At 64.0% G+C, this 83,141-nt stretch carries 70 protein-coding genes; 30 read left to right on the top strand and 40 right to left on the bottom strand.

Annotated elements, in window-relative coordinates; genetic code table 11:
• Positions 1–238: 238 nt before the first annotated feature.
• Complete coding sequence (locus EB836_RS15470) at positions 239–853, bottom strand: TetR/AcrR family transcriptional regulator (RefSeq protein WP_135541966.1); 615 nt, start codon at positions 851–853, stop codon at positions 239–241.
• A 137-nt stretch (positions 854–990) separates the two neighbouring features.
• Between EB836_RS15470 and EB836_RS15465 the strand changes: the two genes are divergently transcribed.
• Genes EB836_RS15465 through EB836_RS15455 form a run of 3 tightly spaced genes read left to right on the top strand, consistent with a single transcriptional unit; the run spans position 991 to position 5,174 of the window.
• Complete coding sequence (locus EB836_RS15465; protein WP_135541965.1) at positions 991–2,547, top strand: APC family permease; 1,557 nt, start codon at positions 991–993, stop codon at positions 2,545–2,547.
• Positions 2,548–2,552: 5 nt separating this feature from the next.
• Positions 2,553–4,517, top strand: coding sequence for a primary-amine oxidase (locus tag EB836_RS15460; protein WP_135541963.1), 1,965 nt, complete (start codon positions 2,553–2,555; stop codon positions 4,515–4,517).
• Between the two features lie 12 nt (positions 4,518–4,529).
• Entirely contained in the window at positions 4,530–5,174 is a 645-nt protein-coding gene (locus EB836_RS15455) for a hypothetical protein (RefSeq protein WP_135541961.1), read from the top strand.
• A 10-nt stretch (positions 5,175–5,184) separates the two neighbouring features.
• On the opposite strand, the gene EB836_RS15450 is transcribed toward EB836_RS15455, so the two are convergent.
• On the bottom strand, positions 5,185–5,511 hold the full coding sequence (locus EB836_RS15450; protein ID WP_135541959.1) for a CHY zinc finger protein: 327 nt from the start codon (positions 5,509–5,511) through the stop codon (positions 5,185–5,187).
• Between the two features lie 152 nt (positions 5,512–5,663).
• Between EB836_RS15450 and EB836_RS15445 the strand changes: the two genes are divergently transcribed.
• From EB836_RS15445 to EB836_RS15430, 4 genes are all read left to right on the top strand, one after another.
• A complete protein-coding gene (locus EB836_RS15445; protein ID WP_135541957.1) occupies positions 5,664–6,698 on the top strand; it encodes a DUF2891 family protein in 1,035 nt (344 codons plus the stop codon).
• Between the two features lie 88 nt (positions 6,699–6,786).
• Positions 6,787–7,227 (top strand): (deoxy)nucleoside triphosphate pyrophosphohydrolase, encoded by a 441-nt coding sequence (locus tag EB836_RS15440; protein ID WP_135541954.1) that lies wholly within the window; start codon positions 6,787–6,789, stop codon positions 7,225–7,227.
• A complete protein-coding gene (locus EB836_RS15435; RefSeq protein ID WP_135541951.1) occupies positions 7,214–8,149 on the top strand; it encodes an HNH endonuclease in 936 nt (311 codons plus the stop codon). The genes EB836_RS15440 and EB836_RS15435 overlap by 14 nt, the downstream gene beginning before the upstream one ends.
• A gap of 128 nt (positions 8,150–8,277) precedes the next feature.
• Positions 8,278–9,123 (top strand): IS5 family transposase, encoded by an 846-nt coding sequence (locus tag EB836_RS15430; protein WP_135541949.1) that lies wholly within the window; start codon positions 8,278–8,280, stop codon positions 9,121–9,123.
• A gap of 391 nt (positions 9,124–9,514) precedes the next feature.
• Here EB836_RS15430 and EB836_RS15425 read toward each other — a convergent pair whose 3' ends face one another.
• From EB836_RS15425 to EB836_RS15410, 4 genes are all read right to left on the bottom strand, one after another.
• Complete coding sequence (locus tag EB836_RS15425) at positions 9,515–11,263, bottom strand: helix-turn-helix domain-containing protein (protein ID WP_135541947.1); 1,749 nt, start codon at positions 11,261–11,263, stop codon at positions 9,515–9,517.
• Between the two features lie 63 nt (positions 11,264–11,326).
• On the bottom strand, positions 11,327–12,238 hold the full coding sequence (locus tag EB836_RS15420; protein ID WP_135541945.1) for an alpha/beta hydrolase: 912 nt from the start codon (positions 12,236–12,238) through the stop codon (positions 11,327–11,329).
• Positions 12,235–13,710: an amidase gene (locus tag EB836_RS15415; protein WP_135541943.1), complete on the bottom strand. Its 1,476-nt coding sequence runs from the start codon at positions 13,708–13,710 to the stop codon at positions 12,235–12,237. The genes EB836_RS15420 and EB836_RS15415 overlap by 4 nt, the downstream gene beginning before the upstream one ends.
• Positions 13,707–14,279, bottom strand: a complete 573-nt coding sequence (locus EB836_RS15410; protein ID WP_167854485.1) for a TetR/AcrR family transcriptional regulator — start codon at positions 14,277–14,279, stop codon at positions 13,707–13,709. The genes EB836_RS15415 and EB836_RS15410 overlap by 4 nt, the downstream gene beginning before the upstream one ends.
• 293 nt (positions 14,280–14,572) lie before the next feature.
• Here EB836_RS15410 and EB836_RS15405 point away from each other — a divergent pair, with 293 nt between their 5' ends.
• From EB836_RS15405 to EB836_RS15395, 3 genes are read left to right on the top strand one after another with little or no spacing between them, the layout of a single operon-like run.
• Positions 14,573–15,595 (top strand): ABC transporter permease, encoded by a 1,023-nt coding sequence (locus EB836_RS15405; RefSeq protein WP_205683389.1) that lies wholly within the window; start codon positions 14,573–14,575, stop codon positions 15,593–15,595.
• Positions 15,592–17,475: a dipeptide/oligopeptide/nickel ABC transporter permease/ATP-binding protein gene (locus EB836_RS15400; RefSeq protein WP_135541939.1), complete on the top strand. Its 1,884-nt coding sequence runs from the start codon at positions 15,592–15,594 to the stop codon at positions 17,473–17,475. The genes EB836_RS15405 and EB836_RS15400 overlap by 4 nt, the downstream gene beginning before the upstream one ends.
• Positions 17,472–18,251, top strand: coding sequence for an ATP-binding cassette domain-containing protein (locus EB836_RS15395; RefSeq protein ID WP_135541937.1), 780 nt, complete (start codon positions 17,472–17,474; stop codon positions 18,249–18,251). The genes EB836_RS15400 and EB836_RS15395 overlap by 4 nt, the downstream gene beginning before the upstream one ends.
• Before the next feature lie 58 nt (positions 18,252–18,309).
• Here EB836_RS15395 and EB836_RS15390 read toward each other — a convergent pair whose 3' ends face one another.
• Genes EB836_RS15390 through EB836_RS15380 form a run of 3 tightly spaced genes read right to left on the bottom strand, consistent with a single transcriptional unit; the run spans position 18,310 to position 22,257 of the window.
• Complete coding sequence (locus EB836_RS15390) at positions 18,310–20,247, bottom strand: prolyl oligopeptidase family serine peptidase (protein ID WP_135541935.1); 1,938 nt, start codon at positions 20,245–20,247, stop codon at positions 18,310–18,312.
• On the bottom strand, positions 20,244–21,371 hold the full coding sequence (menC, locus tag EB836_RS15385) for an o-succinylbenzoate synthase (RefSeq protein ID WP_135541978.1): 1,128 nt from the start codon (positions 21,369–21,371) through the stop codon (positions 20,244–20,246). The genes EB836_RS15390 and menC overlap by 4 nt, the downstream gene beginning before the upstream one ends.
• Positions 21,372–21,408: 37 nt before the next feature.
• Positions 21,409–22,257, bottom strand: a complete 849-nt coding sequence (locus EB836_RS15380; protein ID WP_205683388.1) for a GNAT family N-acetyltransferase — start codon at positions 22,255–22,257, stop codon at positions 21,409–21,411.
• A gap of 220 nt (positions 22,258–22,477) precedes the next feature.
• Here EB836_RS15380 and EB836_RS15375 point away from each other — a divergent pair, with 220 nt between their 5' ends.
• From EB836_RS15375 to EB836_RS15360, 4 genes are read left to right on the top strand one after another with little or no spacing between them, the layout of a single operon-like run.
• Entirely contained in the window at positions 22,478–23,392 is a 915-nt protein-coding gene (locus tag EB836_RS15375) for a serine hydrolase (protein WP_135541933.1), read from the top strand.
• 10 nt (positions 23,393–23,402) lie between these two features.
• A complete protein-coding gene (locus EB836_RS15370) occupies positions 23,403–25,004 on the top strand; it encodes an ABC transporter substrate-binding protein (protein WP_167854484.1) in 1,602 nt (533 codons plus the stop codon).
• 41 nt (positions 25,005–25,045) lie between these two features.
• Positions 25,046–26,515: a serine hydrolase domain-containing protein gene (locus tag EB836_RS15365; RefSeq protein ID WP_167854483.1), complete on the top strand. Its 1,470-nt coding sequence runs from the start codon at positions 25,046–25,048 to the stop codon at positions 26,513–26,515.
• Positions 26,512–27,990: an amidohydrolase family protein gene (locus tag EB836_RS15360; RefSeq protein ID WP_135541927.1), complete on the top strand. Its 1,479-nt coding sequence runs from the start codon at positions 26,512–26,514 to the stop codon at positions 27,988–27,990. The genes EB836_RS15365 and EB836_RS15360 overlap by 4 nt, the downstream gene beginning before the upstream one ends.
• Before the next feature lie 86 nt (positions 27,991–28,076).
• Here the strand turns inward: EB836_RS15360 and EB836_RS15355 are convergent, their stop codons facing one another.
• The 4 genes from EB836_RS15355 to EB836_RS15340 all read right to left on the bottom strand — a co-directional run bounded on the left by EB836_RS15355 (position 28,077) and on the right by EB836_RS15340 (position 32,743).
• Positions 28,077–29,255 (bottom strand): CoA transferase, encoded by a 1,179-nt coding sequence (locus tag EB836_RS15355; RefSeq protein ID WP_135541925.1) that lies wholly within the window; start codon positions 29,253–29,255, stop codon positions 28,077–28,079.
• A 74-nt stretch (positions 29,256–29,329) separates the two neighbouring features.
• Complete coding sequence (locus EB836_RS15350) at positions 29,330–30,226, bottom strand: MaoC family dehydratase N-terminal domain-containing protein (RefSeq protein WP_205683387.1); 897 nt, start codon at positions 30,224–30,226, stop codon at positions 29,330–29,332.
• A gap of 108 nt (positions 30,227–30,334) precedes the next feature.
• Positions 30,335–31,510: an acyl-CoA dehydrogenase family protein gene (locus tag EB836_RS15345; RefSeq protein WP_135541923.1), complete on the bottom strand. Its 1,176-nt coding sequence runs from the start codon at positions 31,508–31,510 to the stop codon at positions 30,335–30,337.
• Positions 31,511–31,594: 84 nt separating this feature from the next.
• Positions 31,595–32,743, bottom strand: a complete 1,149-nt coding sequence (locus EB836_RS15340) for an acyl-CoA dehydrogenase family protein (RefSeq protein ID WP_135541921.1) — start codon at positions 32,741–32,743, stop codon at positions 31,595–31,597.
• A gap of 301 nt (positions 32,744–33,044) precedes the next feature.
• Here EB836_RS15340 and EB836_RS15335 point away from each other — a divergent pair, with 301 nt between their 5' ends.
• From EB836_RS15335 to EB836_RS15320, 4 genes are all read left to right on the top strand, one after another.
• Positions 33,045–33,482, top strand: coding sequence for a MerR family transcriptional regulator (locus EB836_RS15335; RefSeq protein WP_062860579.1), 438 nt, complete (start codon positions 33,045–33,047; stop codon positions 33,480–33,482).
• Positions 33,479–34,507 carry an aldo/keto reductase gene (locus EB836_RS15330; protein WP_135541920.1) on the top strand — a complete coding sequence of 343 codons (1,029 nt, stop codon included), beginning with the start codon at positions 33,479–33,481 and terminating at the stop codon, positions 34,505–34,507. The genes EB836_RS15335 and EB836_RS15330 overlap by 4 nt, the downstream gene beginning before the upstream one ends.
• Positions 34,508–34,761: 254 nt before the next feature.
• Entirely contained in the window at positions 34,762–35,544 is a 783-nt protein-coding gene (locus tag EB836_RS15325; RefSeq protein WP_135541918.1) for a DUF4352 domain-containing protein, read from the top strand.
• A gap of 52 nt (positions 35,545–35,596) precedes the next feature.
• On the top strand, positions 35,597–36,094 hold the full coding sequence (locus EB836_RS15320; protein WP_062860577.1) for a GNAT family N-acetyltransferase: 498 nt from the start codon (positions 35,597–35,599) through the stop codon (positions 36,092–36,094).
• Here EB836_RS15320 and EB836_RS15315 read toward each other — a convergent pair.
• Positions 36,084–37,391, bottom strand: a complete 1,308-nt coding sequence (locus tag EB836_RS15315) for an Nramp family divalent metal transporter (protein WP_135541916.1) — start codon at positions 37,389–37,391, stop codon at positions 36,084–36,086. The genes EB836_RS15320 and EB836_RS15315 overlap by 11 nt on opposite strands.
• Positions 37,392–37,630: 239 nt before the next feature.
• Here EB836_RS15315 and arr point away from each other — a divergent pair, with 239 nt between their 5' ends.
• Positions 37,631–38,044, top strand: coding sequence for an NAD(+)--rifampin ADP-ribosyltransferase (gene arr / locus EB836_RS15310; protein WP_135541914.1), 414 nt, complete (start codon positions 37,631–37,633; stop codon positions 38,042–38,044).
• A 72-nt stretch (positions 38,045–38,116) separates the two neighbouring features.
• On the opposite strand, the gene EB836_RS15305 is transcribed toward arr, so the two are convergent.
• The 8 genes from EB836_RS15305 to EB836_RS15270 form a co-directional block, all read right to left on the bottom strand.
• Positions 38,117–38,587, bottom strand: a complete 471-nt coding sequence (locus EB836_RS15305) for a carboxymuconolactone decarboxylase family protein (protein ID WP_135541912.1) — start codon at positions 38,585–38,587, stop codon at positions 38,117–38,119.
• An 8-nt stretch (positions 38,588–38,595) separates the two neighbouring features.
• Entirely contained in the window at positions 38,596–38,970 is a 375-nt protein-coding gene (locus tag EB836_RS15300; protein WP_135541910.1) for a GNAT family N-acetyltransferase, read from the bottom strand.
• A gap of 12 nt (positions 38,971–38,982) precedes the next feature.
• A complete protein-coding gene (locus tag EB836_RS15295) occupies positions 38,983–40,026 on the bottom strand; it encodes a pirin family protein (RefSeq protein WP_135541908.1) in 1,044 nt (347 codons plus the stop codon).
• 83 nt (positions 40,027–40,109) lie between these two features.
• Entirely contained in the window at positions 40,110–40,571 is a 462-nt protein-coding gene (locus tag EB836_RS15290; protein ID WP_135541906.1) for a MarR family transcriptional regulator, read from the bottom strand.
• Positions 40,572–40,872: 301 nt separating this feature from the next.
• Positions 40,873–42,834 (bottom strand): TRAP transporter permease, encoded by a 1,962-nt coding sequence (locus EB836_RS15285; RefSeq protein ID WP_135541905.1) that lies wholly within the window; start codon positions 42,832–42,834, stop codon positions 40,873–40,875.
• A 5-nt stretch (positions 42,835–42,839) separates the two neighbouring features.
• On the bottom strand, positions 42,840–43,274 hold the full coding sequence (locus EB836_RS15280) for a DUF1850 domain-containing protein (RefSeq protein ID WP_135541903.1): 435 nt from the start codon (positions 43,272–43,274) through the stop codon (positions 42,840–42,842).
• A gap of 48 nt (positions 43,275–43,322) precedes the next feature.
• Positions 43,323–44,318 (bottom strand): TAXI family TRAP transporter solute-binding subunit, encoded by a 996-nt coding sequence (locus EB836_RS15275; RefSeq protein WP_135541901.1) that lies wholly within the window; start codon positions 44,316–44,318, stop codon positions 43,323–43,325.
• Between the two features lie 242 nt (positions 44,319–44,560).
• Positions 44,561–46,879, bottom strand: a complete 2,319-nt coding sequence (locus tag EB836_RS15270; RefSeq protein WP_135541899.1) for an MMPL family transporter — start codon at positions 46,877–46,879, stop codon at positions 44,561–44,563.
• Positions 46,880–47,002: 123 nt separating this feature from the next.
• On the opposite strand from EB836_RS15270, the gene EB836_RS15265 reads away from it, so the two are divergent.
• Positions 47,003–48,079 (top strand): VanZ family protein, encoded by a 1,077-nt coding sequence (locus EB836_RS15265; protein WP_135541897.1) that lies wholly within the window; start codon positions 47,003–47,005, stop codon positions 48,077–48,079.
• 74 nt (positions 48,080–48,153) lie between these two features.
• Here EB836_RS15265 and EB836_RS15260 read toward each other — a convergent pair whose 3' ends face one another.
• The 3 genes from EB836_RS15260 to EB836_RS15250 form a co-directional block, all read right to left on the bottom strand.
• Positions 48,154–49,176, bottom strand: coding sequence for a phosphotransferase (locus EB836_RS15260; protein WP_167854482.1), 1,023 nt, complete (start codon positions 49,174–49,176; stop codon positions 48,154–48,156).
• Positions 49,177–49,180: 4 nt separating this feature from the next.
• Positions 49,181–50,470: an aminotransferase class III-fold pyridoxal phosphate-dependent enzyme gene (locus EB836_RS15255; RefSeq protein WP_135541893.1), complete on the bottom strand. Its 1,290-nt coding sequence runs from the start codon at positions 50,468–50,470 to the stop codon at positions 49,181–49,183.
• A 95-nt stretch (positions 50,471–50,565) separates the two neighbouring features.
• Positions 50,566–51,711 carry a PucR family transcriptional regulator gene (locus tag EB836_RS15250; RefSeq protein ID WP_167854481.1) on the bottom strand — a complete coding sequence of 382 codons (1,146 nt, stop codon included), beginning with the start codon at positions 51,709–51,711 and terminating at the stop codon, positions 50,566–50,568.
• Between the two features lie 176 nt (positions 51,712–51,887).
• Between EB836_RS15250 and EB836_RS15245 the strand changes: the two genes are divergently transcribed.
• The 3 genes from EB836_RS15245 to EB836_RS15240 are packed head-to-tail and all read left to right on the top strand — an operon-like array spanning position 51,888 to position 55,958.
• Positions 51,888–53,558 carry a hydantoinase/oxoprolinase family protein gene (locus EB836_RS15245; protein ID WP_346763097.1) on the top strand — a complete coding sequence of 557 codons (1,671 nt, stop codon included), beginning with the start codon at positions 51,888–51,890 and terminating at the stop codon, positions 53,556–53,558.
• A complete protein-coding gene (locus EB836_RS18710) occupies positions 53,534–53,974 on the top strand; it encodes a hypothetical protein (RefSeq protein WP_346763096.1) in 441 nt (146 codons plus the stop codon). Before EB836_RS15245 ends, EB836_RS18710 begins: the two co-directional genes overlap by 25 nt.
• A 10-nt stretch (positions 53,975–53,984) precedes the next feature.
• Positions 53,985–55,958: a hydantoinase B/oxoprolinase family protein gene (locus tag EB836_RS15240; RefSeq protein ID WP_135541890.1), complete on the top strand. Its 1,974-nt coding sequence runs from the start codon at positions 53,985–53,987 to the stop codon at positions 55,956–55,958.
• A 375-nt stretch (positions 55,959–56,333) separates the two neighbouring features.
• Here EB836_RS15240 and EB836_RS15235 read toward each other — a convergent pair whose 3' ends face one another.
• The gene (locus EB836_RS15235) at positions 56,334–57,839 is read right to left on the bottom strand and encodes a PepSY-associated TM helix domain-containing protein (protein WP_135541888.1); all 1,506 of its coding nucleotides are present in this window, start codon (positions 57,837–57,839) and stop codon (positions 56,334–56,336) included.
• A 188-nt stretch (positions 57,840–58,027) separates the two neighbouring features.
• On the bottom strand, positions 58,028–58,753 hold the full coding sequence (locus EB836_RS15230) for a hypothetical protein (RefSeq protein WP_240690043.1): 726 nt from the start codon (positions 58,751–58,753) through the stop codon (positions 58,028–58,030).
• Between the two features lie 90 nt (positions 58,754–58,843).
• Between EB836_RS15230 and EB836_RS15225 the strand changes: the two genes are divergently transcribed.
• Together EB836_RS15225 and EB836_RS15220 are read left to right on the top strand one after the other, a co-directional pair.
• The gene (locus EB836_RS15225) at positions 58,844–59,296 is read left to right on the top strand and encodes a hypothetical protein (protein ID WP_135541886.1); all 453 of its coding nucleotides are present in this window, start codon (positions 58,844–58,846) and stop codon (positions 59,294–59,296) included.
• A gap of 2 nt (positions 59,297–59,298) precedes the next feature.
• Complete coding sequence (locus EB836_RS15220; RefSeq protein WP_135541884.1) at positions 59,299–59,718, top strand: helix-turn-helix transcriptional regulator; 420 nt, start codon at positions 59,299–59,301, stop codon at positions 59,716–59,718.
• Between the two features lie 95 nt (positions 59,719–59,813).
• On the opposite strand, the gene EB836_RS15215 is transcribed toward EB836_RS15220, so the two are convergent.
• On the bottom strand, positions 59,814–60,764 hold the full coding sequence (locus EB836_RS15215) for a 2-dehydropantoate 2-reductase N-terminal domain-containing protein (RefSeq protein WP_135541882.1): 951 nt from the start codon (positions 60,762–60,764) through the stop codon (positions 59,814–59,816).
• 158 nt (positions 60,765–60,922) lie between these two features.
• Between EB836_RS15215 and EB836_RS15210 the strand changes: the two genes are divergently transcribed.
• On the top strand, positions 60,923–61,645 hold the full coding sequence (locus tag EB836_RS15210) for a TetR/AcrR family transcriptional regulator (RefSeq protein ID WP_135541880.1): 723 nt from the start codon (positions 60,923–60,925) through the stop codon (positions 61,643–61,645).
• On the opposite strand, the gene EB836_RS15205 is transcribed toward EB836_RS15210, so the two are convergent.
• Positions 61,623–65,249 carry an SNF2-related protein gene (locus EB836_RS15205; RefSeq protein ID WP_167854480.1) on the bottom strand — a complete coding sequence of 1,209 codons (3,627 nt, stop codon included), beginning with the start codon at positions 65,247–65,249 and terminating at the stop codon, positions 61,623–61,625. The genes EB836_RS15210 and EB836_RS15205 overlap by 23 nt on opposite strands.
• 144 nt (positions 65,250–65,393) lie before the next feature.
• Positions 65,394–66,254: an aldo/keto reductase gene (locus tag EB836_RS15200; RefSeq protein ID WP_135541877.1), complete on the bottom strand. Its 861-nt coding sequence runs from the start codon at positions 66,252–66,254 to the stop codon at positions 65,394–65,396.
• A gap of 169 nt (positions 66,255–66,423) precedes the next feature.
• Here EB836_RS15200 and EB836_RS15195 point away from each other — a divergent pair, with 169 nt between their 5' ends.
• Positions 66,424–67,233, top strand: coding sequence for a hypothetical protein (locus EB836_RS15195; RefSeq protein ID WP_135541875.1), 810 nt, complete (start codon positions 66,424–66,426; stop codon positions 67,231–67,233).
• Between the two features lie 24 nt (positions 67,234–67,257).
• On the opposite strand, the gene EB836_RS15190 is transcribed toward EB836_RS15195, so the two are convergent.
• Positions 67,258–67,653 (bottom strand): MmcQ/YjbR family DNA-binding protein, encoded by a 396-nt coding sequence (locus EB836_RS15190; RefSeq protein ID WP_135541873.1) that lies wholly within the window; start codon positions 67,651–67,653, stop codon positions 67,258–67,260.
• Between the two features lie 104 nt (positions 67,654–67,757).
• Positions 67,758–69,260, bottom strand: a complete 1,503-nt coding sequence (locus EB836_RS15185) for a sodium:solute symporter family protein (protein ID WP_167854479.1) — start codon at positions 69,258–69,260, stop codon at positions 67,758–67,760.
• Between the two features lie 235 nt (positions 69,261–69,495).
• Here EB836_RS15185 and EB836_RS18665 point away from each other — a divergent pair, with 235 nt between their 5' ends.
• A complete protein-coding gene (locus tag EB836_RS18665; protein ID WP_167854478.1) occupies positions 69,496–70,638 on the top strand; it encodes a PDR/VanB family oxidoreductase in 1,143 nt (380 codons plus the stop codon).
• 78 nt (positions 70,639–70,716) lie between these two features.
• Here the strand turns inward: EB836_RS18665 and EB836_RS15175 are convergent, their stop codons facing one another.
• The 3 genes from EB836_RS15175 to EB836_RS15165 all read right to left on the bottom strand — a co-directional run bounded on the left by EB836_RS15175 (position 70,717) and on the right by EB836_RS15165 (position 74,677).
• A complete protein-coding gene (locus EB836_RS15175; RefSeq protein ID WP_240690041.1) occupies positions 70,717–72,408 on the bottom strand; it encodes an aromatic amino acid lyase in 1,692 nt (563 codons plus the stop codon).
• Between the two features lie 108 nt (positions 72,409–72,516).
• The gene (locus EB836_RS15170; protein WP_135541869.1) at positions 72,517–73,773 is read right to left on the bottom strand and encodes a cytochrome P450; all 1,257 of its coding nucleotides are present in this window, start codon (positions 73,771–73,773) and stop codon (positions 72,517–72,519) included.
• A 166-nt stretch (positions 73,774–73,939) separates the two neighbouring features.
• Positions 73,940–74,677: a helix-turn-helix domain-containing protein gene (locus EB836_RS15165; RefSeq protein ID WP_167854477.1), complete on the bottom strand. Its 738-nt coding sequence runs from the start codon at positions 74,675–74,677 to the stop codon at positions 73,940–73,942.
• A 264-nt stretch (positions 74,678–74,941) separates the two neighbouring features.
• On the opposite strand from EB836_RS15165, the gene EB836_RS15160 reads away from it, so the two are divergent.
• Positions 74,942–76,198, top strand: a complete 1,257-nt coding sequence (locus EB836_RS15160; protein WP_135541866.1) for a hypothetical protein — start codon at positions 74,942–74,944, stop codon at positions 76,196–76,198.
• Between the two features lie 107 nt (positions 76,199–76,305).
• On the top strand, positions 76,306–77,499 hold the full coding sequence (locus EB836_RS15155; protein WP_135541864.1) for a M20 family metallopeptidase: 1,194 nt from the start codon (positions 76,306–76,308) through the stop codon (positions 77,497–77,499).
• A 59-nt stretch (positions 77,500–77,558) separates the two neighbouring features.
• Here EB836_RS15155 and EB836_RS15150 read toward each other — a convergent pair whose 3' ends face one another.
• From EB836_RS15150 to EB836_RS15130, 5 genes are all read right to left on the bottom strand, one after another.
• Positions 77,559–79,040, bottom strand: coding sequence for a sodium:solute symporter family protein (locus tag EB836_RS15150; RefSeq protein ID WP_135541862.1), 1,482 nt, complete (start codon positions 79,038–79,040; stop codon positions 77,559–77,561).
• Positions 79,041–79,127: 87 nt separating this feature from the next.
• A complete protein-coding gene (locus EB836_RS15145; protein ID WP_135541860.1) occupies positions 79,128–80,117 on the bottom strand; it encodes a PDR/VanB family oxidoreductase in 990 nt (329 codons plus the stop codon).
• A complete protein-coding gene (locus EB836_RS15140; protein ID WP_205683386.1) occupies positions 80,114–80,596 on the bottom strand; it encodes a hypothetical protein in 483 nt (160 codons plus the stop codon). The genes EB836_RS15145 and EB836_RS15140 overlap by 4 nt, the downstream gene beginning before the upstream one ends.
• A gap of 191 nt (positions 80,597–80,787) precedes the next feature.
• Positions 80,788–81,381: a hypothetical protein gene (locus EB836_RS15135; RefSeq protein ID WP_135541856.1), complete on the bottom strand. Its 594-nt coding sequence runs from the start codon at positions 81,379–81,381 to the stop codon at positions 80,788–80,790.
• Between the two features lie 159 nt (positions 81,382–81,540).
• Positions 81,541–82,743, bottom strand: coding sequence for an IS110 family transposase (locus tag EB836_RS15130; RefSeq protein WP_135541854.1), 1,203 nt, complete (start codon positions 82,741–82,743; stop codon positions 81,541–81,543).
• Positions 82,744–83,141 lie beyond the last annotated feature (398 nt).

Here is an 83,141-nt window from a genome sequence, read left to right as displayed (position 1 = left end):
GCACCTGAGAGGTGCCCCTTTCTTGAACGGGAATGTTGACGTTAGACATCATCATTTTCCCAGTTCAGGAGGGGCATTTCCATTTCACACGCGGCTTTGAACAGCTACCCGCATCGGTGGATCAAGGTTAAGCGCAACTGCCAACCGCAATGCGGTTCTCGGCGCCAGCTCCGTCACGAGCTGGCGCCGAACTGCATTCACAGGAGGTTGGACTGCGCAGAAATGAGGTGCAATCCAGTCACCCTAATGTCGCCTCCACCAGCCGGCACCCGGTCAGCACTTCGGCGTTAGCCGCGATGAGTCGGAAGATGTCATCAGCGTCGAGCGGTGTTCCGCCCATGAAGTGCAGTCCGTAGGCGTCTTCGAGAGCCACGAGGTTACTCGCGGCCGTCCCCACAGGCAGTGTCATCGTGAATACGCCCTCCTCGACGCCCTCGTTGAGGGCCGCGGCATAGAGTGAGACTTCGAGTCGGTACATCTCCGCCATGAGCCCTGCGTGGAATGCGTCCCTGTACGCGTGGGTATGCAGCTCATTGAGCACTTGGAAGTCGACGTCGTCGCGGGAGCGCGGGATGCCGCTGCGGATGATTCTGGCCAGCTTGGCCTCCGGGGTCTCACTTGCGATCCCGTGGTCGAGACGGTTCCAGTAGAACCGCGACACCGCGTTCTCATGCACTTCTCGCACGAGGTCTCCGAGGTCGGGGTAGTAGTACGCCACCGACCCGGCACCCAGCTCTGAGTGCGCGGCCACGTCGATGGTTCGCAGCCCGTTGAGTCCGCGCTGCGCGATCGCCTGTTTCGCCGCCTGCACCAGCTGTGCACGGCGTCCCGCCTGATTCTTCGGTCGTGCCATGGCCCCATTATCTCCTGAAGTGATGCAGGCAAACGCGGATCGGTATGGCCGTACCTCTGTCAATCGGCGGCCGCCCGTGCAATTCTTTACGGTGTAACTCAAAGAACTCTATCGGACGCCCACTCACAAGGAGGTGGATGGTGTCTTCCCTTGAACGCACGACCGCATACGCGGACGAACAGAAGCAGCATCTGAAGAAGACGCTCGGCCGATTCGACATCGTGCTCATCGTCATGTCGGCAGTATTGAGCATTGAAGTCCTCGCCGAGACCGCAGGTTTCGGCGCAGAGACCTTCACATGGACTCTTGTTCTCGCGATCTCCTTCCTCGTGCCCTACGCGCTCGTCTTCGCCGAGACCGGCAGCACCTTCGTCGGTGAGGGCGGAGCCTATATCTGGGTCCGCCAGGCCTTCGGCCGGCCGTTCGGCGCGATCGCCTCGATCCTCAGCTGGGTCACCCAGCCCGTATGGGTCGGCGGTTCGATGGCGTTCCTCGCCACCGGCACATGGAACCAGTTCATCAGCCCGCTCGAGGCCGGGTCGATCGGCGACTGGATCTTCAAGATCGTCTTCATCTGGATCACGGTGATCGCGGCGATTCTGTCGCTGGCGAAGGCGAAGTGGCTGCCCACGCTCGGCGGCGTGCTCAAGGTCATCTTCATCGCTTTCTTCCTCTTCACCACGATCATCTACGCCGCCCAGCACGGAGTTCAGCCTCTCCACCTCTCGGACTTCAGCCCCAGCCTCGGCGGTTTCCTCGGGCTTGTGCCGCTCCTGCTCTTCTCCTACCTCGGGTTCGAGGCCTCGAACAGCGCCTCGGACGAAATGAAGAACCCGAAGAAGGACATCCCGGTCGCGATCGCACGTTCTGGATTCATCTCCGCACTCTGCTATCTCCTGCCGGTCCTCGCCATGCTGCTCGTGTTGCCGACCGAGACGATCACCGGCATCGGTGGTCTCCTCGACGCCGTGCAGACGGTATTCACTGTCTATGGGCCCGCCGCTGACATCATGGTCGTGCTCGCGGCGCTGATGTTCGTCATCATCCTCGCCTCTCAAGGCGCGGCGTGGATGATCATGAGCGATCGGATGCAGGCACTGACCGCGGCCGACGGTGCGTTCTTCGGAGGCTTCTTCGGCAAGATCTCGCGCACACTGGGTACCCCGGTCAACGTCAATCTGCTCTCGGGCACCGTCGCCACGGTGTTCCTCATCGCGGCCATGCAGCTCAGCGGTGACGCCGGTGCACTGTTCGGGGTCGTCCTCTCGATCTCCATCTCGACTTTCCTGCTCAGCTATTTGCTCATCATTCCCGCGGCCATCAAGTTGCGCTGGAAGCATCCCGGCATCGAACGCCCCTTCCGGGTGCCCGTCGGCAATGTCGGGTTCACCATCCTCGGCGGCGTCGCCTTCCTCTGGATCCTGCTCGGATCCTGGGTCGCGATCTTCCCCGGCACCCTCGATCGGCTCTTCGGACAGGAATACAACTTCCTCGACGAATGGGGCGTCGATCAGGGACCGTTCACGGCCCTCACTCTCGGCACCCTCGGCGCCCTCGCCGCGCTGGCCCTGATCGGATACGTCCGCGGGCACCGGGTCCGCGTCTTCCGCCCCACACCCGCCGATCCTCGGGATCTGCTCGACGACCTCGACCCCGCTCTCGACAGCAAACTCGATACACAGAAAGGCATGTGAAGACCATGACTGCACCGACAACGACCACCGTCGGCACTTCGACTGCACATCCCCTCGACCGCCTGACCGGTGAGGAGATCGAGCTCAACCGGGCCATCATCGTCGATGCCGGCCACGTGAGCGAACAGACGCTGTTCGCTCTCGTCAGCCTCGTCGAACCGGATAAGCGCGAGGTCATCGCAGGTGCCACCGACCTCGACCGCCGCGTGCGCTCGCTCATCATCGATCGCGACACCGGGGAGCAGGCGGAGCTCCTCGTCTCGCTGACCGAGCGCAAGGTCCTCTTCGCCCGTGTGCTCGATGTCGCGGCCGAGGGGCAAGCCCCGATCACGATGACCGAGTACGAAGAAGCCGAGCAGATGATCCGCAACGACGCGACGTGGCGGGCGGCCGTCGCAGCTCGCGGCATCACCGATGTCGAGACCGTGCGCATCTGCGCGCTCTCCGCCGGATGCTTCGACATTCCCGGCGAGGCCGGCCGCCGCCTCGTACGCGGTTCGACGTTCATCCAGTTGGACCCGCAGGACAATGCGTGGGCGCACCCGCTCGAGGGGCTCGTGGCCTATCTCGACCTCAACACCGGTGAGGTCGTCGAGGTCGTCGATACCGACATCGTGCCCGTGCCCCAGGAGCGCTTCGACTACCATCTCGATTCCTGGCTTCCCAAGCCGCGGACGACACAGAAGCCGATCGAGATCACCCAGCCCGAGGGCGCGAGCTTCACCCTGAACGGGGATGTCCTCGATTGGGAGAAGTGGCAGGTCCGACTCGGCTTCGATCCGGTCGAAGGGCTGGTCCTCCATCAGATCAGCTTCGATGACGAGGGCGAGCGCCGCCCCATCGTCTACCGCGCCTCGGTGGCGGAGATGGTCGTGCCCTACGGCGACCCCAGCCCGGTGCGCTTCTGGCAGAACTACTTCGACGCCGGCGAGTACTCGATGGGCAAGAACACGAACTCACTCGAACTGGGCTGCGACTGCCTCGGCGAGATCCACTACTCGGACGCGGTGCTCGCCGATGATCAGGGGCATGCGCACACGATCACGAACGCCATCTGCATCCACGAAGAGGATGCCGGGATCCTGTTCAAGCACACCGACGAATTCACCGGCGCCGTCGATGTGCGCCGCAACCGCCGCCTCGTCATCTCCTTCTTCATCACCGTCGGCAACTACGACTACGGCTTCTACTGGTACCTCTACCTCGACGGCACGATCGAACTCGAGTGCAAGGCCACCGGCATCGTCTACACGGCTGCCTACGGCGACGAGGCTCAGCGGCAGCGCTGGTCGTCACCGTTGGGCGATGAGGGCCTTGGCATGCCGTTCCACCAGCACATGTTCTGCGCCCGGCTCGACATGCAGGTCGATGGCATCGCCAACGCCGTCGACGAGCAGGAGGCCGTGCGCGTGCCCTTCGGTGAGGACAACCCCTATGGTAATGCCTTCACCAAGAAGCTCACCCGTCTCACCGCAGAGGGCGGACGCACCGCGAATGGTGAGGCGGGCAGAGTCTGGCACATCGTCAATCCGGAGAAGCAGAATCGTCACGGGTTCCCGGTCGGCTATGAACTGCACGTGCCCGACGAACCGACGATGATGGCCGCCGAGGGCTCGTCGATCTCGAAGCGAGCAGGATTCGGATCGAAGCACATGTGGCTGACGCGCTTCGATGCGGACGAGCGTTTCCCCTCGGGGACGTATCCGAACCAGAACCCGGGCAATGGGACGATCACGCAGTGGGTCGAGCAGCAGCGCCCGGTCGACGGCGATGACATCGTCGTGTGGGCGGCGTTCGCGATGACGCACTTCCCCCGACCGGAGGACTGGCCGATCATGCCCGTCGACCGCCTCGGTTTCACGATGAAACCCTATGGCTTCTTCGACGAGAATCCCGCACTCGACGTGCCCCGGCCGAAGTCGGCCCACTGCGGCACCGAGTCCGGCGGGCACTCCTGCGAGTGTGACTGACAGGATACGACGATGAGCAGCCTTGCCTCTCTCCTCATGGTCGCCGCGGGGGTCCTGTGCCTGATCGGCGCCGTCGCCTCGAAGGGGCGAGCGGCCGTGGTCGCCGCGACCGTGATGATTGCCGCGATGGCCGACTTGGCCTACACGGCATTCGTCCCCGCGGTGGTCTGGTCGGGGGCGCTGCTCATCGTCGGGCTCTGCCTGGCCGTGTTCCTGCGGACAGGATCAAGGATTCCCGCGCCGAGGCGGTCCCCCACACTCGTCATGAGTGGCGCTGGCGGCCAGCCTGAGATCGAGAGCGATGATTGCGCTCGGTCCACCGGCACCGCACCCGGCAAGTCGTGGTCACGGGTGCCTCACCTGGGGCCCTCGGCGGCGGTCCTGTGCGCCATGGCCTATCCGGTGATGGCGTGGCAGGTCCTCAACCACGCTGCGCACATGGGCAGTGCAGCACATACCGGCGGCCACGGCGGCCACGGCGGGCACCATGCCGGAGACATGTCGCTCATCAGCACATTTCTCACGGTCGCCGTCGTCGCCCTCGCGGTGTGTCTGGTGGTCTGCGCTATCCATGACATCGCCCGAAAGCGCCCGCTCGTCTCCCTCGACTGTTGGGGAATGGCCGCGATGATCGTGGTGATGCAGTTCCTTCACTGAGCCGGATTCTTTATCGACGGGCGAAGTAGAGATCCGAATGTGCCGCACAGCGTGGATTGAATGGGGCGGCGCATTCGGGGCAGGAGTCTGTCGCCTTATAGGTCTCGATGCTCATTTCGCTCCAGCACGCTCCGCAGAGGATAACTTTCTGGTCCCAGCGGTCGCGGGGCCATTGCTCGGACGGGTGGTCGGCGGTTTCGGAGTGGCAGAGGTGGCACGGATAGTAGCGGTCGCAGCAGGCGAAACGGATGGCGATGATGTCGAGTTCGGTGGCGAAGTGGACGCACCGAGTGTGCTCGTCGACGGTTTTGCCGAAGACCTCGGGAGATCGCGTCATGGCTCACCTGCCTGCTTTCATGCGTAAGTCGTCGGGCCGGCCCCGACGTACTTCCAGCCTAACGTCGGGGTTCGCTGGCCTCCGACTGCGGTTCGACGTTCGGTCGAGAATAGTCCGCGTAAAGTGGGGACCCCGAGCCGATGAGGAATCCCATGCCGCAGCCAGAAGATTTCGTCCACCCCTTCGCCGAGGTGGCCCTGAGCAACATCACCCGTGACTATCCGTACGCCGCCCATCATCTGGCTCGGAGTCTGGCCGATATCGTGCCCGCGGCCGAGAAGAATCCTGCCTTCGCGAATTCCTTCGACTGGCACTCGAGCGTGCACATGCACTATCTGCTCGCATCCCTTTTGGAGACCGAGGAGGGACGGAATTCGAGTTGGACCGCTGAGGCTCTCGAGATCCTGGCCGAGCATCTGAGCGAAACGAACATGCTCGCCGAGGCGGCCTTCCTCCGCGACAATCCCTCGTGGGAGCGACCCTATGGCTGGGCATGGGCGGTTGAGCTCAATCGGGTACTCAATGCCAGTGATGTCGCGGTGCTACGGGAGTTGGGGAAGAACACGCAGGTCCTCGCGGACGCTGTCTTCGATCTCGTGTCCGCGTGGTTGCCGAAGGTCGCCGAGCCGGTTCGCCATGGGGTGCACTCGAACACGGCATTCGGGCTGCGCAGGATCCTCATCGGCGCTCGTTTGCAGGAGCGTCATGACGTCGTCGATGTCATTGCCGGTGCGGCTCGTCGATTCTTCGCCGAGGATGCCGCGTGGAATTTCCGTCAAGAGCGCAGCGGACACGACTTTCTCTCCCCCGGTTTATGCGAGGCGGACCTCATGGCCGAGGTACTCACCGAGGACGAGCTGGCGATATGGCTGCCGGCATTCCTGTCAGAACTCGATCCGGAGTCGCCGGCACTCACCCCGATCACGGTCCTCGACCCGACTGACGGCCAGCAGAGCCATCTCTACGGACTGGGCCTGTCGGTCGCAGCGTCGGTAATGCGATTAGCAGCGAAGCTCGAAGCCATTGCGGAGAAGACGGGTAACAACGACCTCGCGGCTCACGCCAGGGGCATGCTCACCCGCGTCGATGCGTTGATGACACGGGGCCTCAAGGCAGCGGTCTCTGACGAGTACATGTCGTCACATTGGGTGGCCACGTTCGCGTGGGAGGTTCTTCGTCTCAATTGACCCTGCCGCGAGTCGCCGGGTAGTTAACTCCGATAATGCAATCCTGATCAGGAACGACATTCGTTGACCGTTGACATAACCTAAGAACATGGTGAAAGTCATCCGAGTCGTCGGCGCTGTGATTGAGCACCAAGGCAGGATTCTCGCTTGCCGGCGCCACCCAGACAAGGCCGAAGGTGGCAAGTGGGAATTTCCCGGCGGAAAAGTAGAACCGGGCGAAACTCCTCAGCAAGCGTTGTCCCGAGAAATATCCGAAGAACTCGACATACACGATGCAAAGGTCCGCGATCTCGTCACGCGAGCCACCACCCAGAGCGGCGACAAACGCATCGATCTGGCCTGCTACCAGGTCGACGTAACCACGCTTCCAAGCTCCAGCACCGATCACGACTCGATGAAGTGGTGCACTCGAGAACAGCTCTCCACTCTCAATTGGGCGAGGGCGGATTTGCCAACTGTGGAAAAACTCACTACCCGCGCAGCAACACATGAAAGCTACTCAGACAGGAGCAAAGATGCCCAGCGGTGAACCCGACGGATTGCGCGAAGCTGCGATCGACTGGCTAGAGATTAGAACTGACAGCGGGCGAGATCCACTCACTCGTGAGGATCTCCGCGACTTCCACTTTGCGAAGAGTGAAACACGCTTGATTGCACCGGTACAAGGCATTTGGAAGCCAAGCAGCTACACGGCCGCACTATCTTTTCGCACGTCGTACACGGCACCGGGTGAAACGCCTCCTTACGAAGATTCGACCGGCATTGACGGTCGATTTAGGTACAAGTGGCGAGGCACAGATCCCAACCACCCCGAAAATGTTGGACTCCGGGAGGCCCTGAATAACCACCTCCCACTGATCTGGTTTCGCGGAATCGCAAAAGAGCCCCCACGCTACCAAGCCATTGCTCCAGTTTTCATCGTTGATGAGGAACCTGAGCACCAACAATTCGTGTTTGTCGCCGCTGAGGATGCGCAGGCAGCATTTGAGCTCAGCGATTCTGTACACGAAACAGTCGCTCGACGCTATCTCAATAGAATGGCAAAAGCACGAGTACACCAGCCCGTTTTCCGATCCATGGTGCTATCTGCCTACGAGAACAGATGCACTGTCTGCATGTTGGCTCACCCCAGTCTTCTAGATGCCGCTCACATCGTGCCCGATAACGATGAGCGCGGCGTCGCATCAGTCGTCAACGGACTGGCGATGTGCAAAATTCACCATGCAGCATTCGACCGGTATTTCCTTGGAATCCGTCCGGACTACGTCGTCGAGATTCGTCATGATCTGTTGGAAGAGATCGATGGCCCGATGCTTAAACACGGCCTTCAAGAACTCCACGGCAATAGCTTGATGACGGTCCCCAAGAGTCGACGGCAGCGCCCCGAGAGAGACTTGCTTGAGCACAAATACGAGCAGTTCCGGAACGCAACTATGAACGACGTTGCTTAGAGATTGCGCGGATAGGTGGGGAGTGTGCGTATCCTGCACCCGGCGTGTCGTAACAGACTGACACGGAGAAGCGTCAGCTTCGATGGAAGTGCAAACATCACAATCGAAGACATCAGGACAGCTTGCCCGTGCCAGCACTTCCATCTTCAGTCATCGACCCTCTCTGGAGCCAATTCACGTCTCTTCTGCCCATGATCAACGACGACCACCCCCTCGGATGCCACCGGCGACGGGTGGCCGATCGGATCATCTTCGACAAGTTCGTCACCCGACTCGTCCTCGGCGGCGCCTACACCAAACACGCTGACGGCTTGGTCTCAGCGACAACGTTGCGATGCCGCCGCGATGAATGGATCGCCCACGGTGTGTTCGCTCGCCTGGAGCAGATCGTGGTCGAGGCCTTCGATCACGTCATCGGCCTGGACCTGACTCACCTGAGCGTTGATGGCTGCTGTGTGAAGGCTCCCTGCGGTGGTGACAACACCGGACCGAACCCGACCGATCGGGGGAAGTCCGGACAGAAACGGTCCGTGCTCGTCGATGGCCACGGCCTGCCGATCGGCGTTCTTCTAGCGGGTGCCAATCGCCACGATTCCCCGTTGCTGCGGTCGACTGTGGAGTGTCTGTCCCGGTTCGAGTTCTTCCTGCCCGAGCGCATTCGCATCGATCTTGATTCCGGATGCGATTCGCAGGTCACCCGGAACCTGTTGTCCGAGTTCGGATGCGAGTCGAAGATCTCTCCGAAGGGGACCTTTATCGAGATCAATTACACCCGATGGTGGACGATCGAGCGGAGGAATTCCTGGCATCCTCGCGGGTTCAGGCTCTTGCAGGTGGTCCTCGATCGGGTCGATCGAGTCCAACACGCGTGGGCGAGTCTGGCGAACGCCGTCATTGTCCTCAAGCGACTGCTACAGATGGGTGGAATCTATCGGTGGGCTAACAGGTCCGTCAAGGGCTATGACTGGAGATGACTCCCTATCCGCGCAACCTCTAAGTTTCCTGCACATCTGGGATCCCGACTCCCCAATGTTCGATTCGGCCAATGCAAAGTGGCGTGAGCGGCGAATTGCCATGCAGGTACGCAAGAGTCCACACAGACAGGTTCGGAATCATGCCCGTCGACTACGCGAGCTGTTGAACTCGCGAGTTCAAGACCCGGTAAATTGGATCGATACGTGTGCCTTCTATTCCTACCCCGGCGCCCAGGTGAACCGCCTCGGACGGGCAGAAAACAAAACAATCGCCTCCAACGAATCCGAGCTGAAGAGTTTCTTAGCGGGCATCGACCTTTCGGGTCCGCGGTCGATCGACGTGGATCAGATCGTTCAGGCACTCAAGGGAGAGACTGGCGACATTGCGGGCTTAGGTCGTTGGCGAGCGACCTGGCCCAGCTCGCTCAGCTGACCTCTCCGCATACCCTGCAGTCAGCCGCGGGTCGATGCGCAGCAGCAGCTGCGCGGCGAACCGCGCATCCGCATCCTCGAGATCCAGATCAGCGATCTCGGCCAGACGTCGCAGACGATAGCGCAGAGTGTTCGCATGCACATGGAGAAGATCAGCTGCTCGGCTGACGTCGCCCATGCACGCCAGCCACGTGTCGAGGGTGAGCACGAAGTCGGTGCCGTTGTCGAGATCGTAGTCGTGCAGCCTGTGGACCGGCCCGGACAGCTGGTCCCGCCGCAGCGACACTTGATCCCGCAGGTCCAGCAACAGGGAGTCGACATAGACCTGCGACAGTACAGCCACCGAGGTACCACGATCTTTCCGATCAAGGCACACGCGCAGGGCTCGACGTGCACCTTCTCTCGCGCTGAGGAGGTCCCGGGAGTCCGTGACGATCGGTCCGACCCCGCCGCAGACCCGCACGCGTGTACCGGCCCGGACCACAAGGTCGCTGACGAATCTCCTTGCCTGCTCCTCACCGTCGTCAACCGATTGGATCGGCAGCATCCCGAAGATGGTGTCACCCAGCCTCGCCGCACTGGCCTGCGGACGCACCGCCGCGAGATAGACGTTGATGGCGTCGACGATCCGCTGCGTCTCGATGGCCTCGTCCAGCTGCGAGGTCTCCTCCTGATCCACACCGAGAGCGAAGACCGCGATATGGGAGGATTCAATGCCCAGCCTCCTGATGGCGTACTCGGCGCCGTCACCACCGTCGAGGGCTGTGGCCAGCAGATCCGCTCGAAGACGACGGTCCAAGCCGTCACCTGCTCGCAGCCTGAGCATGTGGAGTGCCGCGATCTTGGCCATGTCCCGAAGAACTCGTGCCAGCTCCTCATCCATCTCATCGGGCAGCGCCGCCCAGATCGAGCCGAGGATCTCTCCGCCGGCACGGACGGCGATCGCCGCCCGATTCTTGACGTCGACTCCGTCGACATCGAGCCTGATCGACACCGGCTCGGTCGACGAGTACAGCTTCGTGAAGAACCCTGCCGACTGCAGCCTGCGGGTGTACTCGACTGGCACCTGACGGTCGAGGATCGTCTCGATGCGCGGCCCGTCAGCAGTGTCCTGGCCCGAGGAGAATGCGAGCACCCGCGAATTGCGGTCCTCGATCGTGATCGGGGCATCCAGCAGCGAACCGATGGCATTGGCCACGGCGAAGAGGTCCCCACCGGGGAGGCCGTCAATGGTTTCGGTGTCATCGACCCCGCGCGGGTCGACGAGCAGAGAATTGATGAGGTTGCTCAGCTGCGTCCAGGATGCACCGGGCACCAGGGTGAACACGGTGATGCCGTATCCGCGTGCGGCGAGCGACATGGTCTCCATCAGGTCACGCGGCCCGCGACCGATGAGCACATGCGCACCCGCTGTGCCCATGCTCCGCAGACATCGTTGAACGTCGATCGCATCGGACAGGCCGATGCCCAGGACGATCGCTCCGGCCGGGATGACCTGATCATCGTGAGGATCGAAGGCTACCACCCCGGTCACCGTCTGATGCGGGTCATCGATGACAGTGAGCGGGTTGAGCAGAGTCGAGCCGAGGTCGTCGAGAACCCGTTCGAGAGTGAGCTGGGACGACAGTCGCGGCAGGGGCCCACGCGTTGGCAGAGACACTGGCGAGGCCTGGGTGCGACGCGACTGTGCGGAGAGATCAGGCACCATCGGTCCATCCTAGTGCGTGATCCGTCGCTGACCAGCCGAGTTCAGTCTCGGTCGTCGTCTGACTCATCGACCGGAGATCCGCTCGATCACCTCGTCGACCGAGGCGACGACTGCATTCGGCTGTTCATGAGTCATCGCATGGCCGGCACCGGGGATGAGCCTCAGGCGGGCGTCGGGCATCGCGACCGCGAACTCCTCGGCCGCAGCGTTCTGGCGGTCTCTCATGCGCGCCTCCCACGTGCCGTGCCGCCGGCTGCCCTGCAGCACGACCGCGGGAACTGCTGGGCCACCCTGACGTTCGAGGTGCCGCAGCAGGGGCAGCGATGACGTGATCTCCTGGGCTTCGCGTCGTCCCGCTCGTGCGATTCGCGGTGCGGTCAGGTCCCGCCACATGATGTCCATGTCGGCGGCCGCGATCTCCGGGGACTCTCCTTCGGGCAGCAGACCACGCTTGAATGCCTGCGTACGCCCCAGCCCGAACAGGAGGGAGTTGACCCCAAACGCCGCAACGTTGAGCACCGCCATCGCACCGGACACCACGGTCGCCGAGGTCGCATCGATGAGGACGAGACCGGCAGTTCGACCGCGGTGCAGGCTGGCGAAGACTCGGACTATCGGGCCTCCCCAGCTGTGGCCGACGAGCAGCACCGGACCGGTCTCGCCGAGAGCATCGAGCACCTGAGTGAGATCATCGACCATGCGCTCCAGGGTCGGTCGCGAGTCAGCAGCATCACTGCCTCCGACGCCGGCTCGATCATACGCGAGGGTCCGGTATCGCGAACTGAGTTCGCGCTGAATGTGATTCCACTGTGAAGCGGCCGAGCCCATGCCGGCCTCGAAGACTACCAGGGGGCCGTCCCCGGTTCCCGCTCGTACGACGCGAATGCGTCGGCCGCCGTCCATGCTGACGAACTCCTCGTCGAGACCGCTTCCGGGGTCGAGCGAACGGCCGGTCGGTCGATTGCCTCGTATCATTCCGTTTTCTCCTTCAGGTTCGCCTCAGGCACTGCGTCACCACCACGTCCCTGTAGTTCGGGCAGGACGATCTCATCCCATCTCTGCACGTCTTCAAGCTGCTTCGCCACCGCCACAACCGCCGCGTCCTCCTGATGCCGACCGACAATCTGCACTCCCATCGGCAGGCCGCTGTGCGTGAAGCCCGCCGGCACCGAAACGGCCGGCTGACCCGTGAGATTCGCCCACGGTGTGTGGCAGGACCACTCGAGCATCCGGCCGAGCACTCCGTCAGCGCCGTCGGCGGTGAAATGCCCGATCGGCACCGGGGGCGCCGTCGTCGTCGGCGTCAATGCCGCATCGAACTCGTTCAGAGCGGCCAGGAACGAGCTCGCATAAGCCGCCTGCCTCGCTTGGGCCAGGGCCAGGTCCACAGCAGAGAGACGCTTCCCGCAGGCGACGAGGTACTGGGTGAAATCCGTCAGTGTCGCTCGACGCCGCTCCGGCACTGCCTGCTCCACTACAGCCGACACCGCCGCTGCGAACGTCACTGTGAAGGACCGGATCAGCTCCTCATCGAATCCCGCCGGGATGGCGATCTCGACGACGTCATGGCCGGCTTCGCGCAGGACCGCGGCCGTACGGTGAGCGGCCGCGACGATCTCGGGATCCGTCGACGCGGATGAGACTCCGCTCTCGGTCCACATCGCGATCCTCAGCCGCCGGCTCGCCCCCTGTCTGACCGCCTCGGCGATGGGGGTCGAATGCGACCAACCGTAGAGATCACCCGGCTGGGAATGCGCCATCGCCTCGAGCCCGATCACCAGATCGTCGACTGTGCGCGCGATCGGCCCCTCTGTGCCTGAGGCGAAGAACGTCGAGCGTGGTGCGGTGCTGATGAGGCCTCTGCTGGGTTTGAGGCCCACGAGGTTGCAGGTGGCGGCGGGGGTGCGGATCGACCCGGCACTGTCACTGCCGTGGGCCAGCGGGAGCAGACGAGCCGCAACGGCACCGGCGGCACCGCTCGATGATCCGCTCGCATAGCGTCCGAGGTCGTACGGTGTCACGCTCGGCCGGCCGGTCAGCTTTCCGTCGGTGAAGCACGCGGCACCGAACTCCGGGGCACTCGTCTTCCCGAGAAGCACCACACCCGCGGATCGCAGCCTGGCAACAGTCGAGTCATCGGTCGGCGGAACAGTGTCCGAAAGGGCTCGAGTGCCGAACGTGGTGCGCACTCCGGCTGTGGCGAAGAGATCCTTGATCGCCAACGGCAGTCCCGTCAGGCGATCACCCTCACCCGCCGCCAGCCGCGCGTCTGCCCGAGCCGCCTCGGTCAGAGCTACCTCGGTACAGACGGTCGTGAAGGCTCCGAGGCGACCGTCCAGTCGCTCGATGCGCTCAAGGTAGTGCCGCGTCAGCTCATATGAGCTCACCTTCCGGCGCCGCAGCGCGTCCAGTTGGGCACCGGCGCTCAGCTCATGCAGCTCAGTCATCGCGTCGGGCTTCCCTGAGTCGCCACGGCCGTGATGGTGTCCGCGAGCAGATCGAGCTCGCTCGGAGTCATGGCCTGCCTGCCGATGAGCCGTTTGTGCATGAGCGGCCCCTCCGCCAGCCCCTGCAGCAGGGCCAGATCGGGCAGTTCTGTGATTTCGCCTCGTCGCAGGGCCCGGGTCACGGCCTCGGTGAGTGGCTGCGAGCGATGTTTCGCCATGTTCAGGAATGTGACCTCGGCTTCGGGGTCCTTGGGCAGCTCGGCGAGGAATCCGACGAGGCCTTCCGTCCACGGTGCGCGCCAGCTTCTCGAGAGATCGTCGAGGAAGTGGCGGAGATCCTCGCGCAGATCGCCGGTGTCACACGACTTCACGGAAGGCAGATGGGCCGCGAGGACCTCGGCGACCAGCTGTGTCTTTGTCGTCCAGCGACGATAGACATCGGACCGGTGGGCACCGGCTCGTGTGGCGACCTCGGACATTGACAGCGCATCGAAGCCGCCTTCTGCGAGGATGTCCCACCCAGACTCCAACAGTCGCTTCTCCAGGGAAGGGTCTTTCGGACGAGCCAACACGTACCTGCTTTCACTACATCATGTTGCGTCAAAGACTAGACGGGCTCTGACATACGATTCAATAGAAGACATTGTTTTCCCGACCCTATGCGCAGTCCAAGACTCGGTAGGGCTACACGCTGTAGCGAAATCCTCCCATCGGCCCCACGTGCTCCCACGGTGCCCCCCATCCATTGGCCACTCGGACAAACTCAGCGAAACATCGCTGGGCGATTCGACGAAGTGGCGACAACGATCACCTTGGAATACTCATGTCTGGAGGTTCTCACCGACTCAGCGAGGAGGGTGGAGTGGCAGGACAATCACCGACGCCCATACGTTCGGCTCCCGATCCGGCGCGGCCGACACGCGCTTCGTCTCTCGTCACCCATCCGATGACGACGTATCTGCTGCGCAGATTCGGTTACATCCTCATCTCCTTGTTCGTTCTGGTCACGATCTCGTTCCTGCTCGTCCAACTCATTCCCGGCGACCCGGCTCGAGCCTCGGCGGGAGAGTCCGCTCCCCCCGAAGCCGTCGAGGCCAGACGAATCGAACTCGGGCTCGACAAACCGCTCGTCATCCAATACCTGGTGTTCTGGAGAGGTCTCCTCGCCGGGGACCTCGGTGATTCGATCAGTCTGCGCATCCCGGTCATCGACGTCATCACCGGACGAGCACCGGCGACGCTCGAACTCGCCTTCATCGCCGTGGCCATCGCACTCGTCTCGGCCGTGTGCCTCGGGCTGATGTTCGGCGCACTCACCCGCTCGGGCCGCCGGTACGGCACCGAGGTCGGCTTCACCTCCGTCACCGCTGTCGTCGCCGTGATTCCGGAGTTCCTGGCCGGCATCATCCTCGTCTACCTCTTCGCCGTCAGCGTCGAGCTTCTGCCCGTAGCCGGGCGCACGGGTCCCGCGTCCTATGTGCTGCCGGTGATCGCTCTGGCGATCGGGCCGTGCGCGGCCCTGACCAGGATCGTCCGCGCCGAGACCCTGACGGTTCTGCGCCAGGACTACATCCGAACCGCACGCTCGAAGCGGATGTCACCGGTCCGCCTGTACGCCAGACACGTCCTGCCGAATCTCCTCACCTCGACCCTGACGATCTCCGGCCTGCTCCTGGGCGGGATGATCGCCGGAACCGTGCTCGTTGAGTCCATCTTCGCCTGGCCGGGTCTGGGCGGGGTCATCGTCGACTCCATCCAGGGCAAGGACTATCCGCTCATCCAGGCGATCGTCATCTTCTACGGGCTCGTCGTTCTACTCATCAACCTCGTCGTCGACGTGGCTCTCATCCTCCTCGATCCTCGCACCACCTTGGACGCATCATGACCACTTCCCGCAGGCTTCTGGCCGCTCTGCGCACACCGCTGGGAGCACTCGCAGTTCTCGCCTGCACGGCTCTGCTCTTCCTCGTCGTCTTCGGCCCTCTCCTCTGGGGCTCTTCTGCCGCAGCCACGGACACAACCGCGATCGCTCAGGGCACGAGTCCCGAGCATCCGTTCGGCACCGACGGCAGCGGCCGCGACATCCTCCTGCGCACCCTCGTCGCCGCTCGCCTGTCCGTGACGATGGCCCTGGCCGCCACCGCGGTCGGCGTCTGCGCGGGAATCATCGTCGGGCTGCTCCCTCTCATCCTCGGAGGCAGAATCGGGCGGTGGATCGTCGCGGGCATCAACATCGGCGTCGCCTTCCCAGGGCTGCTGCTGGCCATCTCCTTCTCGGTCATTCTCGGACAGAGCGGACTCGCAGCGACTCTGGCGATCGCGCTTGCTATGGTTCCGTCGTACGGGCGACTCACCCATAACCTCGCCGCCTCTGTCTGGGGGCGTGACTTCATCTCCGCGGCCCATGTGCTCGGCGTCCCGGTCTGGAAGACGGTGCTCCGGCATGTCCTGCCCAATGTCCGCGACCCGCTCATCGTCAATGCCGCAGTTACCGCGGGCAACGCCCTGGTCTCGTTCGCGGGTCTGTCGTTCCTGGGCTTGGGCATCCAAGTGCCCCAGTACGATTGGGGACGAATGCTCAGCGAAGGCATGAGCCGCATGTTCGTCAACCCCGCAGCTGCCCTGGTTCCGGGCGTGGCGATCATCCTCGCAGGGCTCACCTTCGTCCTCCTCGGCGAAGTCCTGGGGGTCGCTCTCGGCACCGGAAGCCACGGCTCGGTCATCGCCAGATTCCACCGTCGCCTGAGGGCGCGCGGAGCAGCCGATCCAACCGCAGCCTCCGCCCCTGTCACCGACACCGCAGGTGTCAGTGCAGACACGCCCGGCGCGAGCACCGCCTCTCCCCGCCACGGCAAGGGGACAAGTTCCCACCCTGAGACCGCGGTGTGCTCCGTGCGCAATCTGCGGGTGAGCGCGCCCGGGCCCAAGGGCGAGCCGAACGACCTCGTCAGAGGAGTGTCCTTCGATATCGGCCGCGGAGAGATCGTCGGCATCGTCGGCGAGTCCGGTTCCGGCAAGAGCCTGACCCTAATGTCCCTTGCCGGCCTCATCGAATCCCCGCTGCATGTGAGCGCCGATGCCGCCCATTTCGACGGGGAGGACCTCACCCTGCGGGCGGACGGGCACCCGAGACGGCTGGACCGGCATTTCGGTGAGAAGCTGGCCATGGTGTTCCAGGATCCGATGTCCTCGCTCAACCCCGCCCTGCACGTCGGCGCGCAGGTGGCCGAGACCGGCCGGCTGCACCTCGGGCTGAACCGAGCCCAGGCCCGGGATCGCGCCATCGGTCGGTTGGAGGACGTGCGCATTCCCGAGGCTCGCCGTCGCTTCGGGCAGTATCCGCACGAGTTCTCCGGCGGTATGCGTCAGCGCGCGATGATCGCTGCCGGGCTCATGGGCATGCCGTCCCTCATCCTCGCCGATGAGCCGACCACGGCCCTCGACGTCACGGTGCAGGCGGAGATCCTCGCACTCCTGCGCCGGATCAACACAGAGGTGGGGACGTCGATCGTCTTCGTCTCCCACGACATCGCCGTCGTCACCTCGCTGTGCACGCGCGTCCTCGTCATGTACCGGGGGCATCTGGTGGAGAACGTCTCCGCAGAGGATTTGCGTGCCGGCCGTGCCGACCATCCCTACACGCGAGCCCTCCTGGCAACGGTTCCGACCATGTCGACGCCCCGGGAGGCGCCTCTCGCGTCGATCCCGGACGGCGCGGATTTCCTCGCCGAGGCATCGGCTCTCGTCGAGAAGGAGGCACCATGACCAGAGCACTCAGCTTCGAGACCGTGAGCATCAGCTACGGTCGCGGAGCGCAGACGTTCACGGCCGTCGATTCGGTCAGCCTGCGCCTGGAACCCGGAGAGGTCCTCGGCCTCGTCGGAGAATCGGGGTCGGGAAAGTCGACGCTGGCCAGAGCCGCTGTCGGACTGGTCGAACCGGCTGCCGGGAGCATCCGCCTCGGCGATACCGTGATCTCCCGTGCGACGGGGACAGACCTGAGGGAACGCAGGAGGATTCAGATGATCTTCCAGGATCCTCAGTCCTGCTTCGACCCCCGTCGGACCATCGGAGAATCCCTCGACGAGGCGCTCGTGTCGGCGTATCGGAGGGAAGGCGAACCCTGTCCCTCCCGGCAGGCGCGTGCCGCCCGGGTCGGTGAGCTCCTTGACTCCGTGTCCCTGCCGGGCGAGCGCGCTGCGAGTCTGCCTGCCGAGCTCTCAGGCGGGCAGAGGCAGCGGGTGGCTGTGGCCCGGGCCATCGCGGCTGAGCCGGAGGTCATCCTGGCCGATGAGATCACCTCGGCGCTCGATGTCTCCGTTCAGGGCACGGTGCTCAACCTGCTGCGGGAGCTGCAGCGCGACCTCGGGTTCTCGGTCCTCTTCATCAGCCACAATCTCGCCGTCGTCCGTGCCGTCTGCGAACGGGTCGCGGTGATGCGGGGAGGGCGCCTGGTAGAGGTGGGCGAGACCCTCAGGATCATGGAATCACCCGATCAGGAGTACACGCGCGACCTCATCGCCGCCGTGCCCTCCCTCTGAACCGGGGCGCAGCTCACACGGCAGGCAGCAATGGCAGTCGCCTCACACTGCACGCAGCTCACCCGGCAGGCGTATGGGTCCTCACCCAGTCGATGATCTGCTGGTTGAAGTCTCGCCGGTATGTGACCGGTCCGTTGAGAATGAACACGTGCGAGCCCTGCGGATAGATGACGAGCCTCGTGTCGACGTCGTTGCCACGCAGCCTCGAATACCACAGCTCGGCCTGATCAAGCGGACAGCGCTGATCGTCCTGTCCGTGCAGGACGAGGGTGGGTATCGTGACCCGATCCACCCGGTGGATCGGTGAGAGGTGATCGAAGGCCTGCCCTCCGAATTCCACCTCGCATAGGTGCGTACCCATATCGCTGGTGGCGGCAAACAGGTCCAGATCGCAGATCAGCCCTCCGGGCACGGCAGCAGTGAACCGTTCTGGATGCCTCGAACTCAGCCAGCAGGTCATGAACCCGCCATAGCTGTAGCCGGTCACGGCGACCCGTTCGGCGTCGACGATGCCGTCGGCGATGAGGGCGTCGAGGGGCTCGAGGAAGTCCTTCTCATCGGCTTCTCCCCAGGCTCCCTCGGCGGCACGGAGGAATCGGGAGCCGTAACCGTCCGAGGACCGGGGGTTGAGGGTGAGGATGTTCCATCCCTCTGCTGCGAGCACCTGATGATAGAGGTGCGCGGAGTCGGCAACACCCGTCCAAGCGTTATGCGGTCCGCCGTGGATGTCGAGCAGAGTGGGAGCGGGGCCCTCAGTCGCCTCGGCGCGCAGCAGCCATCCGTGGACCTCGAGACCGTCGGAGATGGGAAACCTCATGCTCCGCGGCCGAAGGAACGTCGCCTCAGGCACGTCCTCGTCCCAGAAGCAAGTCACCGAGCGGACGTCGCCCGCTGCGAGGTCGAGTGCGATGAGCTCACCCGGGCGGTCGGCATCACTGATGCGCATCACCGCAGTCGCACCGACTACATCGAGCCCGCTGATGACCGCGGTGTCAGAGATCGGATGGCGGAGCATCGCCGCTCCCCCACCACCGTCATTCGTCTCCTCGAGGTCCATCGAGACGAGAACGGTCCGCCCCTCTTCTCGGACACAGAAATACAGTCGAGAACCCGAACCGAAGACGGGAGCGCCCCCGGGATATCCGGGACCGCCGCCCATCACGCCGAGGTCGAGATCCTCGTTAAGCATCGTGACCGTCCGGGTCTCGAGGTCCAGGCGCACCAGCCGTGGCAGTTCGATGCCCTTCACCGTCTGACCGATCGCGATCACAGAGGCGCCGTCGGGCGTCCAGACCAGGGGGCCGGCCAGAGAGTCCGCAGCCCAGGGAAAACGCAGGGTCCCGGCCGCATCGTCGGTGTCGACGATTCCGATCTCCTGGGCAGGCACTCCCGCCGAGGTGCATGTGCGGGTGCGCACGAATGCGAGCCTGCGTCCGTCCGGTGACCACATCGGATCGGTGCTGTTGCCGTCGGTGAGGATGTCCGTGCTGTTTTCTCCGTCGACGCCCAGGAGCCGGATCCGACTGCGGGCCGTACCGACCCACCCCGGGCCGTCGACCTTGTACTCCGGCTCACCATCGACCACGAGCGGAGGCCGTGGACTCTCCGAGGCCTCGTCGACCAGACAGCTCAGCGCTATCGTCGTTCCGTCCGGGGAGAACACAGGGGCTCCGAGCGCCGCCACGCCGGAGGTATGGACGGTGACGTCGCCGCCGTCGATCGGCATGAGGCAGAGATCAGAGGCGCCGGAATTCGCTCTGAGGAACGCGACTGTCATCCCGTCGGGAGACAGCGCAGGCGCCGTGTCGGTGTGCCCGCTCGTGAGTGTCCGTGAGGGACCGCCGCCGGACAGCGGTGCCACACGCAGCTGAGATTCACTCGGCTCGTCCAGAGGGTGGCGTGCGGCGACGAAGAGGACGCTCTCGCCTCCGGGAAGGATGAGCGCCGAATGCGGGTCGGTGAGCCGGTGAAGAATGTCGAGATCGGGTGCGGTCACGGCAGCGCCACCTCCTGCAGACGAGTCCGGTACTTCTCCACCTTCGCACGATCGATGTCGACGCCCATGCCGGGGCCGCGCGGGACGTCGACGATGCCGTCGTGCATCCGAATCGTCGTGGTCGTGATGTCCTCGGCGAAGAACCGGTCCGAACCCGAGATGTCACCGGGCAGGGTGAAGCCGTCGAGGGCGGCGAGCGCAGCATTCGCGGCTCGACCCAACCCGGTTTCGAGCATTCCCCCGCACCACACCGCGATGCCGTTGGCCACGGCGAGATCGTGGATCTTCCGCGCGGCGAGGTATCCACCCACCCGGCCGGGTTTGATGTTGATGATGTCGACGGCTCGCAAGGCGATGGCATCCGCGGCGGCTTCCGGGGAGTCGATGGATTCGTCGAGGCAGATGGGCGTGCGCAGCGATGACCGCAGCTGGGAGTGCTGCCGCAGATCGGCTTCGCCCAGGGGCTGTTCGATAAGAAGGAGGCCGTAGTCGTCGAGCTTGGCCAAGGTGGTGGCATCGGCCAGCGTGTACGCAGCATTCGCGTCCACCTGGAAGAGCAGATCGTCGCCAAACTCTTCGCGCACGGCCGCCACTGGAGCGATGTCGGCGCCGGGTCGGATCTTCAGTTTGATCCGGGCGTAGCCTTCGTCGATGTATCCGCCGATCGCCCGGACGGTGTCGCCTGTGGAGTCCTGGATGCCGACGGAGACACCGGACGGCACCGAGGTCCGCACCGCCCCCAGATAGTCGTGGAAAGATCTGCCCTGCGCTCTCAGTGCGGCATCGAGGATCGCCATCTCCAGCGACGCCTTCGCCATGGGCTGACCGATGACATGGGACAGCAGGCCCGAGACGCGTTCCGGGTTGAGATCTTCGCGGGCGGCGAGCGCCGGGGCCAGCCACCGGGTGACCACCTCGGCGGCACCGTCGAGGTGTTCGGCCGAGTAGAACGGACGGTCCAGTGCCACGTTTTCACCCCAGCCTGTGACGAGTGCTCCGTCCGTGGTTTCCACCTGCGCTTCGATGAGGAAGCAGCGCTTATGGGTCTGGGTCATGAACGAGGTGGTGAATGGCGAAACCAGGGGCAGTTCGAGGTGGTGGATAGATAGGTGCTTCAGTCTCATCATGGTCCTTCCGTCAGGCAGTGTCAGTGGTGAGTGGTCAGGGGCGGCGCAGGACATACTGCCCATCGTGGGGGCTGCGGCGGGAGAACCCGGTGATCCGCCAGCCATTGCCGAGTAGATCGGTGAACGCCTCTCTCGTGGCCAGCCGCCAGGTGTGGGCCCGCACCGGGTCCTCGCGCCGCAGGGCTTCGATGTCCCAGGGCACGGCGACGCCGAGGGAATCGGTTCCGACGACTGGCGGGGCATAGGGCGTCGGTGCCCCTCCCCTGTCCTCGACCGCCGGGGTGGCGTCGTCGCCCGTCTCCCACGATCGGGCGGTGGGATCGCAGGTGAGATCCCAGAGGATGAGCATGCGGTCCGAGAGTTCACCCGCGTTGATCGAATCGGTCATCTGGCCGTAGAAGTCAGGGAGGTAGTCGATCGGGACCGCTCCGAGCCGTGAGATGTTGAAATGAGCGTTGCGGCACACCAGGGGGTCATAGGTCCAGGTCATCTCCACGATTCCGTTCTCCAGGCACCACGCCCGCTGCCGCAGTTTGATGGCATGGCCGAACCCGCGCCCCGCGGAGTCCGGGAGGAAGCCGACGATATGGGAGTGGAACGGCGATCCGGCTGGACCGCAGAATCCCACTGCGGCTCCGACCGCCTCGGTGCCGTGGCGAGCCAGGAACACCGGATTGCCGGCATGGGTCATGGCGGTGAGCACCGCATGATCGATGATTGGCGAGTCCGGAGTCCCCCAGATCCGTGAGAGGACCTGGGACACGGTGTGCAGATCCTCAGGGGCATGGACTTCTCGGATGTCGAGTCCGAGGTCTGCGCAGCGCGTATCGGCCATGTGCTCGGCTTCAAGCACGAAGGACCGCGGAGGCGCCAGACGAGTCATATTGTGTCCTTTCACCGGTGGAACCTTTGTCCCAAGCTTGTCCCGTGCACACGGGCGGGCACATCGGAGGATCGGCGCAGGGTTCACCCGCGATGTTGTCGGGACCGACAAACCCACTCCGCCGACGACCTGTCCCGCTGTCGACTCGGACGAAGCGGGTCCCGCAACTTTGTCCTGAACTCCGAAGCCGAGCCCCGGTGCGGTTGAGGAAGATGAGGGTATGATCCTCGACACAGCGATCGAACGGCTCGAAGATGAGCTCGGCATCACCTGTTTCGTCCATGCCCGTGACCTCGACCGACGGCTCCGCGAACCGGACAGCGCCGCGGTGGGAGTCAGGGAAGACGAGCCCGTGGTCACGGCCAGCGTGTTCAAACTGCCGGTGCTCGTCGAAGCCTGCATCCGCATGAGCACGGGCGAGGTCCCCGCCGAGCGCCGAATCGTGCTGGGCCCGGAGGACTTTCCCGTGGAGGGCTCGACCGGACTCGCTGTCTTCAGCGATGCCGTCTCCGTGTCCTTCCGGGATCTGTGCCTGTCGATGATGACCGTCTCGGACAATCGAGCCACCGATGTGGTGATGGACATCCTCGGCCGCGCCCGCGTGAACGCGAGGATGCGGGAGCTCGGTCTGACTTCCACCGTGATCGAAGGCGACTGCCGGCACCTCTTCGACACAGCGGCCGCTGACCTGGCAGACCTGGACCCGCCGGTGGCTTACGACTCCGCGGACGCCGGAGCGCACTGGCTGAAGACGAGGACGCTGGACCCGGGGCGGACGAACCGTTCGACTCCGGCCGAGACGACGACGCTGCTCGCGGCTCTGTGGAGAGACGAAGGGCTGCCCGCTTCGGCGTGCGCGGAGGCGAGGCGGATCCTCGGTCTGCAGGTATGGTCGCACCGCCTGCGCCGAGGCTTCTCCGACGAGGTGACCGTAAGCGGAAAGACGGGCACCCTACCCTACATCCGCAACGAGGCCGGAGTCGTCGAGTTCCCCGACGGCGGCAGATACGCCGTCGCCGTATTCCTGCGGACCCCGTCACCCCGCTCGATCGGCCCCCGGTTCGACGATGCCATCACCGACCTCGCAGCTGCGGCGGTGGCCGACCTGCGCTCAGTTCGCCCACTCACTCGATGAAGAGGACACCATGAAGAAACGAATACTGGCCGCCGTTGCCGGGCTCTCCGCACTCACCCTCAGCGCCTGTGGCGGAGGCGGCGGAGCGGGAACCTCGAGCGGGGACGGCGAGCCTGTCATCGACGGCACCCTCAAGGTCGCCATCAACGAAGACCCGGGCAACCTGTTCCGGCACGTCAACACCTCTGCGACTCTCAGCTATGTCTACCCGTGGGCGTATGAGTCGCCGGTCTACTTCGATGACAGCGGCGAACCGCAGGGATGGCTGGCGGAGAAATGGGAGGCGACCCCGACCTCGCTGAGCTTCACCATTCGGGAGGGCATCACGTGCGAGGACGGGTCCGAGCTGACGGCGGAGACCGTGGCGAACAACTACCGGTGGATCCTCGATCCAGAGAACGCGTCGAGCTTCAAAGGTCTCGTCGTCCCGGCCGATGCCACCATCGACGACGATGCTGCGGCGAGGACCGTGACCGTGACGACGAAGTCCCCCAATTCGTTCCTGCTGCCTCAGATGGGGATCCAGCCAATCTACTGTCAGGGCGCTCTGGACGATCCCACGAGCGTCGAGTCCGCCACGAACGGCACCGGCATGTACTCGCTCAAAAAGGCGGTGCCGGGAGATCACTACACCTTCGAGCGTCGAGACGACTACAGTTGGGGACCGGAGGGCGCACCGACCGGGGAGACGCCCGGCGTGCCCAAGGAGGTCGACATCAGCATCGTCGACAATCCGAGCACCCGCGCCAATCAGCTCCTGTCCGGGGAGCTCAACATCGCAGCCGTGCAGGGGCCCGACGAGGAACGTGTCGCCTCCACCCTCGAGCCGTTCTATCAGGACGACCTCATCACCGGCGGATTCGCCTACAGCCAGGCCAAGGATGCGCCGACGGCCGATGAGGATGTGCGCATCGCCCTCACCGAGGCACTCGATCTCGATGCGCTCATGCAAGTCCAGACGGCGGGCCAGGGAAAGCGCGCCGAGAGGCTCGCGGTGCTCAATCCGACGATCTGCACCTACGATGCGGCCACGCCGAACCTGCCGTCGAACGACCTCGCCGATGCCGAGTCCCGGCTCGACGCGGCGGGTTGGAAGAAGGGTTCGGACGGCAAGCGCAGCAAGGACGGACAGCCGTTGACCTTGGACTTCGGGTGGTACACGCGCTGGCCCGAGACCTCCTCGACAGCTGAGCTCATGGCCGAACAATGGTCGAAGATCGGTGTCGGCGTCAAGCATCACGGTACGGACGCCGGGGCGTTCCTCGAGAAGATCAATTCCCCCGGAGCCGCCGAGGACTTCGACGTCATCTGGTTGGCGTCGAACTACTCGGTGCCCAATGTGCTCGCCACCTTCGTCTCCGGGCCCGTGCCCCCGAAGGGCTCGAACTACGCCGGCATCAGCAACCCGGACTTCGATGCCCGCGCCGAGGAGGCGTCGCAGGTCACCGGCAAGGAGGCCTGCGGCAGCTGGGAGAAGGCAGAGGCCGCCATGTACCAGTCAGCGGACTATGTTCCCTTCGCCGTGCGCCCTGACATCACCTTCGGCCAAGGCGTCAAGAACTCCCTCGGTCAAGGATGGACGAACGTCAACGGCATCACCCTTGTCGAATGAGACCCCGACAGCAGACTGAGAACGACGCAAAGGAGCAGCACATGACAGCCCGAACCGACCCACAGCTCTTCGACCCCACACGATGGGAGGGCCTTCTGGCCGATGTCGCCCGCCGGCACGAGGTGCCCGGCATCGTGGCCGGCGTTCTGCACGTCGATCCCGTCTCCGATGCGGAGCAACGGTTCGTTGCCGCCACCGGAATCTCAAACCTGCGCACCGAGGTCGGCACTGACCGGACCACGCTGTGCCAGATCGGGTCGATCACCAAACTCCTCACCTCGACGATGATCATGCAGCTCGTCGACGAAGGGAAGCTGAGTCTGGACACTCCGGTCTCGGAGATCCTTCCCGACCTGAGCTTCGCTGAGCTCGATCCTGCCGAACTCACCGTGGAGCATCTGCTCGCCCACACTTCGGGTCTCGACGGTGACCTCTTCACCGACACCGGCCGCGGAGACGACTGCGTCGAGAAGTACGTGGCCACATTGTCCGAGGCGAAGTCACTATTCAGCCCGGGCACCGGATTCTCCTACTGCAACTCCGGCTTCGTCATCGCCGGACGCATCATCGAGGTCCTCGACGAGGTGACCTGGGATCGGGCCTTGAACACCCGGATCTGTCAGCGCCTGGGCAACGAGCACATGTTCACCCTGGCCGAGGACATCATGTCCCACCGTCACCAGCACGGTCACGTCGCGATTCCCGGCACCGACACCTGGATGCCTGCACCGGTCTCCCAGATTACTCGCTCCATGGGACCCGCAGGACTGGTGACCTGCAGCGCGGACGATCTGCTCGGCTTCGGTGCCGCCGTCCTACGTTCGGGACGGACGAGCACGGGGGTGCCGATCCTCAGCGAAGACTCCCTTCGGCTCATGTCCGAACCGCGGCACACCCTCATCGAACAGGCAGCATCCACCGCGCCTCAGTGGGGGCTGGGCTGGATGATCGATGAGTGGGAGGGCCAGAAGCTGCAGTGGCACGGGGGCACCACGATCGGCAACAACGCCTGGTTCCAGGTCCTGCCGGCGTCCGGCCTGGCCTTCGTCGTCTTCTGCAACGGGGGTGTCGCAGCGCATGCGGCCGCTGAGATCTACGGTGCCTTCGCTCGCACCTTCGCCGGAATCGACGCCCCTCCGGCGACCCGGCCCCGGTCGGATCGACCGGCGGTCGCGATACCCGAGAGCCGCCTCGGCGATTATGCCGATGCGAGCACTGCACTCACGGTGCTGCGGACCGACGACGGCACCTATAGGGCTCGCATCCGTAGCTCCCTGGGCGAAGGTGACGAGGCACCGGTGCAGACGATGGATCTGCATCCGTCCGGTAACGAGGCCTTCGTCCTCGGCCGGCCCGATGCCCGCAGCGCGTGGATGCCGATGGCATTCGCCGAGGTGGATGGCAGGGACGTCGCGTACGTAGGCATCCGCTGCCTACCGCGGGCCGAGGCCCGGCCGGACTCGACGGACACGGAGTCGGCCGACGCTCCCGTATCGGGGGACGACGCATGAAACCGACGATTCTCTTCACCGGAGGACGGTACGTCGACCCGGCCAGCGGGGTCGATGAGATCAGCGATGTCCTCATCAGGGACGGTCGGATCGCCGAGGTGGGGCCGGCCCTGGCACACGATGACGCCGAGATCGTCGATGCGTCCGGTCTCATCATCGGGCCCGGTTTCATCGATCTGCACTCGCATGTCAATTCCATCGCCGGGCAGAGGCTGCAGGCCATGGACGGTGTGACCACCGCGCTCGAGCTCGAAGCGGGACTGCTCCCGGTCGACCGTGCGTACACGCGGGCGGCGCAGGAAGGACGTCCGCTGCACTACGGTTTCTCAGCATCGTGGGGCATGGCGCGTGCGGCGGTGCTGTCCGGGCTGCACTTCGATGCGGACCTAGTCAGCGGTCTGTCCATGCTCGCCGATCCGCACTGGCAGGCAGATTCCAGCCCCGTTCAGCTTTCCCAGTGGCTCGGGTTGCTGGAGACGGAGTTGGAGGCCGGAGCGCTGGGTATCGGCATTCTTCAGGGGTACGCACCGCGGACGGATCCGCGGGAGTACCTGGCGGTGAATGAACTCGCGGCCAGGGCCGGGGTGCCGACGTTCACCCATGTGCGTGAGATCGTCGAGTCCGATCCGACGACTCCGTTCGACGGCACCGAGGAGGCGGCGCGGGCCGCGATGGAATTCGGCGGTCAGACCCACCACTGCCATGTCAACAGCACCTCGCGTCGGCACATCGATCGGGTGCTGTCGACGATCGATCGGGCGCAGGAGGGCGGAGCGAAGCTCAGCGTCGAGGCTTATCCCTATGGGGCAGGCAGCACGGGGATCGGTGCTGCGTTCCTCGCACCCGAACGGCTGCCGGCCTGGGATCTGACCCCGAGCAACATCGTTCTCGTCGCCACCGGTGAGCGTATCCGCGATGAGGCCCATCTGCGTCATGTCCGCGATGCGGATCCGGGGGCTTCGTGCATCGTCGAGTTCCTCGATGACGACGATGCCGGGGATCGGGAGCTTCTGGCGAGTTCTCTGGCCTTCCCCGACAGCATCGTCGCCTCCGACGCAATGCATGTGACCTGGCCCGACGGTTCCACCGATACCCGTGCGTGGCCGCTGCCTCCGGGAGGCAGGACCCATCCGCGCACAGCGGGCACCTACGCTCGGTCGCTGCGCATGATGGTTATCGATCACGGGGTGTGGACGTGGTCGGAGGCCTTCCGCCGCTGCAGTCTGCTGCCTGCCCAGGTGTTGGAGAGTTCGGTGCCGGCGCTGCGCCGGAAGGGACGCATCGGAATCGGAGACGACGCCGACATCGTCGTCATCGATCCCGCCGAACTGCGCGACCGGGCCACCTATCTCGACAGCACCCGCACCTCGGAGGGGGTGAGGCATCTGCTGGTCGACGGTGAGTTCCTCGTCCGGGACTCCGAGCTGGTGCGCGATTCCTATGCGGGGCGGGGCCTGCGCGCCGAGGTGGGGTGAGAACTGTATGGGTGCCAGCTGTTCCAATCGCGACAAGTCTGGCTGTAGTGCGCAGAGGTTGTGGCGGCGAACGGGGTCGCCGATGGTCAGTGGGATTCGGCGGCAGCGTCGCGGCTGGGCATTTCGGCGAGTACTTCTTCGGTGTCGCCGCCCAGCTGTGGTGCAGGCCGGGCATCGGCGACGGGAGTGGCCCCGAACTGCAGCGGCACGCGCGGGGCGAGGACCCGCCCGACACAGGGCTGGTCGATCTCTGTCAGCAGCGGATTCTCGACCGAACAACGGGGGTCGTTGGTGACAAGTTCTTCGAACGTCTGGAACCCACCGGCGAGGACACCGGCAGCTTTGAGTGCTTCTTCGGCTTCCGCCGAGGTGTGGATTGTGAACCAGGGGCGCACCACCGCATCAACGGCTTCGCGTGCCTGGAACCGGCCACCTTCGGTGGTCAGGTCGACATCGAGCAGGGGGCCGATCATGTCGAGCTTGTCGCTCAACCCGGTTGCCTTGCCGAGGCCTCGCCAGTGTTTGTTCGAGATCACCGCGACCATGACTTGCCGACCGTCCGAGCACTCAAACGACTGCCCATACGCCCCGTAGAGGCCATTGCCCAACGGTCCGCGCGTCTTCCCGGTCGCCTGCACCTCGGCGATATACCCGAGGTTGCCGACGGTGGCGAGCATGACATCCGACAACGCCAGGTTGATCTCCTGCCCCTTCCCGGAGTCGCGGCGGTCGAGCTCTGCGGCCATGATCCCGTTGGCGATGTAGAGTCCGGCGGCGACATCCCAGGCGGGGATCGCGTTGTTGATCGGACGCTCGTCATCACCGGTGATGACCGGGAAGCCACTGGCGGCATTGACCGTGTAGTCCACGGCCGGGGACCCGTCATGCCACCCACCCAGGCGCAGCATGACGAGATCCTCACGGTGCTGGACAAGATTCTCGTAGCTCAGCCATCCGCGGGCGGGCAGGTTCGTGATCAGAGTTCCCGCTTCCGCGATGAGCTGCGTGGCGATCTTCTGGCCTTCCTCGGATTTGAGGTCGAGAGTGACCGAACGCTTCCCCTTGTTCAGACTCGCCCAATAAATGCTCGTGCCATCCTCGGCGATCGGCCACCGGTTGGCATCGATATTGCCACCGATCGGGTCGATGCGAATGACATCAGCACCCAACTGGGCCAACGTCATCCCGCCCAAAGGAGCGGCAACGAACGCAGAGATCTCCACGATCTTCAGTCCGGTCAACGGTGCGGGGCGAGTATCAGGCATGGTGTCTCATCCAATCAATCGAAAACAGAAGCCAGAGTGTGTCGATCAGGGGTCGGCCACCTCGGCGAAGGGTGTCAGGCGGTGGTCACGGTCGCAGCGATTGCAGTCTTCCCACCGGGAGCAATGGCCTGGAGTTCATGGGTGCCAGCTTCGGTCTCACGGCCGACGAGGTGGATCTGCTCGTTGCAGAACAGTGGGGACTTCGCGGTGAACCGGTACCCGGTTACGGCTTCTCCGGGATGCCTGGTGATGAACGCATCCAACAACAGGGTCGCCGTCAACGGACCATGCGTGACCAATCCCGGATACCCCTCCACTTCGGTGACGTAGGGGTGATCGTAGTGGATGCGATGAGAGTTGAACGTCAGCGCCGAATATCGGAAGAGCATGACCTCGTTCGAGCGGACGGACTCCGACCACTCCCAGCCGTCCGGGACGGGTGAATCTGCTCGGGGCGGGCGTGCTGCTGAACCCTCGGGTGCCGAGGTGGCTTCCCGGTAGACGATCGTGTGCCGATCCGTCGTCGCCAAGACCCCATCGGCGGTGACCTCGTGCTTTAGCGTGACGAAGCACAGCGGCCCGGTGCCGCCGGTCTTCTCTGCAATTGATTCGATCGTCGTCGTCCGCTCCAACTTCTGGCCCGGGTGGATCGGGGTGTGGAAGGTCAGATCACTGCCGGCCCACATCCGCCTCGGCAACGGCACCGGGGGCATGAACCCACCCAAGGCCGCATGCCCGTCGGCTCCGAGATCGCTCATCGGCACATCGTCCTCGGAGAAGTGCAGCCAATGCCCGAGCGGGAACAGGGGTGTCGCCACTGGCGCAGTTGTCGCATCAGCGCGCGTGTCAACGCTGTCGTGACCGAGCAGGGAGGACAGGCGGGATGCTCGCTGACCGTCGGCCACCTCGGTGGCGGTCGTTGTCCGACCGACCCAGTCCTGGAGATTCGGGGTGTCGCTCATCTCTGTCATATTCCTTACGGTAGTGGTGGTGTGCCGCCCATCAGCCCACCCCAATTGCTCCCTGAGGGGCGCCTAGCAACCTCGCGCCAGGTTGCTGGGAGGCCGTCGGGTAGTAATTCAGCGGCCGAGGAGTTCGTCGGAGATGATGCGCATCTGGATCTCCGACGACCCTTCGAAGATCTTCGTCAACCGCGCATCCCTCCAGTGGCGCTCGACGGCGAAGTCCTTCGTGTACCCGGCACCACCATGGATCTGCAGCGCCTCCGAGGTGACCTTCTCACTCATCTCTCCGGCCAGGTACTTCACCATCGCCGCTTCCTTGTCACAGCGACGACCCGAATCGATCTCCGTGCACACGTGGTACATCAGTTGCCGGCACGCCTCGATCTGAGCGGCCATGTCCGCGACCTTGAACCGCAGATGCTGGAAATCAGCCAACGGATGCCCGAACTGTTCGCGTTCCTTGAGATACTTCACCGAGTCCTCGAGCGCCGCCTGCGCCAGACCGATCGACCGCGCCGCCGTGTGCGCACGCCCGACCTCGAGGCCGGACACCGCCTGGTAGAACCCGCGTCCTTCCTCACCGAGCAGAGCATCGGCAGGCAGGACGAAGTTGTCGAACGACAGCTCCCACGTCTTCCACCCGTGGTACCCGATCTTCTTCGCCGGCGCCCCGGAGATCCCCTCGGGGAAGGTGCCGCGTTCCTTCTCGACGAGGAACACCGAGATCCCCCGATGTCGCTTCTCCTCGACCGAGGTGCGGGCGAAGAGGACGATGTAGTCGGCCTGATCGGCATACGTGCACCACATCTTCGTCCCGTTGATGACCCAATCACCATCGGCATTGCGTTCGGCCTTGCACCGCAAATTCGCCACATCCGACCCGGCCTCGGCCTCAGACAGGGCGAAGGCCCCGAGGTACTCACCACTGGCGACCTTCGGCAGCAGACGGGCCTCCTGCTCAGGAGAGAACCCACCACCCATGCCGTTGCCGCGAGCCAACAGGCCGGCCACCGACATCCAAGCACGGGAGAGTTCCTCAGCCACGAGGCAGTACTCGAACACACCAAGCCCCAGTCCCCCGTATTCCTCGGGGATGAGGATGCCGAAGAACCCCATCTCCGCCATCTGCTTGACCATCGAATCCGGGAACTGCCCCTCGACCGGGTCGAGCTCATTGGCAATCGGCAGAACGACATCGCGAGCGAACTCGCGGGCGAGCGCCTGAATTTCGAGGCGCTCCTCGGTCATCATGTGCGGAGTGTCCGGACGCGGACGGGGTTTGTGGGTCATGTTCTTCCCTCGGGTTGGATTCGTGGCCAGGTGGCTAGAGGCGAATCGTGTGGGTACGACAGGTGTGGGTGCCGCCCACGAGCCTCAGGCCTTGTTCCGACCGATGAGCTGCTTGGCGATGACGTTCATCTGGATCTCGTTCGTGCCTTCGCCGACGATCATCAGCGGAGCATCGCGGTAGTAGCGTTCGACGTCGTATTCGGTGGAGTATCCGTAACCGCCATGGACGCGGATGGCATCGAGGGCCACCTCGGCGGCCATCTCCGAGGCATAGAGCTTCGCCATTCCTGCCTCCATGTCCACACGCGCACCCGAATCATAGGTGCGAGCGGCGTGGAGGACGAGCTGCCGGGCGGCCTCGAGCTTCGTCGCCATCGTCGCGAGCTTGTTGCCCACCGACTGGTGCTTCCAGATCGGCTTGCCCATCGACTCACGCTCCTGCGAATACTTCACCGCATCATCGAGCGCAGCCTGCGCAACACCGAGCGACCGGGACGCGACCTGGATGCGGCCGATCTCGAGGCCCTTCATCATCTGCTTGAACCCGACACCCTCGGCCTCACCCAGCAGCTGCGACTGCGGCTGCCGAAGACCGTCGAAGGACAGCTCGCACGTCTCAACGCCCTTGTAACCGAGCTTCGACAGATCCTGGGAGACGGTAAACCCCTCCCCCTTCTCCACGAGGATGATCGAGATGCCCTTGTGACGGGGTTCCGCCTCGGGGTCGGTCTTGCACAGCAAAGCGATGAGGTCGGATTTCCGGGCGTTCGTGATCCACGTCTTCGCGCCGTTGATGACGTAGTCGTCACCGTCCTTGGCAGCTGTTGTGCGCATCGCCTGCAGATCGGATCCGCCGCCGGGTTCGGTCAGCGCCATCGTCGCGCGCAGCTCACCCGTGGCCATCCGCGGCAGGTACCTCTCCTTCTGTTCCTGCGTACCGTATTCCTGGAGGAGCTTCGCGACGACGGTGTGCCCGCCCATCGCCCCTGCCAGGGACATCCACCCGCGAGCGAGTTCCTGCGTGATGAGCGCATAGGCCTCGGTCGAGACCTTGCCCATCCCCCACGGTTCATCGATGGCGAGCCCGTAGATGCCCATGTCCTTCATCGTCTGGATCCACGCTTCGGGGTATTCATCGGCGTGCTCGACCTTGTTGACGCTGGGTTTGACCTGCTCGTCGATGAATTCGGCGACCAGGTCGATCATCATCTGCTCTTCATTGCTCACTGCCATGCGGACTGCTGTCTCCTCGATCATTGAGGGCACCACGTGAAGGCGGTGCACGGGGCGATTGCCCGACCACCAATCCCCGCAGTCGGCGCCTCCGTTCCGAGACGGTGCGACTATGCGGTCTGTCTCGTCGGCGAGCTCTCACCATTAGTCAATCAAACATTATCAATATAGCTCATTTATTGCTATATCCATCAACAATTACGTTCAACTATTCACTGCCGAACATAGCCGGTCCGTTCAATTGCACAATCTTCGAAGAACCCTTGACTTAGAGTGCACTCGAAGTTCTAGCGTTGACGCTATGACTGACGCTGCCCCTGCTGTCGAGACTCCTCCGCGACCCACCGATGCACCCCTTTCCATCGGCGAGGTCTGCAATCGCCTCGGCATCACGGCACACACTGCCCGCTACTACGAACACATGGGACTCATCCAGGTGGGACGCTCAACCTCGGGCCATCGCGTCTTCGACCAGAGAGCCGTCGACCGGCTCGACTTCCTCGTGCGCATGCGGTCATCCGGTATGGGAATCCGCGAACTCACCCGCTATGTCGAACTCGTCAACCAGGGCGAGTCGACCACACCTGAACGCCTGCAGATCATGCGCGACCAACGGCAGCGGATCATCGAGCAGATCCACGACCTCGAACGAGCATTGACCGCCACCGAGTACAAGATCGCCGTCTACGGCGGCGCTCCCGACGACACCTCGCACTCTCCGAAAGGACACCACCCATGACCACTACGACCAGCCTCCTCGGCGAGTTCGAGGTCTCCCCCATCGGCTTCGGCTGCATGGCACTGTCCCACGTCTACGGTGGCACGACCGACGACGATGCCCGCGCCACACTCGGTGAAGTCGTCGATGCCGGCATCACCCTGCTCGACACTGCCGACGTCTACGGCGAACCCCGCGACGGCACCACCGGTCCGGCCGGAACGAACGAGGAGATGCTCGCCCCGTTCCTGGCCAAGCGCCGCGATGACGTCCAGCTCGCCACGAAATTCGGAATCACCGGGCTGCGCACGCTCTCCGACGGATCGACGAAACGAACGGATGGACGGCCCGAGTACGCACACGAAGCGTGCGATGCTTCGCTGCGCCGCCTCGGCGTGGATTCCATCGATCTCTACTATCTGCATCGGCCGGATTCCGACGTTCCCATCGAGGACACGGTCGGGGCGATGGCCGAGCTGATCACGGCCGGCAAGGTCGCGCACATCGGCCTGTCCGAGGTCACCGCGGACGAGCTGCGTCGTGCCCATGCGATCCACCCGATCAGCGCGGTCCAGTCCGAATGGAGCCTGTGGTCACGCGATGTCGAAGACCACGTCGTGCCTGCCTGCGCGGAACTCGGGGTCGGATTCGTCCCGTACAGTCCGCTGGGACGCGGATTCCTCACCGGCACCCTGACGAAGGACCAGGTGGCCGGTGACGTCCGCGGCGGGACCGCGCGCATGGGTGATGCGTGGGAGGCCAACCAACGGATCGTCTCCATCGTCGCCGCGGTGGCCGACCGTCACAACGCGACCAACGCTCAGGTGGCGTTGGGCTGGCTTTTTCACCGGGCGGCAAAGATGGGAGTCAACGCAGTTCCGATCCCAGGCTCCCGCAAACCCGAACGCAGTCTGGAGAACCTCGGCGCGCTCGATCTGCGGCTCGAGCCTGCCGATATGCAACGACTCGATGAGATCCGCACGCTCGTCGAGGGCGGCCGCAACATCGTCGACAATCCGAAATGGATCAGTTCCGGCCGCGAGTGAGGCAGGAAAGGGCCCTCATATTGTCCAGGGCACGGGCACGGTTGACAGGCTGCCGAGTTTAATCGCGGCGACGCCTCGTCGAACCTCAGCTGAACAGAACACCCCGGGGGCAGGTGAGCACACCAGGTGCACTGCGTGACCTGGAAAAACGTTATTGAAACGTACTCAATATTGGTCAAGACACTAGTCCTGCTGTGCCTACTATCGAGTCATATATCTCCCTGCAACAATTTGGACTCGAAGGAACCCTGCCCTTGACCTACTATCAGCCCGTTCAGTATGCCCAATTGCGTCCCCAACCGAAGAACGGATTCGGCACAACAGCACTCGTTTTAGGGATCGTTGCGCTCGTACTCGGGTTCATCCCATTCGTATCGCTTTTCACTGCAATACCACTGGGCATCATTGGTGGGATCTTCGGAATACTCGGAATCGTCAGGGTGTCCAAGCGGGTTGCAACGAATAAAGTAGCGTCAATCTTCGGCCTCGTCGCTTCAGTTCTCGCAGTCCTCCTAGCCCTGGCTTCCAGCATTACAACCGGTGCTTTCATCGGATCACTTGGTTCAGATCAAAAGGACACGCAGTCAGCAGCACAACCAGCAGCGGAGCCGGCCGAAGACGTTCAAGAAATGGAACCGAAGACTGACCAATTTCCGGGACAGACTGAAGACGACATCGTCGGCAAACCAGGCGAAGAAATCAGCACCCGCGGCGTCAAGGTCACGGCTGAAGAGTTACGGACCGTCAATGATACTTTCGGCGCCCAGCTGTGCTCGAAAGTCACAATCAAGAATGACGGCGACTCAGAAGTTTCGTACAACGCTATCGACTGGAAGCTTCAGTATCCATCCGGAGACATGAAAGACACGACCCTCTCTGGCGAGGATCCCCTCAGTTACGGAGATATTGCCCCCGGAGGTAGTGCCGACGGAAATCTGTGCTTTGCCGATACTGGCGAAAAAGGAAAGTACGCACTGATCAGCGACGAATTGTTCAGCTTCAGCAGCGAGCGCGCCGTTTGGATCACGAAGCGCTAGCAGTCACCACCATTCCGGCACATGATCGCCTCCCGTCTGCGACACTGTGTTCATGGATGCCACACCGCAGATCGTCGCGTACCAGCCGTCGCATCGTGACGCACTGCTGGATCTGTCGATTCGCGCATGGGAGCCGGTCTTCCCGCTGCTTGAGACCGACGTTCCGGGCTTCGTCTACGAATCGTTCTACCCGCGAGGTTGGCGGGAACGTCAGTATGACGATCTCGCGCAGACGCTCGACGGCGAACCGCAGCAGATCGATGTCGCTCTGGTGGCCGAGGAACCGGCGGGATGGGTCTGCACTCGCCTGCATCCGGAGGACCGCATGGGCGAAGTCTACGTGCTCGCGGTTGATCCACGATTCCAGCGGCAGGGCGTCGGCAATGCACTCCTTGAGTATTCGTTCGAGCGCATCAGGCGTGCCGGAATGAACATGGTCATGGTCGAGACCGGTGATGATCGGGGTCATGCCCCAGCACGGTCGGCATACGAGTCAGCCGGATTCGAACGCTGGCCGGTCGCCCGATACTTCAAAGACCTCAACCAATAAGTCCCATCACCGACTCCTTGACCTGCAGGGCGGCGAGGAACCCGAACAGGGCCAAGCACACGGCCAGCAGCACGTTCGACCACTTCGTGTTGCGCAGCTGAGCCGGCACGGATGAGCGATTGAGGATGACGAGCAGCGCCAGGGCGAGCACCGGCAGAATGAACGCGCTGATCGCTGCGTAGACGAGCACGAGGGTGACGGGTTTGCCGAGGCTCATGATGACCAACGTTGCGATCGAGAGGTAGACGAGGACGCCGCGGAATTCGATCGACTTCGCCGACATCTCATTGGCCGGTTCGTCCTGGTGCGGGTAGCGGCGCAGCACGCGCAGGCAGTCGGCGGTGACGTAGGCGATTCCGGAGAACCCGCCGAGCACGCTCGTATACACCACGGCGAGGAAGCTGATGAGGAACACGAGCCGGCCGGTCTCACCGATCCGACCCACCAGGTCATCGGCGATCGCGAACAGCGCATCATTGTCCGAAATCGTGAAGCCCTGCCCGTAGAGGATGAAGGCACCCACGGCGCTCATCGCCACGGCGAAGACGAAGACGAGTCCGTAGCTGATGAACAGGTCGAGCCGGACGACGGGCTTCCAGTCGGGGGTCCGCCATGCCTTCTCACGGATCCAGAACGAGTAGGCGAGGATGCCGGTCGCTCCCCCGACTCCGCCGATGAGCGACATCACCGTGATGATCGAGGTGTTCGGGAACGTCGGCACGATCGTCGCCGCGGCGACCTCCTGCGCGTCCTGGCCTTGGAACACGGAGATCGCCAGGGCGAGGATGCCGAAGAACATGATGATTCCGAAGCCCATCATCGCCTTTTCCACGATCCCGTACCGGCCGATGCCGACAAGCACCGCGGCGGAGAGGAGCACGACGATCGCGGTCGGCCAGAACGGCAGGACGGGGAAGATCGCCTGCAGGATCGTCGTCGTCACCGCGATGACACCGGCCCCGAAGAACAGTCCGACAAGCAGCTCTGCGATGAGGAACAGCACCGGGAACGTCCGTCCGCCGAACCGGGTGAGGTGGGAGATCAAAGACCGGTCACCGCTCATCTGCAGCCGGGATACTGCCTCGGAGAGGACGAATTTGAGGATGATCCCGACGGTGAACACCCAGATGAGCGCCAGACCGTATTCGGCGCCGGAGTTCATCGTCGTGATCATGTCCGAGGCCCCGACGCTGGCCAACGCCAGAACGATCCCCGGACCGATGAGCCGCAGTCGTCCGGTCAGTGATGTCGGCGCCGAGGCGGCGTTCTTCGTCTGCGTCGTCGTTTCGGCGGACATTGGCGGGGTGGGCTCCTTCACGTGGGTACGTCGACGGCGCCGCCGGAACCGTTGTCTCGGGGCATCGTTCGCTCAGGAGAGTATCGCCGAAGTTATCGAATCGCGGGACCGAAGTCTCAACACCCGGGAAGCGCCCCTGCTTCAAACCATGTCGCGGCGCACTTCACCGCCCGCTCAAGGCCCATTCTAGTCGCCGAATCCGAGGCCGATTCGCAGTCTTCGAGCGTATATTCGACGCCATGGCTGCAGCACTCGATGAAGGACCCTTCTTCCACGGCACCCGTGCCGAACTCGCACCCGGCGACCTGCTGACCGCAGGCTTCGCTTCGAACTACCGACCCGAAGTGACGCTGAATCACATCTACTTCACGGCCCTGCCCGACGGTGCAGGATTGGCCGCCGAGGTGGCCGCCCTCAACGGCGGACAGCCGCACGTCTACGAGGTTGAACCCCTCGGTGACTACGACGACGACCCGAACGTCACGGACAAGAAGTTCCCCGGCAACCCCACCCGTTCCTTTCGCAGCACCGAACCCCTGCGCATCGTCCGCGAGGTCACCGACTGGAAGCGCCTGAGCGAGCAGGACCTGCGAATGTGGCGCGAGAGGCTGGCGGCCATCCGCGAGGACGATGACAAAGAGATCATCAACTGACACCGCCGAGGCGGCACATCCCACTGCGCCTGCGAGGAGTCAACCTCGCTTCGCCCCGAAGGCCGCCTGGGCTCAGTCCTGCTTTGCTCCGAACACCGGGTGATCGCTGGCGATCGAGATGCGGTTGAACGCGTTGATGAGGATCGTCGACCATTCGATCGCAGAGATCTGCTCGGTCGTCAGGAATTGCGCCACCTCAGCGGCGATCGCATCGCGATCCTCCGTCTTGTCAAGCACGGTCAACGACTCGGCCAGGGTCAGCGCCGCGAACTCCTGATCAGTGAAGATCTCGGCCTCATACCAACTCGGCAGCACATCGAGCTTGAGCTGGGAGACGCCGGCTTTCCTGGCCGCCGGGGCATGGATGCTCAGGCAGGTGCGGCAGCCATTGATCTGCGAGACCCGCGTGTTCACGAGCTCGATGAGCGCGTCATCAAGACCCGCTTCGCGCGACGCCTTCCGCGAACTCGCGGCCGCCTGGGCCAGCGCCTTGTAGTTCTCGGGGTGGATCTTGTCGATGAATGGTCGACTTGCGTTGCTCATACCCTCACTCACGCCTGTCGCTTGACGATGTCGATATCGGCGCCCGTCGCATTGCGGAACTTACCGCCTTGAGCCGCATAATCATCGCCGGTTTCCTGCAGCTTCTTGACGAAGAGCGGGCAGACGGGCACGACGGTCACTCCGCGTTCGCGTGAGTCCTCGAGTGCCTCGGCGACGAGGATCTTCGATAACCCACGACCGCCGAACTGCTCGTCGACAACGGTGTGATGGAAGATGCGCTCGGTCTCCGCGTCGGGTCCGGGCAGGAAGAACGCGCTCCCGGCGACTGTCCCGTCCGCCACGGTGATCTCATAGGCCTGCGCTGATTCGTTCAGCGAGACCGTGACCTCGGCCCCGGTCTTGTCTTCGAATGTCTTCGACATGGTTAACGCTCCTTATTTCTGGACCTGCGGGGGCGGATTCCTCCGCGCTTTGATCGTCACGTCGGGCATCCTCGGCGCGGGGAGCCTGCCCATGCCATCGGCGTTCTGACCGGGTCCACCCTTGCCGACGTATCCCTCGACGGCGCCGAAGCGATCGCCTTCGGCCTGCCATTCCTCACGGTAGGCCGCGACCTCCTCGTGGGTGCGGCCGAGGAAATTCCACCACATGACGATCTCTTCGGTGAACGGTTCACCGCCGATGAGGATGAGCCGGCCGGGTTCGTCGCTGCGATTGGCGATGCGCAGCTCCTCGACGCCGATGCCCGTATAGCCGATCGCCGCGACCGGCAGATCGACGTTCTCCAGCGCAATATCACCGGAATCGACGAGGAGGCCGTGCTCGAACCGCGGATCTACGGGCAGGTCGATGGTTGCGCCCGGATCGAGGCGTATCTCGACGCCGACCAGCGGGGTGTGCGTGTGCACCGGAGACTCCGTTCCCCAGAGTTTCCCGAGGAAGACGAGCATCTCCCCGCCGTCTAGCGACACCGGCTCGGGTTCGAAATGCTCGAATTCGCGTTCGGGCTGGTGTCGGGTGGCATCGGGCAGAGCCAGCCACAGTTGGACGCCGTGCAGGGTCGTCGTGTCGTCGGTCGAGACTTCGGAATGGCAGATGCCGGCGCCTGCGGTCATGAGGTTGACTTCGCCGGGCAGGACGAGGCCCGCGTTTCCGCCGGAATCGATGTGTTGGATGGCGCCTTGGAACAACCAGCTGACGGTCTGCAATCCGGTGTGCGGGTGGGGTGCGACGTCCATTCCGCCGGTGACGGAGACGTCCGCCGGGCCGTAGTGGTCGACGAAGCACCACGGGCCGATGAGAGAACGCTGGCGCTGCGGGAGGGTCCGCCGCACGGTCATCGCGCGGGGCCCACCCAGCGGCACGTCGCGGGAGGTGATGATCTCGACTGGGGAACGTCCCTGCTGGTCGCAGGAGGGCCCGGGCAGTCCCCCGGCCTTGCAGACTACCTGCTCGGGACGGGTCTCAACGTTGCTCATGGCCTCAGCCTAGCCGTCTTCGACAGGCGCGGGGAGGGGCGGCGGCAGGCCCCCTTGACCGCTGGCTGAGCTTTGTGAGTCAGCTACCCCACCGGGCAGATCTTGGACACGAGCTGGAAGATCTCCTCCGCCTCGGCGTCCGTGAGACCGGAGAAGGCGGAGATGATGATCTCACCGTTCGACTCAGCCGCCTCGGCGCAGAGCTTCTGCCCCGCCTCGGTGAGGGCGACGAGTACCCCGCGGTGGTCTTCCGGGTCGGCTGCCTGGGTCACGAGCCCGCGCCCCTCGAGTTTGCCGAGCAGACGGCTGAGCGCACTGCGGCTCATCACCAGACTGCGCAACAGGTCGCGCTGCCTGACCTGCGCCGAGGTCGACGCATTGATGAGCACATCGAATTGATTGGCGCTGAGCCCATGGCGGGTCCGGAACTCGTGTTCGAACCGCGTCATAAAGTCCTGATACTTCTCCATCATCAGCCGCCAGGCCGCGATCTTGATCGGGCCGTTCTGCCTGATCATGCTGCTGACGGGAGTCGTCTCTTCCATCTGCCTGTCTCTCCCTCACGAACTGCCATCCGATGTGTCGGCCGGCACTTTTGTTGCACCGTCAACAAAATCGTAGTTCAATGTTGTACCTGGCCCTGAGTTAACAGGCCACGTCGACGATCCCCTCGTCGAAGTACCGAAGTATCCCCTACGTACCCCCGGCGATCACGGATGAAAGCGGTCTCCCCACGACCCTTCATCACCGGCCGGGGGTATCGTATTGCCTCCTGCGCCTGAAGCTGACCTCGCAGGCGAAACGCCTGCACCGAACGGCGAAGCGGCGCTCGGCCCAGCGGTCGGTTCAGATCTCCCGCAGATGCAGCCTCCCCTGACGTCTGGCCATGAACATCGCCACGCCGATTGCGGCGAGTGCCGCGACTGCGCCGATGAGGTCGAGCACATAGTCGGGAGTGACCAGACCGATCGCTCCGAGCGCCAGTACGATGCGCAGCCAGATCGGCAGCGGAACGAACAGGTGCCCTTCGGCAGCGACCGCGAGCAGCGCGACCCCGATGAGCAGAATGACTGCGGCCCTCACCGTGTCCGCCGCGGTGCCGTCAAGCATGAGCAGCTCGGGTTGATAGACGAAGACGAAGGGCACGATGAGCCCGCCGAGTGCCAGACGCATCGCGACGAAACCGGTCCGCATCGGACTGCCGCCCGAGAGGCCGGCCGCCGCGAAAGCCGCCAGGGCCACTGGCGGGGTGATATTGGCGAAGAGCCCGAAGTAGAAGACGAAGAGATGCGCAGCCAGGGGCGCCACGTCGAGCTGGACGAGGGCGGGCGCGGCCATCGTGGCAACGATGATGTAGGCCGGGATCGACGGCAGCCCCATGCCCAGGATGATGCAGGCGACGGCGGTCATCAGCAGCGTCGGCAGGAGGAGACCACCACCGATGGTGACGATAGTCCCCGCCAGTTTGACGCCGAAACCGGTCTGAGTGGCGACGCCGACGATGATGCCCACACATGCACAGGCCACCGCCACGGACACTGCGGTCAGCGCCCCGTCGCGCAGGGCGTGGACGATGTCGAGCAGCGACATCCGAGTGCTCTTGCGCACCATCGCCGCGGCGATCGTGACAAAGATCGTCGTCACGGCCGCGAAGAGGATCGTCGTCCCGGAGAAGAAGAGCATGTAGAGCAGGAACAGCAGCGGAAGCAGCAGGTGCCCCCGTTCCTTGATCACGTCCATCACTGCCGGCAGGTTCTCCCGGCTGATGCCGCGCAGTCCCTGACTCGTGGCACGCAGGTGCACCTGGATGAGAATGCCGAGGTAGTACAGGACGGCCGGAATGATGGCGACGAGGACGATCTGCGTGTACGGAATTCCGAGAGTCTCGGCCATGATGAAAGCCGCAGCGCCCATGATCGGTGGCATGATCTGACCACCCACCGAGGCTGCCGACTCGACAGCACCGGCGAAGTTGCGCTGGTACCCCACCCGTTTCATCATCGGAATCGTGAAGGCCCCGGTGGTGACGACATTGGCGATCGCCGAGCCGTTGATCGACCCGAGGAATCCGGAGGCGAGCACCGCGACCTTGGCCGGGCCCCCGCGCGCCTGGCCGGCGAGGGCCAACGCGATGTCGTTGAAGAACTGGCCCATCCCCGATTTCTGCAGAATGGCGCCGAAGAGGATGAACAGGAAGATGTAGGTCGAGGACACACCGATGGCTGTGGAGAAGATACCTTCGGTCGACTCGTACATGAAGGTCACGATCCGGTCGAGGTCGTAGCCGCGGTGTCGGAAGAGTCCGGGCATCGACCGGCCGTAATAGTCGTAGACGATGAAGAGCACGGCGAGGATCGGCAGGATCAGACCGGTGACCCGTCGAGCGGCCTCGAGGACGAGGACGAGACAGATGACGGAGAAGACGACGTCGATGGTCTCGAATCGGCCGCCGCTGACGGTCAGGCGATCGAAGACCACGGCGAGGTAGACGGCGATGGCGATGGAGCCGGCGATGCACAGCCAATCGAACCACGGCGGGGTCGATCGCGTCTCGCGGAGGCGGAAGCGCTGAACCGCGAAGCAGAGGACGAGGATCGCGCCGACGTGGATGCCGCGATGAACCAGGGTCGGCGGCCCTCCGAAGAGGGCGTAGTAGATCTGGTAGAGGGAGAGGCCGACAGCGAATACGGTCAGCGGCAGCGCCCACTTCGTTGACCAGATGTCGCGTGTGCGCGATTCGCGATCGTACTTCTCCACCGTTTCGATCGACTCCGGGGGCGGAGCATCGGTGGGCAATGAGTTCGTCATAGTATTCAGTCTCCGATCAGGATCATCTCGGCGCGGACATGGTGGCCGATCGCCCGGGTCGGCAGCAGGAGTTCGCCGTTGAAGTAGATCCGGTGGTGGACGCGGTGTGAGTGGATCCAGCGCACTGCGGGAAAGCGCTCATCGAGGCCGCAGAGCCGGACCATGTCGCCGTCGAGCTCGGTCTGCGGGGCCTCGAACGGGGTACCCGCACCCATCAGCGACAGTTCGGTGCAGTCGAGGACGAGCTCGTCGCCGTCGGCCCGGTAGTACTCCCACCAGGGGGTCTTGTCGACCGAGTGCATCCACGTCATCGCCACCTCGTCGTCGCCGTCGATGGGCACCGACCGATACACCTGGTCACCCGGTTCCTGCTGTCGGATGACCAGCCGCCTCGGTGCGGGACCGGACATCGACGTCGGAACGGCGATGCCCAGCCCCACCGTGGTGGCGAGCGTAAGAGCCGCCCGGCGGGTCAGGCTCGAAATGGCTCAGCCCTGTTCGTCGAAGTACTTCTTCGCGCCGGGGGCGAGTTCGCTCACGGGCACGTCCTGCGCGTTGTCCACGGTGATGTCCTTCGCCGCGCTGTGCGAGCTCTGGACCTTGTCGATGTTGTCGAACAGGGTCTTCGTGATGTCATAGACGGCGTCCTCGCTGAGCGAGGGGCTGACCACAAGGAGGTTGGGGATCGTCAGGGTCTGCGCGGCTTCACTGTCGCCGTAGGTCCCGGCTGGGACCTCGCCTTCGCCGAAGTAGTCGTATTCGGACAGCAGCTTCTCCCGTCCGTCGCCGGTGAATGGGACGACCTTGACGTCGTCGCTGGTCGCGAGGTCGGTGACCGCAGAGTTCGGCAGACCGCTGGTGACGAATGCAGCGTCGAGCTGTCCGTTGCGCATTTGGTCGACCGCCTCGGCGTAGGGCAGGTAGTCGGCGCTGAAGTCGTCGTAGCTGAGGCCGTAGGCGTCGACGACGGTCCGAGCGTTGAGCTCGACGCCGGAGTTCTGATCGCCGACGGAGATCGACTTGCCCTTGATGTCCTCAATGGACTCGATGCCCGACCCCTCGACTGTGACAAGCTGGACGTACTGGTCGTAGAGATTCGCGACGACCGGCAGGGAATCGATCTGTTTGCCCTCGAACGCACCTTCCCCGGCCAGGGCCTGGTCGACTGCATCGCCCTGGGTGAACGCGAGCTCCGCACCGCCGTCCTGGATGAGGGTGAGGTTCTCCACCGAGGCGCCCGTCGACTGTACCGAGGTATCCGCGCCCAGTTCGTCGGCGAGGATTTCCGACATCGTGGCACCGACCTGGTAATACACGCCTGAGGAACCGCCGGTGGCGATCGTGATGAAGTCGGCGCTCTGCTCACCGCCCTCTCCGCTCTCACCTCCTCCTCCGCCTCCGCCGCAAGCGGAAGCCAACAGAGTCACGGCCGCGATTCCTGCGGCTGCTGCGAGAGTGCGGGGTCGGCGAAGAGTGCGCGTCATTGTGTTCTCCTTCGAATCCTGAAAATCAGGTGACAATTGCGTGAGCAATACCTACGTACTGCACCCTAGAGGATCGCCATAGCCCTTGCCATAGTCAGGCCGCCTGCAAGATCGATTGTGACCAATCCGTTTCCCCGATGCGTCGACAGCCCGGGCGACGAAGCCGCCTCCGCCCAGAACTTCATCATCAGACTGCCGCTCTGTCCGCCGCCGCAATTGCGATGCTGCCGCTGGAGCGCTGCTCAGTCGAGCGGAATCCGCTTCCGCCACGGCCACCACACGCTGCGACCGAGGTCGTGGACGAGCGCGGGCACCACGAGCGATCTGACGAGGATCGCGTCGAGGAGAACGCCGAAGGTGACGATGAAAGCGAGCTGGAAGAGGAACATCACCGGGATGACGGCGAGCGCGGCAAAGGTCGCGGCCAGCACGATGCCCGCCGAGGTGATCACCCCGCCCGTGGAGACGAGCCCCTTGAGCACGCCGGCCCGGGTTCCCAGATGCAGCGATTCCTCCCGCACCCGCGACATGAGGAAGATGTTGTAGTCGATGCCGAGCGCGACGAGGAAGACGAACGCATAGAGCGGCACCGAGGGATCGGCACCGGAGAACCCGATGGCATCGTTGAACACGAGCGCGGAGACGCCCAGCGCAGTGCCGAAGGACAGCACGGTGAGCACCACGAGCAGCAGCGGGGCCAGCAGGGACCGCAGCAGCAGGATGAGGATGACCGTGATGACGACGAGGATGAGCGGGATGGCCAAGGTCCGGTCCGCCTCGGCGGTGGTGTTCGTGTCGAGGTCGACCGCGGATTCCCCGCCGACGAGGGCGTGCGCGTCGATGTCGTGCACGGCATCGCGGATCTCGGTGACCGTCGATTCGGCCTCGTCCGAATCCGCGACGGCGGTCAGGGTCGCCTCCAGCAGGACCTTGCCGTCGACCTCGGTCGGGGTCGGCTGCGACTCCCCCGACTGCCCGGACACGTCCGAGCCGCCGGCTCCCGGGCGACCGCGCGGTTGTTCGAGCTCGCCGTCCTTGCCGATGGACAGCGTCCCGCTCGGGGAATCGTTCGCGACGACGGTCATCGATTCGACCCCGCCGAGGCGGCCGACCGCCTTCGCGGCATCGCTGAGCTCATCTTTCGCCACGACGATCTGTGCCGGGGACCCGGAGCCGCCGGGGAAGTGATCGGCCAGGATGTCCTGGCCGTCGCGGGCTTCGGAGTCGCCGAGGACGAAGTCGGACTGTGGGACTCCCTCGGCCTTGAACTGCGGGAGGGCGAGCAGCGGGATGGCGAGGATGATGACGAGCGTGACCCAGATGCGGCGCGGATGGTCGGCAACCGCCTCGGCGATGCGGGCCCAGATCCCGCGTTTGGGCTTCGCCGTTTCGGCCTGGGGGCGCGGAAGGAAGGGCCAGAACACGGCTCGGCCGATGATCATCAGTGCGGCGGGCAGGAAGGTCAAGGCCGCGAGCATCGCCACGACGATGCCGATCGCGGCGACGGGGCCGAGCGCTCTGGTTGAGGCAAGATCGGTGAGCAGGAGGACGAGGAGCCCAGCGATGACGGTGCCGCCGGAGGCCGCGATCGGTTCGAGAACTCCCTTGACGGCGCTCAGACCGGCTCTGACTCGGTCGGACTCGTGGAGGAGTGCGTCGCGGAACCGGGCGACGACGAGGAGGGAGTAGTCCGTGGTGGCGCCGACAACGAGGATGAAGAGAATGCCTTGGACCTGCCCGTTGATCAGGAGGATACCGGCATCGGCGAGATGCCAGACGATGAAGATCGAGGCGGCGAGCGCGGCGACCGAAGTGAAGAGGACGATGACGGGCAGCAGCGGGGACCGGTAGACGATGATGAGAATGACGAAGACGGCGATGAGCGCGACGAGCAGGAGGATGCCGTCGATGCCGGCGAAGGCTTCGGAGAGGTCGGCGGAGAATCCCGCCGGACCGGTGACGTGGACGTCTGCCACGGTTGTCGGGAGATTGCTGGTCTGACCTGGGGTCATATCGGCGGCAGTCGCGGTCGGGAAGACCTTCCCGACCGCGGCTCGGATGGATTCGACGTCATCGGCCGTCGTCGCCTGTGAGACCGGGAGGATGAGTTGGAGGGCCTCACCATCATCGGACGGGATGGCCGGTGAGGGATCGGCGGCCAGCAGGTCGTCGTCTTCGAGCGTCTTCGTCAGCTCATCGAGTCGGGCCCGATCGTCGTCGGTGACTCCATCACGGTTCTCGAGCACGACGATGGCAGGTACGTAGTCCAGGTCGCTGAACTTCTCGATCTGGTCCTGGGCACGGGTGGATTCCGCGGATTCGGGGAGGAACGACGAGCGGTCGTTCGTGGCCACTTCGGAGATCTTGCCGAAGTACGGGCCTCCGACACCGGAGATGCCGACCCAGGCGACGAGGAGGACGGCGAAGAGGGCGATGAGTGGCTTGCGCCCGCGGACTGGGTCGCCGACACCGGTGGTGGCCTTGCTGACAGAGCGTTGCGCGTCCCGATCGTTGTCGGGACGTGGCGGCTGCGGGGTGCGGGTCAGCAGAAAGTGCGGCATGACCTCAGCCTACGCGGAGGGCCGGACCACAGAGACGGAGAGGTAGAAGCGGAATCACATGGTGGGTCTTCCGGCGCCGACAGCGGGCACCGTTGACCGGGACGAACACGTAGAGTTGAGGGAATGAGTTCCTTCGTCATTCCCGCTTTCGTGGCCGTCCTCGTCGGCTGCGGCATCGCGGTCCTCGCCTTTGTACCGTTCGTCGCGATCAGCTATCGCCGCCGAGGCGGGCTCACCTTCGGACACACGCTCGTCTGGCTCGCCGCCGCCATCTACGCGATGGCATTGTGGACGTACACGCTGCTGCCGGTCCCTCCGGCCGATGAAATCACCTGTGCGGCAGTGCAGCTGCGACCCTTCCAGTTCATCGCCGACATCCTCAGCTTCAACACTGGCAGTGTCCGAGCTCTGATGACCAACCCGGCGGTCCTGCAGGTTGCGCTCAACGTCATCCTCTTCGTTCCACTCGGTTGGTTCGTCAGGCAGCTCGCCGGACGAGGCATCATCGTGGCGACGATGACGGGGCTGGCCGCCTCGGCGCTCATCGAGTTCACACAGATCACCGGTATCTGGGGAATCTACTCCTGCGCCTACCGGGTCTTCGACGTCGACGATCTCATGATGAATACCCTCGGCGCGGTCCTCGGCTCTCTCGCAAGCCTGCTCCTCCTGCGCAGGAGGGAGGGCCTGCAGGAGGTCGACGCGCCACGCCCGATCACGGTGACCCGTCGGCTCACCGGCATCCTCTGTGATCTGCTCATCTGGGTGCTGTTCAGCTGGACCGTCTCCCTCGTCTTCGGAGTCACCGCCGCCGTCCTCGATGACGGCGCGCTCACTGAGCCGGGCCCGATCGTGGCGCTCATCGGCTTCATCCTGCCCTTCGCCGCTCAGCTGTTCTCGGTGCTCAGCAGAGGTGTGACAATCGGCGAGCGCCTCGTCCTCATCGCGGCTGTGCAGGTCCGCCACCCCGTGGCGGTCGGTCGGACCCTGCGGTTCCTCTTCGGCATCGGCGGATACATGCTGCTGTCCCAATGGGCGTTCCCGCTCTCCGGGCTGCTCCTCTTCCTCCTTGTCGCCGTCTCTGCCGTCACTGTCTTCACAACTCGCCGTCATCGGGGCCTGGCATGCGTGGTGTCGGGAACCGAGATCGACGACGTCAGGGCAAGAACCGCGACAGTGCAGGATTCGCTCGACGGCTGAAGGCTCCGGGGCGTTCGCAGACAGCCTCCGGTTTCGACAAGGTGGCCCCACAGTCCCGGCGAAGTGCTCCTGCCTCAGTGAGGAGTCCCCGCCTCGGCGAGGTGGGCGATGAGGGGCCAGGTGTGCGCGGATCGCTGCAGAGCGTACTCGCTGTCGACGGCATCGACGGCGCGTGCCCGCCATTGCGCCCAGTTCATGCACAGCCTCATCAGTGCCATCTCGCCGACGACCTCGAGTTCCGCCGGGTCGGGTTCGAGCACTCTGCGATACCCGTCGACGACGGCGCGGAACGCGGCCTCGGGATCGCTGCGGCGCAGCATCGCGTACGCTCCTGAGATCGCGAGGTCGGAGATCCGCGGGGCGCACACGGCGTCATTGAAGTCGATCACTCCGGCCACGGCCGTCCCGGCCTCGTCGAGGACGACGTTCGCGTCGTGCAAGTCGTGGTGGATGACCGCCCGCGGGAGGGCACTGAGCCGCGGGAGCACGCGCTCGGCGAAATGATCGGTGATGCGCCGGACGACAGACACGCGCCCTTCCAGCTCTGCCTCGTCTCGCTCTCCGCTTCCTCGCTCAAGTCGGTCGAGTGCACGTCCGACGACGAGAGGGCCACGCTCGATCATCCAGTCGTGCCCCGGCACGTCCGTCGGCATCTCGACTGCTTCCAGCGCCAGAGTCAGTCGTGCCGAGGTCTGTCCGAGCGAATGCAGCAGCTCGGCCCCGGCACCGCCGGCTCTCGGATTCTCGTTCCACAGCCGCCCGGGAATCCACGTGACCACCCGCACGAGGCGCGTGCCGATGCGCACGTGCCCGCGCCCGTCGGGTGCCGGCAGGATTCTCGGGGTCCGGAACGTCACCTCCCGACTCGCCGCCGCAGCCTCGAGTACCGCCTCCTGCCAGCGAAGCATCCCCTCGCCGAGGCTGCCCGGACTCACCTTCGCCAGCAGCATCCCGTGAGTGGGATCGACGAACCGAACGTTGACGTCGAACTCCCCCTTGAACAGCTTCGGCTGCTCCACCTGCACCCCATAGAGGTCGCTGAGCTCGGACATGATCACTGCGAGATCGGGCGGCAGCGTCTCCTCGGTCGAGGGCACGGGCTCATTCGCCTGCATTCGCGGCTTCCGCTTCGCCTCGGGCAAGTACGCGGGTGAACCCGTCGGCTAGCTCGCGCAGTTCGTCGTCGGTGATGACCAGCGGGGGCCGGATCTTGAGCACCGTGCCCGCCCGTCCGGTCGTGCTCACGAGTATCCGCTCGGCATACAGGCGCTCGACCATGGCCTTCGCCCGCTCGGCCGCCGCCTCGGCGGTGATGTTCCCGGTCTCGAAGTCGATGCCGACCATGAGTCCGCTGCGGCGCACCAGCGCGGGCGTGTTCGAAGCCTCGATCGCGTCGATGAGCAGATTCTCGAGCAGTCGACCGCCTTCTTGTGCCCGTGCGGTCAGGTCACCGGATTCGAGGGCGGTGAGCACCACCTCGGCGGCGGCGATGGGAACGGCGGTGCCCGCGAAGGTGTTGAAGTAGCGCTGCTCGGCACCGAAGTCGTCAAAGATCTGCCGCGGCCCGAGCACCGCAGAGATCGGCAGCCCGTTGCCCATCGGCTTGCCCAAGGTGACGAGGTCGGGGAGGACGTCGAGACGCTGGAAGCCCCAATCGGCGCCCGTACGACCGAAGCCGGACTGCACCTCGTCGGCGATCCAGAGTCCCCCGTGGTCGCGCACAGCTCGAGCGGTGGCGGCGAGAGAGCGGGGTTCGAGGATCCCGTCGCTGGTCACGGTCGAGTCGAGGATGAAGGCCCCGAGGGGATGCCCGCGTGCCCTGAGTCGCCGGGCGGCTTCGGCGATCGCCTCGGCGAGCTGGTCGTCGAAGTCGGCGGCGTCCCAGGCGGGCAGGTCGATCGGTTCGACGTGGTCACCGACCTCCGTGCCGACGAGGCTCGGGGAGATAGCGGCAACCGCCGAGGTGGTCCCGTGGTAGGCATGGCGCGTGACGATGAGACCGTCGCGGCCTGTGTTGTGGGCGGCGAGGCGCAATGCGAGGTCGTTGGCCTCGGAGCCGCTGCAGGCGAAGACGACAGCTTCGAGGGGTGCGGGAAAACGGTCGACGAGGCGCCGCGCATAGTCGATGACCCCCTCGTCGAGGTAGCGCGTGTGCGAGTTCGCGCGGCCGAGTTCCGCAGCCACGGCAGAGCGCACCGCCGGAGAGGAATGGCCGAGGACCGGCACATTGTTGTAGGCGTCGAGGTAGTCCTCGCCGTTGACATCGGTGATCGTGCAGCCGCGGGCGGAGGCGACGGTGAGCGGTTCGGAGTAGAAGGTCCGATAGGTCCCGCCGAGCACGCGTGAGCGGTCCTTCGCCAACGCGGTTGCCGGTGCTGACTCGTCTGCCATGGTCGACTCTCCTCTTCGAAACGTCTGTGAGCTTACCTCAGAGGCACGGTCAGGCCGACCCTGGGGAAGTGTCGGGGCCGGCCGTCAGGCTCCGCCTATTCGACCGTATCGAGGCATTGCAGTGCGAGGACGACCTCTGCAGCGATCCGGGGATCGGTGAGCCGTGCGCCCAAGGCTTTCTCGATCTGCCCGAGCCGGTAACGCACAGTATTCTCGTGGACGTGCAGCCGAGCAGCGGACTCCGCGATCCTGCCGCCACTGTCGACGTACGTGCGCAGAGTGGTGGACGCTTCGGGCCCGGTCATGATCGGTGCGATGAAGCCAGCGACGAGACGGCGGTCGAAACGCGCACTCATCCGTGCCGCGGCCCATTCGATCGGGCGCATTCGGTCGACGAACGCGAATATCGGCTCGCTCACTGATTCAAGAGCCACATTCGCAGTCTGCAGCATCTCGGGCACCTGACTCAGCGACGTGAAGAGGCCGGACACTCCGGCGCCGAGGAGGCCGGGAGCATCCAGGCGACTTTCGACATCGAAATCCCCCGAGCACACCGCTGTCTGTTCGATCGACGATGTTCCGTTCCCGGTCTCCCTGATGACGAGCCCGCCGCCTGGAGGCAGCGACGTTCGAGCCGCCTCCGTATCGGATACGTCGAGCCGAATTCGCACTGCGCGGATCGGCTCGTAGGCGACGAAGCCGAAGCTTTCGAGAAGCCGCCAGATCGCCGGTTCTCGTCCCGGTGAGACCCCGGCTTCGAGGTCCCGCAGCACTCGGAACGATTCCTCTCGCCGATTGCTGATCGAAAACGACTCGAAGCCTTCGAAAGCCCGTAGGAGCTTGGTCATGACATCGAGGATCAGGCCGCCGGCGGCACTGTTCTTCGTCTCCGCAGTTTCATCATCGTGCACGGCGATGACGATGACGTGGTTGCGGCTTCGCAGACGAACCGCCTGAGCACAGACGTGCCAGCGTCCGATGGTTCCCGACTTCGGCTCGGCTCCCCGCGCATGGTCGGCATCTGTGACAGCTTCACCTTGCACCCACTGAGAAATGAGATGAGTCGGCGCCGTACCGACAGATCGAATGACCTCTCCGAGCTCATTGACCACCAGCCCCGCGCCCTTGCTGAGTCTTGCCGCGCGCAGAAGCGTCGATTCCAGAGGGTCGGAGGAATTCAGACCACTCATCAGCTCGTCGAAGACTTCCTCTCGAGTCAGCGGAATTCGGTTCGGAATCATCTGCGTCCCTCCTCGCCGTCGCAGGTGCCGAGTCACCAGCGGGCCAGCCATCTGCAACGATGGCCACCCTTTGTGATTTTCACAAATCTTATCTTTTCATCCTTCACCTGCTCCATTGACCCGCTCAAATGTCGAGGGCCAGGCTATGGAGAACATCACAATCAAAGGAGATGACCGTGCCAGATCTACGCGTCGCAGTCGACGTCGGCGGAACATTCACCGACATCTGCGTTTTCGACGAATCCACCCAGAAGATGAGGGTGACGAAAGTGCCCTCGACCCCTGAGAACCCGATGGAGGCCGTCCTCAACGGAGTGAAGCGGGCAGACGTCGACCTCAGCCAGGTTGAACTCTTCTCGCACGGAACCACCGTTGCAACCAATGCGCTCATAACTCGTAGATTCCCCAAATCGGCGATGGTGACGACCAAGGGCTTCCGCGATGTCATCGAGATCCGTGATGGCACGAAAGATGATCTGTGGGACGCCTATTCGGACGTCTCCGGGCCCTATATTCGACGCCGCGACCGTTTCGAAGTCACCGAACGCGTCGACTATGCCGGCAATATCGTCACCGAACTCGACGAAGACGAGGCCCAGAATCTCGGACGCCTGCTGAGGAAGCGCGGCGCGACCACCGTCGCGGTCTGCTTCGTCAACTCGTATGCGAACGCCGCGAACGAAATCCGGATGCGCGAGATCCTCGCTGAGGAGTTGCCCGACGCCAGCATCTCGACGTCGGCCGAGGTGCTGCCGGAGATCTTCGAACACAACCGATTCAACACGACTGTGGCCAACGCCGTGCTCGGGCCCCTGGTTTCAGGCTATGTCGAACTGCTCGACAGCAACCTGACTGCTGACGGGTATTCGGGCGAGCTTCTGCTGCTCCATTCAGGTGGCGGGTCCATGACTGCGGAGCTCGTCAAGAAGTTTCCTGTCCGCCTGGCCGCCTCGGGGATCGCCGCAGGTGCGATCGCCGCTCAACACGTCGCTGAGCAGTGCGGCTACGAAAACGCTGTCGGTCTCGATATGGGCGGCACGTCGACGGACATCTCACTGATCGCAGACGGCGAGCTCCGAGAGACGAACGAATGGGAGGTCGAATACGGTCACCCGATTGTCTTCCCCAGCATCGAGGTGCTCACCATCGGCGCAGGTGGCGGCTCGCTGGCTCATATCGACATCGCAGGGTCGCTGCGAAACGGTCCTCAGTCAGCGGGAGCCGACCCCGGCCCCGTCTGCTATCGCCGCGGCGGCCAAGAACCGACGAACACCGACGCGAACCTCTGGCTCAATCGCCTGGGCACCGACCTCGCCGATGGCGAGATGACCTTGGACCGCGGCAGCTCTCGAGCCGCGATCAAGGAGAAGATCGCAGACCCGCTCGGTCTCGACGTCGACACTGCGGCCGAATCCATCGTCAAGGTGGCCAATGCGAATATGGCCGATGCTGTCCGTCTCGTGTCCATCCGACGCGGACTCGATCCGCGCGATTTCGCACTCATCGCGTTCGGAGGAGCCGGCGCCCTGCACGGGGCCGATGTGGCCCGCGAGCTCAATATCCCCTCGGTCATAGTTCCCCCGAGCCCCGGAGTCACCTCGGCCCTGGGATGTCTGCTCGTCGACATTCAGCACGACCTGTCGCAGATGTTCACCGGCGTCGCGGCCTCCGCAGATGCCGAATCGGTCGAACAGCACTTTCGCGAACTCGAGCTCGAAGGGCGAGAACGTCTTCGCCACGAGAAGGTCTCCGAGGAGGACGCCGTGCTCGAACGAGGCATATCGATGCGTTATCACGGCAATGGCGATCACTGCAGGTGCGGATGGGGTCGGGGCCGAACGCACTGAACGAAGCAGTCCAGCTCTTCCATGAAGAGCACGAAAAGCAGTACGCCTTCCGCCAGGACGATACCCCTGTGGAGATCTACCAGCTGCACCTCAAGGCGCTCGGAAAGACACCGAAGCCGGCTTTCAAACCGACGCCTGTCAGCAGCCAAGATCCAGGAGAGCCGATCGAGACGCGCGACGTGTTCTTCGACGGTCAGTGGTATTCGACTCCGGTCTACCAGCGCGAGAACCTGCCGTCGGGGGCAGCGTTCATCGGACCGGCGATTCTCAATCAGATCGACTCGACCACTGTGATCCCGCCGAATTCTTCGGCAGTGATCGACGAGTGGTTCAACATCCGCATCGCATTGACCACTGAGGCAGAGGAGCCGGCGCTGGCGTCAGCTGCCGACGATTCGACACAGAACGGCCTGTGAGGAGACGACCATGACCACCACAACGCAGCAATCCACATCCACTCTCGACCCGGTGACCTTCGAGGTTCTCAAGAACGCGTTCGCCACCAGCGTCGACCTCATGAGCGAGCAGATCCTGCGGACCTGCTATTCGTTCGTCATCTATTCCCGTGACTTCTCCTCTGCCTTGTGCGACCGCCATGGAAACACTGTCATGCAGGGCAGTGCCGACATCGCCGTCCACGTCGGCACTCTGCACTTCCAGTGCAAGGCCGTCATGGAGGAGTTCGGCGACGACATCAGCCCCGGTGACGTATTCCTCATCAACGACCCCTATCGAGGCGGCACCCACTTCAACGACGTCAGCTTCATTCGTCCGATCTTCGCTGATGACGAGATCATCGGTTTCGCGCAGAACAAAGGCCACTGGGCCGATATCGGCGGGTCCGTCCCGGGCTCGTTCGATGTCTCTGCCAGTGAGCACTTCGGTGAGGGGCTGCGCATCACGCCGCTGCGGGTCTGGCACAAAGGACGGTTCCTTCACGATGTTGCACAGCTGCTCGTGTCGAACACTCGCGCGCCGGACCAAGCCCTCGGCGACCTCAATGCGCAGGCAGAGGCCACAGCCGTATGCGAACGCGAAGTGCTCCGCCTCGTCGACAAATATTCGAAGGACACGGTCCTCGATGCGATGCAGGAGACGCAGGACTATGTCTGCCGCACCGTGCTCGCCAGCCTCGGCGATCTGCCGAAGGGCGAGTGGGAGACCGTTGACTTCCTCGACGGCGATCCGGCTAAGGGCGAGGGGCTGGCTCCGATCCGGGTGAAGCTCACGCTCGACGGGACAGGTATCCACTACGACCTCACGGGATCCGCCGAGGCGGTCTCCACGTTCCTCAACTCCGGCTACGGGACGACGTTCTCGGCGATCTACGCCGGCACGAAGACGTTTTTCCCCGAGGTTCCGCTCAACTCCGGGTTCTACCAGGCGGTGACCGCAGAGATCGGCGAGGAGGGCACCGTCGTCAACGCCGGCTGGCCGCATGCAGTGACCGGGTTCTGTTCGGGCCCGTACGAGAAGGTCATGAACGCGATCTTCGAACTGTGGTCCCACATCATGCCCGAACGCGCCATGGCGTGTGCATTCAACCTCGAGTATCTGCTCGTCGGCGGGCATGATGCCAGGACCGAGTCGAGCCCGTACTTCATGTGGTATGACTGGATGGCAGGCGGATGGGGCGGCCGGTCGACGAAGGACGGATCTTCGGCGACGTCGCCGGTATTCGGCACCGGACTCGCCGTCCAACCGGTCGAGGGACAGGAGCGCCTGACCCCGGTAGTCACGACTCAGCACTCGATCAACATCGATTCCGGCGGGCCGGGCAGGTTCCGAGGAGGATGTGGAGTGAATAAAGGCGGCATCCTCACCGATGCGACCGGTGCGGTGATGAGCTACTGCTGCGACCGCGGGCGGTCGACGACGTGGGGCATCAATGGCGGACTGCCGTCCATCCCGCACGGAGTCTGGCTCAATCCTTCGTCAGAGAACCCGCGCTACTTGGGTGCCACGTTCTCGAACGTCGCCATCAGCCCCGGTGATACGTTCGAACGCCCCAGCGCCGGAGGCGGCGGCTTCGGGGACCCGCTCGACCGGACCACTGCTGAGGTCCTCGAGGACGTCATCGACGGCTACGTCTCCATCGACCGCGCCGCCAAGGACTACGGCGTCGTCATCCGGGAGATCGATGCCGAGGTCGACGAATACGAGATCGACGAAGCCGCGACAGAGAAGGAACGGGCACGAATCCGGTCCGAACGTGCGTCCTGGCTGGAGGCCGACCCCGCCGAGGTGGCCCGCCGTTACCGCGATGGTGAGATCACCGTCCACGACGTCATCCGCCAGTACGGCGTCGTGCTCGATTGGGGCACCGGAGAGTTGCTGGAGAAGTCAACGGGACAGTTCCGCGACAGTATGCGGACTCGGTCGGCTGCGCACTGGAGCTGATGACTTCAAGCAGCCGGGGCGCTCGTCCACTCAAGGCGAGCGCCCCGACCACCACCCCTTCGACGAAGAACTGCCCTACGGCTGGACCGCTATCCGCAGCGGCAGCGTCATCATCGCGCCCACCGGTGAGGTGCTGGCCGGACCAGTCTGCGAAGAGGAGACGATCCTCTACGCCGACATCGACCCGAGTGCCAAAACCCGTTCGCACCTCGATTTCGATCCGGCCGAACACTGCCCCCGACCGAACCCATTTTGGACAGGTCATCGGTTCGCGTCCTGATGACCTGTCCAGAATGTGATGTCGACCCGCACCTAATGTGATGGCGGCTTGTCCCTAATGTGGTGCTTCCACACTTCGCCCGGGTGCAGTGAGCGTTAACCCATCATTGGCCGCCGCTCACGACGACGTGCCCTCATCCCCAGCGCTACGTCGAAGACGAGGATAACGACGAGGCTGATGCCCACCAGCGGCAGGAACAGGCCGGTCACGATCGCGGCAACACCGACCGCAGCCATCCCCCACCACGGAACCCAATTCAGCACACCACGTGCGGGTGCGCGCCCGAACCTCTTCGCCGGATTCCGCTTCGGCCGCCTCTGCCACCACATGACATATCCCCAGACGACCATCGATGCGATGCCGAGGGCCAGGGCGAAGAGGACAATCTGGTTGGCCAGTCCGAACAGTGTGCCCATGTGCAGGTCGACACCCCAGCGGGCGAGCTTCGCCGCTGCCCCGTAATCGGAGAAGTCGACACGGTCAGTGGCCTCCATCGTCTCGGGGTCGAAGGCGACCGCATCGACCTGAGTAGGCCAGCTGCGCTGGATCTCCTGCACCACCCACGCTGATCCGTCTGCCTCGGGCGGCAGGATCTCTACCTCCCCGGAGTCGATACCGACTCCGCGCGCCATCGACAGCATCATGTCGAAGTCGGCCGGATCGATGACGGAACGAGCAGCGGCAGGGTCGGCCGCCTCGGCGGAGGTTCCATGATGCGCATGCGCACCGGCGCTCGCTGCACCCGCTGCGTCTTCCGCGTCGCTATGACCGCCGAGTTCCGTCGATACCGCCGGGGTCTCCCAGCTCAGCGCAGCGCGCAGCTTCGTCACGTTCTCCCCGCCGAACTGCGACCAGGTGATCCCGGTGGCCGAGAGGAAGAGCATCCCGATCGCCGCCCAGACGCCCACCGAGGCATGCCAGGAGAACGTGCGCCTCAGCCCCTTGTGCTTCCGGCTCGGCCGCAGCATCGCGGCGGGCTTCTTCGTTTTGCGAGCCCGGAGGATCCAGAGCACGAGACCTGCCGCGGCGACGATTCCCAACCATGAGGCGGCGAGTTCGCTGTAGATCCGTCCGACGTCGCCGAGGTGGAGGCTCCGGTGCATCTGATCGATCCACGTCCGCAGCGGCAGGGCACCCGAGGTTCCGTAGACGGTGAGGTCACCGACCACCTCGGCGGTGGCGGGGTCGACGAAGATCGCCCGGGATTCGCTCTCGCCGAGGCTGGGATCGGAATACATCACCCGCGTGGTGTCGCCCGGCTCGGGTGCCGGTCGCACGGCGGACAGCGTCGAATCGCTGCCTGCGATCACGGTGTTCGCGGCCTCGATCTGGTCGGCCAGTGGCAGCGGATCGTCGGCGGCGGGGACGCTGAGCTGGTCGGCATAGACCAGCTTCTCGAGCGTCGGACTGATCGCGTAGGCCGCCCCGGTGAGCGCGGCGATGAGGATGAACGGACCGATGAGGATCCCCGCGTAGAAGTGGAGACGGCGCAGAAGCGGGCCTAACCACGGAACGGGCCTGTCGGAGCGGTCGGGGTCGTCACGGTGGAGGGTCGGTTCCGAGCCCGAACTTTCGGGCACGGTTGATGAAGGTGTGGTCATAATGATGCTTTCTCTCAGGTGCGCTGAACCGGATCGGGTCGGCCTGATGCCCTCGCCGAGCAGATGCTGTCGACGGGCAGTTGCGGTCGGCAGTCGTCGCACACTACACGCAGTCGCGGTCGACGACCAGATACGGTCAGCAGTGATCGCACCGACTCACGAGAGCCGATGCGCGGATGTGATGAGTGTCAGAAAGCAGGCTGCGGTGGCCCTCGCCGCAACACCGGGGATCGGCACACACCGAGGCTGCGAGGCAGTTCGGGCTCGAAGCCGATCAGCGACCGCGGCTTCTCGATCTGCGCCCTGATGGTGACGAGACGCGGGATGACCGCTCGGATGATGAGGCGGGCGAACTCGCCGAGCATGACCGGCAGTCGCTCAGCCCAGTAGATCATCGCGATCGTCACGATCCCGGCAACGCAATGGGCCAGCAGCATCGCGGGCGACGAGTGCGAATGCATCTGGGCTGCTGCACCCACAGAACCGTCCATGGCAGGCATGACTGCGGAATCATGAGTCATCTGCACCAAGCCGCCGGGCGTCGAGTGCATCGCCGTGTGGTGGACTCCGTGCGCCGGCGAGTGGTGAGAGTGCGAGCCGAGGAGCGCGGCGAGACCGTTGTCGGAGCGTGCCGTCGCGTTCAGCGATGCGGAACCGTGCGGAGTGAAGAGGGAGAACAGAAGGTGGAAGAGCGTTTGGCTGATTCCGACCGAGACCGTCAGCCGCGGCAGCGACAAGTGGCGCCCGGACAGGAGGACACAGACGAGGATCGACAGCGCCAGCGGGACGATGACACCCATCGCGGTCGGAAAGGATCCCCCGCCGAGGATGTGCGACGTCAGTGCGACAAAGGTCGCGAATGCTGCGGCGAGGGTGCCGCGCAGAGCGCGCCGGTGCCTGACTTCGATCTCCACGGTGACATTCTCACATAGGTGGGCCCTGCCCGAGAGATCGTGCGAAATCGGCCCTTGCAACAGGAAGTGAACCATAGGTACAGTACCAATATGACTACGGCCCCGCAGACGTCATCGCCAGCCAACGCCCGTGCGCTTCTCCTCCCGTACACGCTCGGCCTCGTGCTCGCCATGGCCATCGTTCAGATCGTCATTGCGGCCACCGGCGGCGAGATCACGATCCTCGCTGGAATCCTCACCGCGCTTGTCGCCCTCGGAATCGTGGTGTGGCTGTGGCGGAAACTGACCGTGCTCAAACGCGTCCGCTTCGGTGTCGTCATCGCGCATGTCATCGCGTTCGTCACCGTCACCACCTCCTTCAATCTGCACGCGATCTTCCGGGCGATGTTCCTAGGCTTCGAAGTCGACGGCGCCGGAGACGCGGCTCGCAATCTGCTCGAGAGCTCCTGGTTCGGGGCCACCATCGTGATGAGCTCCCTGTGGGGGCTTGGACTGCTGGTCCACCTCCTCGGCTCAGTCCTCGGCCGCGGCTGGGAGGACTGAGGATGGCGGCAGAGTCTCGCGGCACCACGAACGAGGCAATCGACATCACAGCTGGGGCGAACGGCAGCTCGGCCGCACTCACCCCGGAAGAGCGGGAGTGGCTCGACCACCGCGTCGAGTCCTGGGTCGAGACCTACAAGAAGTCGATGCTCACCCCGATCACTCTGTCGCTCGTTGCCGAGCATCAGCCGGCCGAGATCTCCACCGTCGCCGAGGCGGTCACCGCCGCCACCGGCTGGCAGATCACCGAGCGCGGTCTCTACCGCACGATCAAACGATTGCAGGATTCAGGGTTCCTGCAGAGCACAGCCGCCGATGCGCCGCGGACCGGGGCGAAGCGCAAGCTGCTGGACCTGACTCCGCTGGGGGCGAGCTTCCTCAGCAAAATCAAGGGCAACCTCGTCGAGGTTCCGAGTCGATAGCGAGTCGACCTGACCGCGCGACGGGTCCGTTCGTCCGTCGCGCCCTCGCCTCGACGCCCGCCGGGCCCGATCGGCCGGTGCGCAGTCGTCAGGATCTATTTGAAAGCCGGTTCGTTCTCTTCGAGCTTGGGAACCGAGACACCCAGACGCCGGGCATCGGCGAGGACATCTCGCGGGTAGACGGCCTTCGCCTCGTAGTCGATGTGACCGGCGTCCTGGGCCTGCCTCATGATGACAGCGGAGATGGAGTCACCGGCCAACAGCTTCCCCGACACAAGCGCGAGGACGCCTGCAGGAACATATTTCACCGCACCCGCACCGAGCCGTGCGGCGCCTCCCTTCGCCGTGAGCACGGGGATCATCTCACGGATGAGTCGGACGACTTCGCGCAGAGCCAGCCGGGATCGGACGAGAGCGTCGAAGCTTCCCATGCGCAGCCATCCGATCATGATGGCGGCATCGAGGATGAAGTGGAACCACAGCCAGCTCCGGAAATCCGCCACGTGCGAAGCCGAGAATCCGGCGGCTTCAAAGAGCTCGGTGACTTCACGGTGCCGGATGGTGTGGCTCGACCCGTCGATATCGCCGAAGAAGACGGTCCTCATAAATCCGCCGCGCAGAGTATTGCCCGAGAATCCGCCTCCGCCGCCGGGGAAGCCCCACACGACGTGATCGCGGGGCAGCGACCGTATCGCAGCTGCGGGTTCGGCCCAGATATTGTTGAAGATGAGCACAGTGGCTCTGCCGACCCGTGTACTGAGGTAGTCGACTACGGTCTCCAGCTGGTCGTGGTTGACGCTGACGATGATGAGGTCGTAGTCGTGATCAGCCTCGAGGTCCTCACGCAGCTTGATGGGCCACGGTCCTGTCACCGGTGCCCCCTTCAACGACTTCTTCCTGCCGTCTCTGATGTCCAGATCGACCGACTGACCGAAGTCGACGGCGCGCCCGGGTCGAACGTAGAAGTCGACGTCGTTCCCCGCCTTGTCCAGGGCCCATCCATACAGCGTCGAAATGACCCCGCGGCCGAACATCAAAATCTTCATCTCTGCGACTCTCCTCTGCGCCTTCCGGCGTCTCTCACTTCTGCACCTTTCGGCGCATCGCGCCGCTCCACAGTATGTGGAATGCAGTTTCCACTTACGTATAGGCTAAGCAGAGGAACCATCGCGGCATTCCGAATCCGGCGGAAGTGAGAGAAGAAATGGCGGAGTCGACTCAGATCGAGGCGCAAGAACCTGATGGCTTCGCCCCCGCACGTCCGAGGCTGCGTGCTGATGCCGCCCAGAACCGGGCTCGTATCGTCGCCGCGGCCAGGCAGCTCTTTGCGGACCGAGGCATCGATGCCCCCATGGCAGCGATCGCCAGGCGTGCAGGGGTCGGCGCGGCCACCCTGTTCCGCCGGTTCCCAGATCGCAGGTCACTCATCGACGAGGTGTTCTCGACTCAGATCACTCATTGCGAATCTATCCTCGACGATGCCGCGGCCGACCCGGATCCGTGGCATGGCTTCTGCAGATTCGTCGACGAGCTCGGCCGGATGCAGGTCGAGGATCGCGGTTTCACCGAGGCCTTCATCACGACGATCACCGAGGACTCGGGAGTGAACGAGAAGAGCAATCACGCGGAAGCGACGTTTGCGAAACTCGTCTGCCGGGCCCAGGATGCCGGCCGACTGCGCCGCGACTTCGACCCCAGCGACCTGCTGCTCATCTTCTTCGCCAACAGCGGTGTCAGTGCGGCTCCGCCCGAGCACGCCCACGATCTCTCAAGGCGGCTCATCGCCTATCTGCTGCAGAGCTTCGAGACGAAAGGGCGCGACGACCAGGAACCGCTGCCTCGCCCCAGCCGGATGGCGCTCAAGGATGTCTTTGAATCTGCCTCTCCGACAGATCGAAGACCGCTCACCCCTCCAGCAGGCCCTTGATGTCCGCGGCCGAGATCACCTCACTGAACGCGCTGCCCTCGTCCATGAGCGCGGTGAACAGGTCGGCCTTCTTCGTCTGCAGCGCCAGCACCTTCTCTTCGATCGTATTCTCGGCGACGAGCCGGTAGACCATGACCTGTCGGGTCTGCCCGATCCGGTGCGACCGATCGACGGCTTGGGACTCCGCCGCCGGGTTCCACCACGGGTCGAGCAGGAAAACGTAGTCCGCCTCGGTGAGGGTGAGTCCGAACCCGCCGGCCTTGAGACTGATGAGGAACACGGGGGCGCTGCCCTCACGAAAGGCTTCGATGACCTTCGTCCGATCCTTCGTGGACCCGTCGAGGTAGACGTAGTCGATCCCGTTGTCCTCGAGTTCGGTCGCAACCGCACCCAGATAGCTCGTGAACTGGCTGAACACGAGAGCCCGGTGACCCTCGTCGCGGACCTCGCGAAGATGGCTCATCAGCGCACCGAGCTTGCTCGAGGCGATCCCGGAGTCCGCGTAGTCGGCCACGATCCCAGGGGCGAGCGCGAGCATCCGCAGCAGGGTCAGCGACCGGAAGATCGCGAACCGGTTCTTCTCGAAGTCGCCGAGGAGCCCGAGCACCTGTTTGCGTTCGCGCTGCAGCACCGTGTCATAAAGACGCCGATGCGCCGGCTCGAGTTCGACTGTGAGCACCTGCTCCTGCTTCTCCGGCAGATCCGCTGCGACGAGGTCCTTCGTTCGCCGAAGCATGAATGGCCGCAGCCGCGACCGCAGACGATCCATGCGGCTCGGATCTTCGCCTGATTCGATCGGGCGAACGTAGTGTTCCCGGAAGCGCTTCGCGTTCGGGAACAGCCCCGGCGAGGTGATTGCGATCAGCGACCACACATCGGTGAGCGAGTTCTCCATCGGCGTACCCGTGATCGCCAACCGGAACGGGGCGTCGAGCCGCCTCGCTGCCCGGTGCGTCTTCGCCTGATGGTTCTTCATGAATTGGGCTTCGTCGAAGATGACGCCCGCCCAATCGAGACCGGCGAATTCGTCGATGTCGAGACGCATCACCGCGTACGAGGTGACGACGATATCGGCGCCTGCGACCGCCTCGGCGACTGGGCGTTTGCGCTTCTTCGCAGTCTCCCCCACCGCGGTCACGGTCAGGTGCGGAGTGAACTTGCGGGCCTCGAGCATCCAATTGGCCACCACCGAGGTGGGGGCGACCACGAGAAACGGAACCCGCGTCTCCGCCGCGTGCTCATCCACGTGTTCGACCGTGGGTTCGGCTGTGGGCTGAGCTTCGCGCTCGATCCGGTCGTAGTCGATGAGGGCGAGCGTCTGCAGGGTTTTGCCCAAGCCCATATCGTCGGCGAGGATCCCGCCGAGGTGATGTTCACGGAGAAATGCCAACCATCGGAAGCCCTCCACCTGGTAGGGCCGCAGCTGCGCGTTCACGGTCTCGGGCACGGCCACCTCGGCGACGGCATCGAGGTCCCTCAGCCCGTCCATGAGTTCGGACCATCGGGGATCGTCGGCAACATCGTCGGCGAGGTCCTCGAGTTCGTCGTACAGGGCCGTCTGGTAGCGGCTGATCTGCGGGTTCTCCGGTGAGAAACCGTCGAGGGCATTCGCCTCGGCGAGGAGTTCGCGCAGTCGGTCGAAGACGGGATTCTCGAGGGAGAAGAACGAACCGTCATCGAGGATGAGGTGGGACTGCTCCTGCGCGAGTGCCGTGAACAGGTCGACGAAAGGGATCTCGTGGCCGTCGACGGTGACGTCGATGCCGAGGTCGAACCAGTCCGAGTCATCGGTGGCCGAAGTACGGAGGCTCACCTGCGGAGTCTCCTCGAGTTCGCGGAAGTCAGGGGCGTTATCGGCATCTGCGAAGGTGACGGTGACGTCGTCGAGATCCTGGATGCGGGGCAGCACTCGTGTGCTGTACGTGGCGGCGTCGATGCCGGTCAGGGTGCGTGACTCGGTGCGCGCGGCGTCGGGGTCGATGGCGCGCAGCCGTCGGAGCACTGCGTGTTCGAACTTCTGATCACGACCTCCTTGCGTATTGGCCAACTCGCTGTGATGAGGCACGAGGGGGCATGTCCGCTGCGGAGAATAATAGATCCAGGACCAGTTCAGGCGCATGTCCGGGGAAGGGGTCTTCGTGGTGGATGTCTTCGTGGTCCGGCGGCTGCGATTGGACTTGCCTGAAATCTCGTAGGCGATGTGCAGGTTGAGGTGCGGGGACCTCTCGACGGGGAGGTCGACTGATCCGTCGCTGCTGATGATGCGCTCGCCACTGAGTGTGCCGGCGTTTCCGCTGTTCGCAGGGCCGCTGTTCGCAAGGCCGACATTGCCACTCGCGCTTGTGCCCGGATTTCCGCCATCACGGGCGCGACCGTCACGGGCGCGGCCGCGCCGGTCGGTCGGTGTGCGCAGGAGCGGGAGGATGCGGTCGAAGAAGTCGTCGTGCGCCTCGGCGGGGATCCGGGTCGTCACGGCACTCTCAAGCACTGTCCGCTGCGCCTCGGTCATCGGCTCGGTCAGCGGCGCGAGGGTGATCGCGGCCTTCGTCTTCCCAACCATGTCCACGCTGTACACTCCGTCGAGACCGATCGGTCGCACATCGTGGGCCGGCACCGTTCGGTCGTCGATGACAACCGCGGATCTGAGGACGAGGGCGTTGTCATCGCGGGTGACGTCGAGATGGAGTTCGGCCTTCCGGCCCAGCCGGATGTCGATCTGCTTGTCGGCGCTGACGAGAGGGATGTCGAGGTCGGCGGCCCGGCCGAGCAGTTCCCAGAGGAAAGGTGAGCCGAAGTCGTCGAGTCGGATCGTCGCCGATGACGCAGAGCCGTACCGGCCGAACCCGTCGTCGAGGGTGACCAGTCGGTAGAACCATTCGAACTGCTCGACGTCGAAGCGGGAGGCGTTCAGTCGTGAGGTGAACCAATGCCATCCGGCTTGGCCTTTGATCCAGTTGTTCTTCGCCCCGGGCACGAGCGGTCGGAGGTGCAGCTGGATGTCGGGTTCGTCGGGGATCTCGGCGACCTTGAGCCGTGAGGGTCCTCGGTTGAAGTAGCTGCGCTGCGGGGGACGGTGGAGTTCGAAGCCGAGCGCCAGAGTCTCGGGTTGCGTCGTCGCTCGGCGAGTGACTTCGACGATGCGGTCGAAACGCTGGCGCCATTCCGGTTTCTGGGGAGGTCTAGCTGGTGGTCGTCCGCTGCCGAAGATCGCTCCGCTGTCGGACGGGTCGAATCCCCAGATCGGTTCCGCTTCATCTGCACCAGGTGAGAGTCCCGAGTCGGCGTCCAACATCGCGGAGGTCCGCTGTTCGAGCATCTGCTGGTTGTTGACGAGAAGCACGGCGACACAGTGTTTGCAGTCGTAGCCGACCGGGCAGGTGCAGGCGGTGTCGATGATCTCGCCGGGCCCGTCATCGTCGAAGTCGTCGAAGGTGATCGTGGTTTCATACAGCCCGGTGGTGCCGGCAACATCGGCGACGAGCTGTTGGTCGAATTCGTGCCAGACGATCCGCAGCACGTTGCCCCTCCGTGCGTAGTCGCTGCCGCGCGCGAAGGTACCGGGGTCAGCGAAACTCTTCAGCTCGTCCCTCGGGACAACGGTCATGGCTCGATCCATGCCACCAGTCTTCCATCCTCCGGTGACACGACTGCGGCTGACCAACACTCCGTACCCAGCACAACGGCCTCCGGTCGTCCGGGGTCGCCGGTTCCCGGGTCACCGCTTGCCTCCCCGAGAGCCGACCGACCCTCACATCTCTTCGTGGGTGAGCGGATCCCGGTCCTTCATGCGACCGCGCTCGAGTCCGGAGATCGCCGCCACCTCGGCGGGGGTGAGCTCGAATTCGAAGACGTCGGCGTTGGAACGCTGACGTTCGAAGTTCGCGGATTTCGGAATCGGGATGCTGCCGATCTCGATATGCCAGCGCAAGACAACCTGGGCCGGGGTCACGCCGTGGGCGGCGGCCGCCTCGGCGATGGGGGCTTCATCGAAAAGCCCCTGGTCACGGTAGAGCGGGGACCAACTCTCGGTCTGCACGCCGATCGACTTGTGGAAATCCACAAGCTCGGTCTGCGGGAAGTACGGGTGGAGCTCGACCTGGTTGACGGCCGGGGTGACGCCGGTCTTCTCGACGAGCTCGGTGAGCATTTCGGCGGTGAAGTTCGAGACGCCGATGGACTTCACCAGACCGCGTCTGCGCAGTTCGATGAGGCCCTCCCAGGTCTCGACGTACTTGCCGACGCTGGGGTTGGGCCAGTGGATGAGGTGGAGGTCGAGGTAGTCGAGACCCAGGCGGGCCAGCGATTCCTCAGTGCTGGCGATCGCCTCGTCGAAGCCGTGGTGGCGGCCGGGGATCTTGCTCGTGACGAACAGTTCCTCGCGTGGGATGCCGTTGTTCACGATGGCCTGCCCGACCTCGCGCTCGTTCTCGTAGTTCACCGCGGTGTCGAGGAGGCGGTAGCCATTGTCGATGCCCGCATCGATTGCGTCGATGCCTTCCTCACCCTTCATCGCGTAGATGCCGAGCCCGAGCTGCGGGATCGCACGCCCGTCATTGAGGTCGAGGTTGGGGATGATGGCTGGGACGGTGTATTCAAAGGAGTTGGCCATGGTTCCACCCTATGTCCGCCGAGGTGGCGCTGACCAGGGTGGTTATGACCGGATTGTGTCTCCTGCGGGTGGATCCACCGCGATATCGACGCCGAATTCGAGATGGATCCACCCGCAGGAGACACCCGGAACGGACTTCCGACAACCCGTCTTGGGCTAGCGTAGAGATATGGAGACAACAGCACGAGCTGTGGAGCGGGGATTCCTTCGCCATGTTCGTCGCCTCTCACGATGGCAGATGGCGTTTCTGCTGCCGTGCGTGTCCATGGGGATCGCATTGCTTCTCCACCTCGCCCAATGGGTGACATCGTGGATCTCGTCCGCCGTCGCCCGCTCACGCGTCGGCGTTGAAGCCTGTCCCGATCTGACGGACAGTTTCGGAGTCGACCCCGGCGCAATTGAAGTCGTCGACCGATCACCGTTCGGATTCGTCTGCCAGGCCTCGACCTATGACGGCGGCACGACGATGATTGAACACTCGGGGGTCACCTCGGCGATGTTCGCCACCTCGGCCGGGCTCGCCGCGCTGAGCGTCGCGGCGCTCCTCGGTGTGCTGCTGGCGTTCGCGGTAACCAGGCTGATCGGTGCGACGCGGTCGGGGCGCACCGACGGTGCCGTGGGCCGCTGGGCCCTACTTCTGGTCGCGGTCGGGGTCTTCGTTCTGCCGTTGATGATGCTCGGCCAGTACCTGCAGTGGTACTCGAAATCGGACGGCTTCGGGATCTGCCCGGGATCCGTCGGCGGCAACGATGTGCTGGGGTTCTCGGTCACCGCCAGTTACCTGCCGCCGAGCCTGACCTGCAGCGGGGACTCCGTCACTGGTCAGGAGTTCTCGGTGGTGCAGCACGGGTCCCCCTTCTATGGGTTCGTCGGTGGAGTGATCGTCGCAGCGGTGGGGCTGATCGTGCTCATCGTTGAGAGGGTGCGGCGCCCACGGGTCGAAGCTGACCAGCAGCTTCTGTGGACCGTTCGAGACTGATCGCCGAGCGGGAACATTGAGCGCTCATTCCTGAGCGTCAAGGGCCTTGATCAACGTCGCCGAGGCGGTGCTCCGATAGGAATCGACAAGCAGTTCTCGGATCTCCACGTCGTCGAGGTCGACGATTTCGAGACCGACCCAGCCGGAAGGACCGAGGTACATCGGAACGAAGGAATCCGCACGCTCGAGCACCACCTCGGCGTCCATGGGGTCGAGCAGGGCGAGCAGTGCCTGCGGGTGCTGCACCATCTCCCCCGATGCGAGCTTCTCGGTGCCGCCGTAGTGGGCGAAGATCTTCTTCGTGAAGAAGGCCGGTCTGCCGTGGGAGATCTTCTCGGCCGCCTCGGGCAGGCTGAGCGCGATCGCGCGGACCCGCTCGAGCATCGGATCGTCGTCATCGAACATCTGCGGATGCGCCATGAATCAACCGTACGCCGCAGATGGTCGCCGAGCGACCCCTTTCAGACGACCCGAATTGGAACTACTCCGGTAGGCCTACTGCGACAGGTCGTTGTCTACGCTTGTCAGCTCACTGCGTTGTTGCCCTTTCCAGCGTCGTCGAGAATCGAGCCGGTAGCTGTTCCTGCAGAATCACCACGGCTCCTCCCGACGAACTCATCTGCCTTCGAAAATTCGGCAGGAGTCGACAATGACACGCCCACATAGAGGACGAAGCTGATGGCCAAACCGATGAGCACCCTTGTCACCGAGCCTTCTCCCCAGAACGAAGGCAGGGCTACGCCGAGTTCGATGAGGAACCCGTAGAGGATGAATCCGCCTCCGCCGATGATCGAGGCGATTGCTCCAGCGGAGTTCGCACGCCGCCAGAAGAAGCCGAGGACGAGAGGGAAGAAGACTCCGGCAGCCAACATTTCGGATGCGAGCGCAAGCAGCGTCAGCGCGCTCGGCAGCTGCACGGCGACGACGAACCCGATGATCGCAGCCGCCAGGGTCGCAGCGCGAGCGATCCACACCTTCTGCTTCTCCTCGACGTCGCGGCGCAGAGCTTTCGTCGTGAGCTCGGTGAGGTAGAGCGAGGACAGGTTGAGGGTCGTGCAGACCGTCGACATGATCGCTGCTGCTATGCCGATGAAGACGATGACACCGAAGATCGGCAGGAAATGGCTGGTGGCCAGCGTGGCGACGAGCCCCTGCTCCGGAGGTTCGTCGAACGCTGCGATCGAAGCGATGCCGGCGAAGACGACGAGGAAGTACAGCGGCAGGAAGTAGACCATCGCATGCACGGTGACGTTCCGCGCCTCCTTCGGCGACTTCGTCGCCTGCAGGCGCTGCCAGGCGGCGGGGTCGATGGTGAATGCCAGACCGAAGGCGATGACGTACCCGAGGTTCGGACCGAAGCCCTCCCACAGGTTGAGGAATGCCGCATCGCGTTTGGTCTCGATCGTCTGGATGATCGCGTCCGGGCCGCCGGAGACGATGACGGCTCCGACGAATGTGACGATGAGCCCGAGCATGAAGAATCCGAACTGTGCCGTCTCGGTGAGCACGACGGCCCGGAACCCGCCGATCATCGCATACGCCAGCGAGAACGCGATGGCCACGGCCACGCCCCAGGCGAAGCTGATCTCGAAGAACACCATGAAGAACAGGCCCAGGGCCACCATCTGACTGGCACCCCACACGATGAGGTAGATCGCAGTGACGACGGAGAGCACTGTCCCGGCCGTCTTGTTGTACCGCGAGGTCATGATTCCGTCCTGGGACAGCAGACCCGCCCGGCGGATGATCGGCCCGAGGAAGAAGAGGGCGATGACGGCGATGACGGTCGGGCCGCCGAGCACCCACCATGACCCCATGCCTTGGGTGTTCGCCTCGTCGACGGAGATGAGGGCCGAGTTGCCGCCGTACCAGGTGGCAACGAATGCCATGGCCAGCATCCAGGCGGGCATCGTGTTCCCACCGAGGAAGTAGTCGGTTTCTGTAGCGGTGCGCCTCTTGTACAGGGAGACACCGAGGAGGATGAGAAAGTAGGCGGCGAGCGCGCCGATGAGCCAAAAGGGAGACACCGTTGTTTCCTTCCGCAGAGAGCCGTGACCGTGAGCGAAGATGTGGCAGCTCTTTCGCTGCACCGCATTCGCCGCTGACGGTTGACGACCACTTTTCTGCTGAGCTGCCGAAGGCGACAACTGCGATTCCCAGCGACTGAGAATGCGGATCGCGGGTCTCTCCTCACCCCGCCCACACTGGTGGCACCTACCCGGCCCGAACGAAGCGCTGAGGGCCCTGAAGCTTGGAGGACCAATGACGGTGACCATGCACGGCAGTCCCGCGATCGGCGACTTCGACGGCATCGACCTCGACATGCTCATTCGTCAGGGATTCCGTCCCGTCCCCGTCGACGGCGTCCGGACCCTCACCTCCGAGGTGCTCGGAATCGACCTCTCCCCCACCGAGGCGGCGCCCTGTCCCGGTGCCCATATCGAGGTGGCAGTGCCCCTGCCCGAGGGGCCGGCGATCCGCCACTACTCGCTTCTGGCCGGTCCGACCGATTCGCTGCGAGTCGCGGTACTGCGGGAGCGCCACGGTCGCGGCGGATCTGCCTGGCTGCACGAGAATCTCCCCTCGTGTTCGTCCCTGCTCATTCGCGGCCCCCGCGACACCTTCGGCTTCGCCGGCACCGGCCCCGCGTACTTCGTCGCCGGTGGCATCGGCATCACCCCGCTGACCGCGATGATCGCCGCAGCCGACGTCGCCGGCCGTGACTGGCATCTGCTCTACGTCGGACGTCGGCAGGAATCGATGGCCTTCGCGGATGACCTCGTCGAAGAATATGGACCAGAAAAGGTGACGATCCACATCACCGAGGCGGCCGGTCGTCCGAATGTCGTGTGCGCCGCGGAGGCATGGGCTTCCTCGAGGAAGGACCCGACTACCGTGTACACGTGCGGTCCCGTGCCGCTGATGCGGGCCCTCGAAGTCGGTTTCGCACAGCATCCGAGCATTTCAGTGGTCAGTGAGAACTTCGACGATGACAGGGAGGCGAGCGCCCCGGCACGGCCTGGGTCGCGTGTCGGCGGGACCGCCTCGGCGAGGGATTCGGGTGCGCGAACGGCCGCCGACGACGGCGGCGGAGTCGCGGGCGAGACCGGGGTCGCGGCGGGCGAGACCGGGGTCGCCGACGAGGATTTCGTCGTCGAACTCGCAGACGGTTCCGAGATCGATGTGCCGGCCGGGTGCACGATCATCGACGCTCTCAAACGGGCCGGTGTGCGGACCTTGAGTTCGTGTCAGAAGGGCACCTGCGGCACCTGTGAGACCGTCATCCTCGACGGGCGGGCCGACCATCGAGATTCGGTGCTGTCGGACGCGGAGCACGCGGCACAGGAGACGATGATGATCTGCGTCTCCCGCGCCTGCGGCAAACGCATCGCCTTGGACCTCTGAGACGGCAAACCAGATCTCAGCACAGAGCAGTGCCCGGTGACGGCCGCGATTCGCAGCCGTCACCGGGCACTTTGTGTGTCAGCCGCGGGCGGCAGAGAGGACCGCACGCTGTTTGACCAGTGATGCCGCTGTGCGCACCTGCGGATAGAGGACGACGTCACGCGTGAGGTGGGCAATCGTCTTTCCCTGTTCGTCGGACGTCGACCGCAGCATCGCCGACACCTTCTGTGCCGTCGTCGACAGGTCGGCTGCGGACACGGCGCTGCCGTCGGGCCGACCGGCCTGGAGGCGCAGTTCGAGGGCCTGCACCGACATGAGCAGTTCGACGCCGACGACCACCTCGGTGTTGGCCACGATCTGTCGCAGGTGCCGGCCGGCGTTGTTCGCCATCGACACGTGGTCCTCCTGATTCGCCGAGGTGGGGATCGAGTCGACAGAATCGGGATGGGCCAGCGTCTTGCAGTCGGAGACGAGGGCGGCGGCCAGATACTGCGGGAGCATGAATCCGCAGTCGAGCCCGACCTGGTCGGAGTCGACGAGCATATCCGGCAGACCCCGATTGAGGGTGCCGTCGTCGAGGCGGAAGATCCGCCGTTCGGTGATGTTGCCGATCTCGGTGGCCGCGATCGAGAGGAAGTCGGCGGCGAAGGCGACGTACTCGGCGTGGAAGTTCCCGCCCGAGACGGCCTTGAGGTCGCGATCGAGATCCGGGAAGACCAAAGGATTGTCTGTTGCCGCGTTGATCTCCCGCTCGATGATCCCGAAGGCGAAATCGAGAGTGTCGGCGATCGGCCCGAACACCTGCGGCACGCACCGCAGAGAATAGGCGTCCTGCGGCGGTTGGCGCTGCGGGTCATTGTCCCGATCGCCCGTCGTCAGCTGCGAATCGTGCAGGTATCCGCGCATCCGCTCAGCGACCTCAATCTGCCCCTTATGTCCACGTGCTTCGTGGAGTTCGGCGATGAAGGCGTCGCCGAATCCCAGCAGAGCTTCGATCGACAGGCAGGCGGTCACCTCGGCGGTGTGGAGGGCACCCTGCACATCCCAGGCGGCGAGCGCGGTCTGGGCGAGTGAGAACGAGGTGCCGTTGAGCAGGGCGAGTCCGTCTTTGGCTCCGACGGGGATGCGGGTGAGCCCGGCGGCAGCCATGGCTTCATGTCCGGCCACGACGCGGCCGTGGAGGATCGCCTCTCCGGAGTTCTCCTGTTCGGCGCTGCCATCTGGAGCGGTCGTGAGCACGAGCGCGATATGCGCCAGCGGAATGAGATCTCCGGAGGCGCCGAGCGATCCGTATTCGGGAACGGCCGGCCACACATCGGCGTTGAGCATGGCCACAAGCCCTTCGACGAGTGCCCATTGGATCGCCGAATAGCCTTGGGTGAGGGAGACGACGCGGATGAACATCGTGGCACGCACGACTTCTTCATCGACGATTCGGCCGACACCGGAAGCATCGGCGAGGATGAGTCGCCGGGAGAGCTCGGCGGCATCATCGGCCGAGGGGAAAGCCTGACGTCCGGCCAGAGAGCCGAACCCGGTGTTGACGGAGTAGATCGCTTCGACGGGCTCACCGGCGCGCATGCGGGCGATGACATCGTCGAGCCATTCACGTGACCTTGCACAATGGCGTTCGACTTCCGGGGCCAGGCGAATTCGCCGGCGGAACCGCGCCACGTCGATGAGCTGCTCCAGCGTGGCAGGTTCAAGTCCGAGGACGAGTTCCTCTCCGGGGTACTCCTCGCGGCTGCAGGCTGCGGCGGTATCGATCACATCGAGTCCTCTCGTTCGAGTCGCACTGGTCTCCGTGCGTGGCTGTTGTGGTGGTGGATCATCGCAGTCAGCTGTTCGAGCTTCTGTCCTTCAACTGACGATTAGGCGTCAGGCCGCATGCGCTCTCAACGGCACCGTCGCATAACTCTGCAGCGTGGTATGGACGAGGGGCTCGGTCGGGCCGGTCGGTTCGAGTCTCGCGATACGGGTGACGAAGGCGGATAGGAAGGCGTCCATCTCCATTCGCGAGATCGGCTGGCCGACACACTGGTGGATGCCCATCCCGAATGTCAGGTGCCCGCTCGAGTCCCTGTCGAACCGATAGACGTCGGCGTCGTCTCCCCATCGGGTTTCGTCCCTGTTTGCGCTGCCGGGGAAGACGAGCACTTTCGTCTCGGCGGGGATCTCGACTCCGGACAGGACCGTGTCCTTCGACGTGGTTCGATAAAACGCATAGAACGGGCTTTCGAGCCGGAAGGATTCGTCGATCGCGAACCGCACCAACCGCGGATCGGCGTGGATCTTCGCGTACTGTTCGGGGTGCCGGGCCAGGGTATTGAGCGTGTTGGTGATCGCAAAGATCGTCGTGTCCAGCCCGGCCGACAGGAGAGCTCTGACCAGCAGCGTCGCCTCTTCCGGGGTGATCTCTCCCGAGTCGGCGAACTCCCACAGCTGTGCGCCCATTCCGGAAGGGTCGAGGACCTCACGAGCACAGTTTGCCAGTACCCAGTCATAAGTTCCTTCGGACTCATCGATCCAGCGTTTGGCAATCTCGTTCTGCGGTCCGAAAGTTGCGAAGTTCGCCGCCCCCTGAACCAGAAGATTCGCGGCTCGGCCTTCGCGAGGAATGCCGACCGCGTCGCCGAAAACGCGCAGCACATACTGTTCGGCCAGGCGCGCGGCATCAAAGTCCCCGCCCCCTGTCGACAGGATCTCATCGATGACGGTCTTTGCGTAGGTGGCGAAGTCCTTTCGCCGCGGTCTCAGCCGTCGGGGCGTGATGACGCCGTCCATCGCCGAACGCATCCGTGTGTGCAGCGGCGGGTCGACTTCGAGGATCCCGGGTTTGCGGAGAGGCGGGTTGTGGTGGATGTTGACGCTGCCGACGCCCGCCTCGGAGATGAAAGTGCGGTAATCCTCGAGAATCTCACGCACCTCGGCATCACGGCCGAAAGCGGGCACCCTGTACTGACTCAGCCAGGCAGCAGGACCGGCGGCTCGCAGTCGGCTCATGAATGGATATGGATTCGAGAGATTGTCCAGCGAGTATGGATCTTCGTCGAGGAAGGGGATGTCCAGGGCATTCTCAGTCGGGGTGCAGGGATTGGCTTTCTGGACGCTCGGATGCGTCGATGTGCTCACCATGAATGACCTCCGTTGCTCTCTCGCGGGCGAACCGAATCGCTGTCTCACCCCCAGTCGTCGTCGCCGAGACGGTAGGCTCCCCAGCAGACTAGGCACTCTGCTGGCACCGGGCGAATCCGATTCTCATCTCGCGGGAACGGGCCTTGGCGGGATCGGCCCGCTTCACTCAGCACACTTCGCTCAGCGCCGTCTGCAACTCATCGGCAGCCCTGGTCAGCATCGGCTTGAGGGACGCCGCCGTGGCATTGCCGAAGCGGTCGGAATGACCTGCGAGAGTCAACGAGCACAGGACCTCGCCGCGAACCGCGACCGGGCACGACAGTGCATTCGCACCGGCTCGCAGCTCGGATTGGGAGTAAGCGAATCCGCTGCTGCGGATCAGTCGGAGCGAGTTGAGGAGCTTCTCCTCGGGGTAGTCAGACTCGGCGACCACCTCGGCGATGACCTGCCCGGGCGCATGCGCCAACAGCACTCGTTGGCCGGCGCCCCGGTCGAGCGGCAAGAGCTCGTAAGTTCGGAAGGCGATATCGGCGTCCTCGTCGGGCGCGAACTGCCGCAGGCACATGGCGTTGCGCCCCTCCCGGACAGCCAGGACGGAGGTCCGCCCCGTGGACGCGCTGAGCCGACGAAGAAAACGGTGGCCGACTTCGAGCAGATGCGAACGAGTGGCATTGCCTCCGGACCATGAGCTGAGCCGAGAACTGGGCAGATAACGTCCGTCAAACTCCTCAACGAAAGAGAATTCGCGCAACACTTTGAGGTAACGATAGGTCGTCGACAGCGGCAGACCGAGTTCATCGGCGAGCATCTTCGCGCTCATCTCACCGGACTCGGCTACACAGCTGAGGACTCGCAGACCGCGCACCAGGGCGGTGTCCCGGCCAGAACCCGTGTCCTCAATCATCCCGAACTCCTCGCACCCTTGCTTCCGGGGGCGGGACTGGACCGCCATCTGCTGATCATAGATGAGCCACGACAGAGGCGTCTGCTCGTCCGCGAATCGGACATTGGGCACACCTTACGGTCGTGCTGGGCGGTGGAGCAAAATCGGGCTGCCAGACCTCGAACCGAGATATAGATTCTCAGCGACTGAGAATCGGATTTGTTGACCGAGATCACACCGCCGGAGGATGAGGCGTCCGCTCCGACTTTCACACAAGGACGTGTCTTGTACGCACCAATCATTCTCGCCCTCGGCCTCCTGCTGTGCATGGCGGTCGGGGAGATCATCGCGAATCTCACCCGCGCTCGCATACCGTCTCTGCTCATCAGCATGGGTCTGTACCTGATAGCCGTATGGTCCGGGCTGCTCAGCCAGGATGCGGTCAATGACCACATACTCATCGCAGCCGGGAACCTGCTGACTGGAGTACTCATCATGCACCTGGGAACGATGATGCCGATGTCCACGCTAAAGATCCAGTACAAATACGTGCTCGTAGCACTGGCCGGAATGATCGGAGCAGTGGTGCTCGTCGTCGGTGTTGGCTCTCTGATCATCGGTTATGACGCTTCTGTGGCGGGCGCGGGCCCTGTTGCCGGCGGGTTCATTGCCACACTCATTTCAACGAATAGACTGACCGAAATAGGCCAGAGTGCGCTGGTGCCGATTCCGGCACTCATCCTTGCACTGCAGCAGATCATCGGCTTGCCGATCGCCATCGTCTTCCTGCGTCGTTACGCGAAGACTTGGGTGGCCCGACGGAGTGCGGAGTCGTCCCGGACGCAGCTGATCGTCGATGCCGCAGCCAGAGCGGCCGGCACGGGTGGCGCAGGGACTGATGCCGACGGTGCGCGCGGCATCGGTTACGCCGACAACGGAGGCAATGCCACCGCCACAGAAGACGAGGGACCGGCGCCCCTGCTGCCGATGCGTCTCTACTCCCCCGCAGTCGTCCTCCTGCTTCTGCTGACAGGCACGCTGGCGGCAATGTGGATCGGGGAGCTGACAGGTGTCAGCTACTCACTGTGGTGCCTCGTCCTCGGTTTCGCCCTGCGGGCGTTCCGAGTTCTGCCCAGCCGATCGCTCGATCAGGCCGGCAGCTTCGGCTTCGCCACGGTGACTGTGACCCTTGTCGTCATCGTGGCCGTGGGCTCCATCACCCCGGCCAACCTCATCAGCGCTCTTGTGCCCACTCTGGTCATCTTGATCCTCGGCCCTCTCGGCATCGCTCTGGGCGGTCTGGTCACGGCCAGGATGCTCGGACTCGACCGGAATCTGGCGACTCCTGTAGCGCTGACCGCACTGTTCGGCTTCCCCGGAGACTTCATCATCTGCCAGGAAGTCGCCGAAGGCGTCGCCCGCAACGAAGCCGAACGTGAGGCGCTGCTGAGCCACATCTTCCCGCCGATGCTCATCGGCGGCTTCACGACTGTGACGACCGGCTCGGTCGTCGTCGCCTCGGTGCTGGTGAGCACGCTGTAGCGCCGGCCAGCCCACGCACTGACACTGCGGGCGCTAGCCCCGACTCACACAGCCCGGAAGCCACCAGACCTCATCCCTTAACCACACACGCAGAGGAACACACCAACATGACCGCACCGCTGACCATCACCCCGGAGCTTCAGAGCTTCGTGCGCACGATCCGCCACGACCTCCACCGCCATCCTGAGATCGGGACGAACCTGCCGCGCACCCAGGCTCAGGTGCTCAAGGCCCTTGCCGACCTCGACGGGCTCGAGATCAGCACCGGCGAGCGCCAATCTTCGATCATCGCCATACTGCGGGCACCGAACTCCGGCCCGCAGACGCCAGTGATCCTACTGCGGGCCGATATGGATGGTCTGCCTGTGGAGGAGAAGGTCGACATCGACTACATCTCCCAGGAGCCTGGAAGGATGCATGCCTGCGGTCACGATGTGCACACGGCCGGACTGATCGGAGCTGCCCATCTGCTCCACACTCGGCGCAGCGAACTCACCGTCGACGTCATGTTCATGTTTCAACCGGCCGAAGAGGCCTTTGTGGGTGCGAAGTGGATGCTCGAAGACGGCTTGCTCGACGCAGCTGACAAGCCGGTCACTGCAGCCTTCGGCACCCATGTCTTCTCCGGCATGCTCGAGCCCCGCGTCTGGGGTCTGCGTTCGGGCACCGTGATGGCTGGTTGCGACGAGGTCCGCATCGTCGTACAGGGTATGGGCGGCCACGGGTCGGTGCCGCACCGCACCCTCGACCCCGTGCCCGTGGCCTGTGAGATCGGTATGGGGCTCAATACCGTGGTTGCCAGGAAGTTCGGACCGTTCGAGCCCGTCGTCGCCACCCTCGGCTCACTGCAGGCCGGCAATGATTCGGTCATCATTCCGGAGTCGGCGGAGATGCGAATCTCGCTACGCAGCTTCTCCCCCGACGTCAAGGTGCGTCTGCTCGAAGCCGTGCAGCAGCTGGCCCGTTCCACGGCCGAGGCTTACGGCTTGAGCGCTGAGATCGAGGTCATGCCAGATTATCCCGTGACCGTCAATAATCCGGCCGAGGCCGGCTACGCCGAGCAGGTCATAGAAACAGTCTTCGGTGCCGACCGGTTCGAAAAGATGACCGAACCTCTGTCGGGCTCCGAAGACTTCTCTCACGTACTTGCAGAAGTGCCCGGAACGTTTGCTCTCATCGGTGCCGAACCGGAAGGCGATGCGACGGAGACGAACCACTCTCCGCGTGCCTCTTTTGCCGATTCGTCAATCGATGATGTCGCCGAATTCCTCGCCAACGCAGCATGGCTGCGCAATCGATGAACGGCGGCCCGCACCGATAGCCTCGGAGAGGTGCCGGGAGACATTTCGGCCGCACCACCTCATTCGTCCACCGGCTCCGCCACTTCCGGCGGGCCTGATTCAACGTTGAGTCCTGCGCTCCTGATGAAAGCTTCATGCTTGTCAGTCTGCGGCGCAGAGATGAGGGATACGCTGATATAGAGGACAAGTCCGATCACTACGCCGAGGATGATAGCTGTGCTCTCCTCTTGCCAGAACGTGGGGAGGGGCATTCCCAACCGTCCCAGGTAGTCGTACAGCACGAATCCGCCACCGCCGATCATGCAGGCGATTGCTCCTGACGAGGTGGCACGTCGCCACACGAAGCCACCGATGACTGGGACGAAAGCACCGGCGGCCAGGATGTTGCTGGCGATCGAGAGCACAGCGAGCGCGTCCTGCAGTCGGATGGCAACGACGAAGCCGAGTCCGCAGGCGATGATCGTCGTCACTACACCCACTCGCACGCTGCCTTTGTTGCTCAAGTCGGGCTGGACGTACTTCTCGTAGAGTTCCGACATATACAGCGCAGCCGCGTGGAGGGCCGTGCACATAGTGGACATGATCGCTGCGGCCACCCCGACGAAGACGACCGCGCCGAGGCCTGCGGGAAGATGATCAGTGATGATCGTGGTGACGATTCCATTCTCAGGAAGCGTGTCGAACATCCCCGCGGCAGCCACGCCGGTGATCGAGACGAAGGCGAAGAGAGGGATGAAGATGATGAGAGCAAGCCCGGTCGCCTTACGGGCCTCGTTCGGATTTCGACTTGCCGACAAGCGTTGCCAGATTGAACCGTCAATGATGAACACCAGAGAGAAGCCGACGATGTAGGCCAGGTTAGCTGGGAACGAGGTGATGATATTGAAATAGTTCGAGGACTGGCTGGCTGCTGGTGAGTGAGTGATCGCCTCGAGGCCGCCGGAGTTGCCGATAGCCACGACCATCGTCACCAGCAGCCCAGCAGTGAGCAGGAAGAACTGGATCATCTCGGTCATCACCACGCCTTTGAACCCGCCGAGTGCCGAATACACGAGTGAGATGACCACTGCAATCACAACGGCGACGAGGTAAGAGGTGTCGATGAAAGGCGCGAGGAAGTTCCCGACCGCAACCATCTGCGAGGCGGCCCACGTGATGAAGAAGAGAATGAACAGCACCGAGAGGATGTTGCCTGCCGTCTGGTTGTAGCGCTTCGTGACGATACCGTTCTGGGTGAGCAGACCCAGCCTGCGAATCGGACGGGCAAAAAAATACATCACGATGACCGCGACGACTGTCGGGCCCCCGAGCACCCACCATCCGCCGAAGCCTTGGGTGAATGACTCATCGACGGAGATGAGTGCTGAGTTCCCGCCGAACCACGCCGCCACGAAAGCCGTGGCCAGGATCCAATAGGGCGTCTTGTTCGAGTTGAGGAAGTAGGCTCGCCGGTCCTTGTTCCGGTTGTTGACGAAGGCGACGAGCAAGAGGACGACGAAATAGAGGATCAGACCGCCGATGAGCCAGGTTCGCAGTGACATGTCACGACTCCTTTGTGGTGAAATGTGTCGATTGCCGGGGACTATCTGTTCGACAACGTGCCGAAACGGATATGGGACGGATACGGTTCAGAGGTCGACGACCAGTTCGTCGCTGAGGGCACGGCCGACGCAGATCATCATCGATTCACCTCGCTCTCGTTCGTCCTCGCTGAGGAGGGAATCACGGTGGTCGGGAGCCCCGCGGATCACTCCGGTCTCACAAGTTCCGCACACCCCCATCTCGCAGGAGGTCCGGGGTCTGATCCCGTGGCGTTCCAAGGCCATGATGATCGTCTCCGAGCCGCCGACCTCGACCGTGACGCCGCTGGAAGCGCAGACGAGGTCGAAGGGCCCGTCGTCCTCACGCAGCCCGTTGCCGCCTGAGTGGACGAAGAGCTCGCTGCGGTGCGTCAGCCCTCGACGGGCGCTGTGCTCCCCGACCTCATCGATGAGGGTTTCGGGACCGCAGACGTAGACTCGCCCTTGCGGGGAGGCCGTGTCGAGAAAGGACTCGATGAGCCCGGCCGGACGATCCGCACTGGGAATGATCCGGACACGATCACCGAACTCGCCGAGGCGGTCCCGAAAGGGCATGGACTCGAGGGTCCTGCCGAGGTAGGTGAGCTTCCAGTCCGCCCCTGCTTCTTCGGCTGCTTCGATCATCGACAGCAATGGTGTGATCCCGATTCCACCGGCAATGAAATGCAGTGTCTGGTCTTTCGTCGGAGCCGCGAAGGAGAAGTTGTTCCGCGGGGCGATGACGTGGAATTCGTCTCCAATCTCCGAGTTCCGATGCAGGTGCAGGGAAGCTTCGGCCGTGGACAGGTCGTTGAGACGAACTGCGACCTGCCACCTGCTTCGGTCTCGGGGATCACCGATGAGGGAATAGTGGCGGATCCCGATATCAGCCACATCGATCTCGATGTGAGCACCCGGTTCCCATGGCGGCATCGGTCCACCGTCAGAGCGGACAAATTCCAAGCGCAGAACCCCCTCGGCGATGATTTCTCTGGCTCGGACGGTGAGCATCATGTCGCGTTCGGCATAGACTCCTGCCGTGTAGACCCGCTTGGTCATGGGATCCACACCAATCCAGTGTCCGTGGCCGAACCGAGGCGGACAAGCGCGAAATCGGCCTGCTCGGCAACCGGTTCTGCTCGCACGGTGAAGTGCTCGCTGCCCGAGATGATCGCCGCGTCACCGGCTCCGAGCCGATGCTGGTCAAAGGCGAGTTCGCCCGAGTGCATGTAGATGACCATCAGCTCCCCGTCCGCGCGTTCGAGATCACTCTGCGAGCTGAGAGTCTCCAGCTTCATGGCCCCGGTGACGAGGTTCTTCTCACACACGAGTTCGAGGACTTTCTCTCCCCTGGAGCCCGGATTGCTGAGTCTGAGGTTCTGTCCGTTGAGGTTCGATTCGCCCGACGGGCTGTCGCCGATGGTCAGCCGCCATTGCCAGGGTTCATTGGCTCGACCGTTGTCGGGCGCGGCTGCGATCTTCACCCGGCCCGACGGTTCGACTTCCTTCGCGATTGCACCGGAGCGCAGGATGACCATCACAGCGCACGCACCCGGGGCTGAGCCGAGCCCGGTCCCTGTTCTGTCCGGGACAGCGGAGGATCCGACTGGGCGATGGCTTCACGTTCAGCAGTGAGGAGGTGGTTCATCACCCGGCGAGCCATGGCGACGCCGGCGTCCTGAGCGATGAGGACGTCGTCGATCTCGTCATCAGAAGAATCACGGCTGGCCTATTGGTGTTCGAGAGCCCACGCGTCCTCGTCCAACACGGTTCCTTGGCTCTCCGTCAGCACCTCGTTCATCTCCTCGTTGCCAACCTCGAAATTTCGGCAGAACGCGTAGAAGTACCATGCTTGGCCCTGCTTGGCGGGAGTGATGGCGTTGAGGACTTCGAACCGATACCCGTCTTCACGCCGCCCGCCCGGTTCAACCACGCCGGCGTGGATGACGTGGACCGACGGCAGTTGGAATTCGGTCGTATGCCAGCGATCGACCACCTCGGCGTTGGTAACCTTCGCAAACAGCGGGGAAGGATAGCATCCGGGCATGAATCGGTCGACACTTACGATGTTATCCTCGACTTCGATGGTCACTCCGTTCTCGAACACGGCGTCATCGCCAATCGTCGAGGTGTGGAGGAAGGACTCGTGTGTGAGGTCGAGCAGATTGTCGTGCAGCAGACCGGAATTGCAACCCATGAGCCGGGTATGAGTGACCCGGTCCCAGTCGGGGTCGTCCATCCAGTGGGTGTCGGGGACGGGTGTCGTCTCGGCCAGTTCCGAATCACCGAACCACGCCCAGATCCAGCGATGGGACTCGACCACGGGATAGGTTCGCTGCCTTCCGCCGGGGGGTGCCCCTATGTTTTTCGTCAAGGGGCAAAGGTCAGGTTTCTCTAGAAAATTCGGTCGGGGTCGAGGGGCAGGGGTGATCTGTCCGGGAACCGTCTCCCGAACTGGTCAGGCACTTCGTGACCGGTCGGTTCAGGCGGCGGTCGCCGCCTCGGGTGCGTGGAAGTAGGCACCGTCGCGAAGCATCGCGTACAGGACGTTGCAACGACGGCGAGCCAACGCGATCAACGCCTGATTGTGCTTCTTATGCTCGGCACGTTTCTTGTCGTAATACGCCCTCGACAATGGGTCCTTCAACGCCGCGAAGGCCGACAAAAACAGGGCTCGTTTGAGGATCTTGTTCCCCCGCCGCGACGAGTGGTCTCCCCGGATCGATGTCCCTGACCGCCAGGTCACTGGTGCCAGGCCGGCATAGGAGGCGAGGTGTCCGGCAGACTCGAAGTCCTTACCCACCACCTCGGTCAGGATCCTCGCCGTCGTCCTGACGCCGACTGCCGGCATCGACGTCAGGAGCCCGAAAAGCGGATGCGCCTGGACCAGCTCCTCGATGCGGACCAGCACTTCGTCCCGTGACGTGCGTGTCTTCGCCAATGAAGTTGCCAACTGCGGCAGCACGAGCCCGGCCGCGTCGGTGCCCGACACCACGACCGTCTGCCCGTCTAAGGCGGTGAAGATCGCTGCCGCCCACCGTTTCCAGGCCCGCGGTGCCTGCTTGCGCAGGAGAGTCTCGACTCGGTGTTTGCCGGCGTGCCGCAGGGCCTTGGGCGTCGGGTACTTCGCCAATAGCGCCAGCATCGCTGGGTGGTCCAGGTGCGGGCCGATGGCGGTCTCTAATCCGGGGTGGATCTGGGTCAGCAGGCCGCGGATCCGATTCGATGTCGCCGTGGCCTGCTTGGCCAGGTCATCGTCGTAGCCGCACAGCATCGACAGTTCGGCGACGTTCTCATCGGCAATCCGGATGCCCCGCAGAGTGTGGGGCATGGTCCGGGCGGCCTCGGCGATGATCGCGGCATCCCTGGCATCGGTCTTCGCCTCACCGGGGTGTAAGTCGGCGATGCGACGCATCGCCAACCCCGGCAGGTAGGCAACCGGGATTGCCTCGGCTTGAGCCACCGCCACCGGCAGGGCCCCGATCGTGGCGGGCTGGTCAACGACGACGAGCAACTGCCCGTGCTTACGCAGTCGGGTGATCAGGGCCTTCAGTTTCGTTTCGTTCTGCGGCAGCGCCTTCGACAACAGTTGTTTTCCGTCGCGGTTGAGGGCGACGGCGTGGTGGTTGTGTTTGCCGACATCGATGCCGATGAATACGTCGATGTCAGCGTGGTTGGTGATCATGTCACTCATCTTCTTCGACTCATGTGATCGGATATTGGTTGTGGTTCGGCTGGCCGGTGATGTTAGGTGTGGCTCCAAGGTTCGGCATCCACGTTACGGTCGGGCTCAAGGCATGTGTTCTGCCAGTGGTTCTGGCCCCTATCAGCGATTTCCCTGGTGCCTTCGAACCCCGGTGACTACACCCCCCTGATCATGGTGACTGGGGGACTAAATCATGCCGGGATCCTCAGGCCAGCGACCCCTTCTATCCTGACGGATGGTAGGGCTACTTAACCTTGATCCACCGATGTAAGTAGCCGGATCAAGCCGTTCGTGGAATGGAAATGCCCCTCCTGAGCTGGGAAAATGGTGATGTTCTAAGTCAACATTCCCGGCCAAGAAAGGGGCACCTCTCAGGT

This window comes from Brevibacterium sp. S111 (assembly GCF_004745075.1).
Taxonomy (GTDB): Bacteria; Actinomycetota; Actinomycetes; order Actinomycetales; family Brevibacteriaceae; genus Brevibacterium.
This window is presented reverse-complemented; position numbering and strand designations above follow the sequence as displayed.

Bases quoted from the DNA above. Each gene is read 5' to 3' on its own strand.
- EB836_RS15470 (WP_135541966.1), bottom strand. From the start codon at position 853: ATGGCACGACCGAAGAATCAGGCGGGACGCCGTGCACAGCTGGTGCAG.
- EB836_RS15465 (WP_135541965.1), top strand. From the start codon at position 991: ATGGTGTCTTCCCTTGAACGCACGACCGCATACGCGGACGAACAGAAG.
- EB836_RS15460 (WP_135541963.1), top strand. From the start codon at position 2,553: ATGACTGCACCGACAACGACCACCGTCGGCACTTCGACTGCACATCCC.
- EB836_RS15455 (WP_135541961.1), top strand. From the start codon at position 4,530: ATGAGCAGCCTTGCCTCTCTCCTCATGGTCGCCGCGGGGGTCCTGTGC.
- EB836_RS15450 (WP_135541959.1), bottom strand. From the start codon at position 5,511: ATGACGCGATCTCCCGAGGTCTTCGGCAAAACCGTCGACGAGCACACT.
- EB836_RS15445 (WP_135541957.1), top strand. From the start codon at position 5,664: ATGCCGCAGCCAGAAGATTTCGTCCACCCCTTCGCCGAGGTGGCCCTG.
- EB836_RS15440 (WP_135541954.1), top strand. From the start codon at position 6,787: ATGGTGAAAGTCATCCGAGTCGTCGGCGCTGTGATTGAGCACCAAGGC.
- EB836_RS15435 (WP_135541951.1), top strand. From the start codon at position 7,214: ATGCCCAGCGGTGAACCCGACGGATTGCGCGAAGCTGCGATCGACTGG.
- EB836_RS15425 (WP_135541947.1), bottom strand. From the start codon at position 11,263: ATGGTGCCTGATCTCTCCGCACAGTCGCGTCGCACCCAGGCCTCGCCA.
- EB836_RS15420 (WP_135541945.1), bottom strand. From the start codon at position 12,238: ATGATACGAGGCAATCGACCGACCGGCCGTTCGCTCGACCCCGGAAGC.
- EB836_RS15415 (WP_135541943.1), bottom strand. From the start codon at position 13,710: ATGACTGAGCTGCATGAGCTGAGCGCCGGTGCCCAACTGGACGCGCTG.
- EB836_RS15400 (WP_135541939.1), top strand. From the start codon at position 15,592: ATGACCACTTCCCGCAGGCTTCTGGCCGCTCTGCGCACACCGCTGGGA.
- EB836_RS15395 (WP_135541937.1), top strand. From the start codon at position 17,472: ATGACCAGAGCACTCAGCTTCGAGACCGTGAGCATCAGCTACGGTCGC.
- menC (WP_135541978.1), bottom strand. From the start codon at position 21,371: ATGAGACTGAAGCACCTATCTATCCACCACCTCGAACTGCCCCTGGTT.
- EB836_RS15380 (WP_205683388.1), bottom strand. From the start codon at position 22,257: ATGACTCGTCTGGCGCCTCCGCGGTCCTTCGTGCTTGAAGCCGAGCAC.
- EB836_RS15375 (WP_135541933.1), top strand. From the start codon at position 22,478: ATGATCCTCGACACAGCGATCGAACGGCTCGAAGATGAGCTCGGCATC.
- EB836_RS15370 (WP_167854484.1), top strand. From the start codon at position 23,403: ATGAAGAAACGAATACTGGCCGCCGTTGCCGGGCTCTCCGCACTCACC.
- EB836_RS15365 (WP_167854483.1), top strand. From the start codon at position 25,046: ATGACAGCCCGAACCGACCCACAGCTCTTCGACCCCACACGATGGGAG.
- EB836_RS15360 (WP_135541927.1), top strand. From the start codon at position 26,512: ATGAAACCGACGATTCTCTTCACCGGAGGACGGTACGTCGACCCGGCC.
- EB836_RS15355 (WP_135541925.1), bottom strand. From the start codon at position 29,255: ATGCCTGATACTCGCCCCGCACCGTTGACCGGACTGAAGATCGTGGAG.
- EB836_RS15350 (WP_205683387.1), bottom strand. From the start codon at position 30,226: ATGACAGAGATGAGCGACACCCCGAATCTCCAGGACTGGGTCGGTCGG.
- EB836_RS15345 (WP_135541923.1), bottom strand. From the start codon at position 31,510: ATGACCCACAAACCCCGTCCGCGTCCGGACACTCCGCACATGATGACC.
- EB836_RS15340 (WP_135541921.1), bottom strand. From the start codon at position 32,743: ATGGCAGTGAGCAATGAAGAGCAGATGATGATCGACCTGGTCGCCGAA.
- EB836_RS15335 (WP_062860579.1), top strand. From the start codon at position 33,045: ATGACTGACGCTGCCCCTGCTGTCGAGACTCCTCCGCGACCCACCGAT.
- EB836_RS15330 (WP_135541920.1), top strand. From the start codon at position 33,479: ATGACCACTACGACCAGCCTCCTCGGCGAGTTCGAGGTCTCCCCCATC.
- EB836_RS15320 (WP_062860577.1), top strand. From the start codon at position 35,597: ATGGATGCCACACCGCAGATCGTCGCGTACCAGCCGTCGCATCGTGAC.
- EB836_RS15315 (WP_135541916.1), bottom strand. From the start codon at position 37,391: ATGTCCGCCGAAACGACGACGCAGACGAAGAACGCCGCCTCGGCGCCG.
- arr (WP_135541914.1), top strand. From the start codon at position 37,631: ATGGCTGCAGCACTCGATGAAGGACCCTTCTTCCACGGCACCCGTGCC.
- EB836_RS15305 (WP_135541912.1), bottom strand. From the start codon at position 38,587: ATGAGCAACGCAAGTCGACCATTCATCGACAAGATCCACCCCGAGAAC.
- EB836_RS15300 (WP_135541910.1), bottom strand. From the start codon at position 38,970: ATGTCGAAGACATTCGAAGACAAGACCGGGGCCGAGGTCACGGTCTCG.
- EB836_RS15295 (WP_135541908.1), bottom strand. From the start codon at position 40,026: ATGAGCAACGTTGAGACCCGTCCCGAGCAGGTAGTCTGCAAGGCCGGG.
- EB836_RS15290 (WP_135541906.1), bottom strand. From the start codon at position 40,571: ATGGAAGAGACGACTCCCGTCAGCAGCATGATCAGGCAGAACGGCCCG.
- EB836_RS15285 (WP_135541905.1), bottom strand. From the start codon at position 42,834: ATGACGAACTCATTGCCCACCGATGCTCCGCCCCCGGAGTCGATCGAA.
- EB836_RS15275 (WP_135541901.1), bottom strand. From the start codon at position 44,318: ATGACGCGCACTCTTCGCCGACCCCGCACTCTCGCAGCAGCCGCAGGA.
- EB836_RS15270 (WP_135541899.1), bottom strand. From the start codon at position 46,879: ATGCCGCACTTTCTGCTGACCCGCACCCCGCAGCCGCCACGTCCCGAC.
- EB836_RS15265 (WP_135541897.1), top strand. From the start codon at position 47,003: ATGAGTTCCTTCGTCATTCCCGCTTTCGTGGCCGTCCTCGTCGGCTGC.
- EB836_RS15255 (WP_135541893.1), bottom strand. From the start codon at position 50,470: ATGGCAGACGAGTCAGCACCGGCAACCGCGTTGGCGAAGGACCGCTCA.
- EB836_RS15250 (WP_167854481.1), bottom strand. From the start codon at position 51,711: ATGATTCCGAACCGAATTCCGCTGACTCGAGAGGAAGTCTTCGACGAG.
- EB836_RS18710 (WP_346763096.1), top strand. From the start codon at position 53,534: ATGGGGTCGGGGCCGAACGCACTGAACGAAGCAGTCCAGCTCTTCCAT.
- EB836_RS15240 (WP_135541890.1), top strand. From the start codon at position 53,985: ATGACCACCACAACGCAGCAATCCACATCCACTCTCGACCCGGTGACC.
- EB836_RS15235 (WP_135541888.1), bottom strand. From the start codon at position 57,839: ATGACCACACCTTCATCAACCGTGCCCGAAAGTTCGGGCTCGGAACCG.
- EB836_RS15225 (WP_135541886.1), top strand. From the start codon at position 58,844: ATGACTACGGCCCCGCAGACGTCATCGCCAGCCAACGCCCGTGCGCTT.
- EB836_RS15220 (WP_135541884.1), top strand. From the start codon at position 59,299: ATGGCGGCAGAGTCTCGCGGCACCACGAACGAGGCAATCGACATCACA.
- EB836_RS15215 (WP_135541882.1), bottom strand. From the start codon at position 60,764: ATGAAGATTTTGATGTTCGGCCGCGGGGTCATTTCGACGCTGTATGGA.
- EB836_RS15210 (WP_135541880.1), top strand. From the start codon at position 60,923: ATGGCGGAGTCGACTCAGATCGAGGCGCAAGAACCTGATGGCTTCGCC.
- EB836_RS15205 (WP_167854480.1), bottom strand. From the start codon at position 65,249: ATGACCGTTGTCCCGAGGGACGAGCTGAAGAGTTTCGCTGACCCCGGT.
- EB836_RS15200 (WP_135541877.1), bottom strand. From the start codon at position 66,254: ATGGCCAACTCCTTTGAATACACCGTCCCAGCCATCATCCCCAACCTC.
- EB836_RS15195 (WP_135541875.1), top strand. From the start codon at position 66,424: ATGGAGACAACAGCACGAGCTGTGGAGCGGGGATTCCTTCGCCATGTT.
- EB836_RS15190 (WP_135541873.1), bottom strand. From the start codon at position 67,653: ATGGCGCATCCGCAGATGTTCGATGACGACGATCCGATGCTCGAGCGG.
- EB836_RS18665 (WP_167854478.1), top strand. From the start codon at position 69,496: ATGACGGTGACCATGCACGGCAGTCCCGCGATCGGCGACTTCGACGGC.
- EB836_RS15170 (WP_135541869.1), bottom strand. From the start codon at position 73,773: ATGGTGAGCACATCGACGCATCCGAGCGTCCAGAAAGCCAATCCCTGC.
- EB836_RS15165 (WP_167854477.1), bottom strand. From the start codon at position 74,677: ATGATTGAGGACACGGGTTCTGGCCGGGACACCGCCCTGGTGCGCGGT.
- EB836_RS15155 (WP_135541864.1), top strand. From the start codon at position 76,306: ATGACCGCACCGCTGACCATCACCCCGGAGCTTCAGAGCTTCGTGCGC.
- EB836_RS15150 (WP_135541862.1), bottom strand. From the start codon at position 79,040: ATGTCACTGCGAACCTGGCTCATCGGCGGTCTGATCCTCTATTTCGTC.
- EB836_RS15145 (WP_135541860.1), bottom strand. From the start codon at position 80,117: ATGACCAAGCGGGTCTACACGGCAGGAGTCTATGCCGAACGCGACATG.
- EB836_RS15140 (WP_205683386.1), bottom strand. From the start codon at position 80,596: ATGGTCATCCTGCGCTCCGGTGCAATCGCGAAGGAAGTCGAACCGTCG.
- EB836_RS15130 (WP_135541854.1), bottom strand. From the start codon at position 82,743: ATGATCACCAACCACGCTGACATCGACGTATTCATCGGCATCGATGTC.